We start from the raw sequence: 113,838 nt of genomic DNA, 5'->3' as shown, positions 1-113,838 counted from the left end.
GTTCGAACCGTCCGCCGTGATCCCGATCTTCAACGCGGGCGAGAACCGCGCGACGCTCGACGCCGCCAAGGTCACGCTGAAAATCGACGTGGCGACGTATGAAAAGACCATCCAGACCGCCTTCGAGGAAGTCGCGAACGCGCTGGCGACGCGGGCCACCATCGACGCGCAGCTCGACGCCCAGACCCGCACGGTGAAGGCCGATCAGCACGCCTACGATCTGACCATGGCGCTGTACCAGCAGGGCAGCGACAGCCTGATCGACGCCTTGACCGAGCAGCGTTTGCTGTACACCGCGCAGCAATCGCTGGTGGCGACGCAACTGACGGCGCAGACCAGTCTGATTACGCTTTACGCGGCGCTGGGCGGCGGCGTGGATGCGGGCGACAGCAAGGGCACGGCGGCCAGCCGATGACGATGACGAAGAAGATGAGTGTTAATGCGGCGGGTATCATGACCGGACGTTTTCCCTAAAGAAGGAAGGTAGGCCACGCCATGCCAGACGTGCTGACCCGCGCGATCCGCGCCATCCGGCGCTCCAGCCTCACCGGCAAGCTGTTTGCTGCGATGCTGGTCGTCAACGTGCTGGTGATCGGCGCGATGGCGGTGGGCGCGCAGATCAGCTTCGAGCGCGGTTTTCTCGGCTATCTGGAGCATCAGGAAATCAAGCGGCTCGAATCGAGCGTCGGGCCGCTCGGCATGGCGTATCGCGATCACGGCAGCTGGGATTTTCTGCTGCAGAATCGCAGCCTCTGGCATGAAATCATGCGGCCTTACGCGCCCGCGTCGTATCCCGTTACGGGCCATGCGCCGCTGCCGCGTCTGCCGGTGTCGTCGCTGATCGGCACCAACACGCGCTTCACGTTGCTCGACGCGCAGGGGCACTACGTGTTCGGCAATCCGACGTTCGCGGATTCCTCGCCCCGCAGGCCGATCGTGGTGAGCGGCAAGACGGTTGGCTGGCTGCTGATGGTGCCGTTCGAGCGCGCCACCGAGGCGGGCGATCTGCGTTTCCAGCGCACGCAACGCGAATCGAGCTGGATCATCGCCATCGCGGCCACGTTGCTGGCGGTGCTCACGACCTTGTGGATGGCGCGCGCGCTGGCTTCGCCGCTGCGGCGCATCGCCAGCGCAACGCACACGCTCGCGGGCGGCGATCTGAGCGCACGCGTGCCGACAGTGTCGAGCGGCGATATCGGCCAGCTCGAACGCGATTTCAATCACCTTGCCCAGGCGCTGGAAAGCACCGAACGTATGCGTTCCGCGCTGGTCGCCGATATCTCGCACGAACTGCGCACGCCGCTTGCCGTGATGAGCGGCGAGATCGAGGCGATCGAAGTGGGCGTGCGGCCCGTGAGCGTCGAGGCGGTGCGCTCGCTGGGCGGCGAGGTGAAGCGGCTGAGCCGGCTGGTGGACGATCTCTACGATCTCTCGCTCGCCGATGTTGGCGCGCTGCGCTATCACCACGAACAGATCGACGTGTGCGAGACCTTGCGCTCGGCGCTGCGTCGCGGTGCGCGACGCCTGAGCGATGCCGGCCTCACGCTGCAGGTCGATCTGCCCGACGCGCCGCTCTGGGTGCGCGGCGACGAGCGGCGCCTGCAGCAGGTCTTCACGAATATCCTTGAAAATGCGGTGCGCTATGTCGACGCGGGCGGCGCGGTGTTCGTGAGTGCGCGCGAAGACGCCAGCACGGTGCGGATCGATTTCGACGATAACGGCGCGGGTGTGCCCGACGCCTACCTGCCGTCGTTATTCGAGCGTTTCTATCGCGTCGAGGCGTCGCGCAGCCGTGCGACCGGCGGCGCGGGTCTGGGCCTGCCGATCTGTCGCGGCATCGTCGAAGCGCATGACGGTCGTATCGAGGCGGCGCGCGCGCCACAAGGCGGCTTGCGCATCGCCATTGCATTGCCGCTTTTCAAGGACAACGTACCATCGCATCAGCTGGCCAGAACCTGAAGTGACCATGACGAACGAAACACCTATCGACATCCTGATCGTCGAGGACGAGCCGAAGCTGGCGAGCCTGATGGCGGATTTTCTGCAGGCGGCCGGCTACACGACGCGTTGCGTGGGCGACGGGCTCGCCGTGGCGGCGGAAGTCGAGCGCCAGATGCCGGGTCTGATCGTACTCGATCTGATGCTGCCGGGCCGTGACGGACGCGACATCTGCCGCGATTTACGCACCTGGAGCGATGTGCCGGTCATCATGGTGACGGCGCAGGTGGAGGAGGTGGATCGCCTGATCGGCCTTGAACTGGGCGCGGACGATTACATCTGCAAGCCGTTCAGCCTGCTGGAACTGGTTGCGCGCGTGAAAGCGATCCTGCGCCGCACGCGCTTCGAGCGCTTTCCTGAAAGCGCGCCGCTCAGCCTCGACGAAGAATGCTTCCAGGCGACCTTTCGCGGCGTGACGATCGAATTCACGCCGATCGAATTCCGGCTGCTCAAGACGCTGGCGACGCGGCCGGGCCGCGTGTTTTCGCGCGACGTGCTGATGGACCGGTTGTACCCGGATGGGCGCATCGTCGAGGATCGCACCATCGACAGCCACGTGAAAAAGATCCGCCGTAAATTCGAATCGATTGCCCCGGACGAGGATGTGATCCAGTCGGTGTATGGCGCGGGCTTCCGGCTGGCTTTATAGGCGTTGACCTTCGGCCCGCGCGCGCCTGTGATTACGCTTCGAGCGCTGCCTCGGAGAAGGCCGGATAGTCGCTGTAGCCGCGCGCGTCGCCGCCGAACAGTGTGGCAGGGTCCATTTCTGCGAGCGGCCAGTTGTTAGCGAGGCGCGCCGGCAGATCGGGATTTGCCACGAACGGACGGCCGAACGCGACCATATCGGCATAACCTGCGCCGATCACCCAGTTCGCGCGCTCCAGATCGTATTTGCCCGCGACGATAATCGGCTGCGCAAAACGCGCGCGAATATCGCGGCGAAACGCTTCGGTGAATTCGGGCGCGTCATCCCAATCCGCTTCGACCAGATGCAGATACGCGATCCCGCGCGATTGCAGGAAGGTTGCGGCTTCAAGCATCGTCGGCAGGATGTCCGGGCAAGCCATGCCGCGCGCGGTCAGAAACGGCGCGAGGCGGATCGCGGTGCGCTCGGCGCCAATCTCGCCCACGATCGCGTCGATCACTTCACGCAGGAAGCGCAGGCGGTTTTCACGCGAGCCGCCGTATTCGTCGTCGCGCTGGTTCGAGGTCGTGCGCAGGAATTGATCGATCAGATAGCCATTCGCACCGTGCACTTCCACGCCGTCAAAACCCGCTTCGCGTGCGCGTCGCGCGGCCAGGCGGAAATCTTCGACGATCTGGCGCACCTCGGCGGTGCTGAGCGCACGCGGCGTCGGGCAATCGACCATCGCGCCCTGACCGGTGGCGGGATCGACCTTCCAGATCTGTCCGTCGAACGGGATAGCCGATGGCGCGACGGGCAGCGCGCCGTCGTGGAAATCGGGGTGTGACATGCGGCCCACATGCCAGAGCTGCAGAAAGATCGTGCCGCCCTCTGCGTGCACGGCGTCGGTCACGAGACGCCAGCCCGCCACCTGCGCGTCGTTGTGAATCCCGGGCGTGAATGAATAGCCTTTACCTTGCGGCGAAATCTGCGACGCCTCGGTGACGATCAGCGCGGCGCTCGCGCGTTGCGCGTAGTAGGCGGCGTTTGTTGCGTTGGGCACGTCGCCGGGTTGCGTGCTGCGGGCGCGTGTCATCGGGGCCATCGCGACGCGATGTGCCAGCGTGCGGCCATTGAAATCGATCGGCGTGAACAGGTTGCGGGTGGACATGACAGGTACTCGAAGGGTTGAATTGTCGCCGATTGTCGGGCAGGAAAGCGGGCCTGCGAATGCGGCCCGGCGTTGAAAGATTATTCGGTGGGATTTGAAAATCGCGGGTGGGGGCGTTCGTGCTTATTGCGCGGCGGCTGTAATCGGCATGAAACACGTTGCAACGCACTGTAATCTTCCAATCTGTAAATGAGAATGCTTCTCATGTATATTTGGCCTCCTTTACAAATCTGTCGGCCTGCGCGGGGTCGACTCGCATAGTTATCGATAGGGGAAGAAGGTGTTTCAACGAAGAATTCTGGCGATCCTGGTGCCCATGGCGCTGGCGGAGTTGTGCGGCGCGCAGGCCGCTTTTGCTCAAACGGCAGCACAAGCGGCTGTCCAGGCGTCCGCGCCCGTTAGCGCATCGAGTGTTGCGGCCAGCAAGGCGACCACGGCCGGCGCCGCGTCGCGCGTCGACAGTCAGTTGAACGTGGTGTCGGTGACGGCCAGCCGCATCGGCACGACCGATCCCACGCGTTCCGCGGCGACGGTCTCGGTGATCACCTCGGACGACATGGAAGAGAACAACGCGAAGGACATCAAGGATGCGTTGAAATACGAACCGGGCGTGGCCGTGAATCGCCAGGCCTATCGCCCGAGCGGTATCGGCAGCGCGACCGGCCGCGGCGGTAACGACGGCATCAATATTCGCGGCCTGGAAGGCAACCAGGTGCTGCTGCTCGAGGACGGCATTCCGCTGCCGCAGACCTTTTCGTTTGGTTCGGGCTCGGCGGGTCGCGGCGACTATCTGAATACGGATCTGTACGAGCGCGTCGAGGTGCTGCGCGGGCCCGCATCGGTGCTGTACGGCAGCGACGGTCTGACCGGCGCGGTCAACTTCGTGACGAAGGATCCTTCCGATCTGCTCGGTATTTACGGCAAGAAAACGTATTTCTCGGTGCGCTCGGACTATGACTCGAGCGATCGCAGCTGGGGTGGCACTGCCACCACGGCGTTTAGCACTGCGAATGGCGCAGTGCAGGGCATGTTGATGCTGTCGGGTCGTCATGGCCACGAACTCGACAATCATGGCAGCACCGGCGGCACGGGCGCGAGCCGCGACGAGGCGGACCCGGCAACGTATAACAACCGCTCGGCGCTCGCGAAACTGGTATTCAGGCTTTCCGCTACCGACAAGCTCAAGCTGACCGCTGAGACGCTCAATAACACCAGCTCTGTCGACAGCCTGTACGAGATCGGCAATTACACGGCCAATACCACCTCGTACAACACCACCAACGACGTCACCAGCAATCGCGTCAAGCTCGAATGGGATCACGACGACGAAACCAATCGCTGGGTGCAGCACGTCAAAAGCTCGGTTTTCTATCGCAACGCGGCGACCGATCAGAATCTGCTGATCGGTGAAACGACTAGCGACGTGACGCGCTACAACCACTACGGCGAGAGCATTGTCGGCGGCAATACGGTGGCGGAAAGCTCGTTCAAGACCGGGCCGCTTTCGCACAAACTCGTCTACGGTCTGGACGTAAGCGTTTCGCAATTCAATACCGATTCCAATGGCAATACGGCGGACGCGACCTCCGGCTATCTGGAGAATTTCCCGAAGACGCAAACGCTCAATCTGGGCGCGTATATGCAGGACAGCATCAGCTGGAACAAGCTGACTTTCGTGCCGGGCCTGCGCTTCGACTATTACCACATGACGCCTGATGCCGACAGCACGTACACGTCGGCAGCAAGCGCATCGACCCAGCCTCTGTCCAATTCGAGCGGTAATGCTTTGTCGCCACGCCTGGCATTCCTATATGAAATCAGCCCGGCGATGGTGCCGTACGTGCAATATGCGCGTGGTTTCCGTGCGCCTTCCGCCAACCAGGTCAACAGTTTTTACGGCGGCGGCGTGGCTGCCTCGATGTACCACACGTATTACGAGCAGGTCGGCAATCCCAATCTGAAGCCGGAAACCAGCAATTCATTCGAAGCCGGCATGCGCGGCAAGCTGGCGTTCGGTACGAACCGCGTGTCGTATAGCGCTTCGGCATTTTATGGCCGCTACAAGAACTTTATCGATTCCGAAGTCGTGGGCGGCAGCCTGACTTCGGCGACCGATCCGGAGAAGTTCCAGTACATCAACTTCAGCAATGCAACGATCAAGGGCGTTGAAGCCAAATTCGACTGGTTCGCAGGCGATTCGCTCGAACTGAAGGGCGGCGTCGCCTATACCGATGGCAGCGAACAGAACACGGACGGCACCACGAGCGGAATCATGTCCATCCCGCCGCTGGCAGCGGTGCTCGGCATCAAATACCGTGGTGACGATCGCTGGTTCGTGGGCGCAGACGTGACGTACAACTCGCGCCGCAATACGAGCGACGTGAATACCGCGTCGACGAAGTACTTCTCCACGCCTTCGTACACGATTGTCGATCTGCACGCCGGCTACAAGATCACGCAGCACGTGAGCATTACCGCTGGCATCAACAATCTGTTCAACCGCAAATACTGGCGCTGGAGCGATGTGCGCGACCTCTCGGGCAGTTCGAGCTACGCGACCCTCAACGCTTACACCGCGCCGGGACGCAATTTCAATGTCGGCATGAAAGTCGACTTCTAATAACCGATCCCCATAGGAACACAATGAATCCCGTCGATTTTTCCGATGCCAAGGCGCTCGCGCAATGGCGCGCGACGTATCTTGCTCAAAAGAGCGCGCAAAAACTGCGGCAGCGTGAGGCGGCTGCGGCGATGCAGGTGAGCGAAGCGCAGGCCGTGGCGGCTTTCGTCGGCGTGAACGTGGTGCGTTTGAAGCCGGATTTCATGGGCCTGATCGCGCAGATGCCGAGGCTCGGCGAGGTCATGACGCTCACGCGCAACGAGGCGGCCGTGCACGAAAAGGACGGCATTTTCGAAAAGGTCAGCGCGGAAGGCCATGTCGGTCTCGTGCTCGGTGCGGACATCGATCTGCGCGCGTTTCATCGGGGTTGGGCCTTCGCGTTTGCGGTTCGCGAAGCATCTGCCAGCGGTGAAATGAAGAGCTTCCAGTTTTACGACGCGCAGGGCGCCGCGGTTTTCAAGGTATTTTTGCGCGCGCATAGCGATCATGGCGCGTTTGACGCGCTGGTGACGGAGTGGACCGATCCAGAGCAATCGTCGGTGCTGGCGCTGAAGGCGGCGTCACCTGTGCCGCCGGTGCGCGACGATGCGGATATCGACGTCTCCGGTTTTCATGCTGCCTGGCAGGGCATGCAGGATACCCATGACTTTTTCCCGCTGCTGCGCAAGTTTGGCTTGACGCGCACCCAGGCCCTGCGCCTGGCCGAGCCTCACTATGTGACGCGTCTGGCCGACGATGTGATCGAAGCGTTGCTGGTCGACGCCGCTCGCGCCGGTTTGCCCATCATGGTCTTTGTCGGCAATCCCGGCATGATCCAGATCCACACGGGCAAGGTGACGAATATTCGCTGCATGGGACCTTGGGTCAACGTGCTGGACGAGCGCTTCAATCTTCACCTGCGCGCCGATCTAGTGGCGAGCGCATGGCTCGTGCGCAAGCCGACCAGCGACGGCATCGTCACGTCGGTCGAACTGTTCGATGCGCAAGGCGAAAACATCGCCATGTTGTTTGGCGCGCGCAAACCCGGTTCGCCGGAGCTTGCCGGGTGGCGAGAGCTGGTCGGGGCGCTGCAACCGCATCAGGAAGCCGTTGCGGCTTGACGCGAGCGATTTCTGAACTTTCAGTCGGAGGTTGAGAAGACGGGGAAGTCGTCGTTCGCACGATCTGACTTTCCCGCTGATCGTCATATGGAAAAGATCGAACCGCATGGTCCAAAGGATGCTGCCTGGCGTGATTTTGTCATCCGGCACATGAATGACATTGGGATTCGCGTCACGCCCACGCGGGTCGCCGTACTCGTTTCCTTGTTTGAAATGAAGCAGGGCGTGAAGGCCGATGAGATCTATAAATTCGCCAGCAGGAAAGGGATCAGTTTGAGCCAGGCGTCGATCTACCGGAATCTGGTGGACTTCGAACGCGTGCGGATTGTTTCCAGACAGTGGACGCCGGGCGACGCCGGGGCAAGAGCGACGTTCTTTCTGCAGTGCCCGCGGCAGCCTGAAAAGATGCATATGATCTCGTGCAGAAAATGCGGGCGCCGGGTTAAATTCAGGAATCCGGAGTTTACCGACATGGTGAAAGCGGCTTCGCAGACTTCCATGTTTGGGTCTTCGGAGCAGGCGATCAACATCAGTATTGTCTGCGGGGATTGCGAGTAAGGCGGGTGGTGGTGAAGGGCGAATTGTTGCAACACACCGCAACACCAGTGGTAACATTTGTTGTCGCTCACCGTCCGGCCCGATCGGCCTCTCGACATGCCTGAAAGTTTCGACCAGCTTGCCGCGCTGATCCGCGCACGATTCGCCGAACTCAGCCCGCAATTCCAGACCGGCGCTGCCTTCCTGCTCGACCATCCCGACGAAGTCGCCGTGTCGTCGATGCGCAAGGTGGCCGAGCGCGCGCAGGTGCAGCCCGCGTCCCTCGTGCGGCTGTCGCAACAGCTTGGCTTTCCGGGCTGGAACGAATTGCGCGATCTGTTCGTCGCACGCGTACGCACGCGGCCCGAGCCGCTGTCGAGCCGCGCGCGCTCGCTGGTCGCCGGCAGCGCCAAGGATGCGCTCGCCCGCGATCTGCTCACCGCGCAGCAACACAATCTCGACGCCAGTTCCGCGCACAACGCGCGCGCCATGGTGGAAGCCGCGCGCGTGCTGAAAAAGGCCCGCCATGTCCATGTGGCGGGTTTCCGTTCGTGTTATGCGGTGGCGTTTGGCCTCGTGTATGGATACCGCCTGTTCAGGCCAGCGGTGTCGCTGCTCGGCGGCGAGGCCGGTACGCTCGAAATGCAGTTGCTCGGCATCGAACGCGATAGCGCGACCATCGTGGTGAGCTTCGCGCCGTATTCGGTCGAGGCGGTACGTGTGGCCGAAGCCGCGCTCGAAAAAGGCAGCAAGCTGATTGCGATCACGGATAGCGCTGTGTCGCCCATCGCGCTCAACGCCGAGAAAGTGCTGATCTTCACGCACGAAAGCCCGTCGTTCTTCCCGTCGCTCGTCGCGGCGACGGCGCAGGCCGAATCTCTGGTCGCGCATCTGCTGGCGCTCGAAGGCTCGGGCGCGGTGGCGCAACTGGAAGAGGCCGAGCGCTCGCTCAACGCGCGCGGCGCGTACGTGCCGTAATCTTCCGCTTGTTCGGCCCTGAAAAAAACGGGACGTGGCTTCGATGCCGCGTCCCGTTTTCACATGGAAGCCGTGAAGTTCGTCAGTTCTTCAGCCGATAGCCGGTCTTGAAGATCCATGCGGTAATCCCGAGGAACAGCGCGAGAAACGCCGCCGTCATGCCGAGACTCACGCCCACGGCCACATCCGCGAGGCCATAGAAGCTCCAGCGGAATCCGCTGATGAGATAGACGATCGGGTTGAACAACGTAATCACCTTCCACGCGGGCGGCAGCATGTCGACCGAGTAGAAGCTGCCGCCGAGGAAGGTCAGCGGCGTAATCACGAGCAGCGGCACGATCTGCAGCTTTTCGAAGTTATCGGCCCAGATGCCGATGATGAAACCCAGCAGGCTGAAGGTGATGGCCGTCAGCAGCAGGAACAGGATCATCCAGAACGGATGCTGGATCTGGATCGGCACGAACAGCGCGGCGGTGGCCAGAATAATCAGCCCGAGCAGCACCGACTTGGTGGCCGCCGCGCCCACGTAGCTGATGACGATTTCGAAATACGACACGGGCGCGGACAGCAACTCGTAAATCGTGCCGGTGAAGCGCGGGAAGTAAATGCCGAACGACGCGTTCGAAATGCTCTGCGACAGCAGCGACAACATGATCAGCCCCGGCACGATGAACGCGCCGTAGCTCACGCCGTTCACTTCCTTGATGCGCGAGCCAATCGCCGAACCGAACACGATGAAGTAAAGCGACGTCGAAATCACCGGCGCGACGATGCTCTGCATCAGCGTGCGTCGGGTGCGCGCCATTTCGAAGCGGTAGATTGCGCGGATTGCGTGGATATTCATTGGGCGCTCACCTGTCCTTTGTTGTTTTCGGCGAGCGCCGCGTCCTTGCCGACGAGGCTCACGAAAATGTCCTCCAGCGAACTCTGGCTCGTTTTCAGGTCCGTGAAACCGATGCCCGCATCGCCCAGGCTCTTGAGCAGCGCGATGATGTCGTTGCGCTCGTTTTCGGCGTCGTAGGTGTAGGTGAGTTCGCTGCCGCTATCGGCCAGTTCCAGATTCCACGCGGCGAGCGCGGGCGGAATGGCGGCGAGCGGCGCGTCGAGCTGCAGCGTCAACTGCTTGCGGCCGAGCTTGCGCATCAGCACGTCCTTGCGCTCGACCAGCATGATCTCGCCCGCATTGATGACGCCGATGCGGTCGGCCATCTCTTCGGCTTCGTCGATGTAATGGGTCGTGAGGATGATGGTCACGCCGCTGGCCTTGAGGCCGCGCACGAGTTCCCACATGTCGCGGCGCAGTTCCACGTCCACGCCGGCAGTCGGCTCATCCAGAAACAGCACTTGCGGCTCGTGCGCCAGCGCCTTGGCGATCAGCACGCGGCGCTTCATGCCGCCCGAAAGCGTCAGGATCTTGTTGTTGCGCTTTTCCCATAGCGAGAGGTCGCGCAGCACGCGCTCGACATAGGCGGGGTTGGGCGGTTTGCCGAACAGGCCACGGCTGAACGAGACCGTGGCCCAGACGGTTTCGAAGGCGTCGGTCGTCAGTTCCTGCGGCACGAGGCCGATCAGCGAGCGCGCGGCGCGGTAGTCGGTGACGATATCGTGACCGGCTACGCGGACGTGGCCTTCGCTCGCGTTGACGATGCCGCAGATGATGCTGATGAGCGTGGTCTTGCCGGCGCCGTTCGGGCCGAGGAGCGCGAAAATTTCGCCGCGGTCGATGTCCAGGTTGACGCGCGAAAGCGCGCGGAAGCCCGATGCATAGACTTTCGAGAGATTCTCGATGGAGAGGATCGTTTGCATGTGCGTGACATTACCAGAATCGGGGGCAGGGCATCGAACCTCGCACCGGCCCTCTACGCTACGCACGCACGTGCGCGCCCCCTGATTTTTCGCACACGCCATTCATTCGTTGTAAGCATCGATTAATTTGACAACATTTGTTGCGAGGCGTATAAATCCAGCATCGACTATTTCAGGCTAAAAGGCTGTAAAGCTGACGGGCCTACAGGGCTACATGCCTACAAGCAGGCGGATCAAACGATGCAGGCACTCAACACTCTCCAGATGGGCGGCACGCCCGAAGCGATCGGGCAGCGGCTCGGCGAACTCGCTAGACCCATTTTCGCCACCTATATGGCGCAAAGCAGCGCCTGGGCCGCAGTGAGCCGCTGGCGCGGCCACGCCTTCGTGCAGCAGCTGCGCGCGGCGGCCGAGCGGCATTTCCCCGCCTATGTGGCGGAACTGGACGCAATGGCGGCGGCGCTTGGCTGGCCGGCGCATGACCTGTTTCTCTGGAACTGCCGTGGCGAGCTGATCCACAATGCGCCCGACGGCTGCACGACGCTCGCCGTGCGCCGCGATGCGGCTCGCGGCCTGATCGCGCATAACGAAGACGGCGATCCGTATCTGCGCGGCCGCTGCGCGGTGGTCGAGGTCGCGCCCGACGGCAAGCCCGGCTTCGTGAGCTTCTACTATCCGGGCTCGCTGCCGGGACATACCTTCGCGGCGTCCCGCGCGGGTGTGGCGCAGGCGATCAACAACGTGCGTATTCGCGAGCCGCGCGCCGGTGTGCCGCGCATGATTCTGGCGCGCGCCGTGCTCGACGCCGCGACGCTCGACGACGCGCTTGCCCTGCTGCGCGACACGCCGCGTGCGAGCGGCTTTCACCATACGGTCGGCGGTATCGATGCTGCGGGCGCGGTGCGCGTCTACAGCGTGGAAGCCACGGCGCAGCGCGCCTCGATCGTGGAAGTGGGGGCGCCTGCGGGCCACGCGAATCACCTGATTCACGCCGGCCATGACCGTGAGGCGCAGATCATCACCGATTCGTCGCGCGATCGTCAGGCGCGGCTGGCCGATCTCCTGCCCACGCTCGGCGCGCAGCCCGACGGCCCGGACTTCGTGCGCACGCTGCAGGACCGGGGCGGCGCCGGCCTGCCGATTTTCCGCGACGATCCGCACGATCCTGACGACGAAAACACCCTGGCCACCGCCTGCATGCAGATCGCGCCGGAAGGCGTGGGCTTCGACGTCTGGCAGGACGGCGCGCGCACGCTGACGATGCAGCTCCCGCGTACGGCTTGAGCGCGCCAGACCCAGCGCACTTTCACCGAATTTCGACACAGATATCCGCTTTCAGCGAGAACCACCATGTCCAGCAAAGTTTTCCATCGCATGCCCAAGCAAACGCTGCCCGTCGCGGTGGCGGGCGAGGGCATCGAGATCATCGATTCCACCGGCAAGCGCTATATCGACGCCAGCGGCGGCGCGGCCGTCTCGTGCCTGGGCCACAGCAACCAGCGCGTAATCGACGCGATCAAGCAGCAAGCCCAGGCGCTGCCTTACGCGCACACCTCATTCTTCACGACCGAGGCGTCGGAACAACTCGCCGATTACCTGATCGCGCGCGCGCCGGCAGGCCTCGACCACGTCTACTTCGTCTCGGGCGGTTCCGAGGCGATCGAGGCGGCACTCAAGCTCGCGCGTCAGTATTTCGTCGAGAAGGGCGAGACGTCGCGCCGCCATTTCATCGCGCGCCGCCAGAGCTATCACGGCAACACGCTGGGCGCGCTGGCGATAGGCGGCAACGCGTGGCGTCGTGAGCCGTTCCTGCCGATCCTGATCGAATCGCATCACGTGAGCCCGTGCTTCGCGTACCGCGAGCGCGTCGAAGGCGAAACCGACGAAGCCTACGCCCAGCGTCTGGCCGATGAACTTGAGCAGAAGATCCTCGAACTCGGCGCGGAAAACGTCGCGGCCTTCGTGGCGGAAACCGTGGTGGGCGCGACGGCAGGCGCGGTGCCGCCGGTGCGCGAGTACTTCCGCAAGATCCGCGCGGTGTGCGACCGCTACGGCGTGCTGCTGATCCTCGACGAAATCATGTCGGGCATGGGCCGCACCGGCTATCTGTTCGCGTGCGAGGAAGACGGCGTGGCGCCGGACCTGCTGACGATCGCGAAGGGATTGGGCGCGGGCTATCAGCCGATCGGCGCGACGCTGGTGAGCCAGCGCATTTATGAAACCATCGTGGGCGGCAGCGGCTACTTCCAGCACGGCCACACCTATATTGGCCACGCGACGGCCTGTGCGGCAGCGCTTGCCGTGCAGCACGTGATCGCCGAGGACAAGTTGCTCGACAACGTGCAGGCGCGCGGCGAGCAACTGCGTGCGCGTCTGCGCGAGCGCTACGCGGAGCATCCGTATGTGGGCGACGTGCGCGGGCGCGGCCTGTTCGTGGGCGTCGAGCTGGTCAAGGACCGCGCGACCAAGGCGAGCTTCGATCCGTCGCTCAAGCTTCACGCGGCGATCAAGCGCGAGGCCTTTGCGCGCGGCCTGATGTGCTATCCGATGGGCGGCACCGTGGATGGCCAGAACGGCGACCACATCCTGCTCGCGCCGCCGTTCATCTGTACCGCGGAACAGATCGATACGATCGAGGCCCGCCTTGCCGATGCGGTTGGCGCGGCGCTGCAGGCAAGCGGCGTGATGAAGAGCACCGCCTGAGTCTTTACCTGATTTCACCCGAATTCTCCGGAGCGAATCGATGACGCAATCCCAGAATCCGCGCCTGCCGGCCTTCGACGCCGCCAGCGCGACGCCCGAGCAGAAGGCCGTGCTCGATGAAATTCTCTCTGGCCCGCGCGGCAACCTGAACGGCCCGTTCCTCGGCTGGATCCATAGCCCCGAGCTTGCCCAGCACGCCCAGCGCCTGGGCGCGTTCTGCCGCTACAGCACGGGCCTGTCGCTGCGCCTGTCCGAACTGGCGATTCTCGTGACGGCGCAACGCTGGCAGGCGCAGGCGGAGTGGTTTATCCACTATCCGATCGCCATCAAGGCGGGCGTGCCCGAAGCGCTCGCCGAGCAGATCCGCATGGGCGCCCAGCCGGTTTTCGAGGAAGCCGACGACGCGCTGATCTACGCCTTCGCCACCGAGCTTTACGACACGAGGCGCGTCTCGGACGCCACTTATGCGCTTGCCGTGGAGCGTTTCGGGCATGAGACGACCATCAACCTGGTCGGTCTGCTGGGCTACTACGCGCTGGTGGCGATGACGCTCAACGTCTTCGGCATGCGCGCGGAAGGCCAGACGACTCTGCCATTCCCCGAATAAGCGCATCTGCCCCCAATCTGGCGCCTGGCGCTGGATACGCTGAACACGTTGTACGAAAGCCCCATCCGGTGACGGCCAGATGGGGCGTTTTTGTTTTTGGCGTGACGATCATATTTCAGCGCATTGATTTACCCATCGGTCGGTTAATCGCATTGAATGGCTGGAAATCAATATATGATCGCCGGGCGAGTGAAAAATAAAACGTGTGAACGTTTTTTTGCAGTAAACGTTTTCACGCATATCGTTCGAAGCTAGCAGAATTTGAACTATATGGTTAATGCTATTTTTGACGGCCGGTATGGATCTGCTGGCGACGATTGAGTGTTGCCGGAATGTTGCGGCATTTTGCCATCGATATTTCAAATAATAAGACTGTTTCGGCGCGGTGAGGCGGACGCTGATGCGCTAAAGCGTAGATAGCGGCGGTTGAGTAGGACAATTAGCCAAATCGATTTTTACACCTGAAATGTGGCTTTCCCGTAGTCGGGATAAAATCGCTTGCGTGATTTAATTCGCATTGTTAGTCTTGCCGGACTTATTCGAAGCCGCCGCAATAACATTATCGAAATGGCGGCTAATTGTGGCTAAAGGCGGGTTCCAGATCCGCTCCGGGGACTATTCGAGGCACGAGCTTTTTACTCGGGGAATTCCATGCTTGATACGACCGAAGAGGTCGCCGAAAGCCCGCACAGCGCCGAAGCGGGTATTGGCGACGTGGTCACGCTCAAATCGGGTGGACCGCGCATGACAGTGATGTACGCGGGGCCGGTGGGCTTCGCGAGCGGCCATTGGCTGATCTGCCAGTGGTTCGACGAAACCGGCGAACTGCGCCAGGACATGTTCGCGCAGGATATGGTGAAGATGGAGCCGCGCCTGATTTCGGCGGGTCTCGTCAGGATGCGCATGCCCTTGCGGGGCGTGTGAGCGGGCGCCTGCGCGGCGCCCGTCCTGCGCGTTCAGCGGCCCGAATGCTCAGGGCCGCCAGATCGATCTGGCCGAACTAGCGCTGTCCTTCGGCGGCAATGCGCACCGCGAGGCCGGCCAGCACCGTACCCATCAGATAACGCTGAAACGCGAGCCACTTCGGACGGCCCGCGAGAAACGACGCGATCGTGCCGGCCGTGATCGCCGCGGTGGCGTTGACCGTGATCGACAACAGAATCTGCACCGTGCCCAGTTCGATGGACTGCGCGAGCACGCTGCCCTGGCTTGGGTCGATGAATTGCGGCAGCAGCGAGAGATAGAGAATCGCAACCTTCGGGTTCAGCAGGTTGGTGACGAAGCCCATCAGGAACAGCTTGCCGGGACGGTCGGGCGTCAGTTCGCGCACCTGGAACGGCGAGCGACCACCCGGCTTGAGCGTCTGCCATGCGAGCCACGCGAGATAAAGCGCGCCGCCCAGACGCAGCGCATCGTAGGCGAACGGCACGGCCATCAACAGCGCGGTAATGCCGAACGCCGCGCACAGCATATAGAAGATGAAACCCAGTGCGACGCCGCCTAAGGAAATCAGTCCGGCCTTGCGCCCCTGGCAGATCGAGCGCGAGATCAGATAGATCATGTTGGGTCCGGGCGTGAGCGCCATTCCGAGGGAGACAGCGGCAAAGGCGAACAGCGGGGCGACATGGGGCATGGCGGGCTCCGTGGTGCTGCGGGTCAGACGACAGGAGGAAATGCGCTACGCGCGGCAGAGAGAGCGGAGCAGCGGCGGTTTTCGCAATTCGGCGGTGTTTGTCTTAATTATTTCACGGCTGGCGGGTCTGCGCCCGGCCGTTTGCGTGTCGTTGGCCATTCGGCCAGGGGTTATCCGTTGCCAACGTCGGCTGGCATTAGCGCGAGGAGCCTTCGCGGTCGGCGTTGCGCGACTGGCGAGCCTGGGCGCGAGCGTCGAGGCGGCGCGAAAACAACTGCATGCCGATGATCTTTTTCTTCTTCTGCACGTTGTCGCCGATGTCCCTGGGCGGATTCGGCTGCAAGGACCAGAACAGCGCCAGAAACCAGCCAAGCACCGTCCAGCCGACCACCGCATTGAACAAGGCGATGATCAGCAGGTCGTGACGCTTGCGGCGATCGGCGATCATTGCGGGCAGGAAATACAGCATGACTGCTGCCAGCAGGACCACGATCTCGAATATGGAATGGCTCGCCATGATGAATCCTCCGCGACAGGGCGTCGCCCCCGAAGGTTCATTGTCGCGCGTATCGCGTCCGGCGTTAAGAATAGCCTTTCAAGTGAATGGCAAAAGTCTGACGAGAGCCTGAAACTCACCTGGCCGGATGGCCAACGTGAGCGCCAACGCTTTGGGTGAACGGGCGTTCGGGTCTATGATCGGGGTTTTTCCGGCAAAGACTCCCCACACCATGAGCTCAGACACGACAGAGGTCACCCGCCAACTCGATCACGACGAACTGCGCGCGTTCGTGGAGCGCAAATGGAACGACGAAATCGTTCCCGCGCTCACGGACTACATCGCGGTGCCCGCGAAGAGTCCTGCCTTCGACGCCAACTGGGCGCAGCACGGCTATCTGGAGCGCGTGGTGCTGGAAGCCGCAAAATGGGCCGAGACCCAGCCCGTACGCGGCCTGAAGCTCGAAGTGGTGCGGTTGCCCGGCCGCACGCCGGTGATCTTCTTCGAAGCGCCGGCCACGCGCTCGGGCAGCAGCGAAACCGTCCTGCTCTACGGTCACCTCGACAAGCAGCCCGAGTTCGACGGTTGGCGCAACGACCTCGGCCCGTGGACGCCCAAGTTCGAAGACGGCCGTCTGTACGGTCGCGGCGGGGCGGACGACGGTTACGCGATCTACGCCAGCGTGACGGCGCTGGCGGCGTTGGACGCCCAGGGCGTCGAGCGTCCGCGCTGCGTGGGCCTGATTGAAACCTGTGAGGAGTCGGGCAGCTACGATCTGCTGCCCTATGTCGATGCACTGCGTGACCGCCTCGGTAGCGTCGGTCTGGTCGTCTGCCTCGATTCGGGCGCGGGCAACTACGATCAGCTCTGGCTCACCACGTCGCTGCGCGGCCTGGTGACCGGCGATCTGGAAGTGGAAGTGCTCGAAGAGGGCATCCACTCGGGTTCGTACGGCGGTATCGCGCCGTCGAGCTTCCGCGTGATGCGTCAGCTGTTCGAACGACTCGAAGACGCGCGCACCGGCACGCTGCTGCCGGAAGGCTTCCATATTCCGATTCCGTCCAAACGTCTGGCCGAAGCGGAAGTCACCGCAAAGATCCTTGGCGAGAACGTCTGGAAGAGCATGCCGTGGGCGTGTGGTCTGGATGGCCGCCGCGTGCTGCCGACGACTACCGATCCGCAACAGGCGCTGCTCGATTCCACGTGGCGGCCGTCGCTGTCCGTGACGGGCGCGGCGGGTTTGCCCGCGCTGGAGAATGCGGGCAACGTGCTGCGTCCGCGCACGGCGTTCAAGCTCTCGCTGCGTCTGCCGCCGCTGCTGGATGCGGCCAAGGCCGTGGCGGATCTGAAAGCGCTGCTCGAAGTCGATCCGCCTTATAACGCGCGCGTCACGTTCAAACCCGATGTTGGCGCGGCCAATGGCTGGAGCGCGCCGGATCTCGCGCCGTGGCTCTCGCAGGCGCTCGATACGGCCTCGCGCAATCACTTTGGCGCAGACTGCGCGTATCTCGGCCAGGGCGGCACGATCCCGCTGATGAACGTGCTGCAGGCCGGCTTCCCGAAGTCGCAGTTCATGGTGTGCGGCGTGCTCGGCCCGAAGTCGAATGCACACGGCCCGAACGAGTTCCTGCATGTGCCTTACGCGAAGAAGCTCACGGCCACGGTCGCCGAAGTGATTGCTTCGGCGCCTTGAGTTGAAGCGCTAGCGGTTTGAATTCGCCGCGACGCGGGCCGCGCCTTGCGTGTGCCCGCGCGTGTCTCATCTAGCGATGGGCGGGCTCGCGCCCTTCGCGCGGCGAATCTTCCGCGACCGGATCATGGCCATCGCCGTGATCCGCATGGTCTGCATGCACGGCATCCGCATGACAGGAGCAGTTTTCCTCGTCGACGGGCTGCTCCAGATTCTTCATGATCCCGCACTCCGCGCTGCTATGGCGCGCATTGCAGCTGTCGCGCAGCGTGCGTAGCTGCTGCTCTAGCACGCGCATCGTTTCGATCTGTTCGTGGATGCGCGCGATCTGGCAGTCGATCAGCGCGTTCACTTCGTCGCAGGGCTGATCCGGATCGGCCTGATAACGCCTCAGCATGCGGATGTCCGACAGGCCGATGCCGAGCGAGCGGCAGTGGCGGATGAAATTGAGCTGCGCGGCGTGCGCGACCGTGTAGCTGCGGTATCCGTTGGTTTCGCGCGCGGGTTCGTCCAGCAAACCTTCGCGCTCGTAGAAGCGCACCGTTTCGACGTCGCAATGCGCGTGACGCGCCAGTTCTCCGATTCTCATCGTCGCGATTCCCAGATTTCCCAGATTCCCAAAAAAGGCTTGACCCTGTAGCGGCTACAGGCTGTCCAATGATTCTGTCACTTTTGGGAGAAATCGGCCATGGTCCAGATTTTCTTGTCGCGGGGCGCACAGGGCGTTTTCGCGCAGCGCTTGCGGGCGCGTGCCGACGAGCGGAGCACGGCAGGCGGCGGCACGGCGGTAACAGCGCGGGATGAGATTGAAACGGGGCACGACCATGAGGGTCACGATCATGGACATGCACACGATCACGCCCACGATCACGATCACGGCGGACATGGCCACGCGTATGGCCACGACCACGGCCACACCGACGATCACGCGCACGAGCATAAGCACGAGCATAAGCACGAGCATAAGCACGCCGACGCTCACAGCGGCCACGAACACGACCACGCCAGCCACGCGGGCGCATCGTGCTGCCACGGCGCTGCGCCGCAGAGTGGGCGCAACCGACCGGTCGCACCTGCGCCCGAAGGCACCCAGCGCGCGCGCTACCGCATCGAGAACATGGATTGCCCGACCGAAGAGCGGTTGATCCGCAACCGCCTCGAACCGATGCAGGGCGTCGCGCGCCTCGACTTCGACCTGCTGGCGCGCGAACTGACCGTTTATCACACGCTGGCCGATGCGCAGCCGCTCGAAACCGCGTTGCGTGCGCTCGATATGGCGCCGCGCGTGCTGGCCGATGGCGATGATGCGAGCGCGGGCGACTCCGCGCCCGCGCCGGGCCTCGCAATGCGCCAGAAGCTGCTGCTTGCGGCGAGCGGCGTTGCCGCCGCGGGCGCGGAAGTGCTGGCCTGGACGACCGGCAAGGAAGCAGGCATCGCGGTACTGATCTGCGCTGCCGTCTCGCTGCTGTGCGCGGGTCTGCCGACGCTGAAGAAAGGCTGGATCGCGCTCAAGAACTTCACCATCAACATCTATTTTCTGATGTCGCTGGCGGTGGCCGGGGCGATTGCGATCGGCAAGTGGCCGGAAGCGGCGATGGTCGTGTTCCTGTTCGCGCTGGCGGAAGAAATCGAGGCGCTGTCGCTGGAGCGCGCGCGTCACGCGATTCGCTCGCTCACGGCGCTCGCGCCTGAAACCGCCGAAGTCTGGTTCGCCGATGCATCGGCGGTCGGTGCTCAAGGCGAATGGCGTACCAGCGCGGTCGGCGAAGTTGCGGTCGGCGCGCGCATCCGCGTGCGCACCGGCGAGCGCGTGCCGGTCGATGCCGAGGTGAGCACAGGCCGCGCGGCGCTCGATCAGGCGCCCATCACCGGCGAAAGCCTGCCCGTCGACAAGACCGAAGGCGATGCGCTCTACGCGGGCAGCATTGTCGTCGACGGCGTAGTCGAAGCGATCGTCACCGCGACCGCGCGCGACAGCACGCTCGCGCGTATCGCTTCGGCGGTGCAGGACGCGCAGGCGCAGCGCGCGCCGACACAGCGTTTCGTTGATCAGTTCGCCCGCTATTACACGCCTGCGGTGGTGGCGTTCGCGGTGCTGATCGCCGTGGGCGGCCCGCTCGCGTTGGGCGGCGCCTGGAGCGCGTGGCTCTACAAGGCGCTCGTGCTGCTCGTGATCGCCTGCCCGTGCGCGCTGGTGGTCGCAACGCCGGTCACGGTCGTGAGCGGTCTCGCGGCAGCGGCCCGCAACGGCATTCTGGTGAAGGGCGGCGTGTGGCTCGAACGCGGCCGTCTGCTTAAGGCCGTGGCGCTCGACAAGACCGGCACGCTCACGCGCGGCAAGCCGCAACTGACCGACGTGCTGGCGCTGGGCGCCCTGTCCAGGCCTGAGGTGCTGCGCCTGGCCGCCAGTCTCGACGATGCGAGCACGCACCCGGTCGCCCGCGCGATCGTGGCGGGCTGGCGCGATCTGGACGAAGGCGCGTCGCTGGAAAAAGTCGACGACTTCACGGTGCTCAATGGCCAGGGCGTGACGGGGCGTATTGGCGGCGAAGCCTGGCACCTGGGCAACCATCGGCTGGTGGAATCGCTGGGCCTGTGTTCGCCCGAACTCGAAACGCAGTTGGCCCGTCTCGAAGCCGCAGGCAAGACGGCGATCGTGCTGTGTTCCTCGCGCGAAGCGGTGGCGCTGTTCGCGGTCGCCGATGCGGTGCGGCCCGAGAGTGCGTCCGCGATGCGCGCGCTCAAGCGCCTGGGCGTCACGCCCGTGATGCTGACCGGCGACAACCCGACCACGGCGCGCGCCATCGCCGGGCCGCTTGGCATCGACGATGCGCGTGGCAACCTGCTGCCGCAGGACAAGCAGGACGCGATCGCCGAACTCTCGGCGCAGCGCGGCATGACGGCGATGGTCGGCGATGGCGTGAACGACGCGCCCGCGCTGGCGCGCGCCGACATCGGTTTCGCGATGGGTGCGGCGGGCACGGCGACGGCGCTCGAGACCGCCGACGTCGCGATCATGGACGACGATCCGCGCAAGATCGCGGCGTTCATCGGCCTAAGCCGCAAGGTCTCGGCGGTGCTGATGCAGAACATCGCGCTCGCGCTGCTGATCAAGGTGGTGTTCCTCGCGCTGGCGCTGGCGGGCGAGGCAACGCTCTGGATGGCGGTGTTCGCGGATGTCGGGGCGAGTCTGCTGGTGGTGGCTAACGGGCTGCGGGTGCGGCGGCATTTTGCCGATCGTCCGGCTGTCGCGCTGGCGGGCTGAGAGAACAGCGGGCCTTTTCGGCCCGCTGTTTTTAAGGCACCTAATGCAACTAACAGCCAGTCTCGCTTTCACCCAACAATCCCCGATTTCCGTGGCACGAAACCAGACCCTGCCTAAACCAATGTCCGCCGCGCGCCGTAGGTCAGCCTAAGCGCATCAAGGCCGCGCGCACCTTCGCCTGGATCGCAGCATCTAGATCCACGCGAAATTCCACGCGTCCTGCAATGAGCGTGGCAACCGGCAAACCCTCCAGAAATGCGATGCGATTCCCGGCAACGGCAGGCACCTTGTCGCCGGGCAGTACGGTGCCAGGCAGATTGAGCGGGTCGGACGCGGCAATGCAGACCGGCGTCGCTTCACCCGCGACAGCCAGCGCACCGCGCCTGCGCACCTCGCGCAAAACCGGAATCGCTTCAGGCAACGCAAACTGCTCGCCGGAAAGACCCGTCACGAAGCGCCCGCCGCGCACATGGCCGCGCGCTTCCATGCGATGCAGCACGCGCAGCAGATCGCGCCACGGCGGCAGCCAGGGCGCTTCACGAGCAAGCAATTGCCAGCAGATCACGCCGTAACGACGCAGTAGAACGTTGGCGACATGTTCGAGCAGATCGGCATCGGCGGGTGAGCGGCGCGTCGGCGCGACGGGCCTGGCCGCATCGACCGCATCGTCATTGCCCGATGGAAGCGTCACGCGCCGCAACACCGCCCAGCGTCCCGCATCGGCCATGGAGCCCACCAGCGGCCCGAAGCCGCGCGGCCTTCGCTTGCCGTGATACGCCGCACGCTTCGCGGCTGGCCGCACCAGCGCACGCAGGCCCGCAAAACTATCGGCGTTCACGAGCCCCGCGGCCACCAGTTCGCCAAGCGCGCTTTCCAGTTCGACGCCCAGCAGATGCGCGTCGGCGGCCAGTTCGTCGAAGAACATCGCGCCGTGGCGCAGCAGCGCATCATAGACCCGCTGCGCGCGTGCCGCGGGCTGAGCCTCGGGCGTATCGAGCAAGGCGGTCCAGCGCGTCAGTTCGCGGCGCGGCAACAGAACCACCGGCGTGCTGCGCACGGTCGTCGACGCGCTAGCGTGAGCCGGCAGCCGCGCCCAGGTGACATGGCCCGAGCGGCACAGTTCGTCGAGCAGCATCGGCGAATAATCGTCGATACGCGCGGGCAGGATCTCGTCCTCCCATTCGAGCGCCGACGCCTCCCAGCCTTCGAGCTGATCGAGCATGGCCGCCAGCGCTGCGCGTCCCGAGCCGCGCGAATCCGGCGCGACATGCTGCCATTCGAACAGGAAGCGCATGAAATCGTGGCGCTCGACCGGCTCGATTTCACGGCGCAGCTTGCGCACCGTATAGCGATGGATGCGTGCGAGCAGATGGCGCTCGCACCATTCCTCGTCATCCGCGCCCGGCGTGAAGCGTCCGCGCATGACCGTGCCCTCGGCTTCGAGGGCGGTGAGGGCGAGCGCGGCCACGCTCGCTTCCAGCGCAAGCGGCCGCGCCACCTGCGCGAGCGTGAGCGGGCCGAAGCCCGACAGCCGCGCCCGCACCAGTTCGACCAGCGCGGTTTCTTCGGTCCACGGTTCGGCGCGCGGGCTGGCGCGGCGTTCGTCGGGCATGGCAAGCGGCGGCTCGCTGCGCGCCTGCGGGTAAATCGCCTGCACGCAGGCCAGGCGTTCGATGCTAACCCACAGCGCTTCGTGATCGGCGACGGGCAGGCGCGTCGCGCGGCCACTTTTCGCCAGTTCCGCGAGCCAGTGTTCCCAGCCGTTTGCCTGGACTTCGCTGTGGGCGAGGGCGCCGAGCGTATTGAGCGCGTCGTGCATTTCGTCGGCGTCGCGCACCTGCGGCCAGGCTTCCTCGCGCACGCTGGCAATGGCTTCGGCATCGAGCGCGCCCAGATCGTCGGCGGATTCGGGGTCGCTCCAGCGTCGTGACAGCACGGCCTGGGTGCGGCGCTCCTCGATGGGCGCATCGTCGAGAAAGGCGTAAGGGCGCGCGGTGAGGATTTCGGCCGCGAGCGGCGAGGGCGCGGGCAGCTCGCGCGTCACCAGACGCACCGCGCCGGACTCCATGCGCCGCAGCAGCGCGAGCCAGGTTTCGGTGTCCATCGCCTCGTGCAGGCAGTCGTCGAGCGTCTGAGCGACGAGCGGATGTGGCGGAATTTCGCGCTCGCCCGCGAGGTTTTCGACGCAGGCCACCTGGTCGGGAAATACGGCGGCGAGCAGATCTTCGCTGCGCATTCGCTGGATCTGCGGCGGCGTCTTGCGGCCGCCCGACTGGCGCGGCAGCGCGAGCGCGGCGGTGGCGTTCCAGCGCCAGCGCACGCCAAAGAGCGGCGCGTCCAGCAGCGCCTGCACAAGCAGATGCTGCGCCGAATTCGAATGCAGATACCGCCAGACTTCGTCGAGTGCGAAGCTGTGCGCGCCCGTCAGCGAGAGGATGATGGCGTCTTCGGTGGCGGCGGCCTGCAACTCGAAATTGAATTGACGGCAAAAGCGCTTGCGCAGCGCCAGGCCCCATGCGCGGTTCATGCGGCTGCCGTAGGGCGAGTGGATGACCAGCTGGGTGCCGCCGGATTCGTCGAAGAAGCGCTCCATGACGAGCGTGTCGTGCGTGGGCAGCACCGTGAGCGCCTGACGCGCACGCGCCAGATAATCGACGATCTGACGCGCGGCGGCATCGTCCAGACCCAGCGCATCGCCAAGCCAGGCGGTTGCGCGTTCGATAGCCTCTGCATTGGCGGATGACGATCCGGTTTCCGAAGTATTGGCGTGCTCGCCCAGTTTCTCGTCGATCTGCGCGCGCAGACGCGAAATCGCGAACGAAAGCTCGTCGCTGCGTCCCGGCGCTTCGCCGAGCCAGAATGGAATATTGGGCGGTTGCCCTTGCGCATCTTCCACGCGGACGCGGCCCGCTTCGATGCGCAGAATCCGGTACGACGCGTTGCCCAGCTGGAATACATCGCCGGCCAGGCTTTCGACCGCGAAGTCCTCGTTCACCGTGCCGATCTGCACGCTCTGCGGTTCGAGCAGCACGGCGTAATCGGCATTGTCGGGGATCGTGCCGCCCGAGGTCAGCGCAACCAGCCGCGCGCCGCGCCGCGCACGCAGCGTCTGGCTCACGACATCGCGATGCAGATACGCGGCGCGTGGGCCGTGACGGCTCGTGAAGCCATCGGCGAGCATGCGCAGCACCGCGTCGAAGCGCGCGCGTTCGAGCTGCGCATACGGCGCGCTGCGGCGCACGAGCGCATAGAGAGCGTCCTCGCTCCATTCCTGGCAAGCGACTTCGGCGACGATCTGCTGCGCCAGCACGTCGATTGGCGCGTGCGGCAGCGTGATGCGGTCGAGTTCGCCGCGCCGCACGCAGTCGAGCAGCGCGCTGCATTCGATCAGATCGTCGCGCGAGGTGGGGAACAGCCGACCCTTGGGCGTGCCGCCGACCTGGTGCCCGGAGCGCCCGACGCGCTGCAAAAACGCCGCAATCGAGCGCGGCGAGCCGATCTGCACGACCAGATCCACATCGCCGATATCGATACCCAGTTCGAGCGATGCCGTCGCCACCAGCACGCGCAGATCGCCGCGCTTCAGGCGCTGCTCGGCCTCGAAACGATGCTCGCGCGCGAGGCTGCCGTGATGTGCGGCCACGGCCTCTTTGCCCAGACGATCGGTGAGATGGCGGGCGACGCGCTCGGCCATGCGCCGCGTGTTGACGAATACGAGCGTGGTGCGATGCATCGCGACGAGTTCCGCGATGCGGTCATAGACGCGCTCCCAGACGTCGTTGGCCATGATCGCTTCGAGCGGCACGGGCGGCACTTCGAGTGCAAGATCGCGCGCGCGCACGTGACCGGCATCGACGATTTCGCAGGCGGGCGGCGCAGCGGGATCGTCGCCCATGCCCACCAGAAAGCGCGCGACGGTTTCAATCGGCTTTTGCGTGGCGGACAGGCCGATGCGCAACGGCGGCGCGGCGCACAGCGCATCGAGCCGTTCGAGACTCAAGGCAAGATGCACGCCGCGCTTGTTGCCCGCCACGGCATGGATTTCATCGACGATCACGGTGCGCGCGCTCGACAACATGCGGCGGCCAGATTCCGAACCGAGCAGCACATAGAGCGATTCAGGCGTGGTCACGAGAATGTGCGGCGGCCGACGGCGCAGCGCGGCGCGCTCGGGCTGCGGCGTGTCGCCGGTGCGCACGGCGGCGCGGATCTCGACGCCCGGCAAGCCCAGCCGCGCGAGTTCTGCGCCGATGCCTTCGAGCGGCCGTTCGAGGTTCAGGCGGATATCGTTCGAGAGCGCCTTGAGCGGCGAGACGTAGACCACGAGCGTTTCGTCGGGCAATGCGCCGCCGTTGGCGAGTCCTTCGCGCACCAGCGCGTCGATGGCGGTGAGAAAGGCGGTGAGCGTCTTGCCCGAGCCCGTCGGCGCGGCCACCAGGGTGGCGCGGCGGCTTTCGATCAGCGGCCAGGCGGCGCGCTGCGCGGGCGTTGGCGCATCGAAGCTGCGCCGGAACCAGGCCGCCACGGCGGGATGGAACAGGGCGAGCGGATCGTCGGGCGTGGAGGGGAGCGAGGCCATAGGCGCAGTCTCGCAAATTTCGCGCACGCCTGCCGAACGACACCCGGGCCGCCCGGCCAGGGTTACTTTCCAGAATACGGAGGCCCGGCGCGGGTCTCAAGCAAGCCTCGTCCGAACGCAGTATCCTCGCCCCGCTGGATGTCCCTTCGATGTTCCCACGGTCTTCGACGGAGTTACCCCATGCGATACCACCCACTCGGCCGCACCGGCCTGTTCGTTTCCGAGCTTTGCCTTGGCACCATGACGTTCGGCGGCGGCGCCGGGATCTGGAACCAGATCGGCGATCTGCAGCAGGCCGATGCCGAGCGGCTCGTCGGCCGCGCGCTCGACGCCGGCATCAATTTCATCGATACCGCCGACGTTTATTCTCAAGGCGTGTCCGAACAGATTACCGGCCAGGCGCTCAAGAATCTCAAGATCGCGCGCGACCAGGTGGTGGTCGCGACCAAGGTGCTGGGCGAAATGGGCCCATCGCCGAACCAGCGCGGCGCGACGCGCTATCACATCATGGAGGGCGTGAAAGCGAGCCTCAAACGCCTGCAACTCGACCATATCGACCTCTATCAGATCCACGGCTTCGACCCGGCCACGCCGATCGAGGAAACCGTGCGCGCGTTCGACACGCTGGTGCAGCACGGGCATGTGCGCTATGTGGGCGTGTCCAACTGGGCCGCGTGGCAGATCGTGAAAGCGCTCGGCATCGCGCATCATCATGGGCTCGCGCGTTTCGAGTCGCTACAGGCCTACTACACGATCGCGGGCCGCGATCTGGAGCGCGAGATCGTGCCGATGCTGGGCAGTGAAGGGCTCGGGCTGATGGTGTGGAGCCCGCTTGCGGGCGGCTTGCTGAGCGGCAAGTATGGCCGCGACCAGCAGGGCGAGGCGGGCAGCCGCCGTACGACCTTCGACTTCCCGCCGGTTGAGCGCGAACGCGCGTGGGACTGCATCGACGCGATGCGGCCGATCGCGGCGCAAAAAGGTGTGTCGGTCGCGCAGATCGCGCTGGCCTGGCTGCTGCATCAGCGCGCGGTGACGACGGTGATCGTCGGCGCGAAGCGTGTCGATCAACTCGATGACAATATCGCCGCCACCCAGGTCAAACTCTCAACCGAGGAACTGGCGATGCTCGACGATGTGAGCGGCTTGCCGGCGGAATATCCTGGCTGGATGCTCGCGCGTCAGGGCGATGCACGACGGGAACAGTTGCGCCAGGCGGAGCGCTGATCGATCGGCAGCACAAAAAAGGAAGCACAAAAAAACGCGCGGCTTGAATGGCCGCGCGTTTCTGCTGCGATAAGTGAGGTATCGTCTCTGGCGCTTACTGCGCAGCCACCACCTTCAGGTGATTCTTCACCGAATCCACGCCCGACACGCCTTCCACCACCTGCTTGGCGTTATCGCGGTCCTCGGCGCTCGGGACCGTACCGGTCAGCGAGACGATGCCCTTACGGGTCTTCACATGGATATGCTCGGACTTCACGTTCTTCGCGCCGAGCAATTCAGCCTTCACCTTGGTGGTGATGGTTGCGTCGTCAACGTGTTGACCCACGCTTTCGGAACTGCCCGTGGACGGAGCCGCAGAGTTGGTCTGTGCGCCGGCCATCAGCGCGAAGGTCATGCAGGCCACGCCTGCGGCGGTCTTGAGCATCAGAGTGCGCTTCATGAGAGTTCTCCTGTGTGAGTTGATGATCTCGTGGCCTGATACCGCAAGGTCCGTGCCGCGGTTGGTCGGTTGAGCGGCGGAGGCCCGTCGGCGCGGCGTTTGAGCGCGGACTATCCACGAAAAGCGCAGGAAAAACGTAGGGAAATTGACCGCGGACGAGGCGTTCACTATGTCTCTCATCGGGCACGCAATTTTTCCGCGCGATTGTAAAAACGTCTGTCGATTGTTCGGGCGGCGGGAGTGAATTTGCGCCCTCGCAAGGCGCGATCCCGTTACAAAACAAGCGTTTGTAAAAACTGGCATGGGTGTTGCATAGAAGGTCCCATTCACTCCACATTCTCAAGAACGGGACTGCCATGCCTTCCATCGCGTTACAAGCCCGCCAGCATCTGGCGCTGACACCGCGCCTTCAGCAGGCCGTGCGCCTGTTGCAGCTCTCGTCGCTCGAATTCCAGCAGGAACTGCGCGAAGCGCTCGACACCAATCCGTTCCTTGAATATGTCCCGCCCGCCTCCGAGACCGGCGAAGCGGCCGAAGCCGCCGAAGGCGCGGCCGGCATTGGCGCGGCGGCCAATGAAGCGCCCGCCGCGCTGGCCGACGTGCCGGGCGGCGGCCTCGAAAGCGGCATGGATGGCGGCGTGGCTCAGGAAGCGTCGAACTATGGCGATGAATCGGGCAATTACGCTGACGACAATTCCGGCTATCAGGACGATGGCGGCGGTTACACGGCCGATCTGCCGTCGTCGGGCACGCTGCGTTCGTCGACGTTTCGCGGCTCCGAAGACGGCGACTCCGAAGCCTCGGACTGGGTGCGCGTTCCGGTTTCCCTGCGTGATCAACTGCACGAAGCGCTGCGCCTCTCGCCGCTTGCCGAACTCGATCGCGCAGCGGCGCAGATCGTGATCGAAGCGCTCGATGACGACGGCTACCTGCGTCAGGAGCTGGCCGATCTGGTCGAGCTCGAAGGCGTCGCCGATATCCTCGACGAAGACCACCTGCGCGTGGCGTTGCGCGTGGTGCAGATGCTCGATCGTCCGGGCATTGGCGCGCGTTCGCTGTCCGAATGCCTCGCGCTGCAACTCGAAGCGATGCCTGCCGACACGCCGCATCGCGATCTTGCGCTGCAGATCGTCACGCATCATCTCGAACGCCTCGCGCGCCGCGAAAACGGCGAACTGCAACGCCAGCTTGGCTGCGATGCGGCCTCGCTGCAGGCAGCGACCGCGCTGGTGCGCCGTCTCGATCCGAAGCCCGGCAACCACTATGGCCGCGCCGACGGCGGCTACGTGATCCCCGACGTGATCGTGCGTCAGGTGCGCGGCAAGTGGGTCGTGAGCGTGAATCCCGCCATCGAGCCTCGCGCGCGCATTCACAAGCTTTACGCCGAAATGTTCGCGCGCTCGGATCAAACCAGCCGCTCGCCGCTGGCTCAACAGCTTCAGGAAGCGCGCTGGCTGATTCGCAACGCGCACAAGCGCTGCGAAACGATTCTGCGCGTGGGCGAATGTATCGTTGCGCGTCAGAAGGCCTTCTTCCAGTACGGCGAAATCGCGCTGCGCCCGATGCTGCTGCGCGATGTCGCCGACGAACTCGGCCTGCACGAATCGACGGTTTCGCGTGCGACGGGCAACAAGTACATGGCCACGCCGCGCGGCATCTTCGAATTCAAGCGCTTCTTCCCGCGCGAGCTGGAAACGCGCACGGGCGGCACGTGTTCGGCGGCGGCGGTGCGCGCGCTCATCAAGGAAATGATCGACGCCGAAAATCCGCGCGATCCGCTCTCTGACGTGGTGCTGACCCAGGAACTGGAAAAGCAGGGCGTGCGCGTGGCGCGCCGCACCGTCACCAAGTATCGGCAGATGATGAAGCTTCCGGCGGCGGAAATGCGTCGGCAGATTTAACGCTGCCTGTCAGACGTTGAATCGAAAAACGCGCACGGGTTGATGCCCGTGCGCGTTTTTTTGTGATCGTTCGGAGGCGTCTGTTTAAAGGTGATTCGCCTCGACGCCCGGCAAAATCTCGACGATCTGAAAATACCGGTCCCAGAACGGTGTGTCGCGCAGTGCTTCGATCAATGCTTCGTAAGCCTGATGATTATCGGCTTCCCACATCCAGACATCGGTGACGCGCGCGACGTAAAACTCCACGTCGAACAGACGCAGTCGAACCTGCTCCCGGTGGCGTTCGAGCAAGGGCACAACATGCTCTTGCAAAGCGCGTTGGCGTGCGTCGGACGGCAGTTCGAGCCACGCCGGCAGGCTTTTCACCAGCATGAAGACGGTCAGCGCCGATTGGGTGGAGGTATTCACGGAGATTTCCTGATCGATTGAATGAGTGGTTAGAATACGAGCGTTTGCTCACATTCGATACTCGCATTCCGACCATGACGCCCACACCTCGCGGCCGTCGCCGCCCAGCGCCGCTAGACGCGCGCAAACAGCCAGTGCAGCGCCGCTCGACGGCCACCGTCGACGCCATTCTCGAAGCCGCGGCTCGCATTCTGGAGCACGGCGGCTTTACCGGCTACACCACCAATGCGATCGCCGAGCGGGCGGGGGTGAGCGTCGGCTCGCTTTATCAATATTTTCCGAACCGCGATGCCCTCACGGCTGCGCTGATCGAGCGCGAAAGCGCGCCGCTGCTCGCCGCGCTGGAACAGGCGGCCGCGGCCGGAAGTTGTGAGGCGGCCTTGCAAGGCTTGATTCGCGCGTCGGTCGCGCATCAGATGCAGCGGCCCGTGCTGGCGCGTCTGCTCGATTTCGAGGAGGAGCGTTTGCCGCTTGGCGAACGCGACGCGCGTATCGGCGACCGGATTCACGCCACGCTGATGCGGGCGTTCGGACTGCCCGATGCGCCGCGCCTCGACGATCCGTCGACGGCGGCTTTCGACGTGTTCGCGATGGTGCGCGGCATGGTGGATGCAGCGGGCGCGCGCGGCGAAACAGATGCCGCCGCACTCGAAGCGCGCGCGACGCGCGCTGTGGTCGGCTATCTGTGGCACAGCGTCTGGAGCGGCCAGGCGCAGCGCTGAGCGACTTTTTGAAGCCTCAGTGCGCGCCGCGTTTGCGCAGGCGTTCGATCAGCGCCATCGCCGCCGCCGGGTTGTGCGCCTTGTGGCCGCTGATGACGTAGAGATAGACGTCGCGGCCGCCTTTGGCCGCGAGCGGCTTGCCGAAAGTGTCGAGATCGTCGGGAGTGCCGCCTTGCGCCCACGTGATCGCGCGCTCGACCCAGCGGTCCAGGTCGGCGGGACCGTAGCCGGTCTTGCGGTTGGCGGCCGTGCCCATGATGCGGGCGTAGACGAAGGGCGCGGCGGCGTCCGCGATCTGTGGATAGTCCGAATCGCCCGATACCACGATGGCAGCTTTGCGCTTGCGCGCCATCGCCACGAACTCCGGCGAACAGAAGCTTTCGTGGCGCACTTCCAGCGCGTGACGCAGCTTGCGGCCATTCACTTCATCGGGCAACAGGTCGAGAAATCGTGCGTAGTCCTCGGGATCGAAGTGTTTGCCTGGCGTCAGTTGCCAGTTGATCGGGCCGAGTTTGTCGCCCAGATTCAGCAGCCCGCCGGTGAGAAAGCGTTCGATCGACGCGCCGGCCTCCGCCAGGACCCGGCGGTTCATCGCGAAGCGCGGGGCTTTCAGGGAAAACACGAAATGTTCTGGCGTTTCGTCGTGCCAGCGCTGAAAACTCGCGGGTTTCTGCGCGCCGTAGTAGGTGCTGTTGATTTCCAGCGTGCTCAAGTGGCGGCTCGCGTAATCGAGTTCGAGACGCTGGGCCAGGCCCTCGGGATAGAAGGTGCCGCGCCAGGGCGCGTAGATCCAGCCGCCGATGCCGACGCGGATGCGGCCGGTCTTGATGGGCGCAGCGGGGGAACGTGTCATGGGTCAGGCACCGTCGAAGCGCAGATGCGGCAGTTTAACGCGGTCCGCATGGCGAGGGCTTTTTGAGAGCGTTTTAGGCATAGTCCGATATTTTTCGCGCAGTCGTGAGGCTAATTTAGTCACTGTGTCAGACAACCTCACTTGGAATATCAGATGCAGTCTCGTCCCTCTCGCGAGCTGAACGACGCACAGTGGCGCAGCGTCGAGCCGCTCTTTAACGACAGCCGCGCCAGCGGCCCCCGTCGCGGTCGTCCGGCCCATTGCCCCCGCGCCGTGTTCGAAGCCATCCTGTGGGTGCTTTCAACCGGTTCGGTCTGGGCCAGGCTGCCTGAGCGCTATCCCGACTTCCGCACCTGCCATCGCCGCTTCAAGGTCTGGTTCGATGCGGGTCTCGTGCAACAGGCCATGGAGCGTCTGTACGGCGACGAAGGCGTGGCGATGTGCGCGGCCATGAATGCGCGTATGCAGCCGTGGCGTGCGCCTGCCGGTCGCCGCGCACCGCGTTTCCCGGTCGCGTTCTCGTTGCGCTGGCCGCTCGCGCGCACCTGAGCGCGCCAGCAAACTAGCAGAACCGTCTGACACAACGAACGGGCAGTGGACTCAACGTCCGCTGCCCGTTTTGCATTGTCTTTGCACTTTTCCCCCTGTGTTTGCAGTCTGAAAACGCGGCGCGGTCATCTGCCCTTTGTGGGAATGGCCCCCGGTGCGCGATACTGTTGGGCTCAACGCAACGGAACCCAGAGGACATGGCGCATTTCGACGTATTCAATGGCGACGCGGACGGCATCTGCGCGCTCCACCAGCTCCGCCTGGCGCGCCCGCGCGAGGCCACGTTGATCACGGGGGCGAAGCGCGACATCGCGCTCGTCGAACGCGTGCAGGCGCAGCCCGGCGACTCGCTCACGGTGCTCGACATTTCCTTCGACACCAATCGCGCGGCGGTCTGCGCATTGCTCGAACAGGACGTTCACGTCGAATATTTCGATCATCATCATGCCGGCGATCTGCCGATGAACGTCAACCTCATGGCGCACATCGACACCACGGCGCAGGTCTGCACCAGCGTGCTGGTCGATCGCCATCTGCAAGGCCAGTACCGTCTTTGGGCCATCGCGGCGGCGTTCGGCGACAACCTGCCCAGAACTGCGCGCGACCTCGCGGAAAAAGAAGGCCTGTCCGAGGAGCAGATCGAGCAGTTGTGCGAGCTGGGCGAGTCGATCAACTACAACGCCTATGGCGATAGCGTCGACGACCTGTTTATCGCGCCAACGGCCCTGTACGAAGCGATCAAACCCTACGCCGACCCGTTCGAGTTCATCGCCAGCGAGCCCTTGCTGGAGCGCATCGCGTCCTGCCGCGACGACGATCTGGTGCGTGCCCAGCAAATCACGCCGCTGATCGCCCTGCAATACGGCAGCGTCTGCGTGCTGCCCGACGAACCGTGGGCGCGCCGGGTGCGCGGCGTCTTTGCCAACGCGCTGGCGATTGGCGAGCCGGCTCACGCCCATGCGGTGCTGAGCGTCAACGCCGACGGCAACTACGCCGTCAGCGTGCGCGCGCCGCTCCAGGATCCGCACGGCGCGGACGAACTCTGTCGCGCCTTCCCAGGCGGCAACGGCCGCGTGGGTGCGGCAGGCATCGATTGTCTCGATTCGAAGCAGCTCGACAAGTTCATCAGTGCATTTGCACGCGTGTTCAACCGCCCGATGCACAGCTGATCGAGCATGGATGCCGTCGGCGGGTTGATTGCCCAACCCGCTGCGCCGCGTCAGCCGACCGCGTAACATAAAAAATGCCCATGCGCGGAAGCCGGCCATCGCCGACATTTCGGCCATGGTCGATACCTGGGAGGCCGGTATGTACAAGCACATTCTGGTAGCGATCGACGGCAGTCGCGGCGCACGACGCGCGCTCGACGAGGCCATGAAGATCGCCAGAGCGACGGGCGGGACGGTGCAGGCGCTCTACGTGGTCCAGCATCCGGCGCGGCTGGTGGATATCAGCACAGGTTTCGCCGAAGAGCAGATTCGTCAATCCGCCGAAGCCGATGTGGCGACCGAAGCACTCGAAGAAGCGAAGAGCGTGTTCGCGCAAGCGGGCATCACCGGCACGACGCGCGCCGCCGATTCGAACGGCGAAGAGGTCGCCGCCGTCATTCACCGCATCGCGGCGGAGGATGAAGTGGATCTCGTGGTGCTGGGCACGCGCGGTTTATCCGGCGTCAAACGGCTGTTGATCGGCAGCGTCGCGGAGTCGTACCTGCGCATGGCCGACCGTCCCCTCATGATGGTGCGCGAAGAAGAAACGAAATCGGCCTGACCCGCTTTCAATCGCGCGGCGTCCAATCGGAAAAATGCGGCATCGGGACATTCAACGCGCATTTTGTGCCGATCTAATATCTCGATATTAGATTTTGATCAAACACGCCGGTGCGTTCTGCGCGCACAGGTCGTCCATCGTGCCTATGATGTGACTTGGCTTCGCGACCATAAATTGCGCCGGAGTCCGAAAGGTTCGCGCAATCTGTCGTGATTTGCTGCGCTGCAATGTGCACGTTGCATCATCGTCCAGCGCTGTTGAAATCCAGCATCCCTATTGCCATTCATCCGCCTGATGCCGTCGCGCTTGTCGCTTCGGTTTGTCGCCTCGTCCGGCAGCGCGGCGGCCCGCGCCACGCATCAGTCGCCTGTTAAAGCATCGTCGAAAAGGAAATCCGCCATGGCCAACGTTTCTCATCCTTCGTTCAATGCGTACCGCAGCGGCACGTCGGCGGCGCTGCAATGGCTGGTCCATCAACAGCAATGGCGCGAGCAGGCGGCGAATCTGTTGCAGCGCCGCATTGCGCGGGACCGCGCTGCACTGGAATCGATGCTTGAGTCCTTGCGTCGCGCTCAAAGCTGGAGCGATTTCGGCGCTGCGAGTCAGACGGTCTGGCGCGACTATCTGCTCGCGAGTGCGGCGCTCTGGCAGGAGAGCACTGCAGCGAGCGTACAGGTCACGGGCGTCTGGGCCAATGCCGCGCGCGATGTCATGCAGCAATGGCAGGACTCGCTCGCCCAGTTGCAACCGGTTACCGCCGCAGCGGCTACGCCCGCCGCCGCGATCGACGCGGCCCAGCCAATCCGCGAATGGATGGCGGCGTTCGAACGCGCGATGTCGGCGGCAAGCAGCGCATTCGGCACCGAAGTTCACACGCAAGGAGGCCAACATGGGCGCTGAACGGATCGCGTTTATCACGGGCGGCATGGGCGGACTGGGGGCGGCGATCAGCCGCCGTCTCGCCGATGCGGGCATGACTGTCGTGCTGTCCTGTTCGAAGGGCAACGATCGCATGGCCGCGTGGCTCGACGCCGAGCGCGCCGCGGGGCGGCATTTCCATGCGTATTCGATGGACGTGGCCGATTTCGACGCTTGCCAGGAAGTCGCCGCGCGTGTGCTGGCCGATCTTGGCCGAGTCGATATGCTGGTGAACAACGCGGGCATCACCTGTGATCGCAGCTTCGCCAAAATGTCCAAGGCCGATTGGGACAGCGTGATGCGCACCAATCTCGACTCGATTTTCAACGTGACCAAGCCTTTTCTCGCGGGCATGATCGAGCGCGGCTTTGGCCGCGTCGTCAATATCGGCTCAGTCAATGGGTCGCGCGGTGCTTATGGGCAGGCGAATTATTCGGCGGCCAAGGCAGGGCTGCACGGCTTTACGAAGGCACTTGCGCTGGAAGTGGCGAAAAAAGGCGTGACGGTGAACACGGTTTCACCGGGTTATCTTGCGACCCAGATGGTCGAGGCCGTACCCGCCGATGTCATGCAACAGCGCATCCTGCCGCAGATTCCCGTCGGGCGTCTTGGCAAACCCGAGGAAGTCGCGGCGCTGGTTGCGTTTCTTTGCTCGGACGACGCGGGATTCATCACGGGAGCAGATATCGCGATCAATGGCGGCATGCACATGCATTAAGCAATGCGGGCATGGAGCGCAGCGCACGTGCATCGCCGCTATTTAATCAGGAATGCGATATTTGCCTAAGCGCACAATAATCACACGCGCACGACATAATCCGGACATCGCAACGACACGAAATCAGCGTACCAATTAACAACTTTTTCACGCAATGCATTATTCCTTCCGGCGCAACAACGCTGTCGTAACGCGATGAAACACGACTGTAGCGAAACTGTACGTTTTGCCCGCTATGCTGGTCGGTACGGTGAGATCTGAACAGGAGGAAAACGATGCTCAGTCATCACGAACTGGCGGCGCTGCTGCTGATTCGCGACGCCAACGCGCCGCTCCAGACACTCGATGCCGACTTCATGGCGCTTGCGCGCTACCAGCTGGTCGAAATGGACGACGACAATAGCGGTCGCGCCGCACGCCTCACGACGCGCGGACAGGAGTTGTTGCGGCGGCTCACGCATGACCAGCCGTACGGGCGGTCGGGGCAGGGCGCGAACTGAGCGGCGTTTCCTGTCAAGTACCCGACATCCCGCGCTACGCTCGTTACAAACCTGTAACTAATTGCTGCGCACTCTGCGATAAAGTTCCGGCTCTCATTTCAATCCACTGTTTTACTGTCTGAGAGTCTGTCCATGAAAGCCGTTGTCAAGCCGTTCGCCCGTCTGTCCGCCATGATGCTTTGCGCCGCTCTGGCCGCGCCGCTGGTTGCTGTTGCCGCGCCGTACCATCATCAGGTGTGTCACGTCGAGCATCACCATCATCACGCTGTGCGCGTTTGCCATCGCGTGCGCTAACAGGCGTGGTCGGCTTGAATAGCCGGAATGCCGCACTGTGGTGCGGCATTTTTTTAACACAACTAGTTAGCAATCCAAATTTAAAGGCGTGCGTTTCGATGCGCATGCTACTGTGAATAAAAACCAGAAAAAACAGAAGGGAGAGGGGCCACTCGTTTCCATTTATTGACTACGGGCGCGTGCGAATATGAGGAAAAGAGGCTATTTCATTATCGCTGCGATGGCATGGGCGGCTTCGGCAGATAGCGCGTTTGCACAGGAATTCACGCTCTTTGCAGGACGACTGTGGAGTGGGGCAGACCAGTCGTACTCGTGGGAAATGAGCTATCTGGAGGGATTCGGGCCGTATTTCGCCGGTAGTATCTCCTGGCTCAACGAAGGCCATATCACCGACCATCATCGCGATGGACAGACTTTCCAGGCCTGGGCGCGTCTGCCGCTGGCGCAGCGGCGGCTGGTGTTTTCGCTGGGCGTGGGTCCCTATCGTTATTTCGATACCGAAGCCGCCAAGCAAGGCGAGGGCTATTCCAATACGCACGGCTGGGGCGTGGTCTATAGCGCCCGCGCCACATGGTATGCCACGCACCGCTGGACCGCGAATCTGCAGCTCGATCGCGTGCAGGTCACGCATGGGCCGTCCACCACGGCGGTGATGCTCGGCATCGGCTATCAGCTCGACGCGCCGGATTCACCAGGCCCGCGCGATTTCGCCTTGCCGCGCACGCATGACGTGACGAATAACGAAATCACCTTGATGGCCGGCGAGACGATTCTCAACAGCTTCAAATCGCAGACTTCCGCGGCCGAAGCCATCGAATACCGGCGTGGGTTGACGCACTGGCTCGACGGCACCATCGGCTATCTGCATGAGGGCAATGGGATTACCGCGCGCCGCGACGGCGCGACCGCGCAGCTCTGGCTGACGCGCGCGTTTCTCGACGAACGGCTGACGCTGGGCTTTGGCGCGGGCCTCTACGCCGCGATCCATCACGGCAAGAATGGCGACGATCGCGATACCGGCGACGGCATACTTTCTGGCCTTGTGTCGGTCTCGGCGTCGTATCGGGTCACGCAGCACTGGTCGGCGCGCGTGACGTGGAACCGCGTCGTCACGCGCTATAGCCGCGATACGGATGTGATCCTTGGCGGCGTAGGCTACCGTTTCTAGTCATTTCGCCGCCTTCTCGCTGCCTGCGTTTAGTTGCCAGGACGATTTCCGCCGCCACCGCCTCCGCCACCACCAGGGCGATTTCCGCCACCGCCGCCACCTCCGCCGCCAGGCGGCCTGCCGCCACCCTGACCGGGCGGCCGTGCGCCGCTATTGCCCGGCGGTCTCGCTCCGCCTTGTCCCGGAGGCCGCGCATTGCCGTTGCCGGGCGGACGCGCACCGTTATTCGGCGGTCGATTCTGGTTGCCATTGCCCGCGCCCGGCCGGTTGCCGTGATGGCCGCCGGGCGGCCGCGCGCCATGCGAAGGCGGGCGAACCGAGGGCGGCGGTCCGGGACGCGGGCCCGGATGCCGGTTCCAGCGGCTCTGGTTGCCATACCAGGGACGGTCGCGATAATAGTTGCCCCAGTACGCGCCCAGCGAGAACGTCAGAATCGGCAGGCCGATGGTCGCCCCGTAGTTCATCACCGGCACGCGCGCGCCTTGCCAGGGATACGAGAGATAGCCGCCATAGACCCAGCCGCGCAGGCCGGGCAGGCTTACATCGCACCAGCTATAGCCGGCCACGCAGCCCATCACGGCGAGCGAGACGCCGCCCGGCACCTGGGCCACGACGGGATAATCGCCCGCCGGCCCGGCATAGAGATTGACGGTCGTGCTGGTGAATGCCTGGCTCTGTGCCAATGCTGGCGCGGGTGCCGCGAGGATCGCGGCCAGACCGGCGAACATCGCACCGACGAGCTGCTTGCGCATTGCTGCTCCTCCGTGGTTGAACTGCCTCGTGACTTTTATTGCGATATCAACCAGTAAGGTAGCAGATAAGTCTTTTTCGACGCGGCTGCGCATATTACGGCTGATTTCGTCGGGTCACGATGGCACACGGAATATTTCGGGATTTGAATGCGGTCCGGCGCGGTGAGGCGTGTCACACGCAAAAAAGCGCGATGTGCAAGAATCGCGGCTCGGCACATAGGCGTCCCCGGGACGCCTGAAGCCGGATTCAAAGCAGAAATATCAGAAAGACAGAAAGACCAGGAGCAGACAAGTGATTCAACGCATTGCGGGATTCTTCACGGGCGTGGTGCACCGGTTTTTGCCGGACCCGCTCATTTTCGCCATTCTTTTGACTGTCGTGACCTTCGTGCTGGCGTTCGCGCTGACGCCGCAGCCGCCCGAAGCGCTCATCATGATGTGGGGCTCGGGCTTCTGGAACCTGCTCGCTTTCGCGATGCAGATGGTCCTGATTCTCGTCACCGGACACGCGCTGGCCAGTTCCGCACCGGTCAAACGCCTGCTGGTTGCGCTCGCAAGCTGTGCACGCACGCCGGGCCAGGGTGTGATGCTGGTGGCCTTCGTGGGCGCGGTGGCCTGCGCGATCAACTGGGGCTTCGGCCTCGTGCTCGGCGCGATGTTTTCGCGCGAAGTGGCGCGCCGCGTGCGCGGCACGGATTACCGGCTGCTGGTCGCGGCCGCGTACATGGGTTTTCTGACGTGGCACGGCGGCCTTTCCGGTTCGGTGCCGCTGGTGGCGGCCACCAAGGGCAATCCGATGGAAAAGACCATCGGCCTGATTCCCGTCTCGCAGACCATTTTCACGGGCTATAACGCCTTCATCACGATCGCCCTGATCGTGCTGCTGCCGATCCTCGTGCGCCTGATGATGCCGAAGCCCGAAGACGTCGTCTCGGTCGATCCTGCGCTGCTCGAAGACCCGCCCACGGTCGAGCGCAAGCTCGGTCCGGACGCGACATTCGCCGAACGCATCGAAGAAAGCCGTTTCCTCTCGCTGCTGGTCGCGGCGCTGTGCGCGGTGTTCCTCGGCGTCCGCTTCCACACCAAGGGCTTCGCGCTCGATATCGACACCGTGAATCTGGTGTTCCTTGCCGCCGGTCTGGTGCTGCACAAGACGCCGATGGCCTATGCGCGTGCGGTCGCGGGCGCGGCCAGGGGCGCGTCGGGCATCATGATCCAGTTCCCGTTCTACGCGGGGATTCAGGCGCTGATGGACCATTCGGGCCTTGCGGGCGTCATCACCAAATGGTTCGTCGATATCGCCAATGTGCACACGTTCCCGCTGCTCGCGTTCCTGAGTTCGGCGGTGATCAACTTCGCGGTGCCTTCGGGCGGCGGCCACTGGGTCGTGCAGGGGCCGTTCGTGATGCCCGCGGCGCAGGCGCTGGGCGCGGATCTCGGCAAATCAGCGATGGCGATTGCTTACGGCGAGGCGTGGACCAATATGGCGCAGCCGTTCTGGGCGCTGCCCGCACTCGCGATTGCGGGCCTGGGCGTGCGCGACATCATGGGCTATTGCGTGACCACGCTGCTGTTCTCGGGCGTGGTGTTTATCGCCGGGCTTTATCTGTTCTGATGCGTCTGTGAAGCGGCGCTACCGCAGCTTGACTTGTGGCGCCGCTTTTTCAGCAGGTAATCGCGCAACACGATGGCGTGATTGTGTTCGGCGTCGTGCGAGCCGTAGAGCAGCACGATCGGGCCTGCGTGGCTCGCTTCGACGAGCGGTGTCCACGCAGCAGGGTTCGCATCCAGTTCTTCCAGATAGCGCCGCTCGAATGTGTCCCACTGCGCCGGATCGTGTTCGCTCGCATGAAACCACTGCCGCAACGCCGTGCTGGGCGCCACATCCTTGGCCCACGTAACGCCGGCGAGCCGTTCCTTACGCATGCCGCGCGGCCACAGACGATCGACCAGAAAGCAGGTTTCTCCGTTTTCCGGTAGCGGCTCGTAGACGCGCTGGATCGCGATCTTCGCTGTGCTCATCGCTTATTTCTCCTTGTCGTTTGCATACAGCGCTCTGGCGACGCGTTCGCGCAGCACCGGCAGCACGTCCTGATCGAACCACGGATGACGCTTGACCCACGCCTGATTGCGCGGCGAGGGATGCGGCAGCGGCACGATGCCAGGCCCGTATTCGCGCCACGCCTCGACGGTTTCGGTCAGCGTGGCCCTGCGTCGCTCGCCCAGCACATAGCGCTGTGCATACTGGCCGACCAGCAGCGTCAGCCACACGTCGGGCAAGCTCGCAAAAAGACGTTCGTGCCACAGCGCCGCGCATTCGGGACGCGGCGGGTTGTCGCCGCCGCTGCCACGGCCGGGATAGCAGAAGCCCATCGGCACGAGGGCGACCCGTGCAGCGTCGTAAAACACATCGGGTTCGATGCCCAGCCATGCGCGCAGCCGCTTGCCGCTGGCGTCGTCCCACGGAATACCGGACGCATGCACCTTCGCGCCCGGCGCCTGGCCGACGATCAACAGACGCGAACTCGCACTGGCTTGCAGCACCGGACGCGCGCCGAGCGGCAGCGCGTGCGCGCACGCCTGGCAGGCGCGGATTTCGGTCAATAAAGCGGGAAGGGAGAGGGCGTTCGACACAGCAGCGGACATTCCAGCGCAATGACGGCGAGACAAAGAACGGAAAGCCCAGTCTATCAAACGCAATCTGCGTGCACCTGCGGCACTCGCGCGTGCCGTATTCGGGTTTTCCTGTAATCTCGCGGCTGGTCGATGACCCCTGTCACCACGGAGCCGCCATGCCCGCCGTACGCGACACGACGTCTAGCGCAATCCGCATTGCATCGCCCTGGTGTGCAACCCGCGAGGTGAACCGATGAGCGGGGGCACGTTGGCGCTCGGCCTCATGGGGATGCTCGCGAGCCTCGCGTTGCTCATCTGGCTCGCGTACCGCGGCTGGAGCGTGCTGTTGCTCGCACCGCTATGCGCAATGTTGGCCGCGCTGATCTCCGGCGAGCCGACGCTCGCGCACTGGACGCAGACCTTCATGCCCGCCACGGGCCGCTTTCTCGCGCAGTTCTTTCCGCTGTTTCTGCTGGGCTCGCTGTTCGGCAAGCTGATGGAAGACAGCGGCTCGGTGGACGCTGTTGCGCAGTTCATGATCGATCGCCTGGGCACGCGCCACGCGCTTGCAGCAGTGGTGCTGGGCGGCGCGCTCGTGACCTACGGTGGCGTCAGCCTGTTCGTGGCCTTCTTCGTACTCGCGCCGATGGCGCAGGCGTTGTTCCGTTCCGCCAATATCCCACGCCGCCTGATGCCCGCTGCGATCATGCTCGGCACCGCCACGTTCACGATGTCGGCGTTGCCCGGCACGCCTGCGCTGCAAAACGCCATCCCCATGCCGTTTTTCGGCACGACGCCGTTTGCCGCGCCGGGTCTGGGCATCGTCGCGACGATCGTGATGGCGGGTTTCGGACTGTGGTGGCTGGGCCGCGCCGCAGCGGCGGCGCGACGCAACGGCGAAGGTTTTGTCGAACCGGCGGGCGGCGGCGCCGACGACGATACGCGCGGCAAGTCTGCGCTCGTACGCGAACGCGCGAGTGTCGCTCAAACCTTCGATCCCGCCGAAATCGACAGCGGCGCCGACGCTTCCGACTACGCTGGCGCGCCGCCGCCGTGGGTCGCGCTTGCACCGCTCGCGGTCGTGGTGGCGATGAACTTCGTGATGAATGTGGTGGTGTTTCCGCGCATCGACGCCACGTATCTCGCCGAGCCGCGCTGGGGCGCGACGACGCTGCACGCGGTTTCGGGCGTGTGGGGCGTTTCGGTGGCGCTGGCGCTGGGCATCATCGTGCTCGTCGCGCTGAATCGGGGACGCCTGGGCGCGCTGCGCGAAAGCGTCGATGCCGGTGCGAACGCCGCGGTGCTGCCGGTGTTGAGCGTTGGCAGTCTCGTGGGCTACGGCGCGGTGATTGCCGCGCTGCCCGCGTTCGAGGTCGTGCGCGACTGGGTGCTCGGCATGGGTGGCGGCCCGCTGGTGTCGCTCGCGGTGGCGACCAATCTGCTTGCGGGACTCACGGGGTCGGCGTCGGGCGGTCTTACCATCGCGCTCGATGCGCTTGGCGGCACCTATATGCAACTGGCCGCGCAGCACCATATCGATCCGGCGCTGCTGCATCGCGTTGCCGTGATGTCGTCGGGCACGCTCGACAGCCTGCCACACAACGGCGCGGTGGTGACGTTGCTGGCCGTGTGCGGCTCGACGCATCGCGAAAGCTATCGCGACCTCGTGGTCGTGAGCATTCTGGGCGCGATTCTCGCGCTTGCCGTGGTCATCGTGCTCGGCTCGCTATTCGGCAGTTTCTGACGGCGCCTGCGCCATTCGGCTGATAGACGCGTGCAACTTTCCGGTTCACACTGCGCGCATCGAATCAAGACGAAATACATATGGAACTGCGCCAGCTACGTTACTTTCTTGCCGTTGCGGAGCATCTGCATTTCAGCGAGGCCGCGCGCGTGCTCGGCATTGCGCAGCCGCCCTTGAGCCAACAGATTCTCAAGCTCGAAAAGGAAGTCGGCACCCGGCTGTTCGTGCGCCACTCGCGCCACGTCGAACTGACCGAGACGGGACGGCTTTTTCGCGAGCGCGCGCTGCGCATCGTCGAGGACGCCGATCTGGCGCTGGCCGAAGCGCAGAACGCCGGGCGCGGCGAAACCGGGCGGCTCAATCTGGGTTTTGCGGGTTCGACGGTGTTCCATCCGCTCGTGGCCACGCTGCTGCAGCGTTATCGCACGGCGTATCCCGGCGTGGCGATTGGCTGCGAGGAGAGCAATAGTTCGGTGCTGCTCGAACGCGTGAGCGAAGCGCGCGTGGACGCCGCATTCGTGCGATTGCCGCTCGATTGCCGGGGGCTGGAAACGCAGCCGCTGGTCGAAGAGGATGTGCTGGCCGTGCTGCCGCCGCGCCATCGGCTCGCGCGCCGCCGCAGCCTGGATCTGGCCGATCTTGTGGGCGATCCGCTGATCCTGTTTCCGCGCCCGATTGGCCCCGATCTCTACGATTCGATCATCAGCGCGTGCCGGGCGTCCGGCTTCAATCCCGTCATCAGCATGGAGTCGCCGCAGATTTCCTCGACCGTCAACATGGCGGCGGCGGGCTTCGGCGTCACGCTGATTCCCTCTTCAATGCGGCAGATTCAGGCTAAAGGCGTGACGTATCACGCGCTCAAGGGCGGCTCGCTGCACACGACCATCGCATTGGTGCACCGGCCACGCGAACGCGCGCCAACCGTGCAGAACTTCGTGCGTATCCTGCGCGATACCGCGCGGCATGCGGCGGCCGGGTGAGTTGGCCGTTGCAGTTCGATTGATATCTTTTTCGTCTTGATCGACGCAAACACGGTATTGGACTTGGGCGGGTGCGACAAATTATCCTAGCTGTATTCGCATCTGCTTTCCCCTGGAGCCGTTCGTATGTCCACCGTCCCCCAACGCCCCGCATCGTCCAGCGCAACCGGGCGCAATGGGCACGAAGGGCGAGCCTCGCTCGTCGCCTCGCTGCAATCCATCGTCGGTCAACGCTATGTGCTCACCGGCGACGAAGCCACGCGCCGTTACCGCAAGGGTTTCCGCTTCGGCGAAGGTAAGGTGGCGGCGGTTGTGCGCCCTGGCTCGCTGGTCGAGCAATGGAAGGTGTTGCAGGCCTGCGTGGCCGCGAACGCCGTCGTCATTTCTCAGGCCTCGAATACGGGCCTGACCGGCGGCTCGACGCCCGATGGCGACGACTACGATCGCGATGTCGTGATCGTGAGCATGACGCGCATGCGCACCGTTTATGTCATCGACGAAGGCAAACAGGTGGTGTGCCTGCCGGGCGCGACGCTCGATCAACTGGAGCAGACGCTCAAGCCGCTGGGCCGCGAACCGCATTCGGTGATCGGCTCATCGTGTATTGGCGCGTCGGTGGTGGGCGGCATCTGCAATAACTCGGGCGGCGCGTTGGTGCGGCGCGGGCCGGCTTATACGGAAATGACCGTCTACGCACAGGTCAATGCGCAAGGCGAACTCAGCCTCGTCAATCATCTGGGAATCCAGCTAGGCGAAACGCCCGAGCAGATTCTCGCGCGCCTCGATCGCGGCGAGTTGCCCGCCGCCGATATCCGCCACGATGCGGGCGCGGCTTCCGACCGCCATTACGCCGAACACGTGCGCGACGTGGACGCCGCCACGCCCGCACGCTACAACGCCGATCCACTGCGTCTGCACGAGGCTTCTGGGTCGGCGGGCAAGGTGATGGTGTTCGCGGTGCGGCTCGACACCTTCCCGATCGAGCAGGGCGCGAAGGTGTTCTATATCGGCACCAACGCCACGTCCGAACTCACCGACGTGCGCCGCTTTCTGTTGAGCGAACTGTCGAGCCTGCCGATTGCGGGCGAATATCTGCATCGAGACGCTTTTGATATCGCCGAGCGCTATGGCAAGGATATGTTCCTGCTGATCCAGCATCTGGGTACGCAGCGTCTGCCAGGGCTCTTTGCGCTCAAGAGCCGTTTCGATGCTTTTTTCGAGCGCTTTTCATTTCTGCCCGCGCATCTGACCGACCGGGTGATGCAGGCGGTGAGTCATCTGTTTCCGGGCCATCTGCCCGCGCGGCTCAAAGATTACCGCGAGCGTTACGAGCATCATTTGATGCTCAAGGTCTCCGCCGATACCGTGGACGAAACGCGCAACTATCTCAAACGCTATTTCGCTCAGGCGAGCGGCGACTTCTTCGAATGCACCGCAGAAGAGGGCACGAAAGCGTTTCTGCACCGCTTCGCGGCAGCGGGCGCTGCCGTGCGTTACCGCGCCGTGCATGGCGACGAAGTGGAGGATATCGTTGCGCTCGATATTGCCTTGCGGCGCAACGACCGCGAATGGTTCGAGACATTGCCCGAAGCCGTCGAGCGTCCCATCGCCATCAAGCTTTATTACGGGCATTTCCTGTGTCACGTGTTCCATCAGGACTACATCGTGCGCAAGGGCAACGATTGCCTCGCGCTGGAGCATGAAATGTGGAAACTGCTGGACGCACGCGGCGCTGAATACCCCGCCGAACACAACGTCGGCCATCTGTATCACGCGAAGCCTGCGCTGAAACAGTTTTACGAACAACTCGATCCGTGCAATTGCTTTAATCCTGGCATTGGGCAGACGTCGAAGTTCGCGCACTATCGCGAGACGGCGCAGTAAAGGCCGCGCTAAAAGCCAAAGCGGCGATGCATCGAAAGGCATCGCCGCTGTGCTTTTTGACGCGCCTGGCGCCGCAATTATCCCGCCTTGCTGACCGGCACCCAGCCGTTCTGCGTTGCCGCTTGCGCAAGCTGTTTGGCAATCGATTTCGCGAGCTTGCCCGCATCGGAGGAAATCGTGTCGTTCCTGGCTTCCGACGCGCCATGCACGCCTGCACCCGCTGCGGCCGACATCGCCACATGACCCGCGGCCGCGCCCACACCGGCTGTTTCGGCGACGCCAGGCATATGGCCGCTATCGGCATTCGCCTGGAAGGTGACGAGTGCTTGCGGCGCGCCGTTGGCGGGCACGTAGGTCACGGCGATGGTCGCGCCCACTTCGCTCTTGCCCGCGCCCAGGCCAATCAGCAAGCGGCGGCGACGGCTGCCCGCGTCGATCGTATCGATGCGGCCTTCCACCACGATAGCGGCGCGCCCGGCAGGGACAGGACCATCGACGCGCACGGCAGGCAAGCCCTGTTTTTTAAGCTGCGCAACGATGTCGTCGGCGAGTTTTTCGCGGGCGGCTAGCGCGGCCTGCTGCTGTTGTTGCGCAGACGATTCGCCGCTTGTCATTGCTTTGAGCTTCTGGGCCATACCGCTGTCGAGCTTTACGATATCGGGTGAAATTTCGAAGGCCGACACATAAATCACCTCTGCCTGCACTTGCGGAAGCGGCCCCGCGGCCTGCAGCGAATTTGCCGCCGATGCGCAACCGGAAGTGAGCAGCGATCCCGCCAGCAGCACAGCGCCTGCGAAGCGTTTGGACTTGTTGATGAGAGCGTGGAAAAGCGTGGTCATGGTGTATCGCCTGACTGTCTTCGACACGTTCGCATCGATCAGGATGCCGAAATATCGAAGTGGGTTCATGAAAGCTGGCAGGTCGCTGCGCCTGGTCTTTTTGGCGGCTCGCGTCCCTCAGCACAGGCGCAAGTATGAGATCAGGCGCGTGCTTATGCCACACCCAAAGTATGTCGATCTATGTCACGTGCGCGGGGCCGCGCCGGGAAACGGGGGAGGGTTCAGCGACAGTTTCACCACGGCTTCGATACCGCCGCCTTCGCGGTCCAGGAAGGTTAGCGAACCTCCTTGCTGACGCGCGATTCTGTCGACGATTGCGAGGCCGAGTCCCGTGCCGCCCGAATGCCCGCGCGCGTTATTGCCCCGGCTGAACGGCAATTTGAGGCGTTCCAGTTCTTCGGCGCGAATGCCGTTGCCGCGATCGCGCACGGCCACACAGGCACAGCCGTCCTCTTGCCATGTACGGATCGACAGATCGGTGCGCCCGTACACCACGGCGTTCTGCATCAGGTTCATCAGCAGACGCATCACGGCAACGGGCCGGAACGCGAACACCGGCAGCGTGTTTTCCTCGAAATCAAATTCGTGCCCGAGTCCCGCAAAATCGGCGACAAGCTGCCCCGCTAGCGCATTGAGGTCGCCGGGTTGCGGCGCTTCGCGCTCACCGCTGCCCGCATAGTCCATGAACTGCTGAAGAATCGTGTCGATGGTGTCGAGATAGCTCTCGGTCGAAGCGACGAGGCCGTCGTTGGTGCCGCGCGGCAAAGCCATCGCAATCGCCAGACGCAGCTTGGTGAGCGGCGTGCGGATATCGTGCGAAACGCCTGCGAGCATGAGTGCGCGCGTGGCTTCGGCCTGACGCAGCGCATCGGTCATCTGGTTGAAGGCACGGCTGACTTCGGCAATTTCGGTGGGGCCGTCGGTAGGCAGCGCAGCGGGCGTTTCGCCCGCGCTCACTCCGCGCGCCGCGTGCGCAAGCTCGGCCAGCGGGCGGTTCAGATGCAGCTGGATCAGCCAGCCGGTCAACGCCGCGAGCAGCGCCAGCCCGAGCGATAGCACGATGGCGGTGGTGATGCCGCTCGCCTGGGCGTCGGCGGTCATCGGCAGAGCAATCCAGATGGGTTCGCCCGCCGCGTGCACGCGGATCCACAGGCGCGCTTCGTCATCCTGATCGTTGTCCGCGATTTCCCAGCGCACCGGCATGTCGGCGGGGAGATGGCGGCGCAGCGCGTCCAGAAAGACATCGCGTTGCCAGGTGCGGAAGAAGCGCAGCGGATTCATTGGCGGCGCGATCACGCTCGACGCCGGTACGTCGCGCTGCGCGTTCAGGCGCTCGGCGGCGGCGCGGCTCTCGGCGGGCGGCATCGCCACGAGCATGTTGTCGAGCACCTTGACGTAGTCGGAAAAGATGATCGAAGCACGGTCGATGCGCGGGCGTTGCACGAAATGCAGCAACGCGCTCAAAGAGCAGATCTGAGTGAGGGCAACCAGCGCCACCAGCAGCGCGATATTGCGCGAAAGCAGCGAACGCGGCAGCCAGTGACGCGCCGCGCGAGGGGGCGAATCGGCAGAGGTGGCCATCAGGAATCGACGCCCGCGACCAGCATATAGCCAATGCCCCAGACGGTCTTGATGAAGCGCGGTTTGGCCGGATCGTCTTCGACGATCTGGCGCAGCCGCAGGATCTGTACGTCGACGCTGCGATCGAGCGCGTTGTGGTCACGTCCACGGGCGCGCGCGAGCAGGTTTTCGCGGCTCACGGCGCGATTGGGCGAGGAGCCGAGCGCATGCAGCAATAGCATCTGCGCCGAATGCACGTCGATGGCCACGCCGTCGCGCATCAACGTTTGCTGGCCGACATCGAACACGAAGTCGCCGAAACGCAGCCGCTGCGAGGTCACAGTCGGATCGCCCGCCGCCATTTTCTGGCGGCGCAGCAGCGCCTTGACGCGCGCCACCAGTTCGTCGGGCAGGAAGGGTTTGGCGAGGTAGTCGTCGGCGCCGGTTTCGAGGCCGATCACCTTGTCCGCCGCATCGCCCTTCGCGGTGAGCATGAGGATCGGCAAGGTATGGCCTTCGGCGCGCAGGCGGCGGCACACGCTCAGGCCGTCTTCGGGCTCCATCATCAGGTCGAGCACCAGCAGATCGTAGGGCTCGCGCTGCAGCATGCGGTCGAGCCGCTTGCCGTCCGCGACGGCGCGCACCTCGAAGCCGTGACCGCTCAGGAAGCGTTGCAGCATGTTGCGCAGCTCGGCTTCGTCGTCCAGAACGATGATGCGGTTCGCCTGCTCCATGGCCGCCTCCGGCGGTGGTCGATGCGGATGGAGCGTACTCCATCCGGGGCAGTGATGACTCATGCCGGTCGCGATGCCGCGATCATCGGCTCGCGGCCGCGCGTTCGCGCATGAAGTCCTCGATCTGCGCGAGCGTGACGTAACCCGCGCGCTGGCTGTCGATGGCGTCGAAGTGCTGCGCCACCATCGGCATGCCCGCTTGCGCCTGTTCGCGGGTGAGCTTGCCGTCGTGCGTCGTATTCGCCTGGGCGAAACGCGACTGCAATTGCGCGAGGGCGCGCGTCATGCGTTCGTTCGCGGCGGGCGAGGCAGACAGCGTGGGCGCGCCGTTGGGCGCAGCCGGCAAGCCTTGCGCCGAAGCCGCTGCTGAAACGATACACAAAATCAGGGGGACGATCATCTTCTTCATGGTGTGCTCCGTGGGGTGGCGTATAAAACTGGCCGTCATAGGGATTCGGCCGGGTAGGGAAATCAATTCAGCGACTGCGTTTTCGGGGGCAATCCGTTGCGGGTGTCAGGCCCAATGCGCGGGCACCCAGACGCCGCCCATCCAGTGGCCGGGCACCCAGACGGCAGGGCGCGGCGCGACATACACCGGACGCGGTGCGATATAGATCGCACGCGGCAGCGGACGCGCGACATACACGACCTTGGGCGCGGGCGGGGCCACGTAGACGACCTTCGGTGCGGGCGCGACATACACCGTCTTTGGCGGCGGGGGCGCCACGTAGACGGCCTTGGGCGCAGGCGCGACATAAACAGCGGCATTGGCGGGCGGCGGCGGGGGCGGCGCGATCACCACGGGGGCGGGCGCTGGAGCGGGAACCGGCGCGACCGCGACCGTCGCGCCCACGGCGACGGTGCTGCCGCCGGTCACCACCGTCGTCCCGCCCGTCGTGCCGCCTGCAACGACCGTCGTGCCATGCACGACCGTGCTGCCGCCGGAAGTCGTCACGACGCCCGGCGCAACGCGCGTGGCGCTGCCCGAATGCGTGTACGTCCCGCCATCCGTCCCCGTGACCGTGCCGGAGCGCGAGCAGGTCGAACCGGCGCAGCTCGTCGAGGCGTTGTGGCTCACGCTGTTGCCGTTCGCCGCCGTGACCGTGCCCGTCGAGCTGTACTGGCCCGGTGCGGTGCGCGTCACGCTGCCGGAGGAAGAGGCGCTGCGGCCGTCTTCGCCCGTCATGGTGCCGGTGTGCGAGCAGGTGCCGCCCGCGCAATTCGTGTCGCCCGAGTGCTGGACCGAGCGCCCGTTCGGGCCGACCGCCGTGCCGCTATTCGAGAACTGTCCCGGTGCGGTGCGGGTGACGGTGCCCGTGTTGGTGGCGACGCCGCCCCACGGCCCCACCACGCCGCCGGCATGCGTGCAGCTGCCGCCGCCGCAGGAACCTGCATGCGCGCCGTTGTAGGTGCCATGCGGCGTATAGGCGGTGCCGTGGCCAGACCAGCCTGCGAAAGCAGGCGCGCTGGCGAGTGCGATGAGCGTGGCGGCGGCGAGATGGAGCGGTTTCATCAGAGATCCTTGCGATTCGAGCGAGTGAGCAGAGCGGGGCGCTTCGGTGCAGTTCGGTTCGGGACACCTGTGCGGCGTGTCAGCGGAACGAACTATAGGGCGGCCTCCGGCGCGAGTCGCGTGCAAAACCATGTCGCGGTGTTACATGTGGGCCGGTGTTTCCGGCCTTTGCCTCTTCAGCAAAGGGCTCGCCGCGCGCAGGCTCCCCATGTCGCAAGCTCGCATGACACACCTCGACATACTTTGCGCGTGGTGTTTCGCGTGGCGCGCCTCTACAGTTCGCTTCATCCGACGCGACGCCAGCTTTATCCCCTCGATACGAACGACGCGTCCTCCCACAGCGCTGTTATCAGGATCTCTAACGCTCATCGCCATCATGCTGACCACCGGAAAACTTGCGTACTACGTCACGCTCTTTATCGTCGCCGCTTCGCTGATCGAAGCGGCCTGGCTCACCTTCAAGCAGCGCCGCGCAGGCGAAAACCCATTCGACTGGTACGAAGTCTGGCTCTCGATCGCCGACCTCGCCGGACGAAAACTGTTAGCGTTCCTGCCGATTTCGCTGGCCGCGCCGATCTTTCATTTCGCGTGGGAACATCGCCTTTTCACGCTTTCGATCGACAACCTCACGCTGGCGTTCTTTGTCTTTATCGGCCAGGAGTTCTGCTACTACTGGTATCACCGCGCCTCGCATCGCATGCGCTTTTTCTGGGCGACGCACGCGGTTCATCACTCGCCGAATCAACTGACGCTTTCGTCCGCGTACCGGCTGGGCTGGACCGGCAAGATCGCTGGCCCGGCGTTCTTCTTTGCGCCGCTGGTCTGGCTGGGCGTGCGTCCGGAAATCGTGCTGGCCGTGCTGTCATTCAACCTGCTCTATCAGTTCTGGCTGCACAACACGTGGATTCCGAAGCTCGGCTGGCTTGAGTACGTGTTCAATACGCCGTCCGCGCATCGCGTGCATCATGCGTCGAATCTCGACTACCTCGATGCGAACTACGGCGGCGTGCTGGTCGTGTTCGACCGGCTGTTCGGCACCTACGTGGCGGAACGCGCCGACGAACCGTGCCGCTACGGCCTCGTCACACCGACGCGCTCGCACAATCCGCTCGTGGTCGAATTCGAGCACTGGGTGAGCCTTGCCCGCGATATCGCGGCGGCGCCCAACGTCTGGACCGCCGTGCGCCACGTGATCCTGCCGCCGGGCTGGACCGCGGACGGCAAGGGTGACACCACCGAGGATCTGCGCAAACGCAGCCTCGCAGCGGTGCGCACGAATGTTCAGGAACGTCGGGCTCATTGAGGCCGCGGTTGCCGTAACCCGCAAGCTCCGCTAACGTGGCGGCCTGCGGCGGCCACGAGCCGCTACGGTTTTTTCGAATTGATTTCGGATTCCCCGTCCGAACCCGGACGACTCTTTTGCACAAAGCAGGCAAAAACGATGGATAACTCAGTGAACGGCAAGACGGTGGCAATCACCGGCGGCTTTGGCAGTCTTGGTTTGGCGACGGCGCAGTTTCTGGTGTCGCGCGGCGCGCGCGTGGCGCTGATTGGCCGTGGCGCAGCGCCTGCCAGCGACGCCTTGCCCGCCGCGCTCAAGGATGCGGTGTTGCTCGGCGGCGTCGATCTGGTGGATGCGGATGCGGCGCACGCCGGGCTGCAAAAGGCCGCCCAGGCGCTGGGCGGCCTCGACGCGCTCGTCAATATCGCGGGCGCATTCCGCTGGGAAACCATTGCGGACGGCGACGCACGCACGTGGGAGCTGATGTTCGATCTGAATGTGAAGACAGCGCTGAACGCCTCGAAAGCCGCGCTCCCCGCGCTGATCGCGCGCGGCGCGGGTCGTATCGTCAACATCGGCGCGGGCGCGGGGCAGAAGGCCGGGCTGGGGATGGGGGCTTATTCGGCGTCGAAGGCGGGCGTGGCGCGCCTGACCGAAGCATTGGCCGAAGAACTCAAGGACAAAGGCGTAACAGTCAACGCGATTCTCCCGAGCATTATCGATACGCCGCAAAATCGCGCTGATATGCCCGACGCCGATTTCACGCGCTGGGTTCAGTCCGATGAAATTGCCGCGGTGATCGCGTTCCTGATTTCATCTGACGCGCGTGCCGTAACGGGCGCAGCCATTGCGGTGAACGGGCGCGTTTAACCGCTGCGCTGCGGCGGCAACACGGGTTCAATGCCCGTGGCCGCCGCTGCCGTGAGCGCCGGCGCTTTGCCACGTACCGCCGCCACCGTGCCAGCCGCCGTGGCCGCCGTGCCATCCACCGCCATGCCAGCCGCGGTAGCAGCATCCGCCGCCGCCCCAGTACGCGAAGCCGAAACTCGGCCCGTAATAATAATCAGGGTAATAGCCATAGCCGTACGGATAGCCGTACGCATATGGGTAGCCATAACTGGCGTCGTAATAACCCGGATAGCCGGGGTAGGGAGCAACGGCGCAGCCCGCAAGCGCGGCGGCCGCTCCCAATGCGCAGACGAAACGGAACACGATAGTCTCCCCTCGATACTCCTTTGGCAACGCAAGGCGGGGTCGGGTTCACGAGGAATTGTGTCTGCGAATTACTGTCGTGCTCGCCCAGATTGTCAGGAAGCCGAAAGATTTTGTCGGCCACCGAAAAACAGCCAATCCAGCAACAGAACAGCGACGATGGTCGCGCCCATCAGCGGGAAAATGACGGCGAGAATCGCCAGCCCGGCTTTCCATGCGCGCATTGGCGGGGCCGCGCGTTCGCGTGACGGCGCGCCTACGGTGCGCGTGGGACGGCGCAACCACCACATCACGAAGCCGGTGACGGCAAGCGCCGCCAGGCCCAGTGAAATCGCCGTGCAGATTAGCTGGTTCGCCAGCCCAAAATAGCGGCCCATATGCAGCGACGTGCCATACGAAATGACCTGCGAGACCGCGCCGTAATCCGCATAACGGATGTCCTTGAGCACTTTGCCGCTGTATTGGTCGATATAGACGGTGCGTTCCTGCTGCGGATCGGACGGGAAATAGGACGCCGTGTAGACGCCGGTCGCCGTGGCGGGCAACGCGATGTCATAACCGCTTTCCACGCCGAGCGCATGCATGCGCCCGACTACCTGATCGAGCGTGAAGCGCGCGTTTTCATGGGTGGCCGCATCGGGCGAGCGCGGCACGTGCATCGCGCCCACTGCCCACGGCACGTTGGGCAAAGGGAGATCGTCCATCACCATGCCGGGCATCGACGACATATCGTGGCCTGCATGTTCCGCGTGCTCCGAATGGTCCGTCTGAGCACCCGGCAACGAGGATTTCAGCGGCAGGCCGCCACCCCAGGCGCCGCGCGGCGCGCCCGCATTGACACGCGTCGCCAGCGCCTTGAACTGCTTGCCCCACGATCCCGTCCACGGCAGGCCGCTGACGACGAAGGCGAGCGCGCCCACCGCAAGCCAGATGCCGATCACGCTATGCAGACTCTTCCAGAATGGCCGGCCCTTTGTTCCCAGACGCGGCCATAGCGCTGCACGCAGCGTCGATCCCTTCCGATCAGAAGAAGAGGAAGCAGAAGCAGAAGCGGAGGCACGCCGTGGCCACCAGAGCGCCACGCCCGTGCCGATCATCACCAGCGTCCAGCAGGCGGCCAGTTCCATCAGCAACTCGCCCGGCTTGCCGAGCAGCAACTTGCGATGGAGCATGCGATCGACCTGCATAAAGCGGCTGTCGACGTCGAGCGTGCCGAGCACCTCGCCGCTATAGGGATTCAGATAAACGCTTTCCTTGCGGCCGTTCGCGAGTGCGAAAATGAATTCGGCGCTACGCGCGGGATTGGCTTCGATATGCGCGCGGATCGGCTTCGCATCGGGCGGCAGCGAGGCTTGCGCACGCGCAAGCAGCGTATCGGCAGGCAAACGCGGTGTATCTTGCGGCGTCACCACGAGACGATGCGGATAGAGCAGCGGCTCGATTTGCGGCTGGAAACAATAGATCGTGCCGGTGATCGCCAGCACGATCAGAAACGGCATGACGAAAAGGCCGGCGTAGAAATGCCAGCGCCATAGCGTGCGATAGCCGGGATGGACGACGCCGGCAGCGCGCGCGGTGCGCGTGCCGGAAGCGGGCAGCGTAGCGGACATCGGAGGCTCCTGTTATTTCGGTTGATTCAATGCGGCGAAGGCGAGCGATCGCTCATATGCCGATCTTCGCTTCGACATAAAACGTGCGGCCCGGATAGGGGTGGTAAACGAAGTAGCGCGCATCGAACAGGTTGTCGATACCCACGCCAATCTCGCTCTTTTTCGTCGGCCGATACGTGTACTTCACGTCGGCGACCGTATAGGTGCTGGTGCCGCCGAATACATTCGGATTCGTGTCGGTATTGGTGAGCGTGTTGTACTGACGCCCCGAATAGCGGGCCGCGAGCGTGAGCGCGCTATGCGCATCGAAGCGGTACGTCGCCACTGCATTCACGCGCCACAGCGGAATGCGATAGAAGTATTTGCCGACGCTCGCCGGGTTCTGCGCGTTCTCCAGAATCTTCGACTGCGTATAGGCCACGCTCGCCGAAAAATCGAGGCCGCGCAGCACCACATCCTCGCCCTGATAGCTGGTTTCCACGCCGCGCGAGCGCACCTTGCCGATATTCTGGAAGTTGGTGACGTTCGGGATCACCGTGGTATCGGTCTGGCTGAAGATGGTGTTCTTCACGTCGTCCTGAAACAGCGTAAAGCGGAACACCCCGTTCCAGTGCGCCCATTCCGCCGTGAGTTCTTTCGAAAGATCGTCTTCGGCCTTCAGATTGGGGTTGTTGTTCACGATCGACGAACCATTGATCTGCCCCTGGAACAATTCGCCCACGGTGGGGAAACGATACGCACGCGCCACGGAGGCGCGCAGCGTGAGATCGTCGGTGACGTCGAAGGAAAGCGAAGCCTTCGGCGAGAAGTGCCGGTCGCCCACGCCCGCATAAGGCACGGTCGAAGCGCCTAGAGACTGATAACCGTCGTAGGCGTGCCAGTCTTCGTAACGCACGCCATAGACGAGCTTCCAGCGCGGCAGGAAGCGCCACGCATCCTGCGCGTAGACGGCCTGCGTTTCGGTCTTGCCAGCGAAGGCGTTGGCAAAGCTGCCCGCCGGGCCGTCGCGCCACGCGAGCGTGTTGTAGGTGCGGTTATCGACGGTGTAGTTGTCGTAGTGATAGCCGAAGGTCAGCCAGTGCGCGCCCAGTCCTGCGTCGGGCCGTGGAGGCGTCCACGTGGTCTTGAGATCGAGCGTCTTCCAGCCCGTGCCATCGCCCAGCGTCATGGTGCCCGCGCCGTTGCCTGGGCCGCCCGAACTGGCGGTGCGCGCGACGCTGTTGCTTACGTCGTAGTACGAAGCAATGGCTTCGCCGTTCCAGCCGGTCGCCTGATGCGTACGCAGATTCACGCCGTAGAGCCAGTTCTCGCTCCAGCCGCGGCTTGGGGCCATCGCAGCGGCGGGAATGGTGTATTCGTAGCCGCCGATATTGACCTTGCCGCTATAGACCGGGTTACCGCTATCGTCGTACAGGAAAGTTGACGTCTGGCTGTTGTAGGTCTGATGCCAGTAGCCGAGCGTGAAGCCGCCCTGCACCGTGGGCGTGAAATCGTACTGCGTGCGCAGTTTGAATTGATCCTGCACCGTGTGCTCGATGCCTTCGCCGTTCACTCCCAGCACGACCGTCCGCGCATTGGTCTGGTTATTGTAGAAATACGCACCGTGCACGGGCGTATCGCCGGCTTTCGCGAGAGTGGTCGATTGTGCGAGCGTTGCGAATTGCAGCGGCTGACTGGTGTTTTCCAGGTGATTGACGCCCAGCAACCAGGAGAATTTGCCGATGCGGTCGCCAATCGACGCGCTCATTTCGCTGCCGTTGAAATTCTGGTTCACGCCATAGAGGCTGAAATGCTGCGTGAACGCTTTCACGTCGGCGTTGGCTTCGAATTTCGACGGCATGCGCGTCGTGATGAGCACCGTCGCGCCAAGCGAGTTGCCCGGATAGAGCGCCGAATACGGCCCGTAGATCACATCGACCTTCTGGATCTGATCGGGGAACACCATCGACCAGCGCGGCGGAAATGAATAGCTGTTGCCCAGCAGGTTCGACAGCAGCAAACCGTCGGAATACACCAGGCCGCGCGCGCTTTGCGTATTGCTCGTGCCGCGCACTGCGATGATCGAATTCAGATCGCCGACGAAGCGCTTGCGCACCGCCAGATTCGGCAGGTACTTGAGGACGTCTTCGGTATTGACGACGTTCCAGTTGTTGAATTGCGCGGGTGTCACCGTTTCGACCGTGGCCGGCAGATTCGGATCGACGGCCGGCGTGGGCGCGCTTTTCGTCCCCGCGTTCGAGGCGCTCACGGTAACCGTGGGCAGTGTCGTGGTGGCGGTGCTGGCCGTGTCTGCATCGGCGGCATGGGCCGTTGCGGCGGCGAATGTGGCAAACGCTGCGACTGCAATGGGCGCCAGCAGGGACAGCGGAGCGAGACAGTGACGGACGTGCGGATACAACTGCGAGGACGAGCGCAGGCGCGCGCCGCGCGAGGCGGGCGTGAACATGTAAAGGTTTCCCCAGAGCGATAGACGTGCGGCCGCACGCACCCGCGCAGCAGGCATGTGCGAGTGCGGCGTGCTTCTTGATCTTCATGACGCCGACGGGCTGATGAATCCGCTGGATTCAGCCTTCGATCAAGCGGTCGTGCACGCGCGCCATCAAAGGCACAGGCGAGCGCGAACGCAGGCAATCATGCGAAAAAGACGCAAACGGGCGGCCGGTGAGAGCTGCTATCAGGCGAGGACGGGTGGGGCGCGTGGACGGCCCGAGGGGAACGCCCCGAAGGGCGTATGACGCGTGGAAAGCGGCGCGACGCGATCGACGGCAGCCACGAGCGCGCGTTGCGGTTCGGGCACCGCAATGCTGGGCATCGCGACGTGATGTTCGAGGAGATGGCAATAGCCGCAGGCGCCGAACGCATCGTCGTGCGAAAGATGCTGGGCCGAAGAAGCGGGCTGAAGCGCCGAACACAGTTCGGCGGTAGGTTCGTGCGCGTGATGCGCGGCAATCAGCTGACTCGCGAGCGGCGCAAACACGATGAGCCACATGGCGACGAGGCCAAGCCATGCGGTCAGCAGAATGTGCTTGCGTAGTTTCATATTGGTGTGAGCGATTGCGCGGCGCAGTCTACCATGATGCGCCCCATTTGCGCACGCGTCCCCGCAGCCTGAGGGCGGTCATAAGCAGTCCCATATTGCCCGCGACGCGACACGCCGGAACGCGATAAAGCAGCCTGAATCAAGGGCTTTCGAACTATTCCGATGGTCTGACGGGAATACGTGCGCGATCATGATCGGCGTGTGCAATCAAGCAATCATGAGGGCCGCGTTCGCCGCGGCACACAATCATGTCCGTTTTCCCTCTACGCCCTTCGCCCAGCCTGCGCTGGCTGGCCCGCACGGCCGAACCCTGTGGCCAACGCATCGATCATCGCGCCTGTGACAGCACGCCGCAGGGGCATGCGCCGCTTGCGCGCGGCAGCGGCATCGATACGACGCGTTGCGGTCTGGAATTGCCGGTGGAGTTCGCGCTCAAGCTCGGTGCGCGCACGCATGCCACACCGCGCAATCCCGTGCTCTGCCCTTTGGCCGACAGCGCGCTGCGTCAGTGGTGCGTGCGCCTCCAAAGCGGTGCGTGCCCCGACTGCGCTCAAGACGGCGAAGAATCGTAAGCGGTTCAGGCGGAAAGCTGGCTCGCGGCCTGCTCGCGCAGCGCTTCCAGTTCCTGCGCGAGCGCATGTGATAACGCTTCGACATCCTCGGTCCAGTCATCGCTTTCGCGCAGCGTCGCGCGCAGTTCGAGGCTCGTTTCATAGAGCATCGAAGACCCGAGCACGGCGAGGCCGCCCGAGACGCGATGCGCCCAGGCGCGCAGATGTTCGAGATCGTGCGTGGACTGGATGCGCGCGTAGTCAGCGATGTCATGATCGGCCTGCTCGATGAAGAGCGGCGCAATGGGAGGCGCTAGCGCTGGAAAACGCGGTACGTCGGCTTCTTCGTCGGCGTGGTCCGTTGCTTCTGGTGGTGAGGATGCCTGCGTTTGCGCGGCCACGTCGGCCAGAACGCGCGCGAGCGCGGCGAGCGGCACCGGCTTGCTCAGATAATCGGTAAATCCCGACTGGCGTCCCTGGGCGATTTGCTCCGGCAAGGCGTTGCCGCTGATCGCGTAAACCGGCAGCGTTGCACGTTTTGCGCGCGCCGCATGCAGCAATTGCAGGCCATTCATGCGCGGCATGTTGAGATCGGTGAGTATGGCGTCGATATGCGCTTCGTCCAGCCGCGCAAGCGCTTCTTCGCCATCCCTGGCTTCGATCACATTCGCGCCGAGCGTACGCAACTGGTCGCGCAGCAGGCTGCGATTGAGCAGGTTGTCTTCGGCGATCAACACATTGAGGCGCTGGAAATCGCTGGCTTGCTGCGCTTCGTGCGCGGTCGGTAGAGCGGGGGGCGGAGCTTCGACGACATCGCGCCCGGGCTGGGCGCGCAACATCTGCGTGGCGGTGCGGATGCCCGCGAGACTATAGAGGCTCACTTCCACGCTGCCGTCCGCGCGCACGAGCGGCACAAGCGGGCCATCCTGACGCAACCAGACGACGTTCGCCGTGCCGTTCCACAGTCGGCTCACTTCGTCGACGCTGTATTCGCCCGTCACCAGCAGGAAATCCAGCGCACTATGGGCAGGCGATAGCTGCGCCGAAGCGAGATCCGTCGGCGTGCTGGATTGCGGATCGAACAGGTTCGTGAGCCATTCGCGATTCTCCGGCGCACGACACAGAATCGCAGCGCGCGCATCGGGCAGCGCCCATTCTTCGCCCGCCGTCGTGCTCGTGTCGCTCTGCAATGGCAAGGTGACGATAACGCGTGTGCCGACCCCTGGCGTGCTTTCCACCTCACAGCGTCCGTGCATCAACTTGGCCAGACGCCCACAGATCGATAAGCCCAGGCCGGTGCCGCGCGCTTCGGTCAGCCGGTGAGCGTCGCCTTGCGTGAAGGGCTGGAAAAGCCGCGCCTTGAGCGATTCCGGCATGCCCACGCCCGAATCGGCCACGCTGATTTCAAGCGCGTCGTCATGCCAGCCGGCACGCAGCACGATCTTGCCCGAGTGCGTGAACTTGAACGCATTGCTCAGGATGTTATTGACGATCTGCGCGAGGCGCACCGGATCGACATGCAGCCGTGCGGGAATGGCGCGATCGATCACCAGATAGAAAGGCAATTGCTGTCGCACGGCCAGTGGCGCATGTGCGAGCGCGATCCGGACCATCAGCGCGGCGATTGATTCGGATTCCTCTGAAAGCGTCATCGCTCCGACATCGATCTTCGAAAAATCGAGCACGTCGCTCACGATCTGTAGCAGTTCAGAGGCCGAAATCTGCATCGCCTCCACGCGCGCTTCCTGTTCCGGCGCGAGCGCGCCGCGCGCCAGCAGCTCGATATTGCCGGTGAGCGAGGCGAGCGGCGTGCGGATCTCGTGGCTCATCGCCGCGAAGAAACTGACCTTGCTGCGCGCCGCTTCGTCGCTGGTGCGCTTGGCTTCGCGCAGCAGGCGCTCCGCTTCGTAGTGCTTCGACATATCCGCGAAGGCGCAGAACATCACGTCTTCGCGGCGCATGGTGGCGGGCGCGAACGTGATATCCAGATGCACGCTCTGGCCGTCCTCGCGCGTGAGCGAGAAAGGCAGGTCGTAAATCGGCATCTCGCCGTCGGTGGCCGGCGCGTAGGGCATGCGCTTTTCGAATTCGACGCATAGCGCGCTGGGCAGGCGGGTGGCCGCAGCGTCGAGTCCCAGCACGTTGCGCACGATCTGGTTCGCCACCACGATCTCGAAGTTGCGCTGGCGCACGATGCACAGCCCCACGGGCGTGGCGTGCACGAGCAGATGATTGAGCAGTTCGCCTTCGAGTGCGCGCGTCGCTTCCGCGTACGTGCGTTCGAGCACGTGGCGGTTCCAGTAGCGCGCGAGCGCGGCGAGCAGCGCCAGCAAGGCCAGCGTCATCAAGGCGATGATCGCGAGCGGCGTGCGGATCAGCGCGAGTTGGGTGCGCCAGGAAATCGCCAGCGTGTAATGGCCGAACTCGGATTCGAGCGGCTGGCCGCGCATCACCCAGCCAAAACGCGGCAGAAGATGGAAGTGATCGGGCGGCAGACCGGCAACTTCGCGATCGACAAATTGCGCGACGGCGGCGGGCAACGGACCGGCGAGCAGCGCGCCGTCGCGATCGAACAGGATGGGTGCGGCATCGGCTTGCGTGACGTCCGCGGCTGGTGCGCGCTGCAATTGGTTGATATCGACTGCCGTGAGGACGATGGCGATGGGCTTTTCGTCCTTCAATACCGTCGCTGCAGCCAGCACGAGCGACGGCGGGAAGCCAAGACCGGCCGGTGGCTTGAACCACGTGATTTTCTTCCAGCGGCCCGCCCCCAGCGGATCGATCCCGCGCGTGTTCATGCGCAGCAGCACCGCGTCCGCCAGTATGCGGGCCTGCTCGGGGCCGCTTTGCGATGCCGTGCCGCCCGGCGTGCGCACGTTGGGGGCGAGATGGTGGCTCCACGCGGCGCTGCCATCCAGGAGCACGAACAGCATCGGCGCGTCCACGCCGACCTTTGCCACCAGTTGCACCGCGCGTTCGCACAACGCGCGAAGTTCGGGCGAGCCGGTCACCCCATCGAAGCCCGGCGTACAGTCCGGCGTTGGCTCGGGTTTGATGGCCTGCGCCAATGGAAGAAGATCGAGTTCGTGCAGGCCCAGCAACAAACGCATGCTTTCGAGCATGTTGAAGCGCCGCAGCAGTAGTTCGTTGGTCTGCGCCGTGACCTCGCTCATGCGCGTGGTCTGGTTCGCCAGAGACGCCGCGCCGATGCTCAAGGCCGCCACGCACGCCGCGCACAGCCCCGCAAAGCCCAGCAGCGCGATCAGCATGCCGAACACGCGTCGCTCGCGCTTCAGATTGCGCTCAAGCGTCCGAAGCGCACTGAGCGGCGAAGCGAGAGAGGCGATACGCCGTTCCATTATGCGAATCCGTGCTCGCTCGCGTAGCGGATCAGATCGGCATTGGAATCGAGATGGAGCTTGCGCATGGCGGCGCGCTTTTGCGTGGCGACGGTCGTCACCGAGCGGTTCAGCCGCTTCGAGATTTCCGTGACGCTCAAGCCGTTGGCGAACAGGCGGACGACTTCGAGTTCGCGGGGAGAGAGCGGATTGCTGCGGCGGAAATCTTCGGCGGTCGAGCCTTCTTTGGCGAGTCGTTCGGCGATGCGCGCGGAGAGCGTCGTGCCTGGCTCAACCAGCGCGCGCTGACAGACCTGGGCGAGCGTCGGAATCGGCTCGTCCTTGCCGACCAGACCCGCCACGCCGAGTTCCGCCAGTTCATGCAGGATGCCGCCGTTGGTGAGCATGGTGAACACCACCACGGGCAGATCGGGATAGAGCCGCCGCACGCGGCTGATGAGACGCAGGCCGTCCTCGTCCTCCAGTTCGCCCTGCATCGAAAAGTCCGTCACCAGCAGGTCGCAGGGCATCTTGCGCAGGATATCGACGAGATCCGCGCCCGAGCCCGCCGTTGCCACCACGCGGTGGCCCGGCAACTGGTCGAGATAGTCGGTAATGGCGGTCAGGACGACAGGATGATCGTCGGCCACTACGATCCGCAGGTCTTGCGTGGCATGTGTCATGGGCGTGAGCGTGTTGCCAGGCATTCGCAATCCGATGGTCGGCGTCAGGCGCCGGGGCGCAGACCTTCAGTGTTTTCTGAAGGTTATCCCATTTTCCGCCGACAGTATGTAGGCCTTGCCTGTGGGACTTTGGGGCGATCCGGTAGTCCGATCAGTAGCCCGATCAGCGGGCTTCCGGTTGGCGGGGCATCGTGGCGGGCGCGCACGCCGCTGCGCGCCGCAGACTGGCCAGACAGAACACGAGCGCCCAGAGCGCCATCGTCCAGCCCAGCACGCTGGCTGTAGCGATAAGCCAGAAGTCGGTTTGCGGTTCGCGCCACAGCAGAAACAGCGCAGCGAAAAAAGCCAGATAGAACAGCGGCAGCAGATAGATGCCGACCCGGCTGGCCCATTCACAGGCGCTCAGCAGCCACGAAAGCGGCGTGGAGAGAGTCGGACGGAGGGGGGCGGCGGCGGACATGGCAGGGCTCGGTCAGGTGGTTAGGAAACGTGGCCGCCTACGTCTTGCAGGCCACAATCCCACTTTATCGATCAGCGCTGACAGGGAAAATCGGATGATTCTGAGAAATAACGGAGATGCAATGTCGGAATTCAAGCGGGGGAAGCGACGCGCACTGACAGACGGGGTTTCCCCCAAGACAGCGAACTCCATCCGTCAGCGCAGGTCCTAACCGGCCAGAGGAGCGGGCGAGAAGCACATTTGTTACGTTTGTTGCGCCTGCGATTCACGGCAGGACGATGCGGCCGCCGACCACACGCGCTATCCTGTTGCGCCGCGCCATTGCGCCATTGCGTTATTGCGTCATTACGCCGTCGCGTCTTGCGCAGGCCCAAGGCGCGGGGATCATCGAAGAACCGCTTACAAAGGAAATTTCCATGCGCCGACGTCAATTCCTTCTCAGCTCCAGCGCCGCGGTCGCCGCGAGCGGTCTCGCTCTCGCCGGCTGCACGACGACCCCGCTGGGATCGAGCAACAGCGCCGCCCAGAACGCAGCCAAGCGCAATTCGATCGACGCCAGCGTGGACGCCACGCTCACGCGCCTGTTCAACACGGTGACTGGCTCGCAGGAACTCATCTCGAAGGCGAGCGGCGTGCTCGTGTTCCCCAACGTGATCTCGGCGGGCTTCTGGATCGGCGGCCAGTACGGCACCGGCGCGCTGCGCATCAATGGCCGCACCGACGGCTACTACAGCACGGTCGCGGGCTCGTTTGGCCTGCAGATCGGCGCGCAGTCCAAGGCCATTATTTTCGCGTTCATGAACCAGGGCGCGCTCGACGACTTCCTCAAGAGCCAGGGCTGGGCGGCCGGCGCGGATGCAACGGTCGCGGTCGTCACCGTGGGCGCGAACGGCAATGTCGATACGTCGACGGCCACCAGTCCCGTCGAGGCGTTCGTGCTGACCAACGCCGGTCTGATGGCGGGCGTTTCGCTCGAAGGCGTGAAGGTTTCGCGTCTCGTGATCTGAGCGGGCGCTTCCTGCATGAGCGAGAGGAACAAGACACCCGACGGCGCGCCCGCTTTCAGCCGCCCGCACAAGATCCACTTTTCGGAATGCGATCCGGCCGGGATCGTGTTCTATCCGCAGTATTTCGTGCTGTTCAACGATCTGATCGAGGCGTGGATCGACACGCTGATGCCCGAGGGCTATCACGGCATCCTCGGCGCGCGGCGCGTGGGGATGCCCACGGTGCATCTCGACGTGGATTTCAAGGCGGTCAGCAAGATGGGCGACGCTGTCACGCTCGCGCTTTACGTGCAGCGTGTGGGGCAGGCTTCGCTGACGCTCGGCTGGGCCTGCACGGGCGCGGACGGCGTGTTGCGCATGAGCGCGACGCAAACCATCGTCACTACCTCGCTCGACACGCACAAGGCCATCGCCATCCCCGATGACCTGCGCGAGGCGATTGCCGCCTCGGCTGCCCGCGCAGGCGTCTGAAGCGAAACTAGCGCGCCGCGCCCGGCGTGTTTTGCAGCGCGCTTTGCAGCGTAGCGAAGGTGCGCTCGTCGGTGCGGTCGAACTGCAGCGGCGTCACCGCAACGCGGCCCGAATTGACCACGGCCGTTTCCGAATCCGGGCCGTTTTCGCGCGGCCCGCGATGAAAGCGCAGCCAGTGATAGTCGATGCCGCGCGGGTCGATCTGCGGCACCACGTCGATGCCTTGCACGAGGCCCACGCCCTGGCGCGTGACGGTGAGCGGACCGGCCGCGCTCGCCTCCACATCGGGGAAATTCACGTTCAGGCACACCGGCGCGTCGTGCGAAATGGCCGCGAGACGGCGGATCACATCGGGCGCGAGGGCGCGAGCGGTGTCCCAGCGCACGTGTTCGCGGTCGCGGAAGGTCTGGCTGAGCGCGATCGACGGCAGGCCGAGCAGCAGGCCCGTCATGGCCGCGCCCACCGTGCCCGAGAACATCGTTTCCACGCCCAGGTTCGCGCCGCGATTGATGCCGGACAGCACCAGCGACGGCGTCACGTCGCCCATCAGGTGGCGCACGGCCATCACCACGCAGTCGCCGGGCGTGCCCAGCACGCCGAAGCGGCGCTCGCCGCGGCGGCTCACGCGCAGCGGCGAATGCAGGCTGATCGAGTGGGACGTGCCGCTCTGATCGTGCTCCGGCGCGACGACCCACACTTCATGGGCCAGTTCGGCAGCGACGGCTTCGAGCACGGCGAGGCCGGGCGCGTCGATGCCGTCGTCGTTGGTCAGGAGCACGCAGGGGAGTTTCGCTTCGGATGCGGACATGGCAAGTCTCTTTCAGGGGTTGAAGGCAGACAGAATGCGGCAGCGGCCATTATGGGAGAAGGCGCGCTATTTCGCGACGGATCACGCCACATTGGAGATAGACTAACGCGCAGCAGTGGCGGCCTGCCGGTTCGCGCGCAGGCCGCGCCCTTCGTTTTATGCACCTGTTGCGTTGTTGCGGCGCCTGCCGCGAGGAGACTCCGTGAAGCCGCAAGAACTGCCAGATATCGCTCGCGCGCTGTTCGTCATCGCGATCCTCTGCGCACTGACGGTCGGTTCCCTCTACGTCATGCGTCCTTTCATTCCGGGCCTGATCTGGGCGACCATGATCGTGGTCGCCACCTGGCCCGCCATGCTCGCCGTCGAGCGGCGCTGCGGCAAACGGCGCGGCATCGCCACGCTGATCATGCTGCTGATCCTGCTGGTCGTGATCGTCCTGCCGCTCTATTCGGCGATCTCCACGCTGGCCGAGCACGGCGGCGAGATCATGGGCCTGATCCGCAGCCTGCCCAGCTACACGCTGCCCCCGCCGCCGATGTGGATTCACGACATTCCGATGATCGGCTCGCGCATCGCCGGCGAATGGCAGACGCTTTCCGACGCCGGTCCCGGCGGCCTGCTCGCGCGTCTGGAGCCTTACGTGTCGATCGCGGCGCACTGGCTCATCGGCCATGCGGCTTCGGTGGGCGTGTTCGTGATGCATATGGTGATTACCGTCATCATCACCGGCATCCTCTATATGCAGGGCGAAAAAGCCGCTGCGTTCGTGGTGCGCTTCGCGCAGCGCGTCGGCCCGCGCTATGGCGAGGAAGCGGTGCGCCTGGCGGGCGCGGCCATCCGCGCGGTGGCGCTGGGCATCGTCGTGACGGCGGTGCTGCAATCGGCGCTGGGCGGCATTGGTCTTGCGGTTGCGGGCGTGCCGGGCGCGGGCGTGTTGACCGCACTCATGCTGATGCTGTGCCTCGCGCAGATCGGCCCTGGCCTGCCGCTGTTCGGCGGCGCGATCTGGCTGTTCGTGCACGACTCGCACGTGGCGGCCATCCTGCTCGCCGTGTGGTCGGTGATGGTCGTCATGCTCGACAATTTCGTGCGCCCGGTGCTGATCCGCCGCGGCGTGAATCTTTCGATGCTGCTGATTCTCTCGGGCGTGCTGGGCGGCATGTTCGCCTTCGGCATCGTGGGGCTGTTCATCGGCCCGGTGATTCTGGCAGTCTCTTCCACGCTCTTGACCGCCTGGATCAACACCTCCGCCACGCCCGCCGCCGACGCCTGACCAGGCGCACAGCGCCGCCCATCGGGACGAAGATCGGGACGAAGCCGTCCCGATCTTCATCTCGATGGGCGATTCATCAGACCGTTCCGCACCCACGCTTTCTTGCTCCCCGGCGATCAGGCAGCTTAACGACACGCCCGCTCATTCGACGTTAGGATGACGGCTGGACTTCGCTTGGCTCTCGCGTTTTTCGCACTCACTCGCGCTCATCCGCGCCTGACTCGCTGCACACGTCGTCCCGTTTCCCCGGAGCGCTCGCGTGTCCGCGCGCGGCGCTGCGCTTTCAGGAGGGGAAATGGCTCAGTTCAACTGCGACATATGCGGCGTGCGTCCCGCGACCGTGCGGGTGGCCGTGTTGCAGGACGGCAGGCGGCGCTTTCTCGACGTCTGCGATTATCACTACGCCCAGCTCACGCGCCATCAGCGCACGCTGAGCCCGCTCGAATCGCTGTTTCGCGCCGCGCAGCAGCAGGCCGAAACCGCCCCCGGGCAGACGCCCACGCATACGATGGAAGCCGGCGACGGGGCCATCGTCGAGCGTCATTTCAGCGACGTCGCGCGCGAACTGCTGCAACGGGCCGCCGAGCGCGCGTTGCAGTTCGGCCGTCGCGAAGTCGATACCGAGCACCTGCTTTACGAACTCGCGGGCAATGAAGCGGGCGCGGCCATGCTCACGCGCCTGGGCATCGAACCCGCCGACGTGCGCGCCTTTATCGGCGCCAATGCGCAGAAGCGCGACCCCATCGCCGCCGGCGACGAAGGCCGCGTGGCCGTGTCGCCGCGCTTGAAGGGCGCGCTCGATCGCGCCTTCCTGATCTCGCGCGAACTCGGCCATAGCTCCGTTGCGCCCGAGCATTTGCTGCTCGGCCTTGCGCAGGTGCCGGACAGCTTCGCGGGGCATCTGCTGGCGCGCTACGGCGTGACGCCGCAGAAGGTGCTGCAGCGCCTCGTGGAAGCGCAGGGCGACCCGCGCGAGCGGGCCGCCGCGAAGGCGCCCAGCCCCACGCCGCAACTCGATCAATACAGCCGCGATCTCACCGCGCTGGCGAGCGAGGGCAAGCTCGATCCCGTGATCGGACGGTCGAGCGAAATCGAAACCGTCGTGGAAGTGCTCGCGCGGCGGCGCAAGAACAATCCGGTGCTGATCGGCGAGCCGGGCGTGGGCAAGACCGCGATCGCCGAAGGACTGGCCCAGCGCATGCTCAACGGCGATGTGCCCGAATCGCTGCGCGGGCGGCGCCTGGTCGAGCTGAACGTCAACGGCCTGATTGCCGGGGCGAAATATCGCGGCGAGTTCGAAGAGCGCGTGAAGGGCGTGATGGAGGAAATCTCGGCGCAGCGCGAGAATCTCGTGCTCTTTATCGACGAAGTGCACATGATCGTTGGCGCGGGACAGGGCGGTAGCGAAGGCGGACTCGATATCGCCAACGTTTTCAAGCCGGCGATGGCGCGCGGCGAGCTGAATCTGATCGGCGCGACCACCCTTTCCGAATACCAGAAGTACATCGAAAAAGACGCGGCGCTCGAACGGCGCTTCCAGCCCGTATTCGTCGCCGAACCGAGCGTCGATCAGACCATCAACATTCTGCGCGGGCTGCGCGACAAGCTTGAGGTGCATCATCACGTGACGATTCGCGACGACGCGCTCGTCGCCGCCGCCGAGCTTTCCGACCGCTATATCACCGGCCGTTTCCTGCCCGACAAGGCAATCGACCTGATCGATCAGGCGGCGGCGCGCGTGCATCTATCGGCCACTTCCCGGCCCGCCGCGATTCTCGAACTCGAAGCCGAACTCGCCCAGCTCAAGCGCGAACAGGACTACGCGGCCACGCGCAAGAACTTCGAGCGCGCCCACGCGCTCGACGAACCGATCGCGGACAAGGAAAAGTCGCTCGTGGAGGCGACCGGCGAATGGAAAGGGCGGCTGGGTTCGGTGACGTCCGACGTGACCACCGAACAGGTCGCCGAGATCGTCTCGAAACTCACCGGCGTGCCCGTCACGCAACTCACCGCCGAAGAGCGCACGCGTCTGCTCGAAATGGAAAAACGCCTGCACCAGCGCGTGATCGGCCAGGAGCAGGCGATTGTCGCGGTGAGCGATGCGGTGCGCCGTTCGCGCGCCGGTCTGCGGCGCGGCCGGCGGCCCACGGCGGTGTTCCTGTTCCTCGGGCCCACGGGCGTGGGCAAGACCGAACTGGCGAAGGCGCTGGCCGAAGTGGTGTTCGGCGATGAAGACGCGATCGTGCGCATCGACATGAGCGAATACATGGAACGCCACGCCGTGTCGCGTCTGATCGGCTCGCCGCCAGGTTATGTCGGCCATGATGAAGGCGGCCAGTTGACCGAGCGCGTGCGCCGTCGACCGTATTGCGTGATCCTGCTCGATGAAATCGAAAAGGCGCATCCGGACGTCTATAACGTGCTGCTGCAGGTTTTCGACGATGGCCGCCTCACCGACGGCAAGGGACGTGTGGTCGATTTCAGCAATACCGTGGTGATCGCCACGAGCAATCTGGGCTCGGAGTCGGTGTCGGGGCAGAAGCGCTCGGGGCCGGGCTTTCTCGCCAGCGCCGATGCCTCGATGCAAAGCGCGGTGCTGGGCGAGTTGCGCCAGCATTTCCGCCCCGAATTCCTGAACCGCATCGACGACATCATCATCTTCAAACCGCTCACCGACGACGAACTGCGCTCGATCGTGCGCCTGCAACTGGAGCAGGTGCAGCGCATGGCGCGCAGCCAGGATATCGAGCTGACGTTCGACGAAAGCGTGGTGGATTTCCTGGCCGCGGATGGCTATCGGCCCGAATATGGCGCACGCGAGCTGAAGCGGCAGATCCAGCAGAGCGTGGAAAACGAACTGGCCAAGGAAATGCTCAAAGGCGAGGTGAAGGAGGGCGCGAAGGTCGTGTGCCGGTATGACGCTGCGCAGAAGCAGTTGTCGTTTGCGGCGCAGAGCTGAGGGCGAAAGAGGCCTTTTTATCAGATTTTGAGACGGCAGACGCGGCGGCGAGATCAAATATCTCGTCGCCGCGTTTTTTTGCGCCCCTAATTTTGAATACACACATTATATGAATAATGTCTAAATAATTAACATGTGTAGTTGGATATTTGACGGTTTACGTTGTATTACCTACGGATGTGCGTACTTTCGCAACGGAAATTGCAGCGGATTCCGCTCACGTCACAGGGTTTTCAGCACCGAACGCTTGAGCTTGCCGGTCTCGGTGCGCGGCAGGGCGTCGAGAAAAGCGACCAGTCGCGGGTATTTGTACGCAGCCACCGCGCGCTTCACGAACTCCTGCAAGTCCGCGACCATCGCCGCGTCGCCCTTGAACCCCGGCCGCAGCACAACGAAAGCCTTGACCACCTGACCGCGCACGTCGTCCGGCACGCCCGTTACGCCGCATTCGGCTACGGCAGGGTGCTGCATCAGGACGGTTTCCACTTCCGGCCCGGCGATGTTGTAGCCGGACGAAACGATCATGTCGTCGGCGCGCGCCTGATAGAACACGTAGCCGTCTGCGTCGATCGACACGGCATCGCCCGGCAGATTCCAGCCTTCGCGCACGAACTTGAGTTGGCGCTCGTCGGCCAGATAGCGGCAGCCCGTGGGGCCGCGCACGGCCAGGTTGCCCGTTACGCCCGGGGGCACCGGTTGCAGCGCGTCGTCGAGCGCTTGCACGACATAGCCCGGCACCGCACGCCCAATCGAGCCGGGCCGCACGTCCGCGCCCGCCGAAGACACGAAAATATGGATCATTTCCGTGCCGCCGATGCCGTCGATCATCTCGATACCGGTGGCCTCGCGCCAGAGATCGCGCGTGCCCTGCGGCAGCGCCTCACCCGCAGACACCGTTTTGCGCAGGCTGCTGATGTCGACGTCCTGCACCAGCGGCGCCATCTGCCGGTAGAACGTGGGCGCGGTAAAGACGACGCTGGCGCGAAACCGCTCGATGGTTTGCAGCAGCAGCGCGGGCGTGAGCTTTTCGATCAGTACCGTCGAGGCGCCCACGCGCAGCGGAAAGCAGAGCAGGCCGCCCAGCCCGAACGTGAACGCCAGTGGCGGCGTGCCGCAAAACACGTCGTCGGGCGTGGGTTTGAGCACGTGACGCGGGAACAGATCGCACATCGCCAGCACGTCGCGATGAAAATGCATGCAGCCTTTGGGCGTACCCGTCGTGCCGCTCGTGAACGCGATCAGGCAGACATCGTCGGCGGCCGTATCGCAGGCGTGGAATTCCGCGGGTTTCGCGGCGCCCAGGGTTTCAAGGCTGCCGGGTGCATCGTCGTGGAAATAGCAGATCTGTTTGAGATCCGCGCAGAAGAATTCGTCGTCCGGGTTCGTGCAACGCGCCAGTTCTTCCGTGAGCCGGACGTCGCAAAGCGCTGCGCCGACGTGCGCCTTGTCGATGATCTGCTTCAACTCCTTGGCGCGCAAAAGCGGCATGGTCGGCACCGCCACCAGACCCGCTTTCAAGGTCGCCAGCAGCGCCACGGCCATTTGCAGCGTATTCGGGCCGCGCAGCAGAACGCGGTTGCCCGGCTGCAGTCCCATGTCTTCGATGAGCACGTGGGCGCTGCGATCGACCATCTCGCGCAACTGCAAATAACGGGTTGCGTGAATCGCTCCATCGACTTCGGACCAGATCGCGGTGCGATCGCCATGCCCGCTGGCAATCGCCTCGTCGAGCAATTGCGCCGCGCAGTTCAGGCGCTCCGGATAGGCAACATCGGCGTTGTCGAGCAGCAGCACGGGCCATTGCGACTCGGGCGGCAAGTGATCGCGGGCGAAAGTGTCCACGTGAGCGGTCGGTTGCATGGTGTCTCCGGCGGGCGGGTCGAACAGTTCTTTTGTGTAGTACTGCTGCGCTTTTCGCGGGCTAACCTGGCTTGATCGGCTGGGCCTCACCTAAGAGGCGGACAGGCGCGCATCGTCGGGAATCACGGCGGTTGCCTCGATTTCCACTTTCGCCTCGTCTTCCACGAGCGCGACCACCTGAACGGCGCTCATGGCGATGTCGTAATCGCCGATCAATTCCCGAAACGCCGCGCCAATTTCCTTGAGCGACGCCAGATACTCGCGTTTGTCGACGACATACCAGGTCAGGCGCACGAGGTGTTCGGGCCTGCCACCCGCCGCGGCAAGCACGGCCACGATATTGCGTAGCGCCTGCACCGCCTGCATGCCGAATTCCTGGCTCGTAAAGCGCGCGTTCTCGTCCCAGCCGATCTGGCCAGCGATATACACCTGGGTCCCGCGCGCAGCAACACCATTGGCATAGCCGCGCGGTTTGACCCAGCCAGCAGGAAGAAGGGCTTGTTTCATAGGGGTTTCCGCCTTGACTCAGTGTCCTGTGCCGCCTGGAATTCCTTCAAGAGATCGCGTCCGACGATCAGTTGCTGCACTTCGGTCGCGCCTTCATAGATGCGCAGCGAGCGGATCTCGCGATAAAGCGATTCAACTATCTGGCCGCTTTGCACGCCCATACCACCCCACAGTTGCACGGCCGCGTCGATCACCTGTTGAGCGCCTTCGCTCGCGTGCCATTTCGCCATTGCTGCTTCGCGCGTCACGTTCACGCCCTGATCGCGCAGCCACGCGGCGCGATAAACGAGCAGGGCGCTGCTGTCGATCGTGAGCGCCATCTGCGCGAGCTTCGCCTGCGTCAACTGAAAATCGCCCAGCGTCTGGTTGAACATCTTGCGCGAAGACGCGCGGGCGAGTCCTTCGGCCAGCGCGCGGCGCGCAAATCCCAGCGACGCCGCCGCCACCGAGGTGCGAAAGATATCGAGCGTGCGCATTGCGATCTTGAAGCCTTCTCCCGGCGTACCCAGCAGTTGCTGCTTGCTCACGCGCGCGTTCGTGAAGCGCAAGCGGGCGAGCGGATGCGGCGCGATCACATCGATGCGCTCGGCGATTTCAAGCCCCGGCGTATCGGCATCGACGATCAATGCGCTGATGCCGCGCGCGCCGGGCGCCTCGCCGGTGCGGGCGAAAACCACGTAGAAGTCCGCGATGCCGCCGTTCGAGATCCACGTTTTTTCGCCGTCGAGCACGTAATGGTCGCCGTCGTCGCGCGCGGCCAGCGCCATCGCCGCGACGTCGGAGCCTGCGTCTGGCTCGGAGAGCGCAAACGCAGCGATTGCTTCGCCCTGGGCGACGCGCGGCAGATAGCGCGCTTTCTGCGCATCGTTGCCCGCGAGCGAAATCGCGCCCGATCCCAGCCCCTGCATCGCCAGCGCAAAATCGGCGAGACCCGAATGTTTTGCCAGCGTTTCGCGCAGCAGACACACGGCGCGTGTGTCGATGGTGTCGCCATGGCCGCCATAAGCGGTGCCGCCTACGCCGTAGCGTAACCAGCCCGCCGCGCCCAGGTTGTGCACGAGCGCGCGGCAGGTGTTGTCGACGTCGTCGTGCGGGACGTGCGGCAGATGCTCACGCGCCCACGTTTCCACCTCAGTCGCGAGCACGCGATGCCGGTCTTCAAAAAACGGCCAGGCCAGCGCGTCGTGCGGATTCTGTTCAGCCAAAGCGTTCAAGGGATTCACGTGCTCAGTCTCCCTTGAAAACCGGACGCGATTTCGCAGCGAAGGCTTCATACGCACGTCCGAAATCGCGCGTCGCCATGCAGATCGCCTGGGCCTGCGCCTCGGCTTCGATGGCTTCGTCGATGCTCATGGTCCATTCCTGATGCAGCATCTTTTTGGTGATGCCATGCGCGAAGGTCGGCCCCGAAGCGAGATCGGCGGCGAGTTTCTGCGCGTCGGCCAGCAGGTTGGCGGGGTCGCACAGGCGGTTGTAAAAGCCCCAGGCGTGGGCCTCCTCGCCGCTCGCGGAGCGTCCCGTATAGAGCAGTTCGGCGGCGCGCCCCTGACCGATGATGCGCGGCAGGATCGCGCATGCGCCCATATCGCAGCCCGCGAGGCCGACACGCGTGAACAGGAAGGCGAGCTTGCTGCGCGCCGTGGCGTAACGCATATCGGAGGCCATTGCGAGAATCGCGCCTGCGCCCGCGCAAATGCCATCCACGGCGGCGATGATCGGCTGCGGGCAATGACGCATCGCTTTCACGAGATCGCCGGTCATGCGCGTGAACATCAGCAGTTCAGGCATCGGCAGATCGACGAGCGGGCCGATGATGTCGTGCACGTCGCCGCCCGAGCAGAAATTATCGCCCGCGCCGTGCAGGACGACCGCTTTCACATCGGTCGCGTAGGCGAGCTGGCGAAACAGGTCGCGCAACTCCGCATACGATTCGAAGGTCAGCGGATTCTTGCGCTCGGGGCGGTTGAGCGTAATCGTCGCGACACCCGCGTCAACCGACCAGCCAAAATGGCTCGCCTGGTAGCCCGCAAGCGTGGTGCGGTTGCCCGCGAAAAGCGCATCCGCACGGGAGCGTTCTGTCGTCAAGATATGTCTCCTTCCTGTCTTTTGGCACAAGCAGGCGCTCAGTCTTCGAGGCCTTTACGCAAATGCTGTTTGAGCTTGCCCAGGCGGTCGTGCATTTTCGCTTTCTCGTCGAGTGAAAGGCCGCCGAACATTTCCACCACCCATTGCTCGTGCGCCGCCGCCATGCGGTCGAACGCGGCGCGGCCTTCGGGCGTCAGGCGCACGGCCGTCGAGCGGCGATCGTCGGGATCGGTGTCGCGCGTGACGAGGCCTTCTTTTTCCAGTTGATCGGTAATGCCCGTGACATTGCCGCCCGTCACCATCAATCGACGCGACAGCTCAGTCATACGGAGTCCTTCAGGATGGCGTTCGAGCTGCGCCATCAGGTCGAAGCGCGGCAGCGTCGTGTCGAATTCCGTGCGCAGGCGGCGGCGCAATTCGGTTTGCACGAGGTTCGTCGTGGTGAGCATGCGCAGCCACAGGCGCAAGCCCATATGGCTATCGGCGCCGGTGCTCATTTCCATATCGACCACGTTGTCTGCGGGCTTTTCGACGCCCTTGCGCGTGGCTTTAGTGGCCGCGTGCTTGCGGGCGGGCAGGGGCGAGGTCATGTGATTTCTCCACCGGAAACGGATATCGACTGCCCGGTGATCGCCGCCGATCCGGGCGCGCAGAGCCACAGCACCGCATTGGCGACTTCATCGGGCTGCACGAAGCGCTGCTGCGGATTGTGGCGCACGAGGAGGCTACGCGCCTCGGCTTCGCTGCGCGAGGTCTTGCGGGTGATCTGGTCGAGCGAAGCCTGCAACAGCTCCGTTTCCGTGTAGCCGGGGCAAACGGCATTGACGGTGACGCCTTGCGTGGCCACTTCGAGCGCAAGTGCGCGCGTCATGCCGATTACCCCATGTTTTGAGGCGCAATACGCGGCCACATACGGATAGCCGACCTGACCCGCGGTGCTCGCCACGTTTACGATGCGGCCGCTCTTGTTCGCGAGCATTGCGGGCAGCACGGCGCGCGTGCAAAGGAAAGCGCCCGTGAGATTGACGTCGAGCATGCGCTTCCAGAGCGCCAGATCGGTTTGCACGAACGGCGCGGCCGTGGCTTGTCCAGCATTGTTCACGAGAATATCAACCGCGCCCAGGCGTTCGGCGGCTTGGGCAAACGCAGCGTTCACGGCGTCTTCATCGGCGACGTCGACGCTAACGCAAGCGATCATTTCACCGCCGCCCAACGCCGCGCGCCGGGCTTCGAGCTTCACCGCATCGCGACCCATCAGCGTGACGCGTGCGCCCGCGCGCAGCAGCGCGGCGGCCGTGGCCGCGCCGATCCCAGTGCCGCCGCCAGTTACGACGGCATGCCGTTCTTTCAAGGGTTCGTTCAAATTCGTCTCACTCATGTTCAGACCGTTCCTTCCGCGCGCTGCGCGCGTTCGAGCGGCGAGAGGCCCGCCGCCGCCGCGGCAGCGGCGCGTTCGCGCTCGATATTGCGTTCGAGCTGCGTCTTCGCAGCCGTGTATTGATGTGGCCACATCACATCGAAATAGCCTATTTTTGCGGCCTCGTTGAGTGTCCACGCCGGATTCGCCAGATGCGGGCGCGCCACGGCGCAAAGGTCCGCACGGCCCGCCGCGATGATGCCGTTGACGTGATCGGCTTCGGAAATCGCACCCACCGCAATCGTGGCAATGCCGGCTTCGTTGCGGATGCGGTCCGCGAACGGCGTCTGGAACATGCGGCCAAACACCGGCTTTTCGTCCTTGCTGACCTGGCCCGACGACACGTCGATCATGTCCGCGCCCGCAGCCTTGAATGCTCGCGCGATTTCCACGGCGTCGTCGGGCGTGATGCCGCCTTCGACCCAGTCGTGCGCGGAAATCCGCACGGAAATGGGCTTATCCTGCGGCCACACCGCGCGAATCGCCTCGAACACCTGCAACGGATAGCGCAAGCGGTTAGCGAGCGAACCACCATATTCATCGTTGCGTTGATTCGTGAGCGGAGAAAGAAAACTCGATAGCAGATAGCCGTGCGCGCAATGCAGTTCGAGCCAGTCGAAGCCGGCATCGGCGGCCATCAGCGTCGAGCGCACGAATTGCGCTTCGATTTCACGCAGTTCGTCCGCGCTCGCTTCGTGCGACCACTGGCTCACGCCGCGCAGATATTGCTGCGGCGAAGCGGATACTAACGGCCAGTTGCCATCGTCGAGCGGCTGATCGATGCCTTCCCACGCCACGCGCGTCGATCCCTTCGCGCCCGAGTGTCCCAGCTGGATGCCGATCTTTGCATCCGACTGCGCGTGCACGAAATCGACGATGCGTTTCCACGCGCTCAAATGTTCCGGTGCATACATGCCGGGGCAGGCGGGCGTGATGCGCGCTTCGGGCGACACGCAGGTCATTTCGGTCATGACGAGGCCCGCGCCACCCATCGCGCGAGCGCCCAGATGCATCAGGTGATAGTCGCCGGCCACGCCGTTTTGCGCGGAATACTGCGCCATCGGTGAGACCACCACGCGGTTTTTGAGCGTCACGCCACGCAGCGTATAAGGCGTGAACATCGGCGGCACAGGGCGGGCGCCCGCACCCGCGCGCTGTGCCAGCCATGCTTCGAAACCGCCCAGATACCGGGCATCGCGCTCACGCAGATTCTCGTGTGAAATGCGTTGCGAGCGTGTGAGCAGCGAATACGCAAACTGCTCTGGCTCGAACTTCGCGTAGCGATCGACATGCTCGAACCATTCGGTGGAATTGCGCGCGGCATTCTGGATGCGCAAAACGTCGACGCTTCGCACGCTGGTGTAGTGATGCAGCGCGGCGCGCAGGTCGCCGGGATGCGTATCCATGCTGTTCGCCAGTTCGATGGCGTCTTCGAGCGCGAGTTTGGTGCCGGAGCCAATCGAGAAATGCGCCGTGTGCGCCGCATCGCCCATCAGCACCACGGGAACCGCCTGGCCGTCGGCATTCGTTTTCCAGTGAACCCATTCGCGATTCACGACGCGCGGAAAGCGGATCCATTGCGACGAGCCGCGCAGATGCGAAGCATTCGAGCGCAGCGAATGCCCGTCGAGATAGCGCGCAAACAGCTTTTCGCAGAATGCGATGCTGTCTTCCTTGCTCATATCCTCAAGGCCCGCAGCGCGCCACACATGCTCAGGCGTTTCGACGATAAAAGTGGAGGTGTTGTCGTCAAAGCGATATGCGTGTGCCTGAAACCAGCCGAATTCGGTTTCTTCGAATGCAAACGTAAAAGCGTCGAATAGCTTCGACGTGCCGAGCCACACGAACCGGCAATCACGCAGATCGATATCGGGCTGATACGTGTGCGCGTATTTCTGCCGCGTGGCGCTGTTCAGGCCGTCGCTGGCGATGATGAGATCGGCGTTGTGGATATCGTCGTCGCTGATCTGCGATTCGAATACGAGCTTCACGCCGAGCTGTTCGCAGCGCGCCTGCAGGATATTGAGCAGGCGCTTGCGTCCTATGCCGCAAAAGCCATGTCCGGACGAACGTACCGAATGGCCGCGAAAATGGATTTCGATGTCGTCCCAGTGATTGAACGCATCCAGGATTTCGCCCGCGCTTTCCGGATCGGCGGCGCGCAGATTGCCGAGTGTCTGATCCGAGAACACCACGCCCCAGCCGAAGGTGTCATAGGGGCGATTGCGCTCGATGACCGTGATCTCGTAACCGGGATGACGCCGCTTCATCAACAGCCCGAAGTACAGTCCGGCCGGCCCGCCACCGATGCAAACGATACGCATGCTCGCTTCCTCGCTCAATCTGTAAGCTCAGAGTAGGCGTCAATACTTTAGGTGTCAAGCAATTTGCCGGAAGGGCGGGTAAGTCCTGGCGGATGGGGAAACTTACGGCTGTCTTGCGATCCGGGCAGAAACTGCAGTCGCTCCCGCGACTATGCGATGCTGCACACCTGTCGATCAGCACGCTTTAAAGCAGCGAGCGTTTAATCGATGGGACGCCTGGCTGGCATTGAATTCGCGTGCGCAATCGGGCCGCGTCATTTGCAGACCGCCAGGTTATACGGCTTTCAAACGCATTCCGCCATACGCAGTTTTCTGTTTATCGATCAGCCATCCTTACGAATGAATTCGCGCGTGAAGTCCGCGTGGATGCTTCGAGCAGTCGCAGTCCGGCCTTTCTCGTTTCTCAACCCTACGATCCGAATTGAGCGGGAGCCTTCATTGATGAGCCACACAGCGCAGCGATCGATCGAAATCGACTTCTTTCGCGGTTTCGCCTTGATTGCGATTGCACTCGACCATATTCCTTCCAGCGTGCTTTCGCATGGCATGCTGCACACTTTCGCGTACTGCGATTCGGCAGAGGTGTTTGTCTTCGTGAGCGGTTATGTATCGGCGGCAAGCTGGCTCGCAATTGCCGCGCGCAAGGGCGTCGATGCTGCAAACTGGCGCTTTTTCCGGCGCAGCCGGGAGATCTATGCCGCCTATCTGTGCGCGGCGGTGTTGATGCTGCTTTCTGGTGCGGCAGCCATGGCCTTGCATGTGGATTCGCCGCTCGTGGAGGTATCGGGCTTTACGCGTTTTGCGGCGCATCCGTTGTCTATGCTCGGCAATATTGCGATCTTTCGCGATCAACCTTATCTAGCGGGAGTCTTGCCGCTTTATGTCCTGCTCGTGCTCGCATTGCCGCTCGTGATGCCGCTCGCTCGGCGCGCACCGGCGGTCGCGCTGCTCGGCAGCTTCATGCTCTGGTTCGCGAGCAGTTGGCTCGGGCGCTATCTGCCTTCCGTGCCCGGTTCAATCTGGCCGTTCAATCCGTTTGCGTGGCAGGCGATGTTCATGCTCGGCCTGTTGTGTCGGCTCTATCCCGTCTCCAACGCGTTTCAGATCTCGCGCGTCGGCCGCAGCTTGACGTTGCTTGCATGCGTGCTGGTCGCCACCTTTGCGTTCGTGCGTCTTTTTGTCGAAGTCGATCCGCAGCCTGGCTATATGAAGCAGAACCTCGCGAGCGTGCGCATCGTCAGCTTCGCCGCTGTGGCCTGGCTTGCGGCGCAGGCCACGCGGCTCGGTTGGGTCGGCTGGCTTGCGCAACGTGTGCCGGGCATCGTCACCGTGGGGCAGCAGGGGCTCGTGTGCTTCGTGGGCGGCGCGCTGGCGTCCAATACGATCGATACGCTGCTGCGTGCGACGCATTCGAACATGCTGTTGCCCGCGCGCCTCGCGGGCGATGCGCTCGCTATCGGCGCGTTGATGATGCTGGCCGGTGGCGCGCGACGCTGGAAAGCCGTGCGGCCACGCGTTGCGCTGACGTAGCGTCTGTTACGACTGCGCGAGTTCGCGCACGTCGGTGACGGGCGATGCGCCGAAGTCGTCGCTCAACGCATAAGCGACCAACTGGCGTGCGGAATCTTCGGGCGTCGCGAGCTTGCCCGTCTGCTTGAGTTCTTCGAAACGTCCGCGCAACGGAAAGTGTTCGACAGACGTGGCGCGGATAGTCGCCTGCATGCCGGTGTCCACCACGCCAGGCGCTACGCTGCTGATACGCACGCCTTGGGGCGCGTCGAGTGCCACCGCCCGCGCATGATGATCGAGCGCGGCCTTGGTCGCGCAGTACACGCTCCAGCCCGCGTAGGCATTGCGCGCCGCGCCGCTGGAGATATGCACGATGCGGCGCTCGTGGGCCTGCGTAGCGGCAAGGGCGTTGGCCAGCATCAGCGGTGCGGCCACATTGAGCGTGACCGCGCGGGCAATCGCGATCGCACCCTGGGCGCCGAGCGGCGCGATCGGATCGACCATGCCCGCGTTGTTGAACAGCAGCACGCACTGCGCGCCTTGTGCGAAACGCTGGAGCGCACCGCTGGCGAGCCAGTTTTCGACGGCGTCGGGATCGGCGAGATCGAGGGAGGCCTCTACAAATTGGGGCGCCGATGCCGGGCGCTCAGATTGCGCGAGCGTTGGATGTGCGCTACGTCCCACGCCCAGCACATCGATCTGGCGCTCAAGCAGCAATTCGGCCAGCGCGGCGCCCAGACCACGCGAATGGCCGGTCACGATTGCGCGTACCGGGGAGGAGGAAATACTGGATTGGGTCATGATTTATAGGGGAAAAACAAAAAATCAGGAGCACGATGCGCTGCCTCGCCGGGCGAGCGCATTGTCGGAAGCTAAGGGGAATCGAGGGTCCGACGCGACGTGATTCAGACACGCGCAAAGCGGTTTTTTGCGCTGCACACGCATGAAATCAAGAGAATCAGGCAAATCGTCGGGCGTCGTTTTTCACGTTTTTTGCCTTCGAACAGGCATCAAAAGCCGCGCCAGAACTGGCGAATCGCGGACATAAAGCGCGACGAGACAGAAATGCGCCGCGCGATTCGGTATCATAGCGTCCGATCCAATAAGGAAGAGAGCTGGACGTGAAAGCCGCATCGCAACAACGCCGACCCCTGAGCCTCAAAGACGGGCTGCTTGAACTCAAGAAGAGCATGGGGCTGCCCACGGGTCAGCCGCCCGAAGAACAGGCGCAGTCGCCGCAAGGCAAGCACACGCCCAAGGGCGCACCGAAAGGCGCACAGGGCCAGCGTCGCGCGCAAGGCGCGCCGGGCCACAAAGGGCCGAAGGGTCCTCGTCCGGCAGGCGCTGACGAGGCGCGCAATCGCGCACGTCCCCAGCACGCAAAGGGTCAAGGCCAGGGCCAGGCTCAGGCCAAGCCCGCCGGCGAAGGCGGCAAGCCGCCGCGCCAGTCGCGCGGTCCGCGTGACGGCGAACGCAATGACCGCGGCGAACGCGGTGAGCGCAGCAACAACCGCCAGCGTCCGGCCCGCGCACCGCAACAGATGGCCAATCTGAGCGAAGCCGAAAAGGCGCGCATCGAACGCAACCGCCAGCTGAACACGGTCTGGAACGTTTTTGCGAAGCTGTACCCGGCGTTCCGCGACCGTCTGCCGCTGAAGATCGGCGTCGCGGAAGATCTGGTCACGCGCCATCCCGACTACGAGCGCACGCTGATCGTCGCCGTGCTCAAGCGTCACGTGAATCATCCGCGCTATCACGAGCGCGTCGCCGCAGGCGGCTCGCGCTTCGAACTGGACGGCAGCGCCTCGGAAGGTCCGGGCATCGACCCGTCGCACGTTGGCCGTGCCAATGCAGCGCTCGCTCGCCAGAAAGCCAAGGCCGAAGCGCAAGCCAAGGCTCAGGAAGCCGCGAAAACGGCGCAACCTGTCGCCGCCGATGCTACGGTTGCACCGGCGCAACCGGAAGCGGCTGCGGAAGCTCCCGCAGCGCCCGTGGCCAACGAAGCCGTTGAAGCCGCGCCGCAACCGGTCGAACCTGCCGCAGGCAACGACGCAGCAGCCCAAGGCACGGAAGGCAACGAAGGCGCAACGCCTGCCGCCGACGCCTGAGCGTCAAGCGCCCTCCCGGCGCTACGATAGGACGACAGCAAACCGCCCGGCACGATTCACTTGCCGGGCGGTTTGCATTTCTGCGTTCGGTTTTAAGCGGAGCGAGCTTTAGCGTTCACGCGAGCGGGAATAGCTGCGCACAGCGAGTGGATCGGTTCCCGATGCCGCAGTCGTAGCTTGCGCGGATGTTGAAGAGGACGAGGCGGACGAGGCCGATGCGCCTTGCGCGGCCGCTACGTCGCTTGCCGCAATATTCGCGGAGAACGCGTCGCTGAAGTTGGGCGCGGCATCGTCGCCGGGTGCACCGCCAGCCGGCGTGGCGCTGGCGCTATCCAGCACGCGGCTGAACTCCGCGGCGCGCGTGCGGATCTTTTCCGCATAAGCCTTCGATCCGCCGTAGTTCTTCATCGCCGCATCTAGATCGCCGCCCGCCGCGCGCTTGTAGCCGTAGAGAATTGATGAGCCCACATCGATATTGACGTCGGGATCGGTCAAATCTTTGACGTTGCGCAACAAATTGCGGTGCGCCGAAGGCACGACCTGCATCAGGCCGGTCGCGTTGTTGCCGCCGTGCGCCTTCTCGTGGAAACGCGATTCGACCGAAATGATCGCAAGCAGCACAGCCGGCGGCAGCGAATATTTCGCGGCAGCCGTGGTGACCGCCTGCGAAATCTGCGCAGCCTTTTCCTTCGCCAGCCCGAACTTCTGGGTCAGATAGGTGGGGAGCTTCTTGTCGTCCCCTTGCGGGGGAGCCTGCTGCGCCGCTGCGTGTTGCACGAGGCCGGGCAGCAAGGCGAGCAGGCAGAGTAGGCGCCTCATGGCCAGTGCGCGTCGTGAGCTATGGAAGCCGCACAGTATAACCGGCCATGAAAAAGGACAGCCGGGATTTGACCCTAGCTGTCCTTCGAGCAAATTACCGCAACTTCAGGCGACGCGATCTCTTGATCGCGCACAAATCCCTCAGTTTTTCTGCACCGATGCCTGATAGATTTCGTCGATGCTCGCCGCCAGCGTGGCGTCGAAATCGGCGTCGCTCATCTGCTTCGTGAGGTCGTTGATAAGCGCGCGCGAGAAACTCGCGATCATGCCGTGGTTGTGCGTGAGGCGCTCGCAGGCGTCGCTGCGCGAATAGCCGCCCGACAGCGCGACCACGCGCACCACGCGCGGGTGATCGATCAGCGGCTTGTAGAAGTCGGCGACATCGGGAATCGTCAGCTTGATCATGACGTTCTGCGAGGCGGGCAGGGCGTCCAGACCCTTGAGCAGGGCGTCGCGCAGCAGTGCTTCGGCTTCGGCCTTGTCGGGCGCCTTGATCGAGACTTCGGGTTCGAGGATCGGCACGAGGCCCTTCGCGCTGATCTGCGCGCCCACTTCGAACTGCTGTTGCGCGATGGCCGCGATACCCGACGCCGACGCACGCTCGACCACCGAACGCATCTTGGTGCCAAAAATGCCGGCCTTCACGGCACGATCAAGCAGGGCGTCGAGGCCGGGATTCGGCTTCATCAGACGCACGCCGTCGGCTTCACTTTCCAGTCCCTTGTCGACCTTGAGAAAGGGCACCACGCCGCGGTCTTCCCAAAGGAACGTTGGCACCGGCTTGCCGTGCGCCTGACCATCCATGGTCTGCTCGAACAGAATGGCGCCGATCACTTTCTCGCCCGTGAACGCCGGCGCGCTGATGATGCGCACGCGCATTTCGTGCATCAGACGGAACATATCGGCGTCGCTGCTGTACTCGCTTTCGGGGATGCCGTATTGCTTGAGCGCGCCCGGCGTCGAGCCGCCGCTCTGATCGAGCGCCGCGATAAAGCCAGGCTTGTCGCGCATCTGCTGCAACATCTTGTCGTTGGCCATCTTCCAATCTCCCGAAAAATAAGCGCCTGCGGCGCGATCCAGAAATCCGATTCGTCGAGTGTACCGGCGCTGCGTGACAGCGTCTGCGCCAAAGTGCCGGCCACGCTCGCGCATCGGTGCGCAAAGGTGCGTTTAGGTCAATCGACCAAAGGAAGCAAACGCAATGCCAAGGGTCCCCATTTTTTCAGACAATGACCTGCGCCTGGGCAGAGCGATCGTTAGCCAGCAACGCCGACAGACGCCGCAGCGCCGATTGCAGTTGGGCGCGATCAGCCGCCGCGCCCAGCGAAATGCGGATCGCATTGGCTGCATTGGCCGCGCCGCCGCGCTGTTCGAAAGCCGTCGAAGGCGCGACGGCCAGGCCCTCGGTGCTGGCCGCCGCCGCGAGTTCGCGCGCCTGCCAATAACTCGGCAACGCGTACCAGAGGTGGATCCCGGCATTCTCGCCCGCCGCCGGGCCAAGCAATTGCGCCGCGAGACGCTGGCGCGCCTGCGCCTCCGCGCGCACGCCCTGGAAAATCTCGTCGGCGACGCCTTCTTCGATCCACTGCATCGCCAGCGCATTGGTGAGCGGCGCGGCCATCAGCGAAAACGAACGCAGCGCGGCCAATACGCGTGCGTGCGCTGCGCTGTCGGGCAACGTCAGAAAAGCCGTACGCAGCCCCGGCGAGAGCGTCTTGGAAAGCGTCGACAGATAGCAGACCTGCGCGGGCGCCATGCGCGCGAGCGGCGGCGGGGCGTCGACCGCGAAGCGCCAGTACGGATCGTCCTCGACGATGCGCACGCCGTGGCGCTGCGCCACGCGCAGCAGATCGCGGCGGCGCGCTTCCGAAAGCGTGGTGGCGGTGGGATTTTGCAGCGTCGGATTCAGGTAGAGCAGACGTGCGTTGTGCATAAGGCACGCGGCGTCGAGCGCGTCGGGCAGCATGCCTTCGGCATCCGTCGCGACGGTTTCGAGACGGCGGCCGAGCTGCGCCACCGCGTGCGGCAGCCCCGGATACACCAGCGGCTCGCTCAGCACAACTTCGCCGGGTACGCTGAAGGCGAGGATCAATGCGGCCAGCGCCGACTGCGCACCGGAACACACCACCAGCCGCGCCGGATCGACCGCGCCCAGCACAGGTTCGAGCCACTTCGCGCCCGCCGCGCAATCGGCCGCCGCCCCGCCGCCGATGTGATACGTCATCAGCAGATCGGCGTCGCTGCGCAGCAGAAGGCGCGACAGCCCTTCGCGCAGCAGCGCGTCGGCGTCCAGCCCTTGTGGCGGCGGCGGAATGTTCATGCTCAGATCGACGCGCTGCGCCAGTTCCGCGCGCGGCGCGGCGATGAAGGTGCCAAGCGGCCCGCGCGCCTCGATCAGGCCGCGTCGCCGCGCCTCGTTGAAGCCGCGCGTGATGGTGGTCAGATCGACGCCGAGCAGATCGGCCAGCGTGCGCTGCGCAGGCGCGCGCTCGCCCGGCGAGAGCGTGCCGTCGGCCACCGCGCACTCGATGAAATCGACGAGGCGCAGATAGCGCGGCCCGTCGCCGCCTTGCAGCGCCGTGACCCACGCCGATGCGGCGTCTTTCTTGTCCGGATCAATGCGGTCTTTTCGCGTCATTCTGTCGCAGATGTATGTGTCATGTCTTACTCTAGCATGCGGACACGAAGCGCGTAAATCCATACATATAGGCTATGTATGGGTCTTTGCCCGGCGTCCTGACGGCGCATGAGCAAAGTCAAAGTGGGCACGTATGGATGGGTTTGCGCGATCGTCAACCATGGAACCCGACATGCGCAACCTCCACCTCCGAAGAGGACCGGCCGTCGAAGCCGACCCGCCGCTTCCTCAACCACCCACACGCTCGAAATCCCTGTTCCGCCGCGCGGCGCCATTCGCGTCGGCCGGGGCGCTCGCCTTGCTCGGCGGCTGCAGCTCCGTGCTGATGGACCCGAAAGGCGACATCGGCGTGCAGGAGAAAAACCTCATCCTCATCGCGCTCGGCTTGATGCTGCTCGTGGTGATTCCCGTGATCGCGCTCACGCTGTGGTTTGCGTGGCGCTATCGCGCGTCGAACACCAGCGCGACCTACGCGCCGAAGTGGTCGCACTCGACCGCCATCGAAGTGGTGGTCTGGACCATCCCCTGCATCATCGTGGTGACGCTGGCCGCGCTGATCTGGAAAACCACCCATTCGCTCGATCCGTACAAGCCGATCGAATCGCAGGTCAAGCCGGTGCGCGTCGATGTAGTGGCGCTCAACTGGAAGTGGCTGTTCATCTATCCGGATTACGGCGTCGCCTCGGTGAACCAGCTGGCGATTCCGGTCGGCACGCCGGTGTCGTTCCGCATCACGGCGGAATCGCTGATGAACTCGTTCTTCATCCCGCAACTGGGCAGCCAGGTCTATGCGATGTCGGGCATGGAAACGAAGCTGCATCTGATCGCCGATCACCCCGGCACCTATGCGGGCCGTTCCGCGGCCTTCAGCGGCCCGGGTTTCTCGGACATGCATTTCGACACGCTCGCCACCAGCCGCGCCGATTTCGACGCCTGGATCGCACGCGCCAAAGCCTCGCCCGCGATGCTCAGCCGCGGCGCTTACGAGCAGCTCGCGGTGCCGGGAGAAAAGGCCCCGGTCGCGCTGTATTCGAACGTCGCGCCGGGTCTCTTTGAAGGCGTGGTCGACAAATACATGCGCGACGTGCACGGCAACCCGATCTGCGGCACCGGCACGGGCATGAGCGCCAGCGTTCCCGCGCTCACCATGAACAGCAGCGCGGCGCGTGCGCCCGCCACCCTGGCAGCGGAGTAAATCACATCATGTTCGGAAAACTCACGCTCGATGCCGTTCCCTGGCACGAGCCCATCATCATGGGCACCGGCGGCGTCGTGGCGCTCGGTGGCCTGGCCCTGCTCGCGGCGATCACGCTTGCGGGCAAGTGGGGCTATCTGTGGCGCGAATGGCTGACGTCGGTCGATCACAAGCGCATCGGCGTCATGTACATCATTCTCGCTATCGTGATGCTGCTGCGCGGTTTCGCCGACGCCATCATGATGCGCGCGCAACAGGCCATCGCCTATAACGACGCGGCCGGTTATCTGCCGCCGCATCACTACGATCAGATCTTCACGGCGCACGGCGTCATCATGATCTTCTTCGTGGCCACGCCGCTGATCCTCGGCTTGATGAACGTGGTGGTGCCGCTGCAGATCGGCGCGCGCGACGTGGCGTACCCGTTCGTCAACTCGCTGTCGTACTGGCTGTCGGTGGTGGGCGCGGTGCTGGTGATGGTGTCGATGTTCGTCGGCGATTTCGCGGCGACGGGCTGGGTGGCGTATCCGCCGCTCTCAGAACTCGGCTACAGCCCGACCGTCGGCATGGACTACTACATATGGTCCTTGCAGATATCGGGGCTGGGCACGACGCTTTCGGGCATCAACTTTATCGTGACGATCCTGCGCATGCGCGCGCCGGGCATGAAGCTCATGATGATGCCGGTGTTCGTGTGGACGGCGCTCATCACCAACATCCTGATCGTCGCGGTGTTCCCGGTGCTGACCGGCACGCTCGCGCTGCTCACGATGGACCGCTATCTCGACATGCATTTCTTCACGAACGAGCTGGGCGGCAACGCGATGATGTACATCAACCTGATCTGGGTGTGGGGCCACCCCGAGGTGTACATCCTGATCCTGCCCGCGTTTGGCGCGTTTTCGGAAATCATCGCCACGTTTTCGGGCAAGCCCCTGTTTGGCTACAAGTCGATGGTGTACGCAACGTCGTCGATCGGCATTCTGTCGTTCTTCGTGTGGCTGCATCACTTCTTCACGATGGGCTCGGGCGCGAACGTCAACGCCTTCTTCGGCATCATGACGACGATCATCTCGATCCCGACCGGCGTGAAGCTGTTCAACTGGCTCTTTACGATGTATCGCGGCCGCATCCGCTATCACAGCGCGACGTTGTGGACCATCGGCTTCATGGTGACGTTCGCCGTGGGCGGCATGACCGGCGTGCTGCTGGCCGTGCCGGGCGCGGACTTCGTGCTGCACAACTCGCTGTTTCTCGTCGCGCACTTCCACAACGTCATCATCGGCGGCGTGGTGTTTGGCTGCCTCGCGGGCGTGAGCTTCTGGTTCCCGAAGGTATTCGGTTTCACGCTCAACGAGTTCTGGGGCAAGGTGTCGTTCTGGTGCTGGCTGATCGGTTACTGGCTTGCTTTCACGCCGCTGTACATCCTCGGCTTCGAAGGCATGACGCGCCGTATGAACCACTACTCGGAGCCGGGCTGGCATATGTGGCTGGTGGTGGCGCTGGTGGGCGCGGTGTTCGTCGGCCTGGGCATTTTCGCGCTGATCGTGCAGCTCTATGTGAGCGTGCGCGACCGCGATCTGAACCGCGACGTGACGGGCGACCCGTGGGATGGCCGCAGCCTCGAATGGTCGACGGCTTCGCCCGCACCGTTCTACAACTTTGCCGTGATGCCGAAGATCACGTCGATGGAGCAGCACTGGGACAACAAGGAAGCGGGCGTCGCCTACGTGCAGGCGCGCAAGTACGAAGACATCCATATGCCGCGCAACACCGGCGCGGGCTTCATCATCGCCATGTTCAGTTTCGTGTTCGGCTTCGCGGCGGTGTGGCATATGTGGCCGTTCGCGGTGCTGGGTCTGGTCGGCATGATCGGCACGTTTATCGCGCGTACCTATAACCAGGATGTCGATTACTGGGTTCCGGCCGCGGAAGTCGAGCGCATTGAAAACGCGCGCTTCCAGCAGCTCAAGTCAGCGCAAAAAACGCTGGAAATGAAGGAGGTCGCGTAAGTCATGGCTCACGCTGCAACGACACATCACGGCCACGATGATGGCCACAGTCACGGACACGACGACAGCACCAAGACCACGCTCGGGTTCTGGATCTATCTGATGAGCGACTGCCTCATCTTCGCGACGCTCTTCGCCACTTTCGGCGTGCTCGCGAATGCGACGGCAGGCGGTCCCGGTGCGAAGCAACTGTTCGAACTGGATTACGTGCTGGGCGAAACGCTGCTGCTGCTTGCAAGCAGTGTGACGTTCGGTCTTGCGATGCTCGGCCTGCATTCGCAGCGCCGCGGGCAAGTGATTTTCTGGCTCGTGGTCACGTTCCTGTTTGGTGCGGGCTTCGTCGGCATGGAAGTCAACGAGTTCGGCAAGCTGGTTGCCGATGGCGCGGGTCCGCATACGAGCGCGTATCTGTCGGCGTATTTCACGCTGGTCGGCACGCACGGTCTGCACGTAAGCGCAGGTCTGCTGTGGATCGCGATCATGATGCACCAGACCTGGAAGTTCGGACTGACCGGTACGGTGCGCCGACGCCTCGCGTGCCTGAGCCTTTTCTGGCACTTTCTGGATCTCGTGTGGATCTGCGTTTTCACCTTTGTTTATCTGCGAGGCATGCTGTGAGTCATTCCCACGTCTCTCATTCGTCTCACTCCGCCGGTCACGACGACGGACATGGCAGTTTCAAGGGCTACATGATCGGCACGGTGCTGTCGCTCGTGCTCACGCTCGCGTCGTTTGGTGTGGTCATGTTTCATGTGATTCCGCCCGCGCAAGGTCTGACGGCGATTGTCGTGCTGTGCGTAGCGCAGCTCGTCGTGCAGCTGGTGTATTTCCTGCATATTGGCGCGGCGCGTAGTCAGCGGGCGAATACCGGCATTTTCATCTGCACGGCGTTTTTGATTGCGGTGATCGTCGGTTTGTCGCTGTGGGTCATGCACAACGCAAACGTCAACATGATGCCGTCGCAGATCAGCGTCGAGCGCGCCATGGCGCACGATTGATGAATTGATCCGCTAATGCGGATTTCGCCCCGCGTGGGTCGGGTCCTTTGGGATCGGGCTGCGCGGGGTTTTCTGTTTGCAGTTGATCGTCGTTCAAGCTCGCCAGGTAAGAGAAGTGCATGCATGCGCATTGGGTTTCTTTCTGCCCGGGCAGCCCGGTTGTTGCTTGTTCGATACCCGACTTTAAGGTAGCGTGAGCGCTCTTTTTTGCCCGTTCACGATCCATGACCCACATCTACACGTACGGCATCCATACCGGTCTTACTCGAGAGGAATTATTTTTCCTTATTACTATCGATAAGACATGTGAACATCTAGGAATAGATGACGCAGTAGGCGTGGGAATGATTTTGGTTGGCCAACGATTTATACCGACGCGCGGAAAATTCGCCGGAGCAGTCAAAGGCACGTCCATTGCTTCGGTGGTGTCACGTCGCTTGTTACCTTATGAGCTGAAACAGAAGGTTTTGCCAACGGTAACATCGTTCAAAAGCCTGATTCTTCTGCGAATCAAATTCACACGAAGTCTTGGCGTATTCGTGGGGCGCGCTATTCCGGGAGTAGGCTGGATTCTGCTGGCCGCAGACGTGTCGACTATTATTTACAGATCGATTAACGCCTATAACAGCCTGGTGGCACAAGAGGATCGCCTGTAATGACCGATGCCTGGAACAATCTCGTGGAATTCATCGCGAAGGACGCGGGAGATCCATTGGTCGGCAAGCTCAACCTCACGCGCGATACCGATCTCTACCATGATCTCGACATGGAGCCGAAGCGCATCGCGCTGCTCATCGATCAATGGGCGGCGACGTTCGGCGTGAATCTTGCCGATTTCTCTATCGACGATTACTACCCGTCCGCGAAACTCGGTCTTGGATCGTTTTTCATGACTGTAGTGAAATCGCCGTTCAGTGCGCAAGCGCGAGAAACGCTAGGCGGTCAGGCGATAACGCTCGGCATGCTGGAAGAGGCGATGAAGCGGGGCGAGTGGTAACGTTTATTCCACTCCACCGGTTTCCCCAAACAACCCCGTCTCCATACCCGTTTCGCGCAGTTGCTTTAACCGCGCATAGACCGTCGTGCGCGACACGCGCAATTGCCGCGCGACCGCCGCCACGTTGCCGCCATGCTCGCGCATGGCGTTCTGCACTGCGATCAGCGTCTGCTCCTCCAGCGTGGAGCCATTCTGCGCACCGCCCACAGCAACAGCGGCGGACGTCGGCTCATCGTCGGCTACCAGCGGCATATCCATGCGCCGCGCCGTGCTGCGATTGAGCGGCGCGCGCGCGTATTGCACCCACACATGGCTGCCGTCCGCGCGCGCGATACGCAGCGGATTGCGCTGCGGCCGCAACAGGCGGCTCAGTTGCGCGAGCGGCACATCGTCGAACAGATCGCGCAGCGCGAGCGGGGGCAGGGGCGCGCCGTGCGTCAATCCAAACATGCGCCGCGCCATACGGCTCGCGCCGCGCAGCGTGCCGTCCTCTTCCACGGCCAGCACGCCCGCTAGCGGCGTGGCGAGCCAGCGCGGGTCGTGCTGGACGCGCAGCAGATGGCAACCGCGCAAGGTCGCAAAGAGACGTTGTTCGGCGGCCAGCGCCGCGAGCCGGAACTGCTCGCGGATCGGCGAGAGATCGCGCTGCCCCGTACCGGTGAGATCGAGTGCGCCGATCACTTCGCCATGCAGCCCGTAAAGCGGCACGGCGATGCACGACGCGCGCTCGAATTCGTCGAGGTAGTGCTGGCCGTTCGCGACGGTCACTTCGATGCCTTCGTGCAACACGCAACTCGGCGCGGTGGTGCCGATATGCGATTCGAGGATGCGGCGTCCCGCGATGATCGGCAGGATCAATTCGTCGTCGCAGGCGGGGCTGCGGCGCGCGTGGATCACCGTGCCTTGCGGATTGACGCAGAAGATGGTCCAGTCGTCGCCGCCGAAGGCGTCCCACAACTGCTCGATTTCATCGACGACGCAGCTGTATAGCCGCCGGTCTTCGTGCGATTCGCGGGTGCTGCGCGCACTTTTCAACAGCTCGTATTCGGGCGCCTGCCAGGGCCGCACGCCCGCGTCGCGCGAGCGCGCCCACGACCGCGCCACGGAATCGGGCAGCAGGCCAGACGCAAGCGCGTCGGGCAGAAGTTCGCCGCCGCCAAAGCGTTCGCGCACCGAATGCAGTTGAGCCAGCGCGCTGTCCGTCGCGCGCTCCGCCCCAAATTGCGACGCGGATTTGCTCTTCATGCGGGCTCCCGTTCTGGCGATTTCATGCGATGGGTGAGGTGGCTGACGAATCGAAAGCGACAAGCACGGACGGGCGGCACGATGCCGTTTTAAAGGGCACCATGCCGCCCGTCCGGGCGCAGGCCTGAAACGCATAAGTCCGCGCCGGAAACTGCGAGCATACCGCAGCCGGTACGCACGCCGCAGCGCGGGATTACCTTGGGCCAGCCCGCCCAGTGTCGCTTTCCGGCGGCTTGCGGCGGTTTGCGGCGGCTTGCGTCGTGTCAGGCAGCTCAGGCGTGGGTGAAGCGCAGGATCGGCTTGAGCGTGACGCCGCGCGTGCTGTCCTCGGCGGCTTCGTTGATCTGCTCAAGCGGGTAGAACTTCACCAGTTTGTCGAACGGGAAGCGCCCTTGCTGATAAAGCTCGACGAGTTGCGGAATGAAGCGCTGCGGCACGCTATCGCCTTCGACGATGCCGCGAATCGTGCGTCCATTCAGCAGCAGGCTGTTGATGTCGAACTCGCCCTTGGTGCCCAGCGGCGGCGCGCCCACCACGCCAATCGCGCCCAGCGTGCCAAGCGCTTCAATCGCGCCAGCCAGCACCTGTGGATGCCCCGTCGATTCCAGCGCGAAATCCACGCCGCCGCCGGTGATCTCGCGAATCGTCTCAACCATGTCCACTTCGCGGCTGTTGACCGTGTGGGTCGCGCCCAGCTCCTTCGCCAGTTCGAGCCGCGACGGAACGATATCGACCGCGATGATGGTCGACGCGCCCGCCACGCGCGCCGCCATCACGGCGGAAAGACCCACCGCACCCGCGCCGAAGCTCGCGAAACGGCTGCCCGGCGTCACCTTCAGCGAATTGATGACCGCGCCCGCGCCGGTCTGGATGCCGCATCCCAGCGGCCCCAGCAATTCGAGCGGTGCATCCTGCGGCACCTTGATCGCGTTGTTTTCACGCGCAAGCGCATGGCTCGCAAACGACGACTGCGCAAAAAAGTGATCGTGCAGCGGACGGCCTTCCTCGTCCTCGATGGCGGTGCGGCCTTCGAGATCGCCGCCGCCGAAATTCAGCCCGAAGAAGTGGCTGCAATAGGCACCGTGGCCGCCCACGCAGGGCTGGCAATGCCCGCAGGCGCCGTACGTCAGCACCACGTGATCGCCGGGCTTGAGGTTCTTCACGTTCGGGCCGACTTCCTCGACCACACCCGCGCCTTCATGCCCCAGCACGGCGGGCAGTGGCACCGGATAGAACTGGTCGCGCACGATCAGGTCGGTGTGACACAGGCCCGTGGCGACCACGCGCACCAGCACTTCGTCGTCCTGCGGGCCGCGCAGACGCGCCTTCTGGATCGTGAACGGCTCGCCCTTGGCGCGCGCAACGGCGGCTGTGATTGTTGTGCTCATGCGTATCTCCTCAGATCGGGTAGAGCGGGGCTTCGCCCTTGACGGTGAGCCACTGCCATTGCGTGAACTCTTCCCAGTTGGCCGGACCGCCGATGCTCGTGCCGTTGCCCGATGCGCCCACGCCGCCGAACGGGTTGATCACTTCGTCGTTGACGGTCTGATCGTTGATGTGCAGCAGGCCCGTGCGCAGGCGCTCGCCCATGCGCAGTGCGCGGCCCACATTGGCGGTGACGACCGCCATCGACAATCCGTACTCCGTATCGTTGGCGAGCGCGATGGCTTCTTCTTCGGTGTCGAAGGGCACGACGACCGCCACCGGCCCGAAAATTTCCTCGTTGAACGCCGGGTTGTCCTGGGTCACGCCGCTCAGCACGGTCGGTTCGAAAAAGAGGTCGCGATAGCCGCCGCCGGTTTCGACGCGGGCACCGGCCTTCTGCGCATCCGCCAGGACACGGGCGATGTGGTCGCGCTGCGCGGCATTGATGATCGGCCCAAGCGCGACATCGCCGTTAGCCGGATTGCCGACCGTGAGGCCCGCGGCCTTCGCCACCAGTTTTTGCACGAATTGATCGTAAATTTTGCGCTGCACGAGCACCCGGCCCGTCGCCATGCAAATCTGGCCCTGATGCAGATAGGCGCCCCAAGCCGTGTTGGCGACGGCGAGATCGATATCGGCGTCATCGAGCACGATCAGCGAATTCTTGCCGCCCAGTTCCAGCGAAACCTTCTTGAGGTGACGGCCCGCCGCTTCGCCGACCTTGCGGCCCGCGCCGGTCGAGCCCGTGAACTGGATCATGGCGATGTGCGGGTCGCTGGTGAGCGCCGCACCCGCCGCGCCGTCGCCGGGCAGCACGTGCAACAGGCCCGCGGGCAGGCCGGCCAGTTCGAACAGGCGCGCGATAGTGAAGCCGCCGCAGATCGAGGTGCGCGGGTCCGGCTTGAGCACGACGGCGTTGCCGAGCGCAAGCGCCGGAGCCACGGCGCGCATCGCCAGATAGAGCGGGAAATTGAACGGCGAAATCACGCCGACCACGCCCAGCGGGCGGCGACGCGCCAGCGACAGACGGCCCGGCACCGAAGGCAGCACCTCGCCCGCCGAACGCGACGGCAGCGCGCTCGCTTCGTGCAGCGCCTTGATGGTGACGTGTGTTTCGGCAGCGGCCTTGCCGCGCGTCGAGCCACTTTCGCGCACGATCCAGCCGGCGATCTCGTCGGCGGCGTCTTCGGCCAGACGGGCGGCGCGGCGCAGCACGGCGGCGCGCTCGTCGTAGGGCAGCGCGGCCCAGGCCTGCTGCGCATCGAAAGCCGCTTTCGACGAAGCCGCCACGAAAGCCGCGTCCGCCATGCCGATGCGGGCGAGGCGCTCGCCGGTGGCCGGTTCGAGCACATCGGCAGCGGAGGTGCCGTTGCGCCATTCGCCGGTGAAGACGCGGCCATGCCAGCTGTCGTTATCGAGGAGGCGGGTGGAAGATGTAACGCTCATGCTGACTCCTGTTGGTCTCGTGCGAATGCCGGGAAGATGGCGGTAAGGACGCCACAAAGTCGCCACCTTAAGGAATGAGGGCCAGCGTCGCAATCAGGAATAGTTCCCGGCTCTGGATCGCCCGTGCCATGCGGCGGGCGGCATAAAAGCGTTCAGTTGCTGAACACATGGATTTTTTGCGAAGGGCGTGGGCACGCCTCATGCGCTAGCAGAGACGTCGCGACACACCGTCGCTTTTACGTGGAGACGCACCATGAACAAGGACCAGGTGAAGGGCACGGCAGAAAAGATCAAGGGCAAGGTCAACGAAGCCGTCGGCCGCGCCACCGACAATCCGCAACGCGAGCTCAAGGGCGACGTGCAGCAGGCCGCCGGCGAAGCACGCAAGAACTATGGCGACATGAAGGAAGCCGCCAAGGACATGACGAAGCGTCATCACTAAGCGAGGCTGCGGTCTCGACATGGTGTGGGGTGTGGCGCGCCGTTCGCGCGACGCCTCACGCGTCGCAAGCCGGGTTTCCTGCCGGATCTTGTGCCTGTGACGGATTTTGCGCAGCGCCGACCTGTATAGGCCGGCGCTGTTTTTGCGTGTTTTTGAGCTGTTCCGGCCGGGCCTCGTTCAGCCCGGACCTTCCAGAATGCGCGCCTGACGCCGCATGCCAGCGAAGATCGCTTCGGCCACATCGAGCGGGAAATCGTCGGGCAGCTGCGCGCCGACTTCATCGATGACGCGTTCAGTGTGTTGCGCGACCGTCGCCATCATCTCTTCGACTTCCTCGACGGAAAATCCCACGCGCTGTCCTTGCGCGATCCAGTGACGCGGAAAAATCTGCGCGATGCGGTAATGGGCATTGCGCCCGCGCACCGCCATCGCGAGACTCGCGCGCTGTGCCGCAAGCTGGTTGCGCCCGCGCCCGATGATGGGATGCGCCGATAGCACGTCGTAAAGCGGCGTGGCGGCGTAACGGCTGCCGGGCAGATGCGCGATGCTGAAATTCTTGGCGTGTCCATCGGTGGCCGCGAGCAGCCAGAAAACGATCTGCGCGAGAAAAAAATGCCGCCGGTCCTGCCGCGAATGCGATGAGCCGCCCAGCACTGCCATCACGGCATTGATGCCAGGGCCGCCGTCGGCTTCGTATTTGACGATGCCGGGCGTGCCCGTAGCCTGGCACAGATCCTCCTGAGGCAGGCGCACGATCCAGCGGCCGTTGCGCGCCATGCGCCGGTCGAAACGCTCGACCACGAGCGCCTTGGTGTCTTCGAAATGCGCAATTTCGCACGGCGCGATCGGCAGCCCGAATGCGCCGACGATCTTCGCGCAGAGCCATTCATTTTCCACCGACGTCCGCATATCGGCGCGCATATTGCCCACCAGGCCGAGCGGCAGCTTGAGAATGTGCGTGGTAGGCGTGCTGCCCGTGGGCAACAGCCAGCGCCCGTTACGGCGCAGCAGGGCGGTTTTTTCCTGCGCACCGGCAATCGAGAGGCGCAGATCGTCCACCGGCTCGTGCTCGCCGAAATGCGGCGTGGAGGTGGTGTCGCGCAGCAGCCGGGCGATGGCGGCCTCGTCGAGCGGACGGCCTTCAATCGATTCGAGCCCGACCGGCGTTTCGCCCGCCGGCAGCAGTTGCAGCGCGCCCACGCAATCGCGGCCGAGCACCGCAAGCAGTTCGAACGGCGAGATGCCCGCCGTGCGGTAACGCGCGGCGATACGCCGCCGGATGCGTTCGCTATCGGGCAGGAGATTGTCGAAATAATCGGTGACGACGGGCCCGCGCAAGGGCTGATTGCCGGGCGTGAACGGCAGCGAGAGCGAGAGCGGACGGCCTTGTTCATCGTCGAGCCAGCTTTGCAGATACACGAGCCGCTCGACGCCGCGCACGATCTCCCAGTAGCCAACGGGCAGGCCGTTCATCCACAGGTCGAGGCGGTTCGTGAGGCGGGGGCGCGCCATTTACCAGTCCTCGCGCTGGGGCGATCTGGCGGCGGCTTTACGCGGCGCAGCGGTTTTTTTCGACGATTTTTCGGGGGACTTTTTCACCACGGCCTTTTTTGCCGCCACCTTCTTTACGGCGGCTTGCTTCGCGGCCGTCTTCCTGACGGCCGTGGCGCGCCGAACCGGCTCGGCCTGCTTCGCCCCCGCGGCGAGATGCAGATCGACCGCGAGCAGCCGCAATACACGAAAGAGCCGGTCGACGCTTGCGGTCGCGGGATTCGCTTCAAATGCTGCGTAGCTTTGCTGGGAGATGCCAAGCCGCTGCGCGACGGCTTCCTGGGTCAGGCCAGCGTTCTTGCGAAAGCCTAGCAGCATGGGGCGCAACTGGCTGACGGTCTTGAGCGGATAGTCCACGCGAAGCTCCGGCAGAGGGATAGGGCAAAGGAGGATGCTTACAGTCTATAGACTGTAAATGCAAAATACAACCTAAAAGCTGTAAATGCAAAATACAGGCTATAGGCTGTAAGCAACTTCGCCCGCCAGGACTGCGGGCGAAACGATCGGGCCTCAGGTCGGCGTAGCGAAGAAGTAGCGCGTGAGGTGAAAGAAGATCGGCGCGGCGAAGCAGATGGAGTCGATGCGGTCGAGCATGCCGCCATGGCCGGCGATCATCACGCCCCAGTCCTTGGCGCCCATCGAGCGCTTGACGGCCGACAGCACGAGTCCGCCAATAAAGCCGCCAATCACCGTCACCGCCGACATCAGCGCGGCCTGCCACACATTGAACGGGGTGAGACCGTGCAGCAGGGTGCCCAGGCCGATTGCAAGCGCACCACCGCCAATCAGGCCTTCCCACGTCTTCGACGGACTCACGAGCGGCGAAAGCTTGCGCTTGCCCCAAAGCTTGCCGCACACGTACTGGAACACATCGCTCGATTGCACGACCAGCAGGAAGAACAGCAGCAGCGGCCCGTTATTGTCGAAGTAGTGCGGCAGCGGCAACAGCAGCAGGGCGGGCGCATAGCTGAACGAATACACGCAGACCATCAGCGCCCACTGGATCTTGGCATTGCGCTCCAGAAATTCAGCCGTGTCCTGAGAAAAAGCCTCCGATGCCGAGAGCACGAAGAACATGTACACCGGCATGAAAATCGCGAACAGCCCATACCAGTGCAGCGCAACGAGCAGAAACTGGCCGGGCAGCGCAACGTAGTACGCGAGCACGAGTGACCAGTAATCGGCGGGCTTGGTGGGCGTGAGCGTAATGAACTCGCGCAGCGCGAAGAACGAGCAGATAAAGAACAGGAACAGCGTCGCGTAAGGACCCAGCCACAGCGCCGCCGTGACCACGGCAATCATGACCCACCACGCGGCAATGCGCTGGTTCATATTGGCGACGGTCGTGTTGGCCAGACCGAACTTCATGCGCAATACCGCGCCCACCACGGTAAAGAAACAGAGCAGGGCGACCACGCCCACAATCGTGATCCAGAAGACGTGCGGCATCCTTATCCCCGTACCGAATTTTGAAGTTTGATCACGGCGTCGCGCGCCGTGGTGAGGAAGGCTTCCTTATCGAGTTGCGCGGCGCCGGGCACGGCATCGCCGAACGACACGCTGCAATTGATCGGCACCGGCAGCAGTTTGCCTTTGGGCATCGCGCGCATCAGATCGGACAGGTGCACGGGCACGAGCTTCACCTCGGGAAACTCGTGCGAAAGCCAGTAAAGCCCGCTTTTGAACGGGCCGATTTCGCCGGTCTGGCTGCGCGTGCCCTCAGGAAAAATGATGATCGACCAGCCCGATGCCAGCGCCTCGCGCACCAGCTGGAGCGGATCTTCGCCTTCGCCCTTGCGCGTCACATACACCACGCCCAGCACGCGATTCGCGATAAAGCGGCGCATCGGCGAAGCATCCCAGTAATCGCGCGCGGCAGCAGGGCGCACGCTCGTGCGCAGATCGGGCGGCAGCGCCGCCAGGATGGCCAGCGTATCGACGTGACTCGAATGGTTGGCGAAATAGATCGTTTGCTGCGCGGAAGGCGGCGTGCTCGCGTAGCGCCCACGCGCGCCCACCACGAGTCGCACGACACCCAGCAGCCAGCGCTGCATCACGTTACGCATGAGTTTTTTCCTCCGTGATCCGATGAAGATCCTGCACCAGCGCGCGCGTACGCGTGACACAAGTGAGCGCGCTGCCGGCCGCGATGATCGCCAGCGCCGCGGCAAGACAGACCGGATGCCGATGCAGCGCGATTTCGACGATCGTCGCCACGCAGGCAAACGTAAGCAGCGCCATACGATGCTGCTTGGCCATCGGTCCGATGAAGCGCTGCGGCACGCCCACCGAGCCGCCGAATACGCGCACATAAGCAGTGAGCGCTGCGAACAGCGCGGCGGCCCAGCCCAGCGAAGGCAGACCCACGCCATACCCGGCGGCAACCAGCAGGAAGCTGTCCGCGATGCGATCCGGGAATTCGTTGAAGATCGGCCCGACAATGGATTTTTTACCGCCTTCGACGGCCACCAGCCCGTCGATGACGTTGCACAGCAGACGCAACTGGATGCACACGATTGCGATGATCATGTCGATCACGCTGTCGATGCGCAGCAGCGCCACCGCGCCGATTGCCGCAAAAACGGCGCTCGCGCAGGAAATCTGGTTAGGCGTCACGCTCGTGCCGGCCAGAAACCTGGACAGCGCCACGATAACCGTGTTGGAGCGCGATTTGATTGGGCGGCGGTTTTCGTCCATGAGGTTGGGTTACGTCGATGGAATGTGGTTGGCCGTGACGGGCCGGAAGCTCGGCGTTATACAGCGCCGCGAAAGATTGATGGCGCGTTACACGACGGATTCTTGAGCGTCGCCAAAGGCGACATCTCTATTTAGCACAATTCAAAAACTGCGATAATTTGCATTATGTCAAATCAAGCAAGCCCGACAAAAACGGCGGCTACCTGTTGCTGTCGACGCCCGTCGACCGCCGCCCAATTACCTGGCATGCCGAAGGATCGATCAATCCTTCGGCAAACTTCATAACGGCGCAGGCGTACCGGCACGGCTTCAGTGTTCGTTGCTGGCTTTTGCGGCCTGCGGGCACGCCGGGTCTTTGCCCCAATGGCCGTCGCAGACGCGCCAGCGGCACAGTTGATCCTCGAAGAATCCTCGCTCGCTGCAAGCCTTGACCTGTTGCGCCAGCGAAGCGTTCGCGTCAGCCGACTTGGTCGACGTCTTCGAGCCATGCGTGCTGCCACCTTGCTTCGCATCGCCCGGTTTCTCGGCTGGTTTAGTGCGCGCGACCAGCACAGCGAGCAGATCGACGTCAGAGTCGTCACGCTTGCCGCTGGCGTGGGCTTTCTTCGATTGCGCTACGACAGTCTTGCTTTCGCTCTTATGCGCGTTGGCCTTTTCCTGCTTCTCCTGCTTCGCGTCAGCAGCACTCTTGTGCTTTGCAGTGCTTTTTTCAGGCGTCTGGGCCTGCTGCACAGCCTTCGCTTGCGGCGCAACAGGCGCAGCTGGCGCTACGGACGCAGCAGCACCGCTCGCACTACCATCCGCGAGCGCGCGCGAAAGCCGGTCGCCGTCGCCGGCTTTCGCATTTGCCGCATCGTCATCCGCAACGATAGTGGCCGCGTGCGACGCGGAGGCATCATCGGGTTTAGATGCGCCTGCAACGATCGCATGCGACGCGGGCACGGCCGACGCGGCCGCGACGGCAGCCGAACTGGCCGCTGTCGCCGCCACGCTGGACGCATTGGACGCACCGGCCGGCGTACGCGACATCCAGTGCCATGCACCGAATGCACCCGCGCCAATCACGAGCAGCGCCACAAGGCCTGCGGCTTTCGAGGACCGCTGCGGCTTGCCGGCGGGCGGAACGGGCGGCACCACGCGCCCTTCGAGGTTCGCGAGAATGCGCGAGCCATTGGGCGTGCCGCTGGCAGGTGCGCCGGCCGGTCTGGCCGGGGCATCGGCAAGCAGACTGGGAGGAGCTTTGGGTCGGGAATTGTCCGGCACACTCATTACTTTAGAGTCTCATTCGGATCGTGCACATTGAATCGGGCCTGTTTCGCCGTAATAATACGTATCGGCCCGAGTTCGGGCAGGCCTGATTCTAAAATCAAGCATTACAAAAAACAATTGCCTCAGTTCACGGGGTCGCTTTTGGTTGCCATTGCACTCGTAGTCTATTTCGCCATTACCGTGCTGATAGCCGCAATTCTGCTGCTACCGGGCGTCCGGGCGTCTTTTTTCGACGCCGTATTCAACCTGCATAATGTGATCACGCATCGTATTACCGCGAGTTCCAGACATGCGCGCAAGCATATTTCTAAATCGGCAAAATATTCCCAATCGACAATGGTCGATATGCAAAATTTGCTGATTAAGCGGCGCTTGCTGATTTTGTCGACGACAGGTATTCTTGCGACGCCGCCGCTGATCGCTATTGCGCTTCGCGGCCACCAGTTATTCCAATACGATGACACGCCTCGTGTGCCCGATGAAAAAATCGCGGCATTGCTCAATGGCGAGCAGCTTGTTCCGCCGCCGCCATTGCCGCCCGAGGTGTTCGCCACACAGGAAGTCGAACAGATTCGTCCGGCCCTGGTGGACGCGAGCCGCGACTGGAATCTGCTCGATGCTGATTTCCGTACGCGTCTGTTGCTCGTTTATAAAATCATGCGCGAGCAATACGGTTACGAAATGGCTTTGCTGGAAGGTTATCGCAGCCCCGAACGGCAGGACAAGCTGGCAAGAATGGGTGGCAGCGTGACCAATGCCGCTGCGTTTCAGAGCTATCACCAATACGGCCTCGCAGCAGATAACGCATTCCTGCGTGACGGCAAGCTCGTCATTTCAGAAAAAGATCCGTGGGCCATGCGCGGCTATCAGTTATATGGGCAGGTTGCCGAACAGGTCGGCCTCACGTGGGGCGGCCGATGGAAATTGATGGACCTCGGGCACGTTGAATATCACAAGCCCGGATTCGTGCTGGGACGCAAACCAGCAGACGCAAAATGACATGCGTATGTAACAGCGGCAGCAAGAATGGTAAGCCGCAACGGAAAAACGCACACGCGTATATGCAGATTGGGCCGAAGCAAAACGCAAAGCGGACAATAAAGAGGATGGTTATGGGGCGTTCCTTGATTGCTTTGAGCGACATGACGCGGGGACCGTGCAGGCCGTGCAATTCCTTTCCTGATCTCTCACATTTTTCACATCGGCAGCCGATCCTGTACAGCACATGATCGGCTGCACGCGCGCGCCCTCCTCGACGCGCGTCTTTCAACGCCACGCATGAATTACCAGAACAGCACTCAAAGCATCAGGATCTGACCGGCATATGCAACGCTTTCTCAACGTGTTGACTCACAAGCGCACGCTTTCCATCATCGGCTTCATTGCGCTGGCAGCCGTGCTCTATATCGCGGCCGACACGCTGCAGATCGGGCTCATCTGGGTCGCGGTCGTGCTCGGCGTGCTGCTCGCGCTCTGGCTGATCATGTGGATCGTGCGCCGCATCCGCGTGCGCCGCGCCAACAGCAAACTCGGCGATATGCTGGAACAGCAGGCTCAGGCCGAAGCGCCCGCCGCTGTCGCCGCGCGCGGCACCCAGGCCGAACTCGACGCCCTGCGCACGCGCCTGACCGATGCGGTCAAGACCATCAAGACGTCGAAGATCGGCCAGCTTTCCGGCGGTTCGGCGCTCTACGAACTGCCCTGGTATATCGTCATCGGCAATCCGGCCGCGGGCAAAAGCAGCGCCGTGATCAATTCCGGCCTGCAATTTCCTTTCGCCGATAAAAAAGAAGCCATCGTGCATGGCATCGGCGGCACGCGTAATTGCGACTGGTTCTTTACCACCGAAGGCATTCTGCTCGACACCGCGGGCCGTTATTCGATTCACGAAGAAGATCGCGGCGAGTGGCTCGGCTTTCTCGGCCTGCTTAAGCGCTATCGTCCGAAAGCGCCGATCAACGGCATCATCGTCACGGCGAGCATTGCGGAACTGACCGGCAATCGTCCGGAATTCGCCATCAATCTGGCGAAAAACCTGCGCCAGCGCGTGCAGGAACTCACCGAAAAGCTCGAAGTGTTCGCGCCCGTCTACGTGATGTTCACGAAGGTGGACCTGATCACGGGCTTCACCGAATTCTTCAGCGCCAACGATCGCCACGAATACGACCGCGTCTGGGGCGCTACCCTGCCCTATGAGCCGGACGAAAAGCGCGACGTGGTCGCGCAGTTCGATGAGCGTTTCGAAGAACTCTACGAAGGCCTCAAGGAAATCAGCATCGCGCAGATGTCGATCAGCCGCGGCAATGCGCTCACGCCTGGCCAGTTGAGTTTCCCGCTCGAATTCTCGACCATCAAACCGGCGCTGCGCGCGTTCCTCGCCACGCTGTTCGAGAACAACCCGTTCCAGTACAAGCCGATTTTCCGCGGCTTCTATTTCACGAGCGCATTGCAGGAAGGCGAAACCAATAGCGCCGCCGCGCAGCGCATCGCCAACCGCTTCGCCCTTTCCGCTGATGGCCTGCCCAAGGCGCAGCCCGCGTTCTCGAAGAACGGCTTCTTCCTGAAAGACCTGTTTTCCAAGGTGATTTTCGCGGACAAGCAAACCGTTCGCCAGTTCGCGAGCCCGGCTAAAACGCGTCTGCGCTACGCCACGTTCTTCGGCGTGGTGGCGGCGCTTGCGCTCGCGCTGGGCGGCTGGACGTGGTCGGCCGTCAATAACCAGCAACTGGTGGCGAACGTGCAGGCCGATCTGGACAACGTCCAGCGTCTGCAACAGAACCGCAACGATCTTCAATCGCGCCTGCAGGCGATGGATATTCTCGAAGACCGTATCGACCAGCTCGAACAGTTCCGCCGCGACAAACCGCTCGCGGTGTCGCTCGGCCTCTATCAGGGCGACCGCATCGAACAGCATCTGCTCGAAGAGTATTACAACGGCGTGCGCCAGATCATGCTCACGCCGGTTTCGCAGAATCTCGCATCGTTCATGAAGGACGTGGACGCGCACCCTGAGCAACTCGCGCCGATGACGCACACGCCCGATTCGGGCGCCGTGCCGGTTTCCGCGCATGCTGCGATGTCGAACACGAGCCAGGGCGGCCTCTATAGCGACGCGTCGCCGTCGAGCGTGGAAGACGCCTACAACGCGCTCAAGACGTATCTGATGCTGTCGGACAAGCGCCACGTCGAAACCGCTCACCTCACCGACCAGATCGCCCGCTTCTGGCGCGGCTGGCTCGAACAGAATCGCGGCAACATGCCTCGCGACGAGATGATCCGCAGCGCCGAGCGCATGATCACCTTCTATCTCGCGCGCGTGAACGACGACGACTGGCCGATGATCGACGCGAATCTTTCGCTGGTCGATCAAACCCGCGAAAACCTGCGTCACGTGGTGCGCGGCATGCCGGCTCGCCAGCGCGTCTATGAAGAAATCAAGGCGCGCGCCTCCACGCGTTTCGCGCCGATGACGGTCGCGCGCATTGTCGGCGACGGCAATACCGCACTCGTGGCGGGCAGCTATGCGATCCCCGGCACCTTCACGCGCGAAGCGTGGTTCCAGTACGTGCAGCCCGCGATCCGCGACGCCGCCACCAAGGAACTGCAGGCGAAGGACTGGGTGCTCAACACCTCGGCGTCCGACGACCTCACGCTCGAAGGCAGCCCGGAGCAGATCCAGAAGACGCTCGTCGGCATGTACAAGGCCGAATATGCGCAGCACTGGCAGAAGTTCATGCAGGGCATTGCCGTGCAGGATTTCGGCAGCTTCGGTCAGGCCGTGGATGCGATGAACCGCCTGGGCGACCCGCAGGATTCGCCGATCCGCAAGATCCTCGAAACCGCGTACGACCAGACGTCGTGGGATAACCCGTCGCTCGTCAACACCACCATCAAGCAGGCGCAAAGCGGCATCAAGGGCTGGTTCAAGAACCTGTTCTCGCGTGCGACCAGCGGCACGGTGGAAGCGAACATCGATATCAACGGCAATCCGGTCGAAATCCCCATGGGTCCGATCGGTCAGGCGTTCGCGGGTCTCGGCCGCATTGTCGTCACGCACGACAACGGCTCGATGCTCAAGGGCTATATGGATTCGCTCTCGAAGGTGCGTACGCGCTTCAACACCATCAAGAATCAGGGCGATCCGGGACCGGGCGCGCGTCAGCTGATGCAGCAAACGCTCGACGGCAACGGCTCGGAACTCTCGGATTCGCTCAAGTTCGTTGACGAGCAGATGCTCACGGGTCTGACCGACGATCAGCGCAAGGCGCTGCGTCCCCTGCTCGTGCGTCCGCTGATGCAGGCCTACGCGGTAGTGATCCAGCCGGCCAGCGTCGAAGTGAACAAGGTGTGGAATGCGCAGGTGTACCAGCCGTTCCAGGCGTCGCTCGCCAGCAAGTATCCGTTCGCGGGCACGGCGAAGGTCGAAGCCGGCGCCAGCGAAATCGGCCAGATGTTCGGGCCTGATGGCGCGATCTCGAAGTTCGTCAGCACCACGCTCGGGCCGCTCGCGGTTCGTCGCGGCGACACACTGACCGCACGTACCTGGGGCGATATGGGCCTCGCGCTCACGCCGGACTTCACGGGTGGCTTCTCGCGCTGGGTCGCGCCGCTTGGCGGCGGCGCAGCGGGCGCCAGCGGCGGCTCCAGCGAACCGCAGACCGTGTTCCAGATCCTGCCGCAGCCTTCGACCGGCACGACGGAATACACGCTTGCGATCGACGGCCAGCAACTGCGTTATCGCAACACGCCGCCGCAGTGGACCAACTTCGTGTGGCCGAACCCGAATGGCGCGCCGGGCGCGACGCTGTCGGCGACCACCTTCGATGGCCGCACGATCCAGCTCGTCAACGAGCCGGGCCGCTATGGTCTGGAGAAGCTGATCAACTCGGCGCAGCGCAGCCGCCGTCCTGACGGCACCTTCGATCTCATGTGGACGCAAGGCAGCGTGTCAGTGTCGCTGAGCATGCGCATCATCAGCACCTCGCAGCCCACCGCGTCGAGCGGCGATGCGCCGCAACAGCAAGGGCTCAAGGGCGTGCAGCTGCCGTCGTCGATCGCGAGTGTCGGCGCGGCTGGTAGCGCGCAAGTTGCACAGAGCGCACAGAACACGCCGGGCGCCAGCGCGCCCGCCGACGCCCAGGCGGCCACCAGCGCGCCGCAAACCACGGCGCCGGCGACCGTTGCAGGCTCAACCAACTCGCAGGGAGTGGCGCAATGACGCAAACCGTTCAGGCGCAGATCGCCTACTTCGGCAAAATTCCGTCGCGCGGCGACTTCGTGAAGAGCGCGCACAATCCGCAGTTGCTGCAGACGCTGGACAGCTGGATTGCCGAAGCGATGAACATGCTCACCGACGATCCGCGCTGGAAGATCGTCTACGAAGAAGCGCAGCCGATGCACTTCGCGTTCCTCGGTTCGCAAAGCCGCCTGGCGATCGCGGGCCATATGGTGGCGAGCCACGATCAATCATCGCGGCGCTTTCCGTTTCTCGCTGCCACCGCGCTGGAAGTCGAGCAGCCGCTCGCGTTTCTCGCGCGCAGCCCGCTGGCCTTCGCGCGACTCTGGTCGCGCGTCTCTTCGCAAATGCAGCCGCTGCTCGGACCGTCCGAACCCGCAGGCGCGCTGCAGGCGCTCGGCGAAACGCATGTGCCGGTGGATGTGGGCGGCACGGGCAACCCGCACGACGGCACCTTCGCGGATTTCATCGAGCATCAAACGCTGTCGGGCCTCGAACAGATGTTGCTGAACAGCGGCCATCCGGTGCGCCTCAAAGGCGCGATGCTCGCACTCGGCTCGCTGCTGCGCCCGGTGATGCAAAGCGGCACCGCGCACCTCGAACGCGGCCTCACGCTGCCGCTGCCGACGGACCCGTTCTATCGCAGCCTGGTGGGCGCATTCTGGCTCGAACTGATCGCGCCGTTCGTGTCAAAGGCCGATTTCGAACTGGCCATTTTCCTCGGCACCATTGCGCAGCGCGAGCGGCTCATCATCGGCTTCAACGGTGCGTCCGCGAAGACCTTGCATAGCGTGGTCGATCCGCAAACCTACTCAGCACATAACATCGATATCGACGATCCGGAATGGGTCGACGATCATGCACAAAGCGACCATGGCATCAGCAAACTCGTCAGCTATCTCGATCAACCGCAACTCTCGCTGCGCGTCGCCATCGACACGTTCCGCGAAGTGTTCATCGGGGAGCCAGTCAATGGTCGTCGCAGCTAAACGCAGCGGCCTGGCCGCGGCGGCGGCGCTGACTTTCGGCGCGTTCGCTTCGTTCACCACCGCAGCGTGGGCCGATGACAGCCCCGCGCGCGTCTCGCCCATCGTCACCAATGGCGCGACCGTGAGCGGCACGATTCCGCCTGCATCCGGAACGGCGATGGCAGGCGTGCAAACCGCTTCCGCGCCGCGCAGCGCGGTCACTTCGACGCCCGCACCTGTCGATGCCACGCCGGGCCAGGTCGTGGCAGGCGGCAAGGTGCCCGACGAAGCGACGCATGCCGCCGTGCTGCAACGCCTGCGCGATACCTATGGCGCGGCCAACGTGGTCGATCAGATCGAGGTGGGCGACGTGGCGACGCCGCCGAACTGGTCGTCGAACGTGCAGAAGCTGATTGGCGCGCAGCTCAAGCAGATCCACAAAGGACAACTGAAGATCGACGGCACGCAGATCGACGTGCGCGGCGAAGTAGGCAATGAAGCGCAGCGTCAGCAGATCGCCAGCGATATGGCGAATGCACTCAATCCCACCTACACGATCCGCAACGGTCTGCGCGTGAGCGCGTCCGAACAGGGTCTGCTCGACCAGACGCTCGCGAACCGCACGATCGAATTCGAAACCGGCAGCGCGACGCTCGCCCCGGAAGGCCGCGCGATTCTCGACCAGATGGCGGCCGTGCTCGCGAAGATGAACACGCGTACGGTGGAAATCATCGGCCACACCGACAACTCGGGCAATCGCACCTCGAATATCGCGCTTAGTCAGGCGCGTGCGGACGCGGTGAAGGGTTATCTCGTCGCCAAGGGAATTTCGCCGCAGCAGTTGACGACCAACGGCGTGGGCCCGGATCAACCCGTGGCCTCGAACGATACAACGGACGGCCGCGCGCGTAATCGTCGTATTGAATTCCGCGCCGGTCTTTGAGACTCGAAGGCGGAATGCAAAAAGCCCTGCGTTTGCAGGGCTTTTTTGTTTCTGCCTCAGGCGCTTTCGAATCAGTTTTCCGATTTCACACCCAGCATCTCGCGGATATGCGAGAGCGTGCCATCGTCCTTCACGACCGTCGCCAGCCACTCGTGCAGCGGCATGCCAGCCCATTCGGCGGCCTTGTCGGCGAGATAGGCGACGGGACTATGCGGTTCGGTGGCGCGGAAATAATCGGCTACGGCGCGCAGTTGCGACACCGCGTCCGCACGGCTTTGAATGCCGCCATGCGCGCGGCTGGAAACGCGGGTTGGAGTCTGCACGAAATCCTCGTCGGACAAATGCGGGGGCAAAGGCGTCTTGAAGCTCGGCTCGGAACGCTCGTGCGTGGGCGGAGCGCCAATCGGGCTTTCCTGCGGGGCGTGCGGCGCTTCGGGCTGCTTGAGCAAGGCATCCGGGTCGACACCCACGTCGCGCGCAAAGCGCTCCGCAAGCCGATACACCGTTTCAAACGCTTCGCGCGTCTGGCGGAAGCTCGGTGCGGAATCGCCGGCCTTGCGCTCCAGTTCGTCGTCGAGCGCGATGAGCGACTTTTCGAAGGCCTTGAGTTGCGTGAGCAAGGTCTCGTAGAACGCACGCGAGGTCGCACGGCGCGACGCGTCGATCTGTTCGACCGATGGTTTGCCACGCGCGATATCGTGCGCATTCTCGGGATCGCGCTTGACGGCCTGTGCAACGTGTTGCGCCACGTCCCAGTCAAGCGTGCTGAACGCCACATCCGATTGCGTGAGCGGCACCGCACGCAGCAATTCCGCCGAGCGTCCCGCGAGCCACGCCACATTACCCAGCCGTGATTCGACATCGTCGCCTTCGGGCAACGGATGCACCTGGTCCCAGAAGCGCTCGACCAGCCCGGTCAGCACGGCATAGCCCTGCGTGAGGCCTGGCACGCCTTCCTGAATCGCGAGCGCTTCGCTCAACCACACGGCTACGCGCAGGTCCTTGGTTTGCGTGGCGAGTAGCGCCGAACAACGTTCGGCCACGAAGGGCCAATCGGCTTCCTTGATTTCCGTGACCCACTCGCCCTGGTCGAGCGACGGATCATCGAAGCGACGCGCATAGGCGATGGCATCGAAATCGGCGGAAAACAGCATATCCTCGCCACACGGCGAGCTTTCATTGATGGGCGCGAGCAGCGCGGTGATATCGGTCGACATAATCAATTCACGGTGTATTCGAACTCGCCAGCCTCGTTCGCACGCACATTCACGCTTTGCAGCGCGGTGCCTTCCGCCATGCGTTCGAGCACCTGTTGCGCCAGTTCGGGCAGCAGCGTGCCGTTCAGGATGTGATCGACATTGCGTGCGCCAGAATCCACTTCGGTGCAGCGCGCCAGCACGGCTTCGACGAGCGAGTCGTCCCACTCGAATGCCGCGCCGTGATTCGCTTCGATGCGTCGGCGAATGCGTTCGAGCTTGAGTTCGATGATCTCGGCGAGCACGTCGTCGGAGATCGGGTAATACGGCACGACCTTCATGCGCCCAAGGAACGCAGGCTTGAAGGTCTTGTACAGTTGCGGCCGCAACAATTCAGCCAGCGCGTCCGCATCGGGCAATTCTTCGGCGGCCTTGTTCAGGCATGCCTGCATCACCGCCTGCGAACCGACATTCGACGTCAGGATGATCAGCGTATTGCGGAAGTCGATTGCACGGCCCTCGGCGTCGTCCATCGTGCCTTTGTCGAAAATCTGGAAGAACATTTCCAGCACGTCCGGATGGGCCTTTTCGACTTCGTCGAGCAGCACGACCGAATACGGATTGCGGCGCACCGCCTCGGTCAGCACCCCGCCCTCGCCATAACCCACGTAGCCCGGCGGCGAGCCCTTGAGGCCCGACACGCTGTGCGCCTCCTGGTATTCGCTCATATTGATGGTGACGAGCTTGCGTTCGCCGCCGTACAGAATATCGGCAAGTGCAAGCGCCGTTTCGGTCTTGCCAACGCCCGACGGCCCCACGAACATGAACACGCCGCGCGGCTTGTTCGGGTCTTCGAGACTCGCATTGGCGGTACGCACGCGCTGCGCAATGGCGTCGAGTGCATGGTCCTGGCCGATCACGCGCTCGGAAAGCAGCGGGCTTAGATTGAGTACCGTCTTGATCTCGTCCTTTACCATGCGACCCAGCGGAATGCCGGTCCACGACGCCACTACTTCCGCGACAACATGGCCATCCACCTGGAGCGGCACCATCGGGCCATCGCCCTGCAAGGCGTGCAGTTGCGCAACCAGCGCGGGCAATGCTTCACGCGCGGCGTCGGCATCGCGGGCGAGATCGGCCGATGCACCTTCTTCGCGCGCCGCATCGATACGATTGCGCAGCGCCGCGATCTGCGCCACGAGTTCGCGCTCCTGCGCGTAGCGTGCTTCGTCTTCGGCCACTTCGGCAGCGGCTTCGGCGCGTTGCGTGCGCAGATCGGCGAGACGTTCGTCGTGCGCCGCGCCGTTCGCCGCTTCACGTTCGAGCGATGCGATTTCAGCGTCGATGCGTTCGATATGACGCTTGCCATCGTCGATCGCACCCGGCGTCGAACTATGCGCCAGCGCAACCTTCGCACACGCGGTATCGAGCACGCTCACGGCCTTATCCGGCAACTGGCGCGCGCTGATATAGCGATGCGAAAGGCGCACGGCTTCGGTGATCGCCTCGTCGAGAATGCGCACATTGAAGTGGCGTTCCATCAGCGCCGTCATGCCGCGCAGCATGGCAGCCGCGAGCGTTTCACCCGGCTCTTCGATCTTCACCACCTGAAAACGCCGCGCGAGCGCCGCGTCTTTTTCAAAGTACTTCTTGTACTCGCTCCACGTGGTGGCCGCGATCGTGCGCAGCTCGCCGCGCGCGAGCGCCGGTTTGAGCAGATTGGCCGCATCGTTCTGGCCAGCCTGGCCGCCGGCGCCAATGATCGTGTGCGCCTCGTCGATAAACAGCACGATGGGCTGCGGGCTCTTCTTGACTTCGTCGATCACGCTTTTCAGGCGGTTTTCGAACTCGCCCTTCACGCTCGCACCGGCCTGCAGCAGCCCCATATCGAGCACGCGCAGCGCGACGTTGCGCAGCGGCTCGGGCACGTCGCCTTCGGCGATGCGCAGCGCCAGCCCTTCCACCACGGCAGTTTTACCGACGCCCGGCTCGCCCGTGAGAATCGGATTGTTCTGGCGGCGGCGCATCAGAATGTCGATGGTCTGGCGAATTTCGCCTTCGCGGCCAATCACCGGATCGACCTTGCCGTCGCGCGCGCGCTGTGTGAGATCGGTCGTGTAGGTGTCGAGCGCGGGCGTCTTTGACGGGCCAGCAGCAACCGGCTCCTGCGCCTGCTCGTCCTGCGCGCTACCGCGTTCGGCATCGCGCGGCGCGGCTTCAACCGAGCCTTCGGTCAGTTCGTCGAAACGATGTTTGAGTTCGGCCACCGGCACTTCGGCCAGGCGCGACGACATGCGCTGGGCGAACTGCGCGAGATCGGGCGCGCTCAGCAGCGCGAGCAACAGATGTCCCGAACGGATGCGGCCAATCTGCGTGTCGAGCGAAGCAATCAGCCAGGCCTGTTCGAACAGCGCGATCAGATGCGGCGAGAACACCGGCGTGCGCGTGTTGCCGGTTTTCAGGTTCTGCAATTCGCGTTCGAGATCGGCGCGAACGGCATGCGCATCGATACGCGACGCGCGCAGGGCGCACACGAGATCGCTGGCCGGCTCTTCGATCAGCGCGAGAAACAGATGCTCGAGATCGACTTCATAATGCCCGCGCGACAGGCACGAGCTGGCCGCGCGTTCGGCCGCCAGGCGGCAGGTCGTGTTGAGCTTGGTGATCAGGGTCTTGAGAGGCGTGCTCATGTCGTGAAGGCGTTCCGGGCGAGATTCGGTTCAGTCGTCAATGGGTGACATGCAATTCGTAATGCGCGTCGGCGCGGTCGCGATCGGCGGCGTGCGTACAGAGGAAGGCGTCCCAGCCCAGCCGCGAACCGCCGCCAAGCTGGCTCTGCCCCACTTCCGTGCGCCGCAGCACGAGACGCACTTCGTATTCGAGCGTCACGCGTCCGAGCAGCGTCAACATGCGTTCGAGCGCAATGGCGCGCTCGCCGCTGGGCAAAAATGCTTCGTAATCCTTTCTTGACAGCGGCCCGATCACGAGACGCGCGCGCATGTCGCGTTGCCAGACACGCTGCCCCGCAAGCGCGGTCGCGCCGAGTGCGACGTTGCGCTGGCCGAGCATCGAAAGTTGATCGGGCGGCACGTCGTACCATTTGCCGATGAACTGTTCGATACGCACCGGCACGTTGAAATACTCCGACAACGTGTTCTGCAAATAAGCCGCCGAAACGGGCCGGTGACGTGCGGCAATCGCGTGACCCGCGATCGCTTCATCGAACAGCGCGCCGCGTCCTTCGTGCAGACCTTCTCGCGATTCGTCGTTAGCGACACCCGCGAGCGCGAGCAACAAGGGCAGATAGCGCTCGTCGCGGTCGAGTTCGTAATGAAACGGCAGACGATACTTTTTCCACGCGTTGTAGAACAGCGCCGTGGCGCGATTCGAAAACACATCGAAAAATTCTCGCGCGGCGCGATCACGCTTGATCTGCTCGCGCGCAATCAGTTGTTCCGTATAGTGCAGCGGCAGCGCACCCTGCCCGCCCAGCAAGCCAAAAAACGCCGGCGTAATCGATACGTGATCGAGACGGCCCGCCTCGATCGCCGCATCACGCACGTCTTTTTCCGCGAGCGATTCGCCCGCGTCATTGTAGGAAGTGGCCTTTTCGATCTCGCTCGGCGGAAAGCTCAGCGACAGCGTATTGCGGAACGACACGCGCTGCGCGAGCACATCGCGTTGACGGTCTTCGGCCTTGTCGACGAACCAGCGCTCAAGCAGGCGCACCGCCTGGAAAAACTCGAAGCGGTGCGGCTCGTCGAGCAGGCGCTCGATTACACCAGGATCGATTCGCCGCTGCGGGGCTTGCATCGCAGGATCTCCTCGCCGGTGAGTTCGGAAATCACCACCAGTTGAACAAAGCTGTTGATATGAACGTAGAGCCCGAAGAACACGTCGAGCACACGCACGAAAGTCCCGAGGCTGGTGCCGACGAAATGATCTTCGTCGACAGTCACGCGAATCTCCACGCCGCGCACGAAGGTGGCGAACGGTTTGCCGGGCAGCCATTGCACAGCGGAGCGCTGCTCCACGTCGACAATGCCGTCGATATGCCGCGACGACACGGCCGAGCGGCGCATATCGTAGAGCGCCAGCATTTCCTTGAGCGTGCCCGCGCCGCCGCCCGTCAGCGAAACGTGGCTCAACGACAGATGCGAAATCAGGCGCCAGTGCGCAGCCTGGCGGCGTTCGAAGCGCACGCACGGCGTTGGCCGCGCCAGCAGCGAAATCTGGTTCGTGAGCGAGCCGCCTTCCATGAACAGATCGCCGCCTTCCAGACCTACCGCGAGACCCGCCGGCAAATCGCGGTTCGTACACGTGAGTTCGAGGCTGAGCGTATCGGTTTGCTCGGCGGCTGGATCGAAGTCGATATCGACGATCGAAATTTCCGTTTCGTAACCGGGGCTCTTTTGCGCGACCCATTCGTCGCGGCGCGCAAACCAGTAATGACCCGCACGTGTTGCCTCGCCGTGGCGCAGCGAATAAAACGGCCGGAATTCAACCACGGTTTCTTCATTGGCGCGCTGCTGGACGAGATTGACCGAATCGATCGAATACACCTCGTAGGCAAATGCGCGACGTGCTTCAGCAATCACGGGATAGGCGATGGCCTGATGATTGAGGCGGATCGGCTCGCCGTGCTGCTTGAAGAGATTGACCACCGGCGTGCAGAACAGGCGCAGATGATGCGCCGCGAGCGTATCGAGCAGACGCGCCTCGTGCGAATCGCCGCGCACTTCCTTGAGCACGATATGCAGCGTCATGCGATGGCAGCGCCCCGTGGCCGCGCTCATGGCGGCAAGGTCGAAATCGAGGAAATCGAATTTGGCCGGATACGCGAAATATTCAGTCAGCAGGCGATAAGCCGGATGCGATTTTGCGGGGAAATCGATCAGTGCTTCATCTTCGCCAAAGCCGGCCTGCGCAAACGGCAATTCCCGCAGTGCCGTCCAGCGCCCGTTGCGCTCCGGTTCGACCCACGCGCCAATTGCATTGACGAACAGACAATCGCCAAGCGCGGCGATAAACGATTGCTCGCCGCTCAAATGCGCGCGCAATTTGGGCACCTTTAGCGCAGCGATATCGAGTTGCGGAGAAGTCGATTCAAACGTGATGGAAATCACGCCCGTGGCGTCGCCGGGCAGCACGATCGAACTGGGCGCCATTGCCACCGGCATATAGCGCGCTTCGGCGATGCGGATGGGTGCGAGCGTGACGTCATATGCCGTGCGAAAACGACACTGCACGCCGCGCAAGGGCCGCGATTTGAGTTCGGTGCCGCGCGGGATCACGGCAGGCGCAGTCAGATGACTGAACGCCGACGAGGTGCCAAGCTGCGCGACGGAACACGACGGAAAAGGCCGCAAATAATGCGGATAGAGGACTTCGAGCAGCGCCTCGGTGAATTCGGGGTAATCGTCGTCGAGCCGCTTGTTGATGCGCGCACCCAGCAGCGCAAACGATTCGATCATGCGTTCGACGTGCGGATCCTCGCAATGCTCGCCCGTCATCGCGAGCCGGGCCGCGATCTTTGGGTAGCGCTCGGCGAATTCGCGCGAATAGCGTCGCAGGAACGACAATTCGCGCTCGTAATACGGCAACAACTCTTCCATCGCGATTCCCCGCCCCCCAGAAACTGCTTTGCGCCGCACCTCGCCAGAACCGCGTCGTCACGCGGCGGCGGATACAGCCTTGCTTATGTCTTCGCGCGCGAGCGCGAGACCGAATACTGCAGCGTCGATGGCTGCAGCAATGCGTCGAAGTTTACCGGCTCTTCGGCCGGATGAACGACCAATAATGCCTGAATGGCGAAATTCAATACGCTGGTCGAACGCGAATTCAATTCGAGCGAGACGTTGACCCGTTGCAGGCGCGGCTCATGCCGCTCGATAGCCTGCTGGATCGACTTGCAGATAAACGCCCGGTCGTAATGGCTCGCGAGACTCAGACCCGCGAAATCGCTCAGCCCATAGGTAAGCACCGATTTCCGGCACTCCGGCAATTGCGCGAGCATCTCTTCCGTCAACGCGATGCGCGAATTCAAAATCGATTCCAGGTCGCGCGCAACCGTGGCTTTCAGTTCGTCCAGCGACAATTGCCGCATCGCGGCGGGCGCCGGCGAGTGCGGTTCGTCATCGAACAACTTGTCAAAAAAACTAGGCTCGAATCGTTTCATCGATCGATATGACGCCGCAACGCGGCGTCATTCAAGGCAAAAGCCCGCGCGGCGCGCATAAATAAATCACGCGCACCGTGCAGGCTGTCACGACTTAGACCGCGTAGGTCTTGTCGTTCTTCGTCAGGCTCCATGCACCCTGAGCGTTGCCGCCCTGGTTGCCGCCGATCTTCTGCTGCGTGTAC

General features: G+C 63.7%; 101 protein-coding genes (2 of these 101 cut by a window edge). 49 read left to right on the top strand and 52 right to left on the bottom strand.

What is annotated here, in order from left to right:
* From F3J17_RS18345 to F3J17_RS18335, 3 genes are all read left to right on the top strand, one after another.
* On the top strand, positions 1 to 415 hold the 3' end of the coding sequence (locus F3J17_RS18345; RefSeq protein ID WP_167061596.1) for an efflux transporter outer membrane subunit. Its footprint begins 1,070 nt before the window's first position; 415 of the gene's 1,485 nt are visible here — the last part of the coding sequence; its start codon lies off the left edge, out of view; its stop codon occupies positions 413 to 415.
* 80 nt (positions 416 to 495) lie between these two features.
* A complete protein-coding gene (locus tag F3J17_RS18340) occupies positions 496 to 1,959 on the top strand; it encodes an ATP-binding protein (RefSeq protein WP_167061593.1) in 1,464 nt (487 codons plus the stop codon).
* 7 nt (positions 1,960 to 1,966) lie between these two features.
* Positions 1,967 to 2,647, top strand: a complete 681-nt coding sequence (locus tag F3J17_RS18335) for a response regulator (RefSeq protein ID WP_167061590.1) — start codon at positions 1,967 to 1,969, stop codon at positions 2,645 to 2,647.
* Between the two features lie 31 nt (positions 2,648 to 2,678).
* Here F3J17_RS18335 and F3J17_RS18330 read toward each other — a convergent pair whose 3' ends face one another.
* Positions 2,679 to 3,794, bottom strand: coding sequence for an alkene reductase (locus F3J17_RS18330; protein WP_167061587.1), 1,116 nt, complete (start codon positions 3,792 to 3,794; stop codon positions 2,679 to 2,681).
* Positions 3,795 to 4,074: 280 nt separating this feature from the next.
* Here F3J17_RS18330 and F3J17_RS18325 point away from each other — a divergent pair, with 280 nt between their 5' ends.
* From F3J17_RS18325 to F3J17_RS18310, 4 genes are all read left to right on the top strand, one after another.
* Positions 4,075 to 6,414 carry a TonB-dependent hemoglobin/transferrin/lactoferrin family receptor gene (locus F3J17_RS18325; RefSeq protein ID WP_345891215.1) on the top strand — a complete coding sequence of 780 codons (2,340 nt, stop codon included), beginning with the start codon at positions 4,075 to 4,077 and terminating at the stop codon, positions 6,412 to 6,414.
* Positions 6,415 to 6,437: 23 nt separating this feature from the next.
* Positions 6,438 to 7,514: a ChuX/HutX family heme-like substrate-binding protein gene (locus F3J17_RS18320; protein WP_167061584.1), complete on the top strand. Its 1,077-nt coding sequence runs from the start codon at positions 6,438 to 6,440 to the stop codon at positions 7,512 to 7,514.
* Positions 7,515 to 7,601: 87 nt separating this feature from the next.
* Positions 7,602 to 8,072 (top strand): transcriptional repressor, encoded by a 471-nt coding sequence (locus F3J17_RS18315; protein WP_167061581.1) that lies wholly within the window; start codon positions 7,602 to 7,604, stop codon positions 8,070 to 8,072.
* Positions 8,073 to 8,168: 96 nt separating this feature from the next.
* Positions 8,169 to 9,029 carry a MurR/RpiR family transcriptional regulator gene (locus F3J17_RS18310; protein WP_167061578.1) on the top strand — a complete coding sequence of 287 codons (861 nt, stop codon included), beginning with the start codon at positions 8,169 to 8,171 and terminating at the stop codon, positions 9,027 to 9,029.
* Between the two features lie 82 nt (positions 9,030 to 9,111).
* Here F3J17_RS18310 and F3J17_RS18305 read toward each other — a convergent pair whose 3' ends face one another.
* Both F3J17_RS18305 and F3J17_RS18300 read right to left on the bottom strand, forming a co-directional pair.
* On the bottom strand, positions 9,112 to 9,873 hold the full coding sequence (locus F3J17_RS18305; protein ID WP_167061575.1) for an ABC transporter permease: 762 nt from the start codon (positions 9,871 to 9,873) through the stop codon (positions 9,112 to 9,114).
* Entirely contained in the window at positions 9,870 to 10,835 is a 966-nt protein-coding gene (locus F3J17_RS18300) for an ABC transporter ATP-binding protein (protein ID WP_167061573.1), read from the bottom strand. Before F3J17_RS18300 ends, F3J17_RS18305 begins: the two co-directional genes overlap by 4 nt.
* 240 nt (positions 10,836 to 11,075) lie before the next feature.
* Here F3J17_RS18300 and F3J17_RS18295 point away from each other — a divergent pair, with 240 nt between their 5' ends.
* The 4 genes from F3J17_RS18295 to F3J17_RS18280 all read left to right on the top strand — a co-directional run bounded on the left by F3J17_RS18295 (position 11,076) and on the right by F3J17_RS18280 (position 15,069).
* A complete protein-coding gene (locus F3J17_RS18295) occupies positions 11,076 to 12,119 on the top strand; it encodes a C45 family peptidase (RefSeq protein WP_167061570.1) in 1,044 nt (347 codons plus the stop codon).
* A gap of 66 nt (positions 12,120 to 12,185) precedes the next feature.
* Complete coding sequence (locus F3J17_RS18290; protein WP_167061567.1) at positions 12,186 to 13,538, top strand: aspartate aminotransferase family protein; 1,353 nt, start codon at positions 12,186 to 12,188, stop codon at positions 13,536 to 13,538.
* 40 nt (positions 13,539 to 13,578) lie between these two features.
* Positions 13,579 to 14,145 (top strand): carboxymuconolactone decarboxylase family protein, encoded by a 567-nt coding sequence (locus tag F3J17_RS18285; protein ID WP_167061564.1) that lies wholly within the window; start codon positions 13,579 to 13,581, stop codon positions 14,143 to 14,145.
* A 651-nt stretch (positions 14,146 to 14,796) separates the two neighbouring features.
* Entirely contained in the window at positions 14,797 to 15,069 is a 273-nt protein-coding gene (locus F3J17_RS18280; RefSeq protein WP_167061561.1) for a YodC family protein, read from the top strand.
* Between the two features lie 76 nt (positions 15,070 to 15,145).
* On the opposite strand, the gene F3J17_RS18275 is transcribed toward F3J17_RS18280, so the two are convergent.
* Complete coding sequence (locus tag F3J17_RS18275; RefSeq protein ID WP_167061558.1) at positions 15,146 to 15,778, bottom strand: LysE family translocator; 633 nt, start codon at positions 15,776 to 15,778, stop codon at positions 15,146 to 15,148.
* Between the two features lie 196 nt (positions 15,779 to 15,974).
* Entirely contained in the window at positions 15,975 to 16,295 is a 321-nt protein-coding gene (locus F3J17_RS18270; protein ID WP_167061556.1) for a superinfection immunity protein, read from the bottom strand.
* Positions 16,296 to 16,506: 211 nt separating this feature from the next.
* Here F3J17_RS18270 and F3J17_RS18265 point away from each other — a divergent pair, with 211 nt between their 5' ends.
* A complete protein-coding gene (locus tag F3J17_RS18265; protein ID WP_167061553.1) occupies positions 16,507 to 17,967 on the top strand; it encodes a M20 family metallopeptidase in 1,461 nt (486 codons plus the stop codon).
* A gap of 70 nt (positions 17,968 to 18,037) precedes the next feature.
* Here the strand turns inward: F3J17_RS18265 and cadR are convergent, their stop codons facing one another.
* Complete coding sequence (gene cadR / locus F3J17_RS18260; RefSeq protein ID WP_167061551.1) at positions 18,038 to 18,553, bottom strand: Cd(II)/Pb(II)-responsive transcriptional regulator; 516 nt, start codon at positions 18,551 to 18,553, stop codon at positions 18,038 to 18,040.
* A gap of 99 nt (positions 18,554 to 18,652) precedes the next feature.
* On the opposite strand from cadR, the gene F3J17_RS18255 reads away from it, so the two are divergent.
* A complete protein-coding gene (locus F3J17_RS18255; RefSeq protein ID WP_167061549.1) occupies positions 18,653 to 21,229 on the top strand; it encodes a heavy metal translocating P-type ATPase in 2,577 nt (858 codons plus the stop codon).
* A gap of 142 nt (positions 21,230 to 21,371) precedes the next feature.
* On the opposite strand, the gene F3J17_RS18250 is transcribed toward F3J17_RS18255, so the two are convergent.
* Positions 21,372 to 25,808 (bottom strand): DEAD/DEAH box helicase, encoded by a 4,437-nt coding sequence (locus F3J17_RS18250; RefSeq protein ID WP_167061546.1) that lies wholly within the window; start codon positions 25,806 to 25,808, stop codon positions 21,372 to 21,374.
* Between the two features lie 180 nt (positions 25,809 to 25,988).
* Between F3J17_RS18250 and F3J17_RS18245 the strand changes: the two genes are divergently transcribed.
* Entirely contained in the window at positions 25,989 to 27,032 is a 1,044-nt protein-coding gene (locus F3J17_RS18245) for an aldo/keto reductase (RefSeq protein WP_167061544.1), read from the top strand.
* Between the two features lie 94 nt (positions 27,033 to 27,126).
* On the opposite strand, the gene F3J17_RS18240 is transcribed toward F3J17_RS18245, so the two are convergent.
* Positions 27,127 to 27,471, bottom strand: a complete 345-nt coding sequence (locus F3J17_RS18240) for a BON domain-containing protein (protein WP_167061542.1) — start codon at positions 27,469 to 27,471, stop codon at positions 27,127 to 27,129.
* A gap of 356 nt (positions 27,472 to 27,827) precedes the next feature.
* On the opposite strand from F3J17_RS18240, the gene F3J17_RS18235 reads away from it, so the two are divergent.
* Positions 27,828 to 29,372, top strand: coding sequence for an RNA polymerase factor sigma-54 (locus F3J17_RS18235; protein ID WP_167061539.1), 1,545 nt, complete (start codon positions 27,828 to 27,830; stop codon positions 29,370 to 29,372).
* 84 nt (positions 29,373 to 29,456) lie between these two features.
* Here the strand turns inward: F3J17_RS18235 and F3J17_RS18230 are convergent, their stop codons facing one another.
* Complete coding sequence (locus F3J17_RS18230; RefSeq protein WP_167061537.1) at positions 29,457 to 29,780, bottom strand: darcynin family protein; 324 nt, start codon at positions 29,778 to 29,780, stop codon at positions 29,457 to 29,459.
* A gap of 74 nt (positions 29,781 to 29,854) precedes the next feature.
* Here F3J17_RS18230 and F3J17_RS18225 point away from each other — a divergent pair, with 74 nt between their 5' ends.
* Entirely contained in the window at positions 29,855 to 30,502 is a 648-nt protein-coding gene (locus F3J17_RS18225; RefSeq protein ID WP_167061535.1) for a TetR/AcrR family transcriptional regulator, read from the top strand.
* A gap of 16 nt (positions 30,503 to 30,518) precedes the next feature.
* Here F3J17_RS18225 and F3J17_RS18220 read toward each other — a convergent pair whose 3' ends face one another.
* Complete coding sequence (locus F3J17_RS18220) at positions 30,519 to 31,355, bottom strand: DUF72 domain-containing protein (protein ID WP_167061532.1); 837 nt, start codon at positions 31,353 to 31,355, stop codon at positions 30,519 to 30,521.
* Between the two features lie 153 nt (positions 31,356 to 31,508).
* On the opposite strand from F3J17_RS18220, the gene F3J17_RS18215 reads away from it, so the two are divergent.
* The 8 genes from F3J17_RS18215 to F3J17_RS18180 all read left to right on the top strand — a co-directional run bounded on the left by F3J17_RS18215 (position 31,509) and on the right by F3J17_RS18180 (position 37,272).
* Positions 31,509 to 31,904 carry a transposase gene (locus F3J17_RS18215; protein WP_167061530.1) on the top strand — a complete coding sequence of 132 codons (396 nt, stop codon included), beginning with the start codon at positions 31,509 to 31,511 and terminating at the stop codon, positions 31,902 to 31,904.
* A 197-nt stretch (positions 31,905 to 32,101) separates the two neighbouring features.
* A complete protein-coding gene (locus tag F3J17_RS18210; protein ID WP_167061529.1) occupies positions 32,102 to 33,073 on the top strand; it encodes an acetyltransferase in 972 nt (323 codons plus the stop codon).
* 139 nt (positions 33,074 to 33,212) lie between these two features.
* Positions 33,213 to 33,674, top strand: coding sequence for a universal stress protein (locus F3J17_RS18205; RefSeq protein WP_167061835.1), 462 nt, complete (start codon positions 33,213 to 33,215; stop codon positions 33,672 to 33,674).
* Between the two features lie 399 nt (positions 33,675 to 34,073).
* Positions 34,074 to 34,574, top strand: a complete 501-nt coding sequence (locus tag F3J17_RS18200) for a hypothetical protein (RefSeq protein ID WP_167061526.1) — start codon at positions 34,074 to 34,076, stop codon at positions 34,572 to 34,574.
* Complete coding sequence (gene phbB / locus F3J17_RS18195) at positions 34,564 to 35,310, top strand: acetoacetyl-CoA reductase (protein ID WP_167061524.1); 747 nt, start codon at positions 34,564 to 34,566, stop codon at positions 35,308 to 35,310. The genes F3J17_RS18200 and phbB overlap by 11 nt, the downstream gene beginning before the upstream one ends.
* A gap of 275 nt (positions 35,311 to 35,585) precedes the next feature.
* Positions 35,586 to 35,810, top strand: a complete 225-nt coding sequence (locus F3J17_RS18190; protein WP_167061522.1) for a hypothetical protein — start codon at positions 35,586 to 35,588, stop codon at positions 35,808 to 35,810.
* Positions 35,811 to 35,942: 132 nt separating this feature from the next.
* Positions 35,943 to 36,104 (top strand): hypothetical protein, encoded by a 162-nt coding sequence (locus tag F3J17_RS18185; protein ID WP_167061519.1) that lies wholly within the window; start codon positions 35,943 to 35,945, stop codon positions 36,102 to 36,104.
* 187 nt (positions 36,105 to 36,291) lie between these two features.
* Entirely contained in the window at positions 36,292 to 37,272 is a 981-nt protein-coding gene (locus tag F3J17_RS18180) for a hypothetical protein (RefSeq protein ID WP_167061517.1), read from the top strand.
* Positions 37,273 to 37,301: 29 nt separating this feature from the next.
* On the opposite strand, the gene F3J17_RS18175 is transcribed toward F3J17_RS18180, so the two are convergent.
* A complete protein-coding gene (locus F3J17_RS18175; RefSeq protein ID WP_167061515.1) occupies positions 37,302 to 38,024 on the bottom strand; it encodes an SH3 domain-containing protein in 723 nt (240 codons plus the stop codon).
* A gap of 292 nt (positions 38,025 to 38,316) precedes the next feature.
* Here F3J17_RS18175 and F3J17_RS18170 point away from each other — a divergent pair, with 292 nt between their 5' ends.
* On the top strand, positions 38,317 to 39,639 hold the full coding sequence (locus F3J17_RS18170; protein WP_167061512.1) for a TIGR00366 family protein: 1,323 nt from the start codon (positions 38,317 to 38,319) through the stop codon (positions 39,637 to 39,639).
* On the opposite strand, the gene F3J17_RS18165 is transcribed toward F3J17_RS18170, so the two are convergent.
* Both F3J17_RS18165 and F3J17_RS18160 read right to left on the bottom strand, forming a co-directional pair.
* Entirely contained in the window at positions 39,627 to 40,046 is a 420-nt protein-coding gene (locus F3J17_RS18165) for a DUF488 family protein (protein ID WP_167061510.1), read from the bottom strand. The two genes, F3J17_RS18170 and F3J17_RS18165, sit on opposite strands and share 13 nt — an antisense overlap.
* A 3-nt stretch (positions 40,047 to 40,049) precedes the next feature.
* Positions 40,050 to 40,670 carry a uracil-DNA glycosylase family protein gene (locus tag F3J17_RS18160; protein WP_167061509.1) on the bottom strand — a complete coding sequence of 207 codons (621 nt, stop codon included), beginning with the start codon at positions 40,668 to 40,670 and terminating at the stop codon, positions 40,050 to 40,052.
* Positions 40,671 to 40,893: 223 nt separating this feature from the next.
* Here F3J17_RS18160 and F3J17_RS18155 point away from each other — a divergent pair, with 223 nt between their 5' ends.
* The 3 genes from F3J17_RS18155 to dld all read left to right on the top strand — a co-directional run bounded on the left by F3J17_RS18155 (position 40,894) and on the right by dld (position 45,248).
* On the top strand, positions 40,894 to 42,384 hold the full coding sequence (locus F3J17_RS18155) for a GntP family permease (protein WP_167061506.1): 1,491 nt from the start codon (positions 40,894 to 40,896) through the stop codon (positions 42,382 to 42,384).
* Between the two features lie 80 nt (positions 42,385 to 42,464).
* Positions 42,465 to 43,364 (top strand): LysR family transcriptional regulator, encoded by a 900-nt coding sequence (locus F3J17_RS18150; RefSeq protein WP_167061503.1) that lies wholly within the window; start codon positions 42,465 to 42,467, stop codon positions 43,362 to 43,364.
* A gap of 126 nt (positions 43,365 to 43,490) precedes the next feature.
* Complete coding sequence (dld, locus tag F3J17_RS18145) at positions 43,491 to 45,248, top strand: D-lactate dehydrogenase (protein WP_167061500.1); 1,758 nt, start codon at positions 43,491 to 43,493, stop codon at positions 45,246 to 45,248.
* 77 nt (positions 45,249 to 45,325) lie between these two features.
* On the opposite strand, the gene F3J17_RS18140 is transcribed toward dld, so the two are convergent.
* The 5 genes from F3J17_RS18140 to F3J17_RS18120 all read right to left on the bottom strand — a co-directional run bounded on the left by F3J17_RS18140 (position 45,326) and on the right by F3J17_RS18120 (position 49,894).
* Positions 45,326 to 46,087 carry a DUF4410 domain-containing protein gene (locus F3J17_RS18140; protein WP_167061498.1) on the bottom strand — a complete coding sequence of 254 codons (762 nt, stop codon included), beginning with the start codon at positions 46,085 to 46,087 and terminating at the stop codon, positions 45,326 to 45,328.
* Between the two features lie 183 nt (positions 46,088 to 46,270).
* Positions 46,271 to 47,668, bottom strand: coding sequence for an ATP-binding protein (locus F3J17_RS18135; RefSeq protein WP_167061496.1), 1,398 nt, complete (start codon positions 47,666 to 47,668; stop codon positions 46,271 to 46,273).
* A complete protein-coding gene (locus F3J17_RS18130) occupies positions 47,668 to 48,381 on the bottom strand; it encodes a response regulator (protein ID WP_167061493.1) in 714 nt (237 codons plus the stop codon). The genes F3J17_RS18135 and F3J17_RS18130 overlap by 1 nt, the downstream gene beginning before the upstream one ends.
* 82 nt (positions 48,382 to 48,463) lie before the next feature.
* Complete coding sequence (locus F3J17_RS18125) at positions 48,464 to 48,790, bottom strand: EF-hand domain-containing protein (protein WP_167061491.1); 327 nt, start codon at positions 48,788 to 48,790, stop codon at positions 48,464 to 48,466.
* A gap of 105 nt (positions 48,791 to 48,895) precedes the next feature.
* Positions 48,896 to 49,894 (bottom strand): hypothetical protein, encoded by a 999-nt coding sequence (locus F3J17_RS18120; protein ID WP_167061488.1) that lies wholly within the window; start codon positions 49,892 to 49,894, stop codon positions 48,896 to 48,898.
* A 376-nt stretch (positions 49,895 to 50,270) separates the two neighbouring features.
* On the opposite strand from F3J17_RS18120, the gene F3J17_RS18115 reads away from it, so the two are divergent.
* Both F3J17_RS18115 and F3J17_RS18110 read left to right on the top strand, forming a co-directional pair.
* Positions 50,271 to 51,197, top strand: a complete 927-nt coding sequence (locus F3J17_RS18115) for a sterol desaturase family protein (protein WP_167061486.1) — start codon at positions 50,271 to 50,273, stop codon at positions 51,195 to 51,197.
* A 138-nt stretch (positions 51,198 to 51,335) separates the two neighbouring features.
* On the top strand, positions 51,336 to 52,046 hold the full coding sequence (locus F3J17_RS18110; RefSeq protein WP_167061483.1) for an SDR family NAD(P)-dependent oxidoreductase: 711 nt from the start codon (positions 51,336 to 51,338) through the stop codon (positions 52,044 to 52,046).
* A 27-nt stretch (positions 52,047 to 52,073) separates the two neighbouring features.
* Here the strand turns inward: F3J17_RS18110 and F3J17_RS18105 are convergent, their stop codons facing one another.
* The 4 genes from F3J17_RS18105 to F3J17_RS18090 all read right to left on the bottom strand — a co-directional run bounded on the left by F3J17_RS18105 (position 52,074) and on the right by F3J17_RS18090 (position 57,038).
* Complete coding sequence (locus F3J17_RS18105; RefSeq protein WP_167061480.1) at positions 52,074 to 52,388, bottom strand: hypothetical protein; 315 nt, start codon at positions 52,386 to 52,388, stop codon at positions 52,074 to 52,076.
* Positions 52,389 to 52,483: 95 nt separating this feature from the next.
* The gene (locus F3J17_RS18100; RefSeq protein WP_167061477.1) at positions 52,484 to 53,998 is read right to left on the bottom strand and encodes a PepSY domain-containing protein; all 1,515 of its coding nucleotides are present in this window, start codon (positions 53,996 to 53,998) and stop codon (positions 52,484 to 52,486) included.
* A gap of 52 nt (positions 53,999 to 54,050) precedes the next feature.
* The gene (locus F3J17_RS18095) at positions 54,051 to 56,444 is read right to left on the bottom strand and encodes a TonB-dependent receptor (protein ID WP_167061474.1); all 2,394 of its coding nucleotides are present in this window, start codon (positions 56,442 to 56,444) and stop codon (positions 54,051 to 54,053) included.
* A 228-nt stretch (positions 56,445 to 56,672) separates the two neighbouring features.
* A complete protein-coding gene (locus F3J17_RS18090) occupies positions 56,673 to 57,038 on the bottom strand; it encodes a DUF2946 domain-containing protein (RefSeq protein ID WP_167061470.1) in 366 nt (121 codons plus the stop codon).
* A gap of 248 nt (positions 57,039 to 57,286) precedes the next feature.
* Here F3J17_RS18090 and F3J17_RS18085 point away from each other — a divergent pair, with 248 nt between their 5' ends.
* On the top strand, positions 57,287 to 57,610 hold the full coding sequence (locus F3J17_RS18085; protein WP_167061467.1) for a hypothetical protein: 324 nt from the start codon (positions 57,287 to 57,289) through the stop codon (positions 57,608 to 57,610).
* Between the two features lie 5 nt (positions 57,611 to 57,615).
* On the opposite strand, the gene F3J17_RS18080 is transcribed toward F3J17_RS18085, so the two are convergent.
* The 3 genes from F3J17_RS18080 to F3J17_RS18070 all read right to left on the bottom strand — a co-directional run bounded on the left by F3J17_RS18080 (position 57,616) and on the right by F3J17_RS18070 (position 62,070).
* A complete protein-coding gene (locus tag F3J17_RS18080) occupies positions 57,616 to 60,948 on the bottom strand; it encodes an ATP-binding protein (RefSeq protein ID WP_167061464.1) in 3,333 nt (1,110 codons plus the stop codon).
* Positions 60,948 to 61,610, bottom strand: a complete 663-nt coding sequence (locus F3J17_RS18075) for a response regulator transcription factor (protein WP_167061834.1) — start codon at positions 61,608 to 61,610, stop codon at positions 60,948 to 60,950. The genes F3J17_RS18080 and F3J17_RS18075 overlap by 1 nt, the downstream gene beginning before the upstream one ends.
* A gap of 163 nt (positions 61,611 to 61,773) precedes the next feature.
* Complete coding sequence (locus F3J17_RS18070) at positions 61,774 to 62,070, bottom strand: hypothetical protein (RefSeq protein ID WP_167061461.1); 297 nt, start codon at positions 62,068 to 62,070, stop codon at positions 61,774 to 61,776.
* A gap of 416 nt (positions 62,071 to 62,486) precedes the next feature.
* On the opposite strand from F3J17_RS18070, the gene F3J17_RS18065 reads away from it, so the two are divergent.
* Both F3J17_RS18065 and F3J17_RS18060 read left to right on the top strand, forming a co-directional pair.
* Positions 62,487 to 63,077, top strand: coding sequence for a YSC84-related protein (locus tag F3J17_RS18065; protein WP_167061458.1), 591 nt, complete (start codon positions 62,487 to 62,489; stop codon positions 63,075 to 63,077).
* Between the two features lie 15 nt (positions 63,078 to 63,092).
* Entirely contained in the window at positions 63,093 to 63,548 is a 456-nt protein-coding gene (locus F3J17_RS18060; protein WP_167061455.1) for a thioesterase family protein, read from the top strand.
* Positions 63,549 to 63,555: 7 nt separating this feature from the next.
* Here the strand turns inward: F3J17_RS18060 and surE are convergent, their stop codons facing one another.
* Positions 63,556 to 64,356 carry a 5'/3'-nucleotidase SurE gene (gene surE, locus F3J17_RS18055; protein ID WP_167061452.1) on the bottom strand — a complete coding sequence of 267 codons (801 nt, stop codon included), beginning with the start codon at positions 64,354 to 64,356 and terminating at the stop codon, positions 63,556 to 63,558.
* 202 nt (positions 64,357 to 64,558) lie between these two features.
* Here surE and ydiK point away from each other — a divergent pair, with 202 nt between their 5' ends.
* Positions 64,559 to 65,629 (top strand): AI-2E family transporter YdiK, encoded by a 1,071-nt coding sequence (ydiK, locus tag F3J17_RS18050; protein ID WP_167061449.1) that lies wholly within the window; start codon positions 64,559 to 64,561, stop codon positions 65,627 to 65,629.
* A 295-nt stretch (positions 65,630 to 65,924) separates the two neighbouring features.
* Positions 65,925 to 68,588: an ATP-dependent Clp protease ATP-binding subunit gene (locus tag F3J17_RS18045; RefSeq protein ID WP_167061446.1), complete on the top strand. Its 2,664-nt coding sequence runs from the start codon at positions 65,925 to 65,927 to the stop codon at positions 68,586 to 68,588.
* Positions 68,589 to 68,810: 222 nt separating this feature from the next.
* On the opposite strand, the gene F3J17_RS18040 is transcribed toward F3J17_RS18045, so the two are convergent.
* The 7 genes from F3J17_RS18040 to F3J17_RS18010 form a co-directional block, all read right to left on the bottom strand.
* A complete protein-coding gene (locus tag F3J17_RS18040) occupies positions 68,811 to 70,448 on the bottom strand; it encodes an AMP-binding protein (RefSeq protein ID WP_167061443.1) in 1,638 nt (545 codons plus the stop codon).
* A gap of 90 nt (positions 70,449 to 70,538) precedes the next feature.
* Positions 70,539 to 70,955, bottom strand: a complete 417-nt coding sequence (locus F3J17_RS18035; protein ID WP_167061440.1) for a RidA family protein — start codon at positions 70,953 to 70,955, stop codon at positions 70,539 to 70,541.
* Positions 70,952 to 72,169, bottom strand: a complete 1,218-nt coding sequence (locus tag F3J17_RS18030) for an acyl-CoA dehydrogenase family protein (RefSeq protein ID WP_240161050.1) — start codon at positions 72,167 to 72,169, stop codon at positions 70,952 to 70,954. The genes F3J17_RS18035 and F3J17_RS18030 overlap by 4 nt, the downstream gene beginning before the upstream one ends.
* A 13-nt stretch (positions 72,170 to 72,182) precedes the next feature.
* Positions 72,183 to 73,040, bottom strand: a complete 858-nt coding sequence (locus F3J17_RS18025; RefSeq protein WP_167061437.1) for an enoyl-CoA hydratase family protein — start codon at positions 73,038 to 73,040, stop codon at positions 72,183 to 72,185.
* Between the two features lie 38 nt (positions 73,041 to 73,078).
* Entirely contained in the window at positions 73,079 to 73,630 is a 552-nt protein-coding gene (locus F3J17_RS18020) for a MarR family transcriptional regulator (RefSeq protein ID WP_167061434.1), read from the bottom strand.
* Positions 73,627 to 74,418 (bottom strand): SDR family oxidoreductase, encoded by a 792-nt coding sequence (locus F3J17_RS18015; protein WP_167061431.1) that lies wholly within the window; start codon positions 74,416 to 74,418, stop codon positions 73,627 to 73,629. The genes F3J17_RS18020 and F3J17_RS18015 overlap by 4 nt, the downstream gene beginning before the upstream one ends.
* Positions 74,419 to 74,420: 2 nt before the next feature.
* Positions 74,421 to 76,781 (bottom strand): bifunctional salicylyl-CoA 5-hydroxylase/oxidoreductase, encoded by a 2,361-nt coding sequence (locus F3J17_RS18010; RefSeq protein ID WP_167061428.1) that lies wholly within the window; start codon positions 76,779 to 76,781, stop codon positions 74,421 to 74,423.
* A 441-nt stretch (positions 76,782 to 77,222) separates the two neighbouring features.
* On the opposite strand from F3J17_RS18010, the gene opgC reads away from it, so the two are divergent.
* Entirely contained in the window at positions 77,223 to 78,311 is a 1,089-nt protein-coding gene (gene opgC, locus F3J17_RS18005) for an OpgC domain-containing protein (RefSeq protein ID WP_167061425.1), read from the top strand.
* 6 nt (positions 78,312 to 78,317) lie between these two features.
* Here opgC and F3J17_RS18000 read toward each other — a convergent pair whose 3' ends face one another.
* A complete protein-coding gene (locus tag F3J17_RS18000) occupies positions 78,318 to 79,091 on the bottom strand; it encodes an SDR family oxidoreductase (protein ID WP_167061423.1) in 774 nt (257 codons plus the stop codon).
* A 320-nt stretch (positions 79,092 to 79,411) separates the two neighbouring features.
* Here F3J17_RS18000 and F3J17_RS36605 point away from each other — a divergent pair, with 320 nt between their 5' ends.
* On the top strand, positions 79,412 to 80,398 hold the full coding sequence (locus F3J17_RS36605; protein ID WP_167061420.1) for a ProQ/FINO family protein: 987 nt from the start codon (positions 79,412 to 79,414) through the stop codon (positions 80,396 to 80,398).
* A 108-nt stretch (positions 80,399 to 80,506) separates the two neighbouring features.
* Here the strand turns inward: F3J17_RS36605 and F3J17_RS17990 are convergent, their stop codons facing one another.
* The 3 genes from F3J17_RS17990 to F3J17_RS17980 form a co-directional block, all read right to left on the bottom strand.
* Positions 80,507 to 81,217: a transglycosylase SLT domain-containing protein gene (locus tag F3J17_RS17990; protein ID WP_167061417.1), complete on the bottom strand. Its 711-nt coding sequence runs from the start codon at positions 81,215 to 81,217 to the stop codon at positions 80,507 to 80,509.
* A 141-nt stretch (positions 81,218 to 81,358) separates the two neighbouring features.
* A complete protein-coding gene (locus F3J17_RS17985) occupies positions 81,359 to 82,255 on the bottom strand; it encodes a fructose bisphosphate aldolase (protein WP_167061414.1) in 897 nt (298 codons plus the stop codon).
* Between the two features lie 184 nt (positions 82,256 to 82,439).
* Positions 82,440 to 83,855, bottom strand: coding sequence for a PLP-dependent aminotransferase family protein (locus F3J17_RS17980; protein WP_167061409.1), 1,416 nt, complete (start codon positions 83,853 to 83,855; stop codon positions 82,440 to 82,442).
* A 172-nt stretch (positions 83,856 to 84,027) separates the two neighbouring features.
* On the opposite strand from F3J17_RS17980, the gene cyoA reads away from it, so the two are divergent.
* From cyoA to F3J17_RS17950, 6 genes are all read left to right on the top strand, one after another.
* The gene (gene cyoA, locus F3J17_RS17975; RefSeq protein ID WP_167061406.1) at positions 84,028 to 85,050 is read left to right on the top strand and encodes a ubiquinol oxidase subunit II; all 1,023 of its coding nucleotides are present in this window, start codon (positions 84,028 to 84,030) and stop codon (positions 85,048 to 85,050) included.
* Positions 85,051 to 85,058: 8 nt separating this feature from the next.
* On the top strand, positions 85,059 to 87,062 hold the full coding sequence (gene cyoB / locus F3J17_RS17970) for a cytochrome o ubiquinol oxidase subunit I (RefSeq protein WP_167061403.1): 2,004 nt from the start codon (positions 85,059 to 85,061) through the stop codon (positions 87,060 to 87,062).
* A gap of 3 nt (positions 87,063 to 87,065) precedes the next feature.
* Complete coding sequence (cyoC, locus tag F3J17_RS17965; RefSeq protein WP_167061400.1) at positions 87,066 to 87,680, top strand: cytochrome o ubiquinol oxidase subunit III; 615 nt, start codon at positions 87,066 to 87,068, stop codon at positions 87,678 to 87,680.
* On the top strand, positions 87,677 to 88,060 hold the full coding sequence (gene cyoD / locus F3J17_RS17960; protein ID WP_167061398.1) for a cytochrome o ubiquinol oxidase subunit IV: 384 nt from the start codon (positions 87,677 to 87,679) through the stop codon (positions 88,058 to 88,060). Before cyoC ends, cyoD begins: the two co-directional genes overlap by 4 nt.
* Before the next feature lie 224 nt (positions 88,061 to 88,284).
* On the top strand, positions 88,285 to 88,716 hold the full coding sequence (locus tag F3J17_RS17955) for an STM2901 family protein (protein WP_167061393.1): 432 nt from the start codon (positions 88,285 to 88,287) through the stop codon (positions 88,714 to 88,716).
* Entirely contained in the window at positions 88,716 to 89,057 is a 342-nt protein-coding gene (locus tag F3J17_RS17950; RefSeq protein ID WP_167061386.1) for a DUF1493 family protein, read from the top strand. Before F3J17_RS17955 ends, F3J17_RS17950 begins: the two co-directional genes overlap by 1 nt.
* A gap of 3 nt (positions 89,058 to 89,060) precedes the next feature.
* Here F3J17_RS17950 and F3J17_RS17945 read toward each other — a convergent pair whose 3' ends face one another.
* From F3J17_RS17945 to F3J17_RS17935, 3 genes are all read right to left on the bottom strand, one after another.
* Entirely contained in the window at positions 89,061 to 90,302 is a 1,242-nt protein-coding gene (locus tag F3J17_RS17945; protein WP_167061383.1) for a helix-turn-helix domain-containing protein, read from the bottom strand.
* A 272-nt stretch (positions 90,303 to 90,574) separates the two neighbouring features.
* Entirely contained in the window at positions 90,575 to 91,690 is a 1,116-nt protein-coding gene (locus F3J17_RS17940) for an NAD(P)-dependent alcohol dehydrogenase (protein ID WP_167061380.1), read from the bottom strand.
* Between the two features lie 10 nt (positions 91,691 to 91,700).
* Positions 91,701 to 93,173: a benzaldehyde dehydrogenase gene (locus F3J17_RS17935; protein ID WP_167061377.1), complete on the bottom strand. Its 1,473-nt coding sequence runs from the start codon at positions 93,171 to 93,173 to the stop codon at positions 91,701 to 91,703.
* Between the two features lie 253 nt (positions 93,174 to 93,426).
* On the opposite strand from F3J17_RS17935, the gene F3J17_RS17930 reads away from it, so the two are divergent.
* Complete coding sequence (locus F3J17_RS17930) at positions 93,427 to 93,615, top strand: CsbD family protein (RefSeq protein WP_167061375.1); 189 nt, start codon at positions 93,427 to 93,429, stop codon at positions 93,613 to 93,615.
* 177 nt (positions 93,616 to 93,792) lie between these two features.
* On the opposite strand, the gene F3J17_RS17925 is transcribed toward F3J17_RS17930, so the two are convergent.
* From F3J17_RS17925 to F3J17_RS17905, 5 genes are all read right to left on the bottom strand, one after another.
* Positions 93,793 to 95,127 carry a type II toxin-antitoxin system HipA family toxin gene (locus F3J17_RS17925; protein WP_167061372.1) on the bottom strand — a complete coding sequence of 445 codons (1,335 nt, stop codon included), beginning with the start codon at positions 95,125 to 95,127 and terminating at the stop codon, positions 93,793 to 93,795.
* A complete protein-coding gene (locus tag F3J17_RS17920) occupies positions 95,128 to 95,523 on the bottom strand; it encodes a helix-turn-helix transcriptional regulator (protein WP_167061369.1) in 396 nt (131 codons plus the stop codon). It abuts the gene before it with no gap.
* A gap of 153 nt (positions 95,524 to 95,676) precedes the next feature.
* On the bottom strand, positions 95,677 to 96,615 hold the full coding sequence (locus F3J17_RS17915) for a phosphatidate cytidylyltransferase (protein WP_167061366.1): 939 nt from the start codon (positions 96,613 to 96,615) through the stop codon (positions 95,677 to 95,679).
* A 2-nt stretch (positions 96,616 to 96,617) separates the two neighbouring features.
* The gene (locus F3J17_RS17910) at positions 96,618 to 97,232 is read right to left on the bottom strand and encodes a lysophospholipid acyltransferase family protein (protein ID WP_167061363.1); all 615 of its coding nucleotides are present in this window, start codon (positions 97,230 to 97,232) and stop codon (positions 96,618 to 96,620) included.
* Positions 97,225 to 97,695 (bottom strand): CDP-alcohol phosphatidyltransferase family protein, encoded by a 471-nt coding sequence (locus F3J17_RS17905; RefSeq protein ID WP_205194846.1) that lies wholly within the window; start codon positions 97,693 to 97,695, stop codon positions 97,225 to 97,227. The genes F3J17_RS17910 and F3J17_RS17905 overlap by 8 nt, the downstream gene beginning before the upstream one ends.
* Here F3J17_RS17905 and F3J17_RS36030 point away from each other — a divergent pair.
* Positions 97,694 to 97,969 (top strand): hypothetical protein, encoded by a 276-nt coding sequence (locus F3J17_RS36030; RefSeq protein ID WP_205194845.1) that lies wholly within the window; start codon positions 97,694 to 97,696, stop codon positions 97,967 to 97,969. The genes F3J17_RS17905 and F3J17_RS36030 overlap by 2 nt on opposite strands.
* Before the next feature lie 203 nt (positions 97,970 to 98,172).
* Here F3J17_RS36030 and F3J17_RS17900 read toward each other — a convergent pair whose 3' ends face one another.
* Positions 98,173 to 99,132: a hypothetical protein gene (locus tag F3J17_RS17900; RefSeq protein ID WP_167061358.1), complete on the bottom strand. Its 960-nt coding sequence runs from the start codon at positions 99,130 to 99,132 to the stop codon at positions 98,173 to 98,175.
* 141 nt (positions 99,133 to 99,273) lie between these two features.
* On the opposite strand from F3J17_RS17900, the gene F3J17_RS17895 reads away from it, so the two are divergent.
* From F3J17_RS17895 to F3J17_RS17880, 4 genes are all read left to right on the top strand, one after another.
* Positions 99,274 to 100,131 (top strand): M15 family metallopeptidase, encoded by an 858-nt coding sequence (locus F3J17_RS17895; protein WP_167061832.1) that lies wholly within the window; start codon positions 99,274 to 99,276, stop codon positions 100,129 to 100,131.
* A gap of 325 nt (positions 100,132 to 100,456) precedes the next feature.
* Positions 100,457 to 104,350: a type VI secretion system membrane subunit TssM gene (gene tssM, locus F3J17_RS17890; protein ID WP_167061355.1), complete on the top strand. Its 3,894-nt coding sequence runs from the start codon at positions 100,457 to 100,459 to the stop codon at positions 104,348 to 104,350.
* Positions 104,347 to 105,357 (top strand): type VI secretion system-associated protein TagF, encoded by a 1,011-nt coding sequence (tagF, locus tag F3J17_RS17885; RefSeq protein WP_167061352.1) that lies wholly within the window; start codon positions 104,347 to 104,349, stop codon positions 105,355 to 105,357. The genes tssM and tagF overlap by 4 nt, the downstream gene beginning before the upstream one ends.
* A complete protein-coding gene (locus F3J17_RS17880) occupies positions 105,341 to 106,279 on the top strand; it encodes an OmpA family protein (protein ID WP_167061349.1) in 939 nt (312 codons plus the stop codon). The genes tagF and F3J17_RS17880 overlap by 17 nt, the downstream gene beginning before the upstream one ends.
* Positions 106,280 to 106,350: 71 nt before the next feature.
* Here the strand turns inward: F3J17_RS17880 and tssA are convergent, their stop codons facing one another.
* The 6 genes from tssA to F3J17_RS17850 form a co-directional block, all read right to left on the bottom strand.
* Positions 106,351 to 107,496 (bottom strand): type VI secretion system protein TssA, encoded by a 1,146-nt coding sequence (gene tssA / locus F3J17_RS17875; RefSeq protein ID WP_167061346.1) that lies wholly within the window; start codon positions 107,494 to 107,496, stop codon positions 106,351 to 106,353.
* Positions 107,497 to 107,498: 2 nt separating this feature from the next.
* The gene (gene tssH, locus F3J17_RS17870) at positions 107,499 to 110,165 is read right to left on the bottom strand and encodes a type VI secretion system ATPase TssH (RefSeq protein ID WP_167061343.1); all 2,667 of its coding nucleotides are present in this window, start codon (positions 110,163 to 110,165) and stop codon (positions 107,499 to 107,501) included.
* Positions 110,166 to 110,202: 37 nt separating this feature from the next.
* Positions 110,203 to 111,288: a type VI secretion system baseplate subunit TssG gene (gene tssG, locus F3J17_RS17865; protein WP_167061340.1), complete on the bottom strand. Its 1,086-nt coding sequence runs from the start codon at positions 111,286 to 111,288 to the stop codon at positions 110,203 to 110,205.
* A complete protein-coding gene (tssF, locus tag F3J17_RS17860) occupies positions 111,252 to 113,090 on the bottom strand; it encodes a type VI secretion system baseplate subunit TssF (protein WP_167061338.1) in 1,839 nt (612 codons plus the stop codon). Before tssF ends, tssG begins: the two co-directional genes overlap by 37 nt.
* 83 nt (positions 113,091 to 113,173) lie before the next feature.
* Complete coding sequence (gene tssE, locus F3J17_RS17855) at positions 113,174 to 113,653, bottom strand: type VI secretion system baseplate subunit TssE (RefSeq protein WP_167061335.1); 480 nt, start codon at positions 113,651 to 113,653, stop codon at positions 113,174 to 113,176.
* A 94-nt stretch (positions 113,654 to 113,747) separates the two neighbouring features.
* Positions 113,748 to 113,838, bottom strand: the 3' portion of a protein-coding gene (locus tag F3J17_RS17850) for a type VI secretion system tube protein Hcp (protein WP_027815282.1). Its footprint extends 413 nt past the window's final position; 91 of the gene's 504 nt are visible here — the last part of the coding sequence; its start codon lies beyond the right edge, outside the window; the stop codon is at positions 113,748 to 113,750.

The sequence above is a fragment of the Burkholderia sp. Ax-1719 genome, from assembly GCF_011753055.1.
In the GTDB taxonomy this organism is placed as follows: domain Bacteria; phylum Pseudomonadota; class Gammaproteobacteria; order Burkholderiales; family Burkholderiaceae; genus Paraburkholderia.
This window is presented reverse-complemented; position numbering and strand designations above follow the sequence as displayed.

What these genes read in the sequence shown, in the direction of transcription:
- F3J17_RS18340 (WP_167061593.1), top strand. Translation starts at nt 496, where the DNA reads ATGCCAGACGTGCTGACCCGCGCGATCCGCGCCATCCGGCGCTCCAGC.
- F3J17_RS18335 (WP_167061590.1), top strand. Translation starts at nt 1,967, where the DNA reads ATGACGAACGAAACACCTATCGACATCCTGATCGTCGAGGACGAGCCG.
- F3J17_RS18330 (WP_167061587.1), bottom strand. Translation starts at nt 3,794, where the DNA reads ATGTCCACCCGCAACCTGTTCACGCCGATCGATTTCAATGGCCGCACG.
- F3J17_RS18320 (WP_167061584.1), top strand. Translation starts at nt 6,438, where the DNA reads ATGAATCCCGTCGATTTTTCCGATGCCAAGGCGCTCGCGCAATGGCGC.
- F3J17_RS18315 (WP_167061581.1), top strand. Translation starts at nt 7,602, where the DNA reads ATGGAAAAGATCGAACCGCATGGTCCAAAGGATGCTGCCTGGCGTGAT.
- F3J17_RS18310 (WP_167061578.1), top strand. Translation starts at nt 8,169, where the DNA reads ATGCCTGAAAGTTTCGACCAGCTTGCCGCGCTGATCCGCGCACGATTC.
- F3J17_RS18305 (WP_167061575.1), bottom strand. Translation starts at nt 9,873, where the DNA reads ATGAATATCCACGCAATCCGCGCAATCTACCGCTTCGAAATGGCGCGC.
- F3J17_RS18300 (WP_167061573.1), bottom strand. Translation starts at nt 10,835, where the DNA reads ATGCAAACGATCCTCTCCATCGAGAATCTCTCGAAAGTCTATGCATCG.
- F3J17_RS18295 (WP_167061570.1), top strand. Translation starts at nt 11,076, where the DNA reads ATGCAGGCACTCAACACTCTCCAGATGGGCGGCACGCCCGAAGCGATC.
- F3J17_RS18290 (WP_167061567.1), top strand. Translation starts at nt 12,186, where the DNA reads ATGTCCAGCAAAGTTTTCCATCGCATGCCCAAGCAAACGCTGCCCGTC.
- F3J17_RS18285 (WP_167061564.1), top strand. Translation starts at nt 13,579, where the DNA reads ATGACGCAATCCCAGAATCCGCGCCTGCCGGCCTTCGACGCCGCCAGC.
- F3J17_RS18280 (WP_167061561.1), top strand. Translation starts at nt 14,797, where the DNA reads ATGCTTGATACGACCGAAGAGGTCGCCGAAAGCCCGCACAGCGCCGAA.
- F3J17_RS18275 (WP_167061558.1), bottom strand. Translation starts at nt 15,778, where the DNA reads ATGCCCCATGTCGCCCCGCTGTTCGCCTTTGCCGCTGTCTCCCTCGGA.
- F3J17_RS18270 (WP_167061556.1), bottom strand. Translation starts at nt 16,295, where the DNA reads ATGGCGAGCCATTCCATATTCGAGATCGTGGTCCTGCTGGCAGCAGTC.
- F3J17_RS18265 (WP_167061553.1), top strand. Translation starts at nt 16,507, where the DNA reads ATGAGCTCAGACACGACAGAGGTCACCCGCCAACTCGATCACGACGAA.
- cadR (WP_167061551.1), bottom strand. Translation starts at nt 18,553, where the DNA reads ATGAGAATCGGAGAACTGGCGCGTCACGCGCATTGCGACGTCGAAACG.
- F3J17_RS18255 (WP_167061549.1), top strand. Translation starts at nt 18,653, where the DNA reads ATGGTCCAGATTTTCTTGTCGCGGGGCGCACAGGGCGTTTTCGCGCAG.
- F3J17_RS18250 (WP_167061546.1), bottom strand. Translation starts at nt 25,808, where the DNA reads ATGGCCTCGCTCCCCTCCACGCCCGACGATCCGCTCGCCCTGTTCCAT.
- F3J17_RS18245 (WP_167061544.1), top strand. Translation starts at nt 25,989, where the DNA reads ATGCGATACCACCCACTCGGCCGCACCGGCCTGTTCGTTTCCGAGCTT.
- F3J17_RS18240 (WP_167061542.1), bottom strand. Translation starts at nt 27,471, where the DNA reads ATGAAGCGCACTCTGATGCTCAAGACCGCCGCAGGCGTGGCCTGCATG.
- F3J17_RS18235 (WP_167061539.1), top strand. Translation starts at nt 27,828, where the DNA reads ATGCCTTCCATCGCGTTACAAGCCCGCCAGCATCTGGCGCTGACACCG.
- F3J17_RS18225 (WP_167061535.1), top strand. Translation starts at nt 29,855, where the DNA reads ATGACGCCCACACCTCGCGGCCGTCGCCGCCCAGCGCCGCTAGACGCG.
- F3J17_RS18220 (WP_167061532.1), bottom strand. Translation starts at nt 31,355, where the DNA reads ATGACACGTTCCCCCGCTGCGCCCATCAAGACCGGCCGCATCCGCGTC.
- F3J17_RS18215 (WP_167061530.1), top strand. Translation starts at nt 31,509, where the DNA reads ATGCAGTCTCGTCCCTCTCGCGAGCTGAACGACGCACAGTGGCGCAGC.
- F3J17_RS18210 (WP_167061529.1), top strand. Translation starts at nt 32,102, where the DNA reads ATGGCGCATTTCGACGTATTCAATGGCGACGCGGACGGCATCTGCGCG.
- F3J17_RS18205 (WP_167061835.1), top strand. Translation starts at nt 33,213, where the DNA reads ATGTACAAGCACATTCTGGTAGCGATCGACGGCAGTCGCGGCGCACGA.
- F3J17_RS18200 (WP_167061526.1), top strand. Translation starts at nt 34,074, where the DNA reads ATGGCCAACGTTTCTCATCCTTCGTTCAATGCGTACCGCAGCGGCACG.
- phbB (WP_167061524.1), top strand. Translation starts at nt 34,564, where the DNA reads ATGGGCGCTGAACGGATCGCGTTTATCACGGGCGGCATGGGCGGACTG.
- F3J17_RS18190 (WP_167061522.1), top strand. Translation starts at nt 35,586, where the DNA reads ATGCTCAGTCATCACGAACTGGCGGCGCTGCTGCTGATTCGCGACGCC.
- F3J17_RS18185 (WP_167061519.1), top strand. Translation starts at nt 35,943, where the DNA reads ATGAAAGCCGTTGTCAAGCCGTTCGCCCGTCTGTCCGCCATGATGCTT.
- F3J17_RS18180 (WP_167061517.1), top strand. Translation starts at nt 36,292, where the DNA reads ATGAGGAAAAGAGGCTATTTCATTATCGCTGCGATGGCATGGGCGGCT.
- F3J17_RS18175 (WP_167061515.1), bottom strand. Translation starts at nt 38,024, where the DNA reads ATGCGCAAGCAGCTCGTCGGTGCGATGTTCGCCGGTCTGGCCGCGATC.
- F3J17_RS18165 (WP_167061510.1), bottom strand. Translation starts at nt 40,046, where the DNA reads ATGAGCACAGCGAAGATCGCGATCCAGCGCGTCTACGAGCCGCTACCG.
- F3J17_RS18160 (WP_167061509.1), bottom strand. Translation starts at nt 40,670, where the DNA reads ATGTCCGCTGCTGTGTCGAACGCCCTCTCCCTTCCCGCTTTATTGACC.
- F3J17_RS18155 (WP_167061506.1), top strand. Translation starts at nt 40,894, where the DNA reads ATGAGCGGGGGCACGTTGGCGCTCGGCCTCATGGGGATGCTCGCGAGC.
- F3J17_RS18150 (WP_167061503.1), top strand. Translation starts at nt 42,465, where the DNA reads ATGGAACTGCGCCAGCTACGTTACTTTCTTGCCGTTGCGGAGCATCTG.
- dld (WP_167061500.1), top strand. Translation starts at nt 43,491, where the DNA reads ATGTCCACCGTCCCCCAACGCCCCGCATCGTCCAGCGCAACCGGGCGC.
- F3J17_RS18140 (WP_167061498.1), bottom strand. Translation starts at nt 46,087, where the DNA reads ATGACCACGCTTTTCCACGCTCTCATCAACAAGTCCAAACGCTTCGCA.
- F3J17_RS18135 (WP_167061496.1), bottom strand. Translation starts at nt 47,668, where the DNA reads ATGGCCACCTCTGCCGATTCGCCCCCTCGCGCGGCGCGTCACTGGCTG.
- F3J17_RS18130 (WP_167061493.1), bottom strand. Translation starts at nt 48,381, where the DNA reads ATGGAGCAGGCGAACCGCATCATCGTTCTGGACGACGAAGCCGAGCTG.
- F3J17_RS18125 (WP_167061491.1), bottom strand. Translation starts at nt 48,790, where the DNA reads ATGAAGAAGATGATCGTCCCCCTGATTTTGTGTATCGTTTCAGCAGCG.
- F3J17_RS18120 (WP_167061488.1), bottom strand. Translation starts at nt 49,894, where the DNA reads ATGAAACCGCTCCATCTCGCCGCCGCCACGCTCATCGCACTCGCCAGC.
- F3J17_RS18115 (WP_167061486.1), top strand. Translation starts at nt 50,271, where the DNA reads ATGCTGACCACCGGAAAACTTGCGTACTACGTCACGCTCTTTATCGTC.
- F3J17_RS18110 (WP_167061483.1), top strand. Translation starts at nt 51,336, where the DNA reads ATGGATAACTCAGTGAACGGCAAGACGGTGGCAATCACCGGCGGCTTT.
- F3J17_RS18100 (WP_167061477.1), bottom strand. Translation starts at nt 53,998, where the DNA reads ATGTCCGCTACGCTGCCCGCTTCCGGCACGCGCACCGCGCGCGCTGCC.
- F3J17_RS18095 (WP_167061474.1), bottom strand. Translation starts at nt 56,444, where the DNA reads ATGTTCACGCCCGCCTCGCGCGGCGCGCGCCTGCGCTCGTCCTCGCAG.
- F3J17_RS18090 (WP_167061470.1), bottom strand. Translation starts at nt 57,038, where the DNA reads ATGAAACTACGCAAGCACATTCTGCTGACCGCATGGCTTGGCCTCGTC.
- F3J17_RS18085 (WP_167061467.1), top strand. Translation starts at nt 57,287, where the DNA reads ATGTCCGTTTTCCCTCTACGCCCTTCGCCCAGCCTGCGCTGGCTGGCC.
- F3J17_RS18080 (WP_167061464.1), bottom strand. Translation starts at nt 60,948, where the DNA reads ATGGAACGGCGTATCGCCTCTCTCGCTTCGCCGCTCAGTGCGCTTCGG.
- F3J17_RS18075 (WP_167061834.1), bottom strand. Translation starts at nt 61,610, where the DNA reads ATGACACATGCCACGCAAGACCTGCGGATCGTAGTGGCCGACGATCAT.
- F3J17_RS18070 (WP_167061461.1), bottom strand. Translation starts at nt 62,070, where the DNA reads ATGTCCGCCGCCGCCCCCCTCCGTCCGACTCTCTCCACGCCGCTTTCG.
- F3J17_RS18065 (WP_167061458.1), top strand. Translation starts at nt 62,487, where the DNA reads ATGCGCCGACGTCAATTCCTTCTCAGCTCCAGCGCCGCGGTCGCCGCG.
- F3J17_RS18060 (WP_167061455.1), top strand. Translation starts at nt 63,093, where the DNA reads ATGAGCGAGAGGAACAAGACACCCGACGGCGCGCCCGCTTTCAGCCGC.
- surE (WP_167061452.1), bottom strand. Translation starts at nt 64,356, where the DNA reads ATGTCCGCATCCGAAGCGAAACTCCCCTGCGTGCTCCTGACCAACGAC.
- F3J17_RS18045 (WP_167061446.1), top strand. Translation starts at nt 65,925, where the DNA reads ATGGCTCAGTTCAACTGCGACATATGCGGCGTGCGTCCCGCGACCGTG.
- F3J17_RS18040 (WP_167061443.1), bottom strand. Translation starts at nt 70,448, where the DNA reads ATGCAACCGACCGCTCACGTGGACACTTTCGCCCGCGATCACTTGCCG.
- F3J17_RS18035 (WP_167061440.1), bottom strand. Translation starts at nt 70,955, where the DNA reads ATGAAACAAGCCCTTCTTCCTGCTGGCTGGGTCAAACCGCGCGGCTAT.
- F3J17_RS18020 (WP_167061434.1), bottom strand. Translation starts at nt 73,630, where the DNA reads ATGACCTCGCCCCTGCCCGCCCGCAAGCACGCGGCCACTAAAGCCACG.
- F3J17_RS18015 (WP_167061431.1), bottom strand. Translation starts at nt 74,418, where the DNA reads ATGAGTGAGACGAATTTGAACGAACCCTTGAAAGAACGGCATGCCGTC.
- F3J17_RS18010 (WP_167061428.1), bottom strand. Translation starts at nt 76,781, where the DNA reads ATGCGTATCGTTTGCATCGGTGGCGGGCCGGCCGGACTGTACTTCGGG.
- opgC (WP_167061425.1), top strand. Translation starts at nt 77,223, where the DNA reads ATGAGCCACACAGCGCAGCGATCGATCGAAATCGACTTCTTTCGCGGT.
- F3J17_RS18000 (WP_167061423.1), bottom strand. Translation starts at nt 79,091, where the DNA reads ATGACCCAATCCAGTATTTCCTCCTCCCCGGTACGCGCAATCGTGACC.
- F3J17_RS17990 (WP_167061417.1), bottom strand. Translation starts at nt 81,217, where the DNA reads ATGAGGCGCCTACTCTGCCTGCTCGCCTTGCTGCCCGGCCTCGTGCAA.
- F3J17_RS17985 (WP_167061414.1), bottom strand. Translation starts at nt 82,255, where the DNA reads ATGGCCAACGACAAGATGTTGCAGCAGATGCGCGACAAGCCTGGCTTT.
- F3J17_RS17980 (WP_167061409.1), bottom strand. Translation starts at nt 83,855, where the DNA reads ATGACGCGAAAAGACCGCATTGATCCGGACAAGAAAGACGCCGCATCG.
- cyoA (WP_167061406.1), top strand. Translation starts at nt 84,028, where the DNA reads ATGCGCAACCTCCACCTCCGAAGAGGACCGGCCGTCGAAGCCGACCCG.
- cyoB (WP_167061403.1), top strand. Translation starts at nt 85,059, where the DNA reads ATGTTCGGAAAACTCACGCTCGATGCCGTTCCCTGGCACGAGCCCATC.
- cyoC (WP_167061400.1), top strand. Translation starts at nt 87,066, where the DNA reads ATGGCTCACGCTGCAACGACACATCACGGCCACGATGATGGCCACAGT.
- F3J17_RS17955 (WP_167061393.1), top strand. Translation starts at nt 88,285, where the DNA reads ATGACCCACATCTACACGTACGGCATCCATACCGGTCTTACTCGAGAG.
- F3J17_RS17950 (WP_167061386.1), top strand. Translation starts at nt 88,716, where the DNA reads ATGACCGATGCCTGGAACAATCTCGTGGAATTCATCGCGAAGGACGCG.
- F3J17_RS17945 (WP_167061383.1), bottom strand. Translation starts at nt 90,302, where the DNA reads ATGAAGAGCAAATCCGCGTCGCAATTTGGGGCGGAGCGCGCGACGGAC.
- F3J17_RS17940 (WP_167061380.1), bottom strand. Translation starts at nt 91,690, where the DNA reads ATGAGCACAACAATCACAGCCGCCGTTGCGCGCGCCAAGGGCGAGCCG.
- F3J17_RS17935 (WP_167061377.1), bottom strand. Translation starts at nt 93,173, where the DNA reads ATGAGCGTTACATCTTCCACCCGCCTCCTCGATAACGACAGCTGGCAT.
- F3J17_RS17930 (WP_167061375.1), top strand. Translation starts at nt 93,427, where the DNA reads ATGAACAAGGACCAGGTGAAGGGCACGGCAGAAAAGATCAAGGGCAAG.
- F3J17_RS17925 (WP_167061372.1), bottom strand. Translation starts at nt 95,127, where the DNA reads ATGGCGCGCCCCCGCCTCACGAACCGCCTCGACCTGTGGATGAACGGC.
- F3J17_RS17915 (WP_167061366.1), bottom strand. Translation starts at nt 96,615, where the DNA reads ATGCCGCACGTCTTCTGGATCACGATTGTGGGCGTGGTCGCCCTGCTC.
- F3J17_RS17910 (WP_167061363.1), bottom strand. Translation starts at nt 97,232, where the DNA reads ATGCGTAACGTGATGCAGCGCTGGCTGCTGGGTGTCGTGCGACTCGTG.
- F3J17_RS36030 (WP_205194845.1), top strand. Translation starts at nt 97,694, where the DNA reads ATGTCGATCACGCTGTCGATGCGCAGCAGCGCCACCGCGCCGATTGCC.
- F3J17_RS17905 (WP_205194846.1), bottom strand. Translation starts at nt 97,695, where the DNA reads ATGATCATCGCAATCGTGTGCATCCAGTTGCGTCTGCTGTGCAACGTC.
- F3J17_RS17900 (WP_167061358.1), bottom strand. Translation starts at nt 99,132, where the DNA reads ATGAGTGTGCCGGACAATTCCCGACCCAAAGCTCCTCCCAGTCTGCTT.
- tssM (WP_167061355.1), top strand. Translation starts at nt 100,457, where the DNA reads ATGCAACGCTTTCTCAACGTGTTGACTCACAAGCGCACGCTTTCCATC.
- tagF (WP_167061352.1), top strand. Translation starts at nt 104,347, where the DNA reads ATGACGCAAACCGTTCAGGCGCAGATCGCCTACTTCGGCAAAATTCCG.
- F3J17_RS17880 (WP_167061349.1), top strand. Translation starts at nt 105,341, where the DNA reads ATGGTCGTCGCAGCTAAACGCAGCGGCCTGGCCGCGGCGGCGGCGCTG.
- tssA (WP_167061346.1), bottom strand. Translation starts at nt 107,496, where the DNA reads ATGTCGACCGATATCACCGCGCTGCTCGCGCCCATCAATGAAAGCTCG.
- tssH (WP_167061343.1), bottom strand. Translation starts at nt 110,165, where the DNA reads ATGAGCACGCCTCTCAAGACCCTGATCACCAAGCTCAACACGACCTGC.
- tssG (WP_167061340.1), bottom strand. Translation starts at nt 111,288, where the DNA reads ATGCAAGCCCCGCAGCGGCGAATCGATCCTGGTGTAATCGAGCGCCTG.
- tssF (WP_167061338.1), bottom strand. Translation starts at nt 113,090, where the DNA reads ATGGAAGAGTTGTTGCCGTATTACGAGCGCGAATTGTCGTTCCTGCGA.
- tssE (WP_167061335.1), bottom strand. Translation starts at nt 113,653, where the DNA reads ATGAAACGATTCGAGCCTAGTTTTTTTGACAAGTTGTTCGATGACGAA.